Source organism: Paenibacillus oryzisoli (genome assembly GCF_001653565.1).
In the GTDB taxonomy this organism is placed as follows: domain Bacteria; phylum Bacillota; class Bacilli; order Paenibacillales; family NBRC-103111; genus Paenibacillus_E; species Paenibacillus_E oryzisoli.
The window spans coordinates 11,617-117,235 of the sequence record NZ_LYPB01000080.1; the positions used below are offsets into that span (position 1 = coordinate 11,617).

The 105,619-nt window shown below is 44.4% G+C and carries 85 protein-coding genes and 1 other annotated feature; of the genes, 71 read left to right on the forward strand and 14 right to left on the reverse strand.

From position 1 onward, the window contains the following. The coding region (locus tag A8708_RS23750) for a sensor domain-containing diguanylate cyclase (RefSeq protein WP_338044234.1) at window positions 1–1,074 on the forward strand (1,074 nt) is incomplete at its 5' end. A gap of 289 nt (window positions 1,075–1,363) precedes the next feature. After that, window positions 1,364–2,695 (forward strand): sensor histidine kinase, encoded by a 1,332-nt coding sequence (locus A8708_RS23755; RefSeq protein ID WP_167355923.1) that lies wholly within the window; start codon window positions 1,364–1,366, stop codon window positions 2,693–2,695. Window positions 2,696–2,745: 50 nt separating this feature from the next. On the opposite strand, the gene mreB is transcribed toward A8708_RS23755, so the two are convergent. Next, window positions 2,746–3,795 carry a rod shape-determining protein gene (gene mreB, locus A8708_RS23760; protein WP_068667799.1) on the reverse strand — a complete coding sequence of 350 codons (1,050 nt, stop codon included), beginning with the start codon at window positions 3,793–3,795 and terminating at the stop codon, window positions 2,746–2,748. Between the two features lie 237 nt (window positions 3,796–4,032). On the opposite strand from mreB, the gene A8708_RS23765 reads away from it, so the two are divergent. From A8708_RS23765 to A8708_RS23780, 4 genes are all read left to right on the forward strand, one after another. Continuing rightward, a complete protein-coding gene (locus A8708_RS23765; protein ID WP_068667800.1) occupies window positions 4,033–4,827 on the forward strand; it encodes a Nif3-like dinuclear metal center hexameric protein in 795 nt (264 codons plus the stop codon). Between the two features lie 119 nt (window positions 4,828–4,946). Then, entirely contained in the window at window positions 4,947–5,933 is a 987-nt protein-coding gene (locus tag A8708_RS23770) for a glycoside hydrolase family 43 protein (protein ID WP_239696824.1), read from the forward strand. A 19-nt stretch (window positions 5,934–5,952) separates the two neighbouring features. After that, window positions 5,953–6,912: a D-2-hydroxyacid dehydrogenase family protein gene (locus A8708_RS23775; protein WP_239696825.1), complete on the forward strand. Its 960-nt coding sequence runs from the start codon at window positions 5,953–5,955 to the stop codon at window positions 6,910–6,912. Between the two features lie 69 nt (window positions 6,913–6,981). Continuing rightward, a complete protein-coding gene (locus tag A8708_RS23780) occupies window positions 6,982–7,494 on the forward strand; it encodes a hypothetical protein (RefSeq protein ID WP_068667801.1) in 513 nt (170 codons plus the stop codon). A gap of 566 nt (window positions 7,495–8,060) precedes the next feature. Here A8708_RS23780 and A8708_RS23785 read toward each other — a convergent pair. Beyond that, window positions 8,061–8,930, reverse strand: a complete 870-nt coding sequence (locus tag A8708_RS23785) for an AraC family transcriptional regulator (RefSeq protein WP_068667802.1) — start codon at window positions 8,928–8,930, stop codon at window positions 8,061–8,063. Window positions 8,931–9,038: 108 nt separating this feature from the next. Between A8708_RS23785 and A8708_RS23790 the strand changes: the two genes are divergently transcribed. The 3 genes from A8708_RS23790 to A8708_RS23800 all read left to right on the forward strand — a co-directional run bounded on the left by A8708_RS23790 (window position 9,039) and on the right by A8708_RS23800 (window position 14,316). Next, window positions 9,039–10,040, forward strand: coding sequence for a glycoside hydrolase family 130 protein (locus tag A8708_RS23790; RefSeq protein WP_082927750.1), 1,002 nt, complete (start codon window positions 9,039–9,041; stop codon window positions 10,038–10,040). Between the two features lie 55 nt (window positions 10,041–10,095). Then, window positions 10,096–10,353: a binding site (T-box leader), on the forward strand. An 82-nt stretch (window positions 10,354–10,435) separates the two neighbouring features. Then, window positions 10,436–13,516, forward strand: a complete 3,081-nt coding sequence (gene ileS, locus A8708_RS23795; RefSeq protein ID WP_068667804.1) for an isoleucine--tRNA ligase — start codon at window positions 10,436–10,438, stop codon at window positions 13,514–13,516. 356 nt (window positions 13,517–13,872) lie between these two features. Then, window positions 13,873–14,316, forward strand: coding sequence for a cell wall hydrolase (locus A8708_RS23800; RefSeq protein ID WP_068667805.1), 444 nt, complete (start codon window positions 13,873–13,875; stop codon window positions 14,314–14,316). Between the two features lie 62 nt (window positions 14,317–14,378). Here A8708_RS23800 and A8708_RS23805 read toward each other — a convergent pair whose 3' ends face one another. Continuing rightward, window positions 14,379–15,470, reverse strand: a complete 1,092-nt coding sequence (locus A8708_RS23805; RefSeq protein ID WP_239696826.1) for a phosphodiester glycosidase family protein — start codon at window positions 15,468–15,470, stop codon at window positions 14,379–14,381. A 200-nt stretch (window positions 15,471–15,670) separates the two neighbouring features. Beyond that, complete coding sequence (locus A8708_RS23810) at window positions 15,671–17,056, reverse strand: catalase (RefSeq protein WP_068667806.1); 1,386 nt, start codon at window positions 17,054–17,056, stop codon at window positions 15,671–15,673. A gap of 137 nt (window positions 17,057–17,193) precedes the next feature. Between A8708_RS23810 and A8708_RS23815 the strand changes: the two genes are divergently transcribed. From A8708_RS23815 to A8708_RS23840, 7 genes are all read left to right on the forward strand, one after another. Then, window positions 17,194–17,772, forward strand: a complete 579-nt coding sequence (locus tag A8708_RS23815) for a TetR/AcrR family transcriptional regulator (protein WP_068667807.1) — start codon at window positions 17,194–17,196, stop codon at window positions 17,770–17,772. 153 nt (window positions 17,773–17,925) lie between these two features. Next, window positions 17,926–18,249, forward strand: coding sequence for an NIPSNAP family protein (locus A8708_RS23820; protein ID WP_068667808.1), 324 nt, complete (start codon window positions 17,926–17,928; stop codon window positions 18,247–18,249). Between the two features lie 56 nt (window positions 18,250–18,305). After that, window positions 18,306–18,848, forward strand: a complete 543-nt coding sequence (locus tag A8708_RS23825) for an NAD(P)H-dependent oxidoreductase (protein ID WP_068667809.1) — start codon at window positions 18,306–18,308, stop codon at window positions 18,846–18,848. A 114-nt stretch (window positions 18,849–18,962) separates the two neighbouring features. Then, the gene (locus A8708_RS36605; protein ID WP_239696827.1) at window positions 18,963–19,082 is read left to right on the forward strand and encodes a tautomerase family protein; all 120 of its coding nucleotides are present in this window, start codon (window positions 18,963–18,965) and stop codon (window positions 19,080–19,082) included. A 16-nt stretch (window positions 19,083–19,098) separates the two neighbouring features. Then, on the forward strand, window positions 19,099–20,184 hold the full coding sequence (locus A8708_RS23830) for an NAD(P)H-dependent flavin oxidoreductase (RefSeq protein WP_239696833.1): 1,086 nt from the start codon (window positions 19,099–19,101) through the stop codon (window positions 20,182–20,184). Window positions 20,185–20,325: 141 nt separating this feature from the next. After that, the gene (locus A8708_RS23835; RefSeq protein ID WP_068667810.1) at window positions 20,326–21,921 is read left to right on the forward strand and encodes a spore germination protein; all 1,596 of its coding nucleotides are present in this window, start codon (window positions 20,326–20,328) and stop codon (window positions 21,919–21,921) included. Continuing rightward, the gene (locus A8708_RS23840) at window positions 21,918–23,090 is read left to right on the forward strand and encodes a Ger(x)C family spore germination protein (protein ID WP_068667811.1); all 1,173 of its coding nucleotides are present in this window, start codon (window positions 21,918–21,920) and stop codon (window positions 23,088–23,090) included. The genes A8708_RS23835 and A8708_RS23840 overlap by 4 nt, the downstream gene beginning before the upstream one ends. Before the next feature lie 215 nt (window positions 23,091–23,305). On the opposite strand, the gene A8708_RS23850 is transcribed toward A8708_RS23840, so the two are convergent. Beyond that, window positions 23,306–24,406 carry a GerAB/ArcD/ProY family transporter gene (locus A8708_RS23850; protein WP_068667813.1) on the reverse strand — a complete coding sequence of 367 codons (1,101 nt, stop codon included), beginning with the start codon at window positions 24,404–24,406 and terminating at the stop codon, window positions 23,306–23,308. A gap of 211 nt (window positions 24,407–24,617) precedes the next feature. On the opposite strand from A8708_RS23850, the gene A8708_RS23855 reads away from it, so the two are divergent. From A8708_RS23855 to A8708_RS23865, 3 genes are all read left to right on the forward strand, one after another. Next, a complete protein-coding gene (locus A8708_RS23855) occupies window positions 24,618–25,046 on the forward strand; it encodes an organic hydroperoxide resistance protein (RefSeq protein WP_068667814.1) in 429 nt (142 codons plus the stop codon). Window positions 25,047–25,309: 263 nt separating this feature from the next. Next, window positions 25,310–26,083, forward strand: coding sequence for a pirin family protein (locus A8708_RS23860; protein WP_068667815.1), 774 nt, complete (start codon window positions 25,310–25,312; stop codon window positions 26,081–26,083). 12 nt (window positions 26,084–26,095) lie between these two features. Continuing rightward, window positions 26,096–26,572 (forward strand): MarR family winged helix-turn-helix transcriptional regulator, encoded by a 477-nt coding sequence (locus tag A8708_RS23865; RefSeq protein WP_068667816.1) that lies wholly within the window; start codon window positions 26,096–26,098, stop codon window positions 26,570–26,572. A gap of 130 nt (window positions 26,573–26,702) precedes the next feature. On the opposite strand, the gene A8708_RS23870 is transcribed toward A8708_RS23865, so the two are convergent. Then, window positions 26,703–27,491: an SDR family oxidoreductase gene (locus A8708_RS23870; protein ID WP_068667817.1), complete on the reverse strand. Its 789-nt coding sequence runs from the start codon at window positions 27,489–27,491 to the stop codon at window positions 26,703–26,705. 211 nt (window positions 27,492–27,702) lie between these two features. Here A8708_RS23870 and A8708_RS23875 point away from each other — a divergent pair, with 211 nt between their 5' ends. The 3 genes from A8708_RS23875 to A8708_RS23885 all read left to right on the forward strand — a co-directional run bounded on the left by A8708_RS23875 (window position 27,703) and on the right by A8708_RS23885 (window position 30,143). Continuing rightward, window positions 27,703–28,587: a LysR family transcriptional regulator gene (locus A8708_RS23875; RefSeq protein WP_068667818.1), complete on the forward strand. Its 885-nt coding sequence runs from the start codon at window positions 27,703–27,705 to the stop codon at window positions 28,585–28,587. A 53-nt stretch (window positions 28,588–28,640) separates the two neighbouring features. Continuing rightward, window positions 28,641–29,363: a DNA alkylation repair protein gene (locus tag A8708_RS23880; RefSeq protein ID WP_420848603.1), complete on the forward strand. Its 723-nt coding sequence runs from the start codon at window positions 28,641–28,643 to the stop codon at window positions 29,361–29,363. Between the two features lie 171 nt (window positions 29,364–29,534). After that, window positions 29,535–30,143, forward strand: coding sequence for a class I SAM-dependent methyltransferase (locus A8708_RS23885; protein ID WP_068667819.1), 609 nt, complete (start codon window positions 29,535–29,537; stop codon window positions 30,141–30,143). A gap of 11 nt (window positions 30,144–30,154) precedes the next feature. On the opposite strand, the gene A8708_RS23890 is transcribed toward A8708_RS23885, so the two are convergent. Next, window positions 30,155–31,378 carry an epoxide hydrolase family protein gene (locus tag A8708_RS23890; protein WP_068667820.1) on the reverse strand — a complete coding sequence of 408 codons (1,224 nt, stop codon included), beginning with the start codon at window positions 31,376–31,378 and terminating at the stop codon, window positions 30,155–30,157. A gap of 217 nt (window positions 31,379–31,595) precedes the next feature. Between A8708_RS23890 and A8708_RS23895 the strand changes: the two genes are divergently transcribed. From A8708_RS23895 to A8708_RS23965, 15 genes are all read left to right on the forward strand, one after another. Continuing rightward, window positions 31,596–32,330, forward strand: a complete 735-nt coding sequence (locus A8708_RS23895; RefSeq protein WP_068667821.1) for an MBL fold metallo-hydrolase — start codon at window positions 31,596–31,598, stop codon at window positions 32,328–32,330. A 16-nt stretch (window positions 32,331–32,346) separates the two neighbouring features. After that, entirely contained in the window at window positions 32,347–32,874 is a 528-nt protein-coding gene (locus A8708_RS23900) for a DinB family protein (RefSeq protein WP_420848604.1), read from the forward strand. 220 nt (window positions 32,875–33,094) lie between these two features. Continuing rightward, entirely contained in the window at window positions 33,095–38,206 is a 5,112-nt protein-coding gene (gene hepB / locus A8708_RS23905; RefSeq protein ID WP_068667822.1) for a heparin/heparin-sulfate lyase HepB, read from the forward strand. Between the two features lie 99 nt (window positions 38,207–38,305). Next, the gene (locus tag A8708_RS23910; protein WP_068667823.1) at window positions 38,306–39,169 is read left to right on the forward strand and encodes a cohesin domain-containing protein; all 864 of its coding nucleotides are present in this window, start codon (window positions 38,306–38,308) and stop codon (window positions 39,167–39,169) included. 19 nt (window positions 39,170–39,188) lie between these two features. Next, window positions 39,189–40,664 carry an S-layer homology domain-containing protein gene (locus A8708_RS23915; RefSeq protein ID WP_068667824.1) on the forward strand — a complete coding sequence of 492 codons (1,476 nt, stop codon included), beginning with the start codon at window positions 39,189–39,191 and terminating at the stop codon, window positions 40,662–40,664. 111 nt (window positions 40,665–40,775) lie between these two features. Further along, complete coding sequence (locus tag A8708_RS23920; RefSeq protein WP_068667825.1) at window positions 40,776–42,395, forward strand: extracellular solute-binding protein; 1,620 nt, start codon at window positions 40,776–40,778, stop codon at window positions 42,393–42,395. 78 nt (window positions 42,396–42,473) lie between these two features. Then, window positions 42,474–43,436 carry an ABC transporter permease gene (locus A8708_RS23925; RefSeq protein ID WP_082927754.1) on the forward strand — a complete coding sequence of 321 codons (963 nt, stop codon included), beginning with the start codon at window positions 42,474–42,476 and terminating at the stop codon, window positions 43,434–43,436. Next, the gene (locus A8708_RS23930; protein WP_068667826.1) at window positions 43,430–44,302 is read left to right on the forward strand and encodes a carbohydrate ABC transporter permease; all 873 of its coding nucleotides are present in this window, start codon (window positions 43,430–43,432) and stop codon (window positions 44,300–44,302) included. The genes A8708_RS23925 and A8708_RS23930 overlap by 7 nt, the downstream gene beginning before the upstream one ends. Window positions 44,303–44,427: 125 nt before the next feature. Beyond that, window positions 44,428–46,281 (forward strand): cache domain-containing sensor histidine kinase, encoded by a 1,854-nt coding sequence (locus A8708_RS23935; RefSeq protein ID WP_068667827.1) that lies wholly within the window; start codon window positions 44,428–44,430, stop codon window positions 46,279–46,281. Next, the gene (locus A8708_RS23940; RefSeq protein WP_068667828.1) at window positions 46,241–47,869 is read left to right on the forward strand and encodes a response regulator; all 1,629 of its coding nucleotides are present in this window, start codon (window positions 46,241–46,243) and stop codon (window positions 47,867–47,869) included. The genes A8708_RS23935 and A8708_RS23940 overlap by 41 nt, the downstream gene beginning before the upstream one ends. Before the next feature lie 68 nt (window positions 47,870–47,937). After that, window positions 47,938–51,105, forward strand: a complete 3,168-nt coding sequence (locus A8708_RS23945) for an ATP-binding cassette domain-containing protein (protein ID WP_068667829.1) — start codon at window positions 47,938–47,940, stop codon at window positions 51,103–51,105. Window positions 51,106–51,260: 155 nt separating this feature from the next. After that, window positions 51,261–51,599: an ArsR/SmtB family transcription factor gene (locus tag A8708_RS23950; protein ID WP_068667873.1), complete on the forward strand. Its 339-nt coding sequence runs from the start codon at window positions 51,261–51,263 to the stop codon at window positions 51,597–51,599. 52 nt (window positions 51,600–51,651) lie between these two features. Beyond that, window positions 51,652–52,158: an SRPBCC domain-containing protein gene (locus tag A8708_RS23955; RefSeq protein WP_068667830.1), complete on the forward strand. Its 507-nt coding sequence runs from the start codon at window positions 51,652–51,654 to the stop codon at window positions 52,156–52,158. Window positions 52,159–52,306: 148 nt separating this feature from the next. Then, window positions 52,307–52,795, forward strand: coding sequence for a MerR family transcriptional regulator (locus A8708_RS23960; RefSeq protein ID WP_068667831.1), 489 nt, complete (start codon window positions 52,307–52,309; stop codon window positions 52,793–52,795). A gap of 14 nt (window positions 52,796–52,809) precedes the next feature. Further along, window positions 52,810–53,250: an SRPBCC family protein gene (locus tag A8708_RS23965; protein ID WP_068667832.1), complete on the forward strand. Its 441-nt coding sequence runs from the start codon at window positions 52,810–52,812 to the stop codon at window positions 53,248–53,250. 83 nt (window positions 53,251–53,333) lie between these two features. Here the strand turns inward: A8708_RS23965 and A8708_RS23970 are convergent, their stop codons facing one another. Continuing rightward, window positions 53,334–53,771 carry a DUF6376 family protein gene (locus A8708_RS23970; protein WP_068667833.1) on the reverse strand — a complete coding sequence of 146 codons (438 nt, stop codon included), beginning with the start codon at window positions 53,769–53,771 and terminating at the stop codon, window positions 53,334–53,336. Window positions 53,772–53,950: 179 nt separating this feature from the next. Between A8708_RS23970 and A8708_RS23975 the strand changes: the two genes are divergently transcribed. The 8 genes from A8708_RS23975 to A8708_RS24010 all read left to right on the forward strand — a co-directional run bounded on the left by A8708_RS23975 (window position 53,951) and on the right by A8708_RS24010 (window position 61,727). Next, on the forward strand, window positions 53,951–55,528 hold the full coding sequence (locus A8708_RS23975) for an ABC transporter substrate-binding protein (protein ID WP_068667874.1): 1,578 nt from the start codon (window positions 53,951–53,953) through the stop codon (window positions 55,526–55,528). Further along, a complete protein-coding gene (locus A8708_RS23980; protein ID WP_068667834.1) occupies window positions 55,516–56,508 on the forward strand; it encodes an ABC transporter permease in 993 nt (330 codons plus the stop codon). Before A8708_RS23975 ends, A8708_RS23980 begins: the two co-directional genes overlap by 13 nt. Beyond that, the gene (locus A8708_RS23985) at window positions 56,505–57,362 is read left to right on the forward strand and encodes an ABC transporter permease (protein ID WP_068667835.1); all 858 of its coding nucleotides are present in this window, start codon (window positions 56,505–56,507) and stop codon (window positions 57,360–57,362) included. The genes A8708_RS23980 and A8708_RS23985 overlap by 4 nt, the downstream gene beginning before the upstream one ends. Before the next feature lie 31 nt (window positions 57,363–57,393). Next, the gene (locus A8708_RS23990) at window positions 57,394–58,311 is read left to right on the forward strand and encodes an oligopeptide/dipeptide ABC transporter ATP-binding protein (RefSeq protein WP_157265005.1); all 918 of its coding nucleotides are present in this window, start codon (window positions 57,394–57,396) and stop codon (window positions 58,309–58,311) included. After that, a complete protein-coding gene (locus A8708_RS23995) occupies window positions 58,301–58,903 on the forward strand; it encodes an ABC transporter ATP-binding protein (RefSeq protein WP_068667837.1) in 603 nt (200 codons plus the stop codon). The genes A8708_RS23990 and A8708_RS23995 overlap by 11 nt, the downstream gene beginning before the upstream one ends. 269 nt (window positions 58,904–59,172) lie before the next feature. Further along, window positions 59,173–60,240 (forward strand): metallophosphoesterase family protein, encoded by a 1,068-nt coding sequence (locus tag A8708_RS24000; RefSeq protein ID WP_068667838.1) that lies wholly within the window; start codon window positions 59,173–59,175, stop codon window positions 60,238–60,240. A gap of 55 nt (window positions 60,241–60,295) precedes the next feature. Then, window positions 60,296–61,228 (forward strand): D-2-hydroxyacid dehydrogenase, encoded by a 933-nt coding sequence (locus A8708_RS24005; protein WP_068667839.1) that lies wholly within the window; start codon window positions 60,296–60,298, stop codon window positions 61,226–61,228. Next, entirely contained in the window at window positions 61,209–61,727 is a 519-nt protein-coding gene (locus tag A8708_RS24010; protein ID WP_068667840.1) for a fibronectin type III domain-containing protein, read from the forward strand. Before A8708_RS24005 ends, A8708_RS24010 begins: the two co-directional genes overlap by 20 nt. Before the next feature lie 42 nt (window positions 61,728–61,769). Here the strand turns inward: A8708_RS24010 and A8708_RS24015 are convergent, their stop codons facing one another. Beyond that, window positions 61,770–62,834, reverse strand: coding sequence for an LLM class flavin-dependent oxidoreductase (locus A8708_RS24015; RefSeq protein WP_068667841.1), 1,065 nt, complete (start codon window positions 62,832–62,834; stop codon window positions 61,770–61,772). A gap of 588 nt (window positions 62,835–63,422) precedes the next feature. Between A8708_RS24015 and A8708_RS36610 the strand changes: the two genes are divergently transcribed. From A8708_RS36610 to A8708_RS24080, 15 genes are all read left to right on the forward strand, one after another. Next, window positions 63,423–64,322 (forward strand): hypothetical protein, encoded by a 900-nt coding sequence (locus A8708_RS36610; protein WP_239696829.1) that lies wholly within the window; start codon window positions 63,423–63,425, stop codon window positions 64,320–64,322. Window positions 64,323–64,340: 18 nt separating this feature from the next. Continuing rightward, entirely contained in the window at window positions 64,341–65,639 is a 1,299-nt protein-coding gene (locus A8708_RS36615; RefSeq protein WP_239696830.1) for a glycosyl hydrolase family 95 catalytic domain-containing protein, read from the forward strand. Window positions 65,640–65,877: 238 nt separating this feature from the next. Beyond that, complete coding sequence (locus A8708_RS24025) at window positions 65,878–66,900, forward strand: response regulator (protein WP_068667842.1); 1,023 nt, start codon at window positions 65,878–65,880, stop codon at window positions 66,898–66,900. Beyond that, a complete protein-coding gene (locus tag A8708_RS24030; protein ID WP_068667843.1) occupies window positions 66,900–68,705 on the forward strand; it encodes a sensor histidine kinase in 1,806 nt (601 codons plus the stop codon). Before A8708_RS24025 ends, A8708_RS24030 begins: the two co-directional genes overlap by 1 nt. 96 nt (window positions 68,706–68,801) lie before the next feature. Continuing rightward, complete coding sequence (locus A8708_RS24035) at window positions 68,802–69,776, forward strand: ABC transporter permease (RefSeq protein ID WP_082927758.1); 975 nt, start codon at window positions 68,802–68,804, stop codon at window positions 69,774–69,776. A gap of 13 nt (window positions 69,777–69,789) precedes the next feature. Beyond that, window positions 69,790–70,683 (forward strand): carbohydrate ABC transporter permease, encoded by an 894-nt coding sequence (locus tag A8708_RS24040; RefSeq protein ID WP_068667844.1) that lies wholly within the window; start codon window positions 69,790–69,792, stop codon window positions 70,681–70,683. Between the two features lie 14 nt (window positions 70,684–70,697). After that, window positions 70,698–72,344 (forward strand): ABC transporter substrate-binding protein, encoded by a 1,647-nt coding sequence (locus tag A8708_RS24045; protein ID WP_068667845.1) that lies wholly within the window; start codon window positions 70,698–70,700, stop codon window positions 72,342–72,344. A gap of 50 nt (window positions 72,345–72,394) precedes the next feature. After that, window positions 72,395–73,810, forward strand: a complete 1,416-nt coding sequence (locus A8708_RS24050; RefSeq protein WP_068667846.1) for a sulfatase-like hydrolase/transferase — start codon at window positions 72,395–72,397, stop codon at window positions 73,808–73,810. A 4-nt stretch (window positions 73,811–73,814) separates the two neighbouring features. Beyond that, the gene (locus A8708_RS24055; protein ID WP_068667847.1) at window positions 73,815–74,807 is read left to right on the forward strand and encodes an SGNH/GDSL hydrolase family protein; all 993 of its coding nucleotides are present in this window, start codon (window positions 73,815–73,817) and stop codon (window positions 74,805–74,807) included. Further along, complete coding sequence (locus A8708_RS24060; RefSeq protein ID WP_068667848.1) at window positions 74,800–75,834, forward strand: zinc-dependent alcohol dehydrogenase; 1,035 nt, start codon at window positions 74,800–74,802, stop codon at window positions 75,832–75,834. Before A8708_RS24055 ends, A8708_RS24060 begins: the two co-directional genes overlap by 8 nt. A gap of 211 nt (window positions 75,835–76,045) precedes the next feature. Beyond that, window positions 76,046–76,726: a serine/threonine protein kinase gene (locus A8708_RS24065; RefSeq protein ID WP_068667849.1), complete on the forward strand. Its 681-nt coding sequence runs from the start codon at window positions 76,046–76,048 to the stop codon at window positions 76,724–76,726. 143 nt (window positions 76,727–76,869) lie between these two features. Next, complete coding sequence (locus A8708_RS35605) at window positions 76,870–77,031, forward strand: hypothetical protein (protein WP_157265009.1); 162 nt, start codon at window positions 76,870–76,872, stop codon at window positions 77,029–77,031. Between the two features lie 122 nt (window positions 77,032–77,153). Beyond that, window positions 77,154–77,702, forward strand: a complete 549-nt coding sequence (locus tag A8708_RS24070; protein ID WP_068667850.1) for a dihydrofolate reductase family protein — start codon at window positions 77,154–77,156, stop codon at window positions 77,700–77,702. Between the two features lie 95 nt (window positions 77,703–77,797). Next, on the forward strand, window positions 77,798–78,511 hold the full coding sequence (locus tag A8708_RS24075) for a DUF1361 domain-containing protein (protein ID WP_082927759.1): 714 nt from the start codon (window positions 77,798–77,800) through the stop codon (window positions 78,509–78,511). 109 nt (window positions 78,512–78,620) lie between these two features. Next, on the forward strand, window positions 78,621–80,000 hold the full coding sequence (locus tag A8708_RS24080; protein ID WP_068667851.1) for an extracellular solute-binding protein: 1,380 nt from the start codon (window positions 78,621–78,623) through the stop codon (window positions 79,998–80,000). A 63-nt stretch (window positions 80,001–80,063) separates the two neighbouring features. Here A8708_RS24080 and A8708_RS24085 read toward each other — a convergent pair whose 3' ends face one another. Then, on the reverse strand, window positions 80,064–84,605 hold the full coding sequence (locus A8708_RS24085; protein ID WP_068667852.1) for a cadherin-like beta sandwich domain-containing protein: 4,542 nt from the start codon (window positions 84,603–84,605) through the stop codon (window positions 80,064–80,066). 484 nt (window positions 84,606–85,089) lie between these two features. On the opposite strand from A8708_RS24085, the gene A8708_RS24090 reads away from it, so the two are divergent. Continuing rightward, window positions 85,090–88,095 (forward strand): ligand-binding sensor domain-containing protein, encoded by a 3,006-nt coding sequence (locus A8708_RS24090; protein WP_068667853.1) that lies wholly within the window; start codon window positions 85,090–85,092, stop codon window positions 88,093–88,095. Between the two features lie 78 nt (window positions 88,096–88,173). Here the strand turns inward: A8708_RS24090 and A8708_RS24095 are convergent, their stop codons facing one another. Next, window positions 88,174–88,875, reverse strand: a complete 702-nt coding sequence (locus A8708_RS24095; RefSeq protein ID WP_068667854.1) for a hypothetical protein — start codon at window positions 88,873–88,875, stop codon at window positions 88,174–88,176. Window positions 88,876–89,077: 202 nt separating this feature from the next. Between A8708_RS24095 and A8708_RS24100 the strand changes: the two genes are divergently transcribed. The 6 genes from A8708_RS24100 to A8708_RS24125 all read left to right on the forward strand — a co-directional run bounded on the left by A8708_RS24100 (window position 89,078) and on the right by A8708_RS24125 (window position 97,476). Next, a complete protein-coding gene (locus A8708_RS24100; RefSeq protein ID WP_068667855.1) occupies window positions 89,078–89,425 on the forward strand; it encodes a VOC family protein in 348 nt (115 codons plus the stop codon). 197 nt (window positions 89,426–89,622) lie between these two features. Then, on the forward strand, window positions 89,623–92,217 hold the full coding sequence (gene ppsA, locus A8708_RS24105) for a phosphoenolpyruvate synthase (RefSeq protein ID WP_068667856.1): 2,595 nt from the start codon (window positions 89,623–89,625) through the stop codon (window positions 92,215–92,217). 57 nt (window positions 92,218–92,274) lie between these two features. Beyond that, window positions 92,275–92,748, forward strand: coding sequence for a MarR family transcriptional regulator (locus A8708_RS24110; protein WP_068667877.1), 474 nt, complete (start codon window positions 92,275–92,277; stop codon window positions 92,746–92,748). A 156-nt stretch (window positions 92,749–92,904) separates the two neighbouring features. Next, complete coding sequence (locus A8708_RS24115) at window positions 92,905–94,143, forward strand: MFS transporter (protein WP_068667857.1); 1,239 nt, start codon at window positions 92,905–92,907, stop codon at window positions 94,141–94,143. Window positions 94,144–94,233: 90 nt separating this feature from the next. Continuing rightward, window positions 94,234–96,429 carry a family 78 glycoside hydrolase catalytic domain gene (locus tag A8708_RS24120; protein ID WP_239696831.1) on the forward strand — a complete coding sequence of 732 codons (2,196 nt, stop codon included), beginning with the start codon at window positions 94,234–94,236 and terminating at the stop codon, window positions 96,427–96,429. Window positions 96,430–96,513: 84 nt separating this feature from the next. Next, complete coding sequence (locus A8708_RS24125) at window positions 96,514–97,476, forward strand: helix-turn-helix transcriptional regulator (RefSeq protein ID WP_167355924.1); 963 nt, start codon at window positions 96,514–96,516, stop codon at window positions 97,474–97,476. Window positions 97,477–97,524: 48 nt separating this feature from the next. Here the strand turns inward: A8708_RS24125 and blaOXA are convergent, their stop codons facing one another. Next, the gene (gene blaOXA, locus A8708_RS24130; protein WP_239696832.1) at window positions 97,525–98,328 is read right to left on the reverse strand and encodes a class D beta-lactamase; all 804 of its coding nucleotides are present in this window, start codon (window positions 98,326–98,328) and stop codon (window positions 97,525–97,527) included. A 147-nt stretch (window positions 98,329–98,475) separates the two neighbouring features. On the opposite strand from blaOXA, the gene A8708_RS24135 reads away from it, so the two are divergent. Then, on the forward strand, window positions 98,476–99,849 hold the full coding sequence (locus A8708_RS24135) for an aminotransferase-like domain-containing protein (RefSeq protein ID WP_068667859.1): 1,374 nt from the start codon (window positions 98,476–98,478) through the stop codon (window positions 99,847–99,849). A gap of 32 nt (window positions 99,850–99,881) precedes the next feature. Further along, complete coding sequence (locus A8708_RS24140) at window positions 99,882–100,757, forward strand: DUF4846 domain-containing protein (RefSeq protein WP_068667860.1); 876 nt, start codon at window positions 99,882–99,884, stop codon at window positions 100,755–100,757. Between the two features lie 77 nt (window positions 100,758–100,834). On the opposite strand, the gene A8708_RS24145 is transcribed toward A8708_RS24140, so the two are convergent. After that, a complete protein-coding gene (locus tag A8708_RS24145) occupies window positions 100,835–101,533 on the reverse strand; it encodes a GntR family transcriptional regulator (protein ID WP_068667861.1) in 699 nt (232 codons plus the stop codon). Window positions 101,534–102,016: 483 nt separating this feature from the next. Then, on the reverse strand, window positions 102,017–103,141 hold the full coding sequence (locus A8708_RS24150) for a GerAB/ArcD/ProY family transporter (RefSeq protein ID WP_068667862.1): 1,125 nt from the start codon (window positions 103,139–103,141) through the stop codon (window positions 102,017–102,019). Window positions 103,142–103,276: 135 nt separating this feature from the next. Between A8708_RS24150 and A8708_RS24155 the strand changes: the two genes are divergently transcribed. Together A8708_RS24155 and A8708_RS24160 are read left to right on the forward strand one after the other, a co-directional pair. Next, entirely contained in the window at window positions 103,277–104,881 is a 1,605-nt protein-coding gene (locus tag A8708_RS24155; protein WP_068667863.1) for a spore germination protein, read from the forward strand. A gap of 3 nt (window positions 104,882–104,884) precedes the next feature. After that, window positions 104,885–105,595 (forward strand): Ger(x)C family spore germination protein, encoded by a 711-nt coding sequence (locus tag A8708_RS24160; protein WP_157265011.1) that lies wholly within the window; start codon window positions 104,885–104,887, stop codon window positions 105,593–105,595. Window positions 105,596–105,619 lie beyond the last annotated feature (24 nt).

A 105,619-nucleotide genomic window follows, 5' to 3' on the forward strand; every position in this document is an offset into this window, starting at 1 on the left:
GCGTTGCCGTTTATTTTGTATCCAATGTTAAAGCAAGAATGTTCCAAGGAGGAGTCATATCTTTTTCTGTTGAATACAAGAAGTATCGGATACGTGCTTAATTTCAAAATATGGAGTGTGATTGCGATGCAAATCTTACTGAATGAAGTGCAGTACTATAAAAATTTTGATGAACTGGCTAGAGATGTGCTAGAAATGGCAAAAGAATCGATGCCAGATCGTTTGATTTATTTGACTTCGTTGACGAAACAACAACAAATAATATTAAAACTGTCTGAATCACATCCCGATATTCGTATTCATGAAGGAATGGAGATAGAAGTGAACGAGACCGTTTGTAACCGAATCGACTTTGTGAACAATACACCTTTAGTTCTTGAAGATATGAGTTTAGAAACCAACTTGGATAATTTAAGGGCCGCGCTTGTTGCAGCTAATATTAATTCTTACTTAGGGATTCCTATTATTTTATCAAATGGAGATACATTCGGGACGTTGTGCGCGGTTCATACAGATGCCATGATCATTAACAAGAAGTGCGTAACTATGCTCCAAAGAATAGCTAAATTATTTTCGTATTACTTAGATTTGGAACGACTGGCTTATCGGGATTCCTTAACAGGGCTCTATAACCGGCAGTTTCTATATAAATATTTTGAAGAAATCTCCACCACTGGAGGCGCTTTGTTGTTTCTAGATCTGGATGGATTCAAGAAGATTAATGACTTGTACGGCCATGATACAGGGGATTTAGTACTGCGGGAAGTTGCATTAAGACTAGAAAGTTTCGTTCAGACCCATCATGGGTTTGCGGTTAGACTTGGGGGCGATGAATTCATCGTAAATCTGGTTGATATCTCGAATAGAGAAGACATCCGTGCATTAGCCGATATGTTGCTTTCAAGGTTATCCTCTTGGGATACACAGTTGGAAGCGTTCAATTTGTCAGTCAGCATTGGGATTGTGCTTTATCCACCCGAAGAGAACAACAACTTGAAAGTTTTACTTAAAAATGCTGACAATGCCCTATATCGTGCGAAAGCAAACGGAAAGAACAGCTATCAATTTTTCTAAAAGAGTAGAGCCGTACGTTTCAGCATCATTTTACCAAAAATATGTGTAATAACTCCTATTCCACGCTTTGTGAGAGATATGCTATAATTCACGGAGTCATAATACCTGGCTTACAACCTCCCAATGTTGTAGGTCTTTTTTGCAGGAATATACGAGATATCGCAATAACAACCTATGAGTATGCGGAAATTAGTAAACAATTGTGATATTGAAAGTAGGTTCATGTATGAATTTTATTCTAATGGCTGCTATGTCGTTGGTACCTCTGTTTTTAGGGTTGTCGTGCAAAATGCTGTTTAAAACAAAACTAACCAATGCCATGTTAATGTTCATGATATTCATGAGTATTTGGCAGTTAGATGTCAGTGTTTTATACAGCAATGATGTGATTGAAACGGGATTGATTTTGTTTCTCTTTCAGCTCTTGCGAATTGGTTCGATTATGCTTCCTCCTGCATTTCTGTATGTTGGTTATATCTCGCTCAAACATCTCTCCAAAGACCAAGCGAAATGGATGAATCTTGTCATCAATAAATATACGCTGATTGTGTATGTATTGTGGTCTCTCTTTATTTATTGTATCAATTGGACAGATCTTGGTGTACTTGGGTTAAAGTCGATACAAGGCATTGGTAACCAAATTACCGTGTTGTACCCGATCTATGGTGCGTGGGGCACTTTATTTGTTAACCACATTAAATTATTAATTGTTAGTATACTGTTGACGTTACTTGCAAGTCGAAAAGTTACAGATAAATATGTGAGAAATTTCCTTACCTTATTCAGTCTTACTTTCCTTCTAACGTATATGATCGGTGTCTTGAATTTACAGGCAGGTACGTTCATCTATTCCAGTCAAATTGCTGTCATGTTGTTTTCGATCATTATTTTCTTTATTTTTGTTCAGATGAGCACAAGAATGATCAGAGACACCTCTCAAATTTTGAAGAGGAAAGAGAAGGAAGAACAAATTGCAATCTCGACTTCTGGACTCATTCATGAAATTAATAATCCGCTTACAGTTGTTAAAGGATATTCCGACCTCTTATCCCGCTATGAGCAATTGGATGGCAGTGCCAAAGGGATGGTAAGTCATATTGGGATTGCTGGTGACCATATGAACAGTATCCTTACGAACTATCATCATTTTATTAAAAGTGGAAGTATTCAAACAGAAGAAACTGACATGATGGAAGTTCTTCAAGAATCAATTGCATTGACTTCCCTTAGAGCCAAAGAGAAGCATGTAGTTATCGAATTCAGCCAACATAAGCCTATTAGCGTCTCGATAGATCGAGATAAAGTAAGACAAGTGTTTATTAATTTAATAAATAATAGTATGGATGCCATGGAGAATTCAGCGCGTAAAGTTCTCAAGATTGATTACTATAAGAAAAATAATGAGATTCATATCCTGTTAACCGATACGGGTTCCGGTATTCCTCAGGATGATTGGGATCACATTTTTACACCTTTCCATACAACCAAGAAAACAGGAATGGGTTTAGGATTGTCGATTTCGCAACGCATTATTAACTCACATGGCGGATATATTGAAATTGTAAATAGTACAGAAGAAGGCACAGAACTGAGGATAATCATGCCTCTCTGGTCCGAATAAACGCTAAAAAGCTTAGTCCGAGACAAACGCCTCATAGACTAAGCTTTTTATTATTGGCTGACGGCAATCTGCTCTTCAGTCGAAGTATCATGCATGAGAGGTCTGCTCTTCGTTCTGTAGACACCAAGCATTAATCCTGCACCTAGTGCTGTGCATTCGAGAGGATGTTCTGCACGATGCACCGAAACCCCCGTTTCAGCACGAATGCGTTCATCAATTCCTTCTAATAATGCACCGCCTCCACAGAGCAATATGCCCTGTTCCATGACATCCCCTGCAAGCTCTGGCGGACAAAGTTCTAACGTAGCTCTAATTGCATCAATCAAAGCATCCAAGAATTCATTTACTACCGTGTATATTTCACTTGAGACCAAACGGATCGAACGAGGTAAACCGTGAACCAAATCACGACCACGGACTTCAATTGAACGTTCTTCCGCTGTAAGGACGGCCGTTCCGATTTGCATTTTAATCTGCTCTGCGGTACGTTCACCGATTTCCATGTTATATTGACGTTTCACATAATCCATAATATCTCGATCAATCGATAGGCCACCCTGGTTAATCGTATGACTTGCGACAATGCCACCTAAGGACAATACTGCTACTTGACAAGTTCCGCCACCAATATCGAGAACTAAGTGACCGATGGGTTCGTCGAGCATAAGGCCAGCTCCAAGCGCAGCTGCAAGGGGCTCCTCGATGGCGATCGCTTTTTTGGCTCCGCGATGAACGATGGTTTCTTCAATTGCGCGTTTCTGCACGTTCGTAATGCCACATGGCACAGTAATATAAATTTGCGAACTACGTAGAAAAGAAGGTCTGCCTTGAATTTTTTTTATAAAATAGTTCAGCATCTTGCTGGTTTTGTCGAAATTTGCAATGACACCATGGATTAAAGGATAGGTGATATCCACATGGGCGGGAGCTCGTCCAATCATCGCTTGCGCTTCGGATCCTGCGGCTAACAATTCACCTGTATGGTTATCGAAAGCGACAACAGAGGGTTCATTAAGCACAATGCCTTTTCCCTTTTCGAAAATTACGGTGTTGGAAGTACCTAAATCAATCCCAAATAACTTATCAAACTGTTTGAACATTACTTGTTTCCTCCTTTGAGTTGTAATTAGGCATAATGGGGAGGTGGCATTCACGTCTGTATAGTATTCTTGACCTATTGCAGATTTAAGGGGGCTGTTCACAAGGAAATATTTGTGAGACCACGAATACATAATTAAACTCATGATACGAAATTCAATTAAACGCACGCGAATAGCATGATGAATATTGCTTAAGGTTGAAAGCACTACACACTTAATTGATAAGAGGGAGTAACAATGCGCGTAAACATACAAACAGTAATCAATAGGTTGATATCACCGATCGCGAAGCTCGAGCAAACAGTCGATACCTTGAAGTTTGGCCATCCTGACACGGAAGTGACCAGTATTGTGGTCGCTTTTATGCCGACGCAATCCGTCATTGAGCAAGCGATTCAGCGAGGAGCTAATCTAATTATTGCTCATGAAGGCCCCTTTTTTTCGCATCATGATGATACGGTATTACGGAAAGATGATCCTGTTTATGAAGAAAAGCGACGACTGTTGGAATCATCGGGTATCGCGTTATTCCGTTTCCACGATTATTTGCATCGCTATACACCAGATGGTGTCATGGAAGGTTTGCTTCAGAAACTCGATTGGATGCCTTACGTTCAGAAGCATCAGCCTGCCTACTCCATCTTGCAAATTCCAACGGCAACTTTAAGTCAAATCGCAGAGCATGTGAAGAGGCGGCTTGGTATTACATTTGTAAGATCACATGGTGATCGTGAGCTGTCATGCTCGACAATTGGTTTGCTTGCAGGTTATCGTGGCGGTGGTCAGAATGCCATTCCGTTATTCGAAAAAGAGGAACTGGATCTAGTTATGTATGGAGAAGGACCTGAATGGGAAACGCCTGAGTATGTAAGGGATGCAGTCTATCAGGGAAGACATAAGGCACTGATCGTGCTTGGTCATGCGGAGAGTGAAGAGCCTGGTATGGAATTGCTGGCAAATAAACTTACAAGCATGTACCCCGAGGTTCCTATTCACTACGTGAAAGAAAGACCGATTTTCAATATTTTGTAAGTTGTCATCGAACCTTATCATTCGGAATGGATCCAAGAATTTGAGCGTGAACATGTGAGGATATCGCAAGTTTTATCAAGCAATGCCAAGATCACACCTGACTGAGGAGTTGATTTCAAATGCCTGTCTACAATGCAGCTTGTGATGTAAATCATCCCCAACAAGGGCTTCGACTATCAGAGATTCCTGCGCATGACCCTTTCGTTTTTGCCGATCGACGGAATGGTGTTTATTATTTATACACGGGAGGATCACCGAGATTACACGGAATGGATAAGTACGGAGTCCTCACATATAAAAGCACCAATTTATCCGATTGGGAAGGACCCTATATCGTATTCACCGTTCCTGAAGGATGTTGGGCACATCCGCAGCATGGTGCTTGGGCACCAGAAGTTCATGCGTACAAGGGGCGGTTCTATTTGTTCGTCACTCTGCATAATAACGACAGGCGATTAGAGGGAGAGCCGATTCAAGGGTATGCCAAGCATTGGAGAGGGAGCGTAACCGCTGTAAGTGATTCTCCAGAAGGACCCTTCTCTTTGTTGCAAAATGAATCCCACGTGCTCCCTGAAACGATGATGACACTGGATGGTACATTATTTCTGGACGATCAGGAACGACCGTGGATGGTATACTGTCATGAGTGGATTCAGACCATAGATGGTACAATTGAAGCTGTTCGATTTACAGCAGATTTAACTGAAAAGGTTGGAGAACCGATTCATTTATTCAACGGATCGGAAGCGCTGTGGGACAATAATGAGGCAATTCCCGAAGGCGACATTCGTGTTTATATCACGGATGGTTGCCAATTGTATCGAACTTCAGGTGGACATTTAATAATGCTTTGGTCCAGTTATCAGGGGGGCAGTTATGTACAGACCATCGCTCGCTCCCTTACTGGACATTTGGAAGGGCCGTGGGAACAACTTCCTCCTCTTGTGAGAGATGACAGCGGCCACGGCATGATGTTCCAGTCTTTTGATGGTACATGGCTTTTAATCCTTCACCAACTTTTCGAATGCCTGAATCGAGATGCAAGATGTTCCAAATGGAAGATACAGGCGACAGCTTCAAAGTGGTTCGTCAAATTGAATAAATAGGACTGAAGGAGATGCTTTTATGATGAAATTACACTGTGCCATACTAGATGATTACCAGCAAGTAGCGTTGACTTCTGCTGATTGGTCGCAGGTGCTAGATCAGGTGGAAGTTACTCGTATCGATCGGCATATCGACAACATGGATGAGCTTATCGAGCAGATCGGAGACTGCGAAATTGTCGTTATTATGCGAGAAAGAACGCCGTTCCGCGCGGCTTTACTCGCAAGGCTTCCAAAGTTGAAGCTGCTCATTACGACAGGCATGCGCAATGCCTCTGTCGATATGAAGGCTGCTGCGTCGCAAGGCATTATCGTATGCGGCACGGGTGGCGCTGGCAATGCAACGGCTGAGCTCACGTGGGCGCTGCTATTAGGACTGGCTCGCAATATTGTCACGGAACACAATGCGATTCGTCATGGACTATGGCAAAGCACGGTTGGCGCGGATTTGTACGGCAAGACGCTTGGCGTTATTGGACTTGGTAATTTGGGTTCGAAAATTGCCAAGTACGGCCATGCATTTGGTATGGATGTAGTGGCATGGAGCCAGAATTTAACGCAAGAGCGGGCTGACGAAGTTGGCGTACGACTGGCTGCATCGAAAGATGAGCTGATGGCGAATAGTGATTTTGTGTCGATTCATCTTGTTTTAAGTGATCGGACACGCGGATTGATTGGTGCGGAGGACCTGAAGCGAATGCGGTCATCAGCCTATTTAATCAATACGTCTCGAGCGCCAATCGTAGATCAAGATGCACTTGCGGAAGCCTTGCAGAGCGGATGGATCGCCGGAGCGGCGGTGGATGTGTTCGAAGTGGAACCATTGCCCAAGGATGACAGCTATCGATCGCTTCCGAACCTCCTCACGACACCACATATCGGCTATGTGGCGAAAGCGAATTATGAAGCATTTTACAAGCAAGTGGTTGAAGATATTGAAGCATATTTAGCCGGGTCGCCCATTCGAAAATTGAATTAGTTAATCACATTAACTATGGGGGCAGCGGAAAATCTCGATACGATTAGGTTCGAACGAGGAGGTAGGCAAGTGGACTATGTGAGGGATTATGCTATGTATGCTTCCGTGTTTGGTATGTTCAGCTTTATTTGGTTCGGCTGGGCACAAGAAAATCCGAGAGCTAGCTGGCGATTATATCTGGGCATTGCTTCTGGGATTGCACTTATCACGTGTTTGATTGGCGTATTTTTAAGCGTAAAGAACTGGGATGCACCTTCGGCTTTGGGGGAAGCATCCGCCTTCCGAAATTATCTCATTTCGTTTTATGCGGAGTTTGTTCTGGGGGGTGCAGGTGCATTTGTGTTAATCCGGAAAGGGCTCAAAACGTATGTCGCCCCATGGATAGCTTTTATCGTCGGCATTCATTTCATTAGTTTGAAAAGTGTGTTTGAGGATGCCAGTTTGTGGTTGCTTGCGGTTTCGATCATAGCTATACGAGTAGCTCCCAGACTTCAAGTGGCGCATAGTGCGATTACAGGCATTGGAGCTGGCACGGTATTGTTCGGCTTCGCTGTATTAGGGTTGATTCGATTTATGTCATAGTTGGGCTAGGACCGGAGGCGCTCGAAGTGGATGCGAAGATCTAGCAATTCATTGCTGTTGAAAGTGAGGATCCATGTGGAACGGACGTACGAAGTGGACTCCACTCATTGCTTGTGGAAGCGTTAATCGATGTGGAATGGACGAATGAAGTGTAGCCACTCATTGCTTATGGAAACGATAACTTTGCAGAACGGATCCCACTGCACGCAGAATGAGTTAACTGGAAAATATACAGCTATTTCCGCGGAATTTACTCGAAAACTCAATTTAACTGTAAAACATGTAGGTAAAATTGTTATTCTAGCCCAAATTAGATGATCTGGTTGAAAATAACCACATATTTTCCAGCTATTCTTAATTTAGTGAGAATATCTCACAAAATAAATGTAGAAAATCCATCGATTCAACAGTGGCATAACAGAAATTCGAAACGATTACCGCTGGCGTACAAAAATAACCGACTGAGTACCCGCTCAACCGGTTATTCTATGTTGATTTCACTTTAGATGCAACCGTTCCGTCGGTTACTCTAAGTTGTCATCCCTTCACCTATGTTCTAGTTGGCTTCACTTCAACTGCCGCATAGAAGCTCTATACGAGGTTGGTGAAATCTCTACAAGTTTTAGGAAATTACGACTAAAGCTGGCGAACGATTCGTAGCCGACTTCAAACGCGATATCTGTTACCTTCATTTCGGTGGTAGCTAACAAACTACACGCATGTCGGATCCGAGTTTCCTGAAGCAGGGTGACGAAGGTTACGCCGAGATGCTGCGATAGGATTTGTGTTACCCTAGTAGGATGACAGTGGAAATGAGCGCCGATTATCTCCAACGTGAGCGGGTCGCGGTAGTGAGTATGGATGTAGCGTAGGATGGCCCATGGTAAAGCGGTTTTGGCAGGTAATTCGGAACCATTCGGTCTCGGTTGAACGACTACGTGAAGGGGATTAAGTCGGTGAAGAAACGCAAGTATGCGTTGGAGCTCACCTTTCAAGAGAAGAGGCTGCCATACATCAGCGGGTTGCTCATATTCATGGAGCATGCCTTGCAACTTCACTCTTACAGTTTCACTTTGTTCAGCATTTAGATCATAGTGTGTCTGAAATGAATTATGATCCGACAGCAGCAGACGCTCCGCGGGATCCCCAAGCAGCTCTAAGCCAAACATACAGTTGAACAGAATGAGCGGGCTTCCCGGGTTCGCAGTGATTTCGTGTACTTGATAGGGAAGAAGTAAAGTAAAGGTTCCAGGTTGCATGAGATGTACATCACCATTCACGGTTTCATATCCATAGCCCGCAACAACCAGAGAGAATTCCAAGAAATCATGACGATGGCTGGGAAAGTGCTGGTCAACTCGATTAATGGATAAATGAAAGGGAAATGCCCCGATATTGGGATAGTCCGATAATTGCTTATTGATGGGAAATGTCATGAGAATCACAGCCTATTCAAGAAATGAGAGGTTTGTTAAAGGATTGATAGGTATAGTAAGCACACCTATTGTAACCTATTGATAGATAAGATTGAAGGAGGAACTCTCATGACATTAACCATTGGTTCATTAAAATCAAGTTCTGTTATCACAAGACATCCTGCTAACCCAATCCTTACAGCAGATTCCGTGCCCTATCCTACAGCGCTTACATTCAATGCAGGCGTTACCAAGTTCCAAGGACAATATATTATGGTATTCCGGAATGATCATGGATCTATCCAAGATCAAACGATAGAACCTTCCCATACAACAGATCTAGGCCTTGCTTACAGCAAAGACGGCATCCATTGGGACGTACAGTCGAAACCATGTTGGAAGTTATATGACGAGGAAATTACACGCGTGTATGACCCTCGACTAACGGTGATGGACGGACGCGTTTACATGTGTTTTGCAGTCGATACACGTCATGGAGTTCGAGGTGGAATTGCGGTAACGGATGATTTTGATTCATTTGAAATCTTGTCCATGTCAGCACCAGATAACCGAAATATGGTTCTGTTTCCTGAGAAAATTAACGGCAATTATGTACGCCTAGAGCGTCCTTTCCCGGTTTACAGCCGTGGCAAAGATCAATTTGATATATGGCTTTCACAGTCGCCTGATCTCAAATATTGGGGAGACACGGATCTCGTCCTAGGTGTTGAGCATGTACCGTATGCGAATGACAAAATTGGTCCTGCAGCGCCGCCGATTCGTACGTCCAAAGGATGGTTAACGACAATCCATGCTGTTGATATCGATCCCAATCGTGGGAAGAATGGCTGGGAACCAACGTGGAAAAAGCGCTACACAGCCGGTATTATGCTGCTTGATTTGGATAACCCGAAGAAGGTTGTCGGTCTCTATAAAGAACCATTACTTGCCCCTGAGGTTAGCTATGAAACAGATGGCGGCTTCCGTAATGACGTTATTTTCCCAGGCGGTATGATTCTAGAAGATGATGGTGAAGTGAAAATCTACTATGGCGCAGCGGATACCGTTGAATGTTTGGCAACTGCGCATGTTGATGACTTGGTGAAATTATGTTTGGAAGGAAATAAATAGCGCCTGTTGACTTTTGTCGATGAAGATGCAAGAATGAGTTAACTGAATGTTCGAATTAAATTCATTGACGAGAAAGAGTATAGGGAGCCCTTGATCCACAGAGAGTTGGCGCAGAGCTGAGAGCCAATGTTCAAGACTTCGTAGAAAATCCTCTCCGAGAAGGAAAGCTGAAGTAGGTAAGTAAGCTGACCCGGGTTCCAGCCGTTACTAAGGATGCGTATGATGGTACGTAGTTAGAGGTGTCGTAGGATTATGGTAGTCATAATCCCTACGGAACTAGGGTGGTATCGCGAGATGAAATCTCGTCCCTTATGGGACGGGATTTTTTGTGTTTTTCTAAGAACTTTCTCGTTAAGGTATGAACATGAAGTGGAATGAATGAGAGGATGAGACCCATGAGAAAAGTGGATGTGAAAGAGAAAGCAAGGACGCGAGAACTCCGAGTTCTTGAAGAGTGGAAACGTAACGATACATTTCGCCAATCGATTGCAAACAGGGAGGGGAGTCCCAATTTTGTTTTCTATGAAGGCCCCCCAACAGCGAATGGTGAGCCGCATATCGGACATGTGTTAGGCCGCGTGATCAAAGATTTCATCGGACGTTACAAAACGATGTCAGGCTATCGTGTCGTTCGCAAAGCGGGGTGGGATACGCATGGACTTCCCGTAGAGCTTGGTGTTGAGAAGAAGCTTGGTATCTCTGGCAAGCAGGAAATCGAATCGTATGGGGTCGCTGAATTCGTGGAGGCGTGTAAGCGCAGCGTTTTCGAATATGAGAAGCAGTGGCGTGAATTGACCGAGGGGATCGCTTACTGGACGGATATGGAGAATCCCTATGTCACATTAACCAATGATTATATCGAGAGTGTTTGGCACATTTTATCTACCATTCATGGGAAAGGACTGTTGTACAAAGGGCATCGCGTAAGCCCGTACTGTCCTGATTGTCAAACGACGCTAAGCTCACATGAAGTAGCCCAAGGCTATGAAGATGTGAAAGATTTAAGTGCCACTGTGAAATTCAGGAGTAAGCACGGGAATGAACATTTTCTTGCATGGACGACAACACCATGGACGTTGCCTGCCAATGTCGCTTTAGCCGTCAATAAAGATCTCGATTATGTCAAAGTCAAACAGGATGGCGAAGTCTACATTGTTGCAAGCAATCTTGTGAGCAAGATCATGAAGGGAGAGTATGAGCTCCTATCTACGCATAAGGGGTCTGAATTTATTGGGACACCGTATGAGGCACCATTTGGTTATGTCCAAGTGGCGAAGGGGCATATCGTCATAGATGCCGATTATGTGAGTGATTCCAGTGGTACGGGGATCGTGCATATTGCCCCAGCTCATGGGGAAGACGATTATCGCACCGTACGTCAGCATGAATTGGATTTCGTGAATGTTGTGGATGCGAGAGGCCGTTATAATGACCAAATTTCAGAATTTGCCGGTCGTTTCGTGAAAGATTGTGATATCGATATTGTTAAAAGCTTAGCTGAACGAGGTTTGTTATTTTCTAAGGAACGTTACGAGCATAGCTATCCATTTTGTTGGCGTTGTAAATCACCGCTGCTCTATTACGCGACGGAGAGTTGGTTCATTCAAACAACAGCTATTAAAGATCAACTGATCGCAAATAACAGTAAAATCAATTGGTATCCATCCCACTTGCGAGAAGGTCGATTTGGTAAGTTCTTAGACGAGTTAGTTGATTGGAATATCAGCAGGAATCGCTATTGGGGGACGCCGCTTAATGTTTGGGTTTGCGAAGACTGCAACGCCGAATATGCACCTCACAGTCATAAGGATCTTCGCGATCGCGCTACCGATCCGATAGCGGAAAATATGGAATTGCATAAGCCTTACGTGGATCACGTAAAGCTGCGCTGCGCTTGCGGTGGTACGATGCATAGAACCTCGGAAGTCATCGACGTGTGGTTCGATAGCGGATCCATGCCATTTGCCCAGTATCATCAGCCATTTGAACACAAGGAACTGTTTCAAGAGCAGTATCCCGCGGATATGATCTGTGAGGGGATTGATCAGACGCGCGGCTGGTTTTTCAGTTTGTTGGCGGTCTCGACCTTGTACAATGGGCAAATCCCATATAAGTCCGTATTATCAACGGGGCATGTGCTCGATGAGAATGGACAAAAGATGTCCAAAAGCAAGGGCAACGGGATTGATCCCTGGGAAATCATTAACGAATTTGGTACAGATGCATTTCGATGGGCGTTATTATCCGACAGTGCGCCATGGAGCAGTAAGCGATTCTCTAAACAGATTGTCGCAGAGGCGAAATCCAAAGTTATCGATACGATCAACAACACACATGCCTTCTATGCGTTGTATGCACAAATCGACCAGTATGAACCCGATGACTTTCCGCAAATGACCTCCGTGAATGTGCTAGATCGGTGGATTTTGTCTAGGTTAAACAGCACCTTGCAACACGTTGTCAAAGGTTTGGAAATGAACGATTTCTTGAATCCCGCGAAGCAAATTGAAACTTTCGTAGATGAGCTCAGCAATTGGTATATCCGACGTTCGCGTGATCGCTTCTGGGGGAGTGTGTGGACATCTGATAAAATTGCAGCCTATCAGACCTTACATCATGTACTGTTAACACTCGCGCGATTAATTGCTCCCTACACACCGCTCATTGCGGATGATTTATATGCCAACCTGGGTGGCAAGGGAAGCGTGCATTTGACCGATTATCCGAGTATGGATGAATCGTTACACGATGTATCGTTAGAGAAGGAAATGGAAACGGTAAGGCAAATCGTAGAATTGGCTCGTAATATCCGGAAAGAGACGGGGATCAAAACCCGAATGCCGCTGTCAGCGTTATTGATTTCGTTGGATGGTGCGTCAAACATCCGTGGATTTGAAGATATCATCCAAGATGAAATCAATGTGAAGTCGATACAACTCGTATCGAGTGATGCCGACTTCGTGCGCGTTACGTTGAAATTAAACTTGAAAGCAGCTGGTAAAAAGTTTGGGAAATTTGTAGGGCCGGTGCAAGCCTATCTGAAGCAGTTATCTGCGCTAGAAGCGCAATCCGTGGTAGACAATGGCTTCCTGGATATAGAGGTCGATGGTGAAAGCCTGCATATTCTGCTTGAGGAGCTTCTCACCCAGAAACAAGCGAGTGAAGGCTATGCTTCAGCAAGCCATAATCAAATGACCGTTGCCCTGAATACAACCCTGACTGAAGAGTTGGAACAGGAAGGGTTGGTTCGAGAAGTTATTCGAGCTATTCAGGATTATCGTAAAAAGAAGGGCCTTCCGATCGAAAAACGCATCGATCTTGTTCTGGATGTAGACGCACATGTTCATGCTGCATTAGTACGATTTGACCATGTTTTACAAGAACATGTCCTACTGAACAGTGTTCGTTATGCAACTGAACCCAATATGGAATCCGTTTCGTACGGTGAAAGCAAGTTCAACCTGCTAATTGTATAATGTGATTGTAGGAATAGGGTAGAACGCCAGCGGCGTCTGCCCTATTTCTGTTTAGTAGAGAGCGTTCGACAATGACTAACTCTCAGATGCTCTATGTCCGCGAGTTGCCGTAATGTAAATTGAGAATGAAAATGTTCATGAATGTAGTGAGCAGATTTTCCGATGCGATTGTGATGGGTGGACAAAGCTGACTTGGTTTGATGTACTGTTCGTCCGGTCAGCGTGAGTAATGAGATCAAGTGGGGAATCGCATCTAGTTGGAGAAGATTAAATCATCGTTTCGCGGCAACTAAGTCACATTTCCACTTCACCTACAATATGATGGGTCTAGACATATACTCAATTGAGGTGAGCGAATGGCAGTCGTAAAAGCTAGAAAGCAGGATATTGATATGTTGGCAAGGTTGCTTCGAGCAGAAGCGGAGACTGAAGGCGAAAACGGTATGCTGCTTGTTGGAAATGTTGGGATAAATCGAATAAGAGCCAATTGCTCTGATTTCAAAAATCTCCGGACTATTCCCCAAATGATCAATCAGCCGCATGCGTTTGAAGCGTTGCAGCACGGTTTGTACTATCAAAACGCCAGAGAAAGAGAGCGGCGGCTTGCACAAAGAGCTGTAAATGGGGAGCGGATATGGCCAGGTAAGTTCTCCCTCTGGTATTTCCGCCCAGGAACGTTCGACAATCCTGGCCCATGCCCGGATACATGGTATAATCAGCCGAAGGCGGGACGCTATAAGAAGCACTGTTTCTATGAGCCAACCGCGAAAGAATGTTCAAATGTCTATAATACGTTCTAGGGATGGAAATAGACTCATACGACATGAAGAAAGAGCTGCCCATGGACAGCTCTTTTCGTTTTTCACTTATTATTTAAATGATGTTGCTCCGCGAGATAACCTGGGTTGTCATAAGCACCGCCGGGATCAATGTCGGTTACACCATCCCAAATATTCTCAACTTTAACCTGATCCGGGTGTTCAAAAATAAGAAGACCAGAAGGCAGTCTTCTTTCGCCATAACGGCTGGATGGATGCGTAATGAGATCATTCCCGACAACCATCTCCGAAGAGGCACCACCATCTAAGAAACCGGCATTGACACAGCCTTCTTTCAGTAGAAGGTCTTGAACATCTTTGAGAGAAGCGCCAATACTTTTGGTTTGACGTCCGTCAATAACGATCATGATAATTACGCCATCCGCCCGTTGTCCAATGGCTGTCCGCGGGTTAAGACCATCACCAATGATGGGAAGTGCTTTCCCATTAGCAATAATGCGAGGATAGAAGGATACAGCGTCAGTCACATGCAAGGCTAATAATTCATCAATCGAATATTTCCCTATAAGTAATTTCCCCTTGTCGAACGCCACGACTTGTTGAGGAACAGTCCCGTCAACGCTTGTATACAATATTTGGCCTCCAGACATAATAACCCCAATGGGAGCAAATCCGTTGCCGAGTCCTTGCGGGTCATCGAAACCTCCACCGTTGATACCGGCAAGCGCTCCAGTACGATTCACCATCGAGCTGATCGTTTCTCCTTGACCTACTTTACTAGGAACTACTACACGAATAGCCCTTGGATCGTAGACAATCATTTTTTTACCGATCCAGCCACGACCAGCAATATCTTCAACATCAATGAGCTTACCATCTTGTTTCTGAATCGTAATGGCATTCAAATCCTGCTTTTCAATAGCGTTATTTTCACTCATTTGTTGGACATTTTGAATCATTTCATCCCGTTTCTTCACTCCTACAAAAATCCACGCCCACTCCCGATGCTGGGTAGCGATAAACGTATCAGCAAGGAACAGGCGGATTCTCGATCCTGGTGGAGTAAAGAATAGAAAGCTTAAGGATAGCGATCCAAGAATGATACAAATGAATATGGAACGTTTCAGCCAGCTCGCGCTTTGCTCATGTTTGTAAGTAATTCCTGCTAGCTTCATGATAATAAGTGCCTACTTTCTGCATTTTTCGAATCGGATAAGGCTAGTATAAGTATACAAAATGAACCTGTAGCAAAGCTGAAAATAAGCTTAAAAACCACCATTTGAAGCCGAGTAAATAGATCCAATTATGCCAAATCATTCTTCAACCGCGTTGTAAGACACAAAAGGCCACCCTGATGGGCAGCCAATCCGGCGTACTAACCTTTGTTCTGAAGCTGAATTCGACCTGAAACCTTGGTTGCTAATTCTTGCGACGCCTGGTTAAGATATGTTAGGACAATATGTTGGAGGTCGGTGGATATACGAGCTAGATCGGCAGCAAGATTCTCTACCAAGTGTTCTTGTTGAATAGGTGGAAGGGAGTTATAATACTGACCTGCTTGTGTAAAATTATCTGGATTAGGTATATCCGATCGAATGAGGCGACCTTCAACATATCTACCCTCACCACTGGTCTCGAGCGAACGGGGAGTCCAGTTGGTCTGATGGTTAATGGGAAGCTTACGGAAATCGGATCCCAGGCGATGACGCTGTGAATCCCAGTATATATTCGTGCGTCCTTGCAGCATTTTATCGTCCGACAATTCGGCTCCTTCTAATAGATTCGCGGGAGAAAAAGCAATTTTCTCGACTTGCTCCATATAGTTATCTGGATTACGATTCAGAATAAGCCGCCCTACAGGCATTAATGGGAACTGTCTTTCATCCCAAACTTTCGTATCGTCTAGCGGATCGTAGGACAACTTGGCACCATCGTCCGGGTTCATTAATTGAACATACAGCCCATATTCAACCGTTCTACCTGAGGCTAGCGTATCAAAGAGGTCCTTACCAGCATAATCGGGATTTTCACCAGCTAACGTAGCCGCTTCGCGGTTATCAATAACCTGTCTGCCTGCTAAAGGGTACCAGTGATATTTCACCAATGTACGAATGCCTAGTTCGTTTCGCCAGACATACGTGTTAACGCTATGACCTGGCATATGGCGGAAACTCTTGATGGTTCCAGCATCCGAATATAGTTGAACAAGGAAATGAGTCGCTTCTGGCGCGCGTGCGATGAAGCTCCAGAATCGTTCAGGATCAATCAAATTATTAACGGGTGAAGGCAAGAAGGCTTTGATCGACTCAGGAAACCGAATTGCATCCCGAACAGAGAACACAGGAATATGATTGCATAACAAATCGAATACGCCTTGTTCCGTATAAAACTTCGTAGAGAAACCACGTACGTTGCGAGACGTATCCGGTGTACCTTTATTGCTAACTGCAAGGGAAAAGCGGACCGTAACAGGAACTTGCTGACCTGGTTGTTGTAGAAAGTGAAGCTTCGTATAAGGTGTCATTGCATTCACAGTCTGAAAGTATCCAAAAGCACCATAACCTTTCACATGAACAGGTCTTTCTAGAATCTTGGTATGTACGAAAGTCTCTAAGGTTTCATGTAAGATACTATCTTGTTCCAAGACAGGCCCTTGATAACCAACGCTTTGGGAATGAAATTTCGCAGGTGCGTCTCCTGACCATTCAGAAGAACCGTTAGGGTGTATAGGTTTTGGCGGCAAACCTCTGTTATCTTCCATTATTCAACCTCCTGTTATTGCACTGATTTAGATCGTTATGCGGGCATTTCAACATTTATGCCAATCACCACATACAATTTGTTGCTGCTGCAAAATTATAGGTTGACATCCTATCTACTAAAAGGTAGAATAACAACATGACCAAAACAACTAACAGCAAAAACACGTCAGAACTTATTCTTGACACAGCACAAGCGTTTGTCCAGCAGTATGGGTTCAATGGATTCAGTTATTCGCATATTGCGGAAAAAGTAGGTATACGTAATGCCAGTATTCATTATTATTTCCCGAATAAGGAGGATTTGGGAGAAGCTCTGATTGCTCGTTATCTCAGAAATTTCAACCATTTCGTTGCTGGAATCGATGCTGAAATAACGAATCATATCGAGAAGTTACGCAAATTCATCTTACTTTACAGTGGACCTGTTCAGGCTTATTGCGCTTGTCTGAGTGTCATGTTATCAACAGACTTAGCAACATTATCAGGCAAAGTACAGGTCGGGCTATCCCAGTTCTTCACGGCTAATCTAGAGTGGTTGGCACGGGTGTTAGAGGACGGACGGCGTGAAGGCCAACTACATTTTGAAGGGGCCGCGGATGTTCAAGCACACCAATTTCTAGCTGCGCTTCAAGGTGCGCAACTATTGGCAAGAAGTTTCCACGATATAAGCAAGTATGAGAAGATAGCAGCAGGATTACTATCCGCTTTAGTTTGAAAAAGAAGGCGGATTATTTTTTGAGAAATGTCTACCTTTTAGTAGGTAGATGGATATATCAATAGAAATTAGAGGATACAATATGAGTTTGCACAAAGTACAAGATAGTGTTGACGCGATTGTGGTAACACTATAATAAGGAGGTGAGAAGACATGTTATATGAACTACGAATTTATCATGTAAACCCTGGCAAAATGCAGCTTCTTCATGAGAGATTCAGAGATCATGTGACCGATTTATTTTTGAAGCATGGCATGAAGATTACGCATTATTGGGAAGATATCAATGAGTTAAATAACCGACTCTATTATGTCGTTGAGCATGCCAATATGGAAAGTCGTAATCTGAATTACGAACGTTTCCGAAACGATCCAGAATGGCTTGAAGTGAGACGGATTTCAGAATTAGACGGCCCTTTTCTTAAAGATCAAGAGAGCATATTTATGCAAAATGTAGCCTTTTCCAGAACCAATTGAAACCGAACAGCCCAAAAACAACACCTAATACAAATTAGAAACGGAGCAAACCTACTATGAAAACATTAGTCATTATCACTCATCCGAATATCGAGCAATCCCACTGGAATAAAGCTTGGCTGGAAGCCTTACAAGAACAAGGCGAGTACACGATTCATCAATTATATAAAGAGTATCCAGACGAAAATATCGATGTTTCCAAAGAACAGAAACTTATTGAAGCACATGATCGGGTTATTTTCCAATATCCGCTATTTTGGTACAGCACACCTTCTTTGCTGAAAAAGTGGTTTGATACTGTTCTGCAGTATGGCTGGGCTTATGGTCCAGATGGCAGCAAAACGGCAGGCAAAGAAATCGGTGTAGCGATTTCGACATATGGTACAGAAGCTTCTTACCAGGCTACAGGCTCTAATCGTTTCACACTTCAAGAAATACTACGCCCGATGGAAGCACTCGCTCAATTTATCAGCGCTTCTTATTTGCCACACTTTGCACTGAACGATACGTCTAATGTTACGGATGAGCGGATAGCGCAAAGCAGCAAAGATTACATTCATCATCTGCAAACTGTAAAGCCGGCTCTGATTACAAAATAACATGCCAGTTGTTACGATTAAAGTAACCCGTGAGGGAACCAGCCAGAACATCAGTCGGTTACGGCTGAGGAGAAGGCAGCGCTTATTAAAGATGTCAGTGAACTGCTTCTTAATGTGCTAAACAAGCCATTAGATTCTACTCATGTTATTATTGAGGAAGTCGAATTGGACAATTGGGGATGGGGCGGTTTACCAGCACTTGAATACCGCAATCAGCGATCCTCTCTCAAGTGATAGGAGGCAGAAGATCATTCATCTGAATACAGCACTTTGCCGCATATTTGACATTCGTTATCCGATCTTCCTAGCGGGTATGGCAGGAGGACCTGGAACGGTCCGCTTAACGGCAGCCGTATCCCATGCAGGCGGGTTAGGTACGCTCGGAGCGGCTTATATGGAACCAGAAGCGATCCGTACAGCCATTCGTGATATTCGTAAATTAACGAACGCGCCATTCGGTGTTAATTTATTCGTTACGCGGGCTCCAGATGATAATACGAGAACACGGGAAGTTCAACTGGAACTGAACGTGATGAGAGCCAAGCTCGGCATACCGCAAATTGTGGCGGAAGAGGTAACGACCCCTGATCATTTTGAGCAACAATTCGCCGTTCTGTTAGAAGAACGAGTGCCGGTGATCTCGACGGCTTTCGGCGTACTTCCAGCTCACATGACAGAAGCAGCCAAAGCGGTTGGGATTCGAATTGTAACGATGGTGACAACCGTGGAAGAAGCGATTCTAGCTGAGCAAGCCGGATGTGACGCGATAGTTGCGCAGGGGAGCGAAGCTGGCGGTCACCGCGGGACATTCGACATTACCAATCGGCCTATGGGCGCAAACATAGGCACAATGGCACTCGTGCCGCAAATCGTTGCACATGTTGGCATCCCTGTTATTGCAGCAGGAGGAATTATGGATGGTCGTGGACTTGTTGCCGCGCTGGTGCTCGGGGCTCAGGGGATTCAGATGGGGACGCGGTTCCTCACTTCAATTGAATCAGGCGCTCATCTCGCATACCAACAGAAACTCCTTGCAAGTACCGAAGAGAGTACAGTGATTACGAATGTATTCTCTGGGCGACCTGCCAGAGGGATCGTGAACGAATTTATTCATGTCTGGGATGGGAATGGGGTACAACCGCTTCCGTTTCCGACTCAAAATACGGCGACAAGAGATATTCGCAATGCAGCGGCGCAACAAGATAATACCGACTATATGTCGTTGTGGTCAGGGCAAGGCTTGCGGTTGCTTACAGCTGGCCAAAGTGCAGAGAGCATCGTGGAGGAGACCATCCAACAGGCTCAAGTGATTCTCTCCCAAATTAAAAACGCCTAATTCAGTCAATGTACCGGAAACCTGCCCAAGTGGCAGGTTTCTTTTTTGCTTTTCAGAGAGCGAGATCAGGTTATTCAGAATATTTTTGGTGAAAAAATGGAAAATTAATTCTATTCGTATTTCTTTGGGAGGGCGTATTCGGTGAAATGGTTTAGGAAATGGCTATATACGAAACCTGGGTATCCGATTATACCAGAGGATCATCCATCTGAAGACGAGAATTCCGAATTAACTATGGATATAGCGCATAATGAAAACATATTTCGAGATATATTCCAGAAGAGTGATGATATTGTTTTTCGCAGAGTTCAAATATGTGGTCAAAATTATTGGTTAATCATCTACTTTGAAACACTGGTTGATGAAGTCTTGATCGATGATTATGTATTGAAACCTATGGTAGCTCATTCAGACAAACAGGAACAAGTAGTCATTGAGAAAACAGACGCGTTGGATGATCATATTATTTCTACAGGATTAACATGTGTGACATCCAAGATAAGTGAAATTGTCAAACAAGTATTAAAAGGCCAAGCAGCTGTTCTTACAACTGGAAACTGTGATGCTATGCTGGTCAAAGTAAATAGCAAATCACACCGCAGCCTTGAAGAACCTTCATCGGAGCCAGTCATTCGCGGACCGAGGGATGGGTTTATTGAGAATCTCTCAACGAATATTGGGTTAATTCGCAGTAGGATTAAGTCGTCAAGACTTAAAATGGAATGCTTTACCATTGGCGAGTTGACGCTAACTGAAGTCGTTATTACATATATTGCGGGAATTGCTTCTGAAGGGGTCATTGAGGAAGTTCGTGATCGCATATCTCGGATTCGTATAGACGGAATTATTGACTCCGGGTATGTGGAGGAATTTATTGAAGATAGTCCTTATTCTCCTTTTCCGCTTGTACATAGTACGGAACGGCCGGATGTTGTCGCTGCTGAGTTACTGGAAGGAAAAATAGCCATTATTGTCGATACTTCACCGTTTGTACTCATTGTTCCCATGACGTTCTGGACGGGGCTTCAAGCCAGTGAGGACTATTATATTCGTTGGCCGATTGCAACATTTGTCCGGTGGATTCGATTTCTTTTCATCTCTATCGCGATATTAGCTCCACCGCTATATGTGGCGATTACGACTTTCAATCAGGAAATGATTCCTACCAATCTCGTGTTAAGTATTGCCTCGTCTAGAGAGCCCGTTCCTTTGCCAGCTGTCATTGAAGCTTTCATCATGGAAATTATCTTTGAAGCCTTAAGGGAAGCAGGAATTCGATTACCGAAGCAAATCGGTCAAGCAATTAGTATCGTTGGCGCATTGGTCATCGGCCAAGCAGCAGTACTCGCGGGTATTATTTCCGCTCCTGTCGTTATTATTGTATCGATTACAGGGATTGCCGCTTTTACAATTCCGCGTTATAGCTTTGCTAATGGTATACGGTTATTGCGGTTTCCGATGTTATTTCTGGCGGGCACGCTAGGATTATATGGCATTGTAGTTGGTTTGATCGGCATTGTGTTACATATCACATCGCTTCGATCTTTCGGTGTCCCATATTTCACGCCAGCAGCTCCGATGAATTGGTCGGACTTGAAGGATGTCATCATTCGTGCGCCGATATGGGCCAAAACGCTGCGTCCACAATCAACAGGATCAAACAACCCGGACAGTGAGCCGGCAGGCCAGAAACCAAGACCAGGATATGTTGGGAGAAGGAAGGGGAACTCAGAATGAAACCATTCCTTTTCATTGGCTTGTTGGTCACTCTATTAGTCACAAGTGGATGTTGGGATCGTACGGAGATTAATGATCTTGCATTCATTATGGGGACGGCATTTGATATAACGGATGATGGGGAGTATCTCTTATCTCATCAAATTGCGATTCCTTCTTCTGCCCAAGGAGGGCCAGGGAGTGGTGGAAGCGGCAATGAGAAGTTTTTTGTCATATCTGCTGTTGGTAAGAGTATTAATGAAGCTTTCTATAGGCTCCAGAAAAAGAGTTCACGCAGGTTGTTTACGGCACATCGCGTTGTTATTTTTATTGGTGAGAAATTGTCCAAAAGCGGAATTGCAGATATTCTCGATATTTACACGCATGATTCAAAACAACGTTTAAAAACATACATGATGGTCGTTAAAGGGGGAGAAGGGCGTGACATATTTAAAGTCAAATATCCCTTTGAACAAGTACCCAGCGAAGCAATTAAAGAAATGGAAGCTTTAAATAGCGAGTTGGCGATTACCTTGCGCGATTTTTTTCTGGCTTCATCCGGGGAAGGAATCAGTCCTGTATTGGGAGTTATAAGCCCTGAGGGCGTAACCGAAGGACTAAAAGAAGGCCACATATTTAAACTTGCCGGATCCGCCATATTCAAAGAGTTCAAATTAGCCGGATTTCTAAATGAGAGTGAAACGAATGGGCTGCTATGGGTGACAGATCGAATGAAATATGGCAGTCTTAACGCCAGTTTACCAGATTGTCGTGGAACGGTGGGGATGATTCTGGCCAAAGCCAATCGAAGAATTACGCCAGAGATCAGTGGTGAAAAGGTTACTTTCAAGATTGAGCTGCAAGGGGAAGGAAACATATGGGAAAACACGACTTCATTAGATATTCGTAAACCAGATAACATTAAGCTCGTCCAGAAGGCATTGGAGACTTCTGTCGAAAAGCAAGTTAAAGATACATTAGTTAAAGTCCAGTCACAGTACAAGGTTGATAGTGTAGGGTTTGGAAGAGAAATATACCGCAATAAGCCGAAACAATGGAAAGCATTAAAAACCCATTGGAATGATACGTTTCCTGAGGTAGACGTTTCTGTGAAAGTGTCAATTAATATTCTGGGCAGCGGGATGGCAGGTCCTCCTTTACACTTAGAGCAAAAGGAGATCACAAAATGATATTCTATACCATTGTTTATGTAAGTTTCCTGCTTGGATGGTCTTTTGTTAGAATTCGTTCTTTCCTGAGCGTGCAAAAAAACAAAGAAGCAGCTGTATTCGGCTCTTTAATGGGTATATGTTCTGTTGTCGGTTCTTTATTAATTTTCCGGGTCAACCTACCGAGCATGGTTGTCCCGTTCAAATTCCTATTTGAACCTATTGGAACTATGCTTTTAATGCAGTGAACGGTTCACTTTCCCTTTGATCGAGTCGGTTATAAGAAGAAGCAGAGGGATAAGACTTTGAGTGACTAAACCGGTGCTCGGGTAAACTAAAGTCAGATAGGTTTGAAGTTCCGCACCATTTTTGAAAACCCAGACGGATCCAATAAGGCACAATAGGGTTATTGGTGCAACAAGATCACGATAATTTTGGATGCGAAATACCTGGCTTATACTAATACATAATATAAACAACGACACGGACACTTTTGAAAAACTTCCAATTACCCATATCATGACCGCGATGGCCTCTAGACGTTCAAAGGATCCTTCTATGCCGATGTATTGCATAACACTTAAATACGAATAGTTAAGTTGACCTGTTAATGAACCGAGAATCATAATCGCTGAAAGGACAACGATGAATACAAAAATAAATATACCTAAAAGTGCAAACAGAGAGACTTTGAGTGCTTTGTTCGGTTGATTCAAATAAGGTAGAAGCCACCCTAGAATAAATAATTGATTCATAAATGCGCCTCCAGGAAGGATTGCTCCTTGTAATACAGGAAGAATCCCGTCACCCAGAATGGGCTTTATCTGTTCAGGATCTACAGACCCAATTGTCAAAATTAACAGCGGAATCAAAAATAACATTTTCATTGGAGTCAAAAACTCTGTACATCTTCCTATGACTTCAATTCCCATATAGACGGCTAGTCCGCAGAGGATGAGTAACGTCAAACTACCTATGATGGACGGACTTCTTGGTAATAACAGCGCTTTAATAAAAAAGGTATGCTGTATGGTCATTATTGAAATCGACATGACCCAAAAATAGATATAATATAACCCTAAACAAGTTCCTAGCCATTTTCCCAGAATCCTTTGACTATATTGGATTATTGTTAATCCAGGATACCGTTTCGAAAGCATAATCATTACCCAAATACTTAATAATCCAGTCAACGTGGATGGGAATACTGAAATCCAAGCATCTTGCTTGGCATACATAGCCATTAATCCGGGAAGCGTCAAGATGATCGTAGAAGCGACAAATGAGAATAGAATAATTCCAAGTTGATTAACTGTAATTTTCTCCGTAGATTGCATCCTGTACACTTCCTCTCCTAACCTCAGAGAGGTTGCTCCAAGTATTGACGTGTAGAACCCAAATTATACAAATGAAGCCCGCTTTAATCCCTAAAGTTTAATCGGTTTTTTACCAATAATGGGTGGAGCAACGGAAAAATAAACGCATTGTAATAACCGCGGTGCATCTGATCCATAATAATGGCGTTACTACTGCAAAGGAGATGTTACGATGATAAAAATGGAAAAGAAATTGTACACGGCTACGGTAAACGTTGAAGGTGGAAGAGAAGGTAAGGCAGTTTCGAGCGATGGCAATCTTAATTTGGACTTGAGATATCCGAAGGAGTTAGGCGGCCCAGGTAACGGTGTTAATCCGGAACAACTATTCGCTGCAGGATTTGCGGCATGCTTCGAAGGTGCAATGGGAACTATAATCAGGAAAAAAGGAACGAAAACAGAAGGAATCTCAATTGTTTCAAATGTTTCACTCGGTAAGGATGCAAATGACGGTTATGTACTCGCCGTTCATTTTGATATTACAGTAAAAGGTGTAGACATCAGTATAGCTCAGGAAATTGTCGATGAGGCCCATACGGTTTGTCCATATGCGAGAGCAACACAAGGCAATATCGAAGTCATAACGAATGTGATTGGCTAACGTTCATGATATTTATCAGGGAAAGGAACTTGGAGCACAAGATGGAGTGTCTAGTGTTCCAACCTGATGCACTGTAAAGAAAGAGTTTCACCATAAAAGTACGAGCAGACACGTTGGGCAGGGATCCTCATTAAGGGATTCCTGCCTTTTTTGCATGTTGACGAATTCTTGTAATAGGATTATATTGAATACAGTTAGATTAAATAATTATAGGATATTAAATTAAGTAATCACTATACTCGATTAGACAGGGAGAAATTTTTATGAATATTCAAATACTAGGACCCGAACAACAGGGGAGAGAAGAATTCGACGGAGGCAAAATTAGAGCTCAGAAACCATTAGGTTTCTCGGGTCAAGGGGCAGTTACAGTTAGACTTGGTCCATTATTTTATTGGGCATGGGGACAAGCAGAAGCGGCAGGCGGGATTGGGTTTCATCCTCATCAAGGGTTCGAGATTCTTTCTTATGGGATCAGGGGGCAAGGCTTTCACCGTGACACGCTCGGAACGGAAAGCACGCTTCAGCCTGGGGACATTCAACTCATGCAAGCAGGCTCAGGCATGCAGCATGCGGAGAGTGTGGAAGCGGGCTTCGAGAGCTTTCAAATTTGGCTTGAGCCTTACTTAAATGATGCGGTCCGACGTGAACCATCTTACTCACTTTACAAGGCAGAAGAATTCCCTCAGACAGAACAGAATGGCATTAAGATCAAGACCATTCTAGGTGAAGGATCACCAGTTCGCCAGCTCGTTAGCGATGCGAGAATGTTTGACATCGAAGTAGAAGCAGGTGTATCTTATGTTCACCGACTATTACCGAACCGCACACTTGCGGGACTTTCGATTAGAGGGAACGGGGGTTCCTTTCTGATACAGGGACAAGAATCCATCCCATTTATGAATAAAGACTTTGCTATCGCGCAAACGGATAAGGAAGACGATATCATCATTCGTGCGGCTGGAGAGACACTTCGAATATTTCTAATTGAAGTTCCTACCGAAGTCGATTATCCTTTGTATAACAAAGCTAGATAAGGTGGTTGACGAATGATAGAACGAGACGCAGAGGGGAAGGCACTTGATTTAAGGCTTACTCGCGTACTAAAAAACATGGTGAATGAACTGTATGGAAGCTTAGAACGCGATATTGACAGCTATGGTCTCAGTAGAGAAACCTTTCAAATTCTTGAACTGCTCTACAATAAAGGCCCGCATCCTATTCAGAAAATAAGTGATATTTTCGCCATTCCAAGTGGGAGTATTACGTATGTGGTTGACAAGTTGGAAAAGAAGGCGTTCGTGGAACGACTTCCGATTCCTGGAGATCGACGTAAAACGAATGTGGCTTTAACTATAGCCGGACGCGATTACTTTGATACGATTTTCCCCACCCACGTGCAAACCATTTCCAATAATTTGTCTTATATAACAGATGAGGAAAAGCTCCAACTCATTGCGTTATTGAAGAAGATAGGTTATGGAATTAAGAATGCGCAAGATGGACAAACGGATAAAGGTGAGTAAAGTTCGGTTTCTTCACGACAATTAAAAATCCCTATCGCAGTTCCTTAATTGCGATGGGGATTTTATGTTATAGGGTATGTTTTATGGGGGATGTTAAAGTACGAAATTTGCTTGGATAATGGGTACTTTATTAAATGGTAGGCACTGTACCGCCATCAATCACATACTCGCTTCCTGTAATGGAAGCTGCACGATCCGAAACTAGAAATGCTGCAAGCTCCGCGACTTCCGAAGGTAAGCCAGGACGTCCAATGGGTATCCCTCCTAGGGAACTCATCAGTTCTTGCAGCGCAGCTTCGCGGCTTCCAGCAACAGCTGCAATGCGATCAATTAATCGATCTGCGGCTTCGGTCTGAATGAAGCCAGGTGCAATGGTGTTAATGCGGATCCCTTTGGGGGAGAACTCCTTAGATAAGCCTTTGCTGTAGGTCGTAAGGGCAGCTTTGGAAGCTGCATACGCTAATGTCGTTTCGTATAGTGGCATGGTTCTCTGAATGGAGCTAATGTGAATGATTGCGCCTTTACCTTGTTCGACCATGAGGGGGAGCAAGTTTCTGTCCAAACGAACGGAACCAAGCAAATTCAAGTTTAAGGTCTGCAACCAATCTTCCTCTGTTAATGCTAACGCTCCGCCAGGTGGGGTGGACGATCCTCCAACGGTATTGATAAGAAAATCAATACCGCCTAGTTTTTCTTTAACGGCCTTAACGATTAACGCTGTACCTTCAGGCTTCGCGACATCTCCTTGGACGAAATGGACATTCGGTATATGATAATCCGTGGGAATCGTGCGTGCAGTTGTTACTACTACGGCACCAGCTTCAACGAACCTTTTCACAATTGCCAATCCCATTCCTTTGGTTCCACCTGTTACTAATGCACGTTTACCTGTAAATTCATTCTCATACCCATACTTCATAACAAATCCTCCGATATCTCAAAAATATGACTTACATTCAATCACAAGTGTTAGCTTACGCTTAAATGATATATACGTCTAATTCATAATTGTAATAAATATCATTATTATAATTTATGATTAGAAGCAATCTGAATGATTCTTGATCCATCCATTATTAATAGTTATGATATAGGTATATAACATAGATGGAATGAATGAGGGTTAGCGTGTGGAACTTACGCAATTAGAGTATTTCTTAAAAGTTGCCCAGATGGAACATCTGACGAAAGCTGCCGAGGCTCTGTCTATTACGCAGCCTGCGCTGAGTCATGCAATTTCGAAGTTAGAAGTTGAGCTTGGCGTCGATTTATTTGAAAGGGTAGGCAGGAACCTCCGAATCAACCGATATGGTACCTTGTTCGCGAAGCGAGTCGAGAAGATTTTGCAAGAAGTGGAACGAGGTAAGAATGAAATCGAAGAATATACGAATCCGGATTCAGGAGTTATCCATCTTTCTTACTTAAATATTTTGGGAGTGGATTTAATCCCTCGTTTGATACGTGAATATCAACTGGCTAATCCGAAAATAAATTTTGAACTAACACAAGGGGATAAAGGAGCTATTCTAGAGCAGGTTGAACAAGGGTATGCGGATATTATGATTACCTCTGAAAGACCTGTCAGTGAAACATTTGCGTGGTTGCCAATGCTGTCCCTTCCATTGTACGTCGTAGTCTCCATTGATCACCCGTTTGCGGGTAAAGAGGTAATTTCTTTAGAAGAAATTGCAGGAGAGCCATTCGTTGGTTTGAAGCATAACTGCTCTTTGAGGGATTCGCTTCTAACCCGTGTACATCATATGAATTTCACGCTTGCTTCCACATACGATGCAGAAGATCTCCCTACAGTGGCAGGTTTCGTGGCAGCAGGACTTGGTGTCTCTGTGTTACCGTTAACAGCTGGACTTAAGCTAGAGGGATTGCAATGGATTCGTATTCAAGACGAAGGGTGGAAGTGGGAAGTCGGCGTGCATGTCAAGAAAGACCGGTTTCTGTCCCCTGCAACGCAGAAATTTATTAGCTTTATTGAGACAAAGTATATAAATGTAAGTTGAATGAGTTAAGTGTATTAACCGCTACATGACATGCTAATCTAGGAGGAGTCATTATGACAACAACCATTATAAACGCAGAAGTAGTCATGCAAGAACTTGAAGCTCTTGGTAAGGAACGAATGAAGAAAATATATATATCGAACGGTGCTCACGAGCCGGTATTCGGTGTAGCAACAGGTGCAATGAAACCGTTAGTCAAGCAAATTAAAATTAACCAATCGTTAGCTGAAGAACTTTATGCAACAGGGAACTATGATGCTATGTACTTTGCTGGCATCATTGCAGACCCGATAGCAATGACAGCTTCGGATTATGATCGTTGGATCGATGCCGCTTATTTCTATATGCTGTCTGACTTCGTCGTGGCTGTAACGTTATCGGAGTCCAATATTGCACAGCAAGTAGCTGATACTTGGATCGCAAGTGGTGAAGAGTTGAGAATGTCAGCGGGGTGGAGTTGCTATTGTTGGCTTCTTGGGAATCGAAAAGACGTTGAATTTGAGGAAAGCAAGATTTCTACGATGCTCGATTTGGTATTAAATAAGATTCATGATGCACCTGAACGTGCGAAATATGCGATGAATAATTTTATCTACACAGTAGGACTATCTTATAAGCCACTGCACGAGAAGGCGATTGATATCGCAAAAGCTGTAGGTCTAGTTGAAGTCAAACAGGAAAAGACGAAAAGTAAATTTCTGAACGCGGCGGACAACATCCAAAAAGAAGTCGATAAAGGACGAATAGGATTCAAACGCAAGCATGTAAGGTGTTAATACTGGAACACAACTGTACAAGCGTAGAAATAAGTCCGTGTATCTCACGGGCTTATTTGTTGTAGTGAACAGAATAGTCATACCATCGTCTAATATAAAGGGGATATGTACCCATCACAGCGGAGTAATTGTCATGAACACAGACGAGCACGTAGGAGAGTGGCATTGATAATGGAAGGGAACTATTGGAATCACAATACGGCTTTTCACAATGAGTTGATTGCAGATGCTAAGCTGCGCGGCGGACGCATACTTGATATTGGATGTGGTGACGGATTACTAGTACAACGCCTTGCGCCATTCGCGTCACAAGTCATGGGGATCGACCCTGATCAAACAGCTCTTGAGCTTGCCCAAAGGCGACTTGCTGCGATTTCGAATGTGACACTTATGAATGACGATTTCCTTGCGTTGCCAGTCCCAATCCAAGAAGAACGATATGCAACGATCGTTTGTGTGGCGACTTTACATCATATGGATTTGAGAAGTGCGCTTCTACGAATGAGCCAGTTTCTCTCTCCTGGGGGGCGACTTCTTATCATAGGACTAGCAGAGGACAAGTCGATACTGGACTTGATAATATCTGGTGGATTGCTTCTCCCGATCCGTATCATGGATCGACTTCATGGTGGGATGGGGAACCCCAATGTTCGCATTGCAGCTCCCAAAGAAAGCATACGGGAAATTCGTCAGGTTACGAATGAAATTCTTCCAGGAGCAAAGGTTCGACGACGCTTCTATTATCGTTACCTTCTTTCATGGGACAATCCCTTAGTGTAGTCATAACGCATTTAACGCAGCGACTTGAATCCTGCGCGGAGTTCAGCAGTGAATAGTTCTGGTTGTTCCCAAGCTGCAAAGTGTCCACCCTTATCGAGCTTGTTGTAGTAGATCAAGTTAGGGTACGCCAGTTTACTCCAACTGAGTGGAGCTTGATAGAGCTCATAAGGGAATACACTCACGGCTACGGGGATCGTGACGCCTTTGGCAGCAAAGAAGGAAAGCTTGTTTTCCCAATACAAACGTGCAGATGAAATCGTAGTTTGGGTTAACCAGTACAGCGTAATGTTATCAAGGACATCATCTCGTGTAAGTCCTCCGGGATGTCCTTGAAAGGCCTGTGTAATCAGCTCCAAACTACATGCATCATGATCCAGCATGAAAGCGGCCAAGCCAACAGGAGAGTCTACCAGGCCAGTCAGCGTTTGTGGGCGAGTGCCCATCATTTCAGCATAACCGATGTGCTTATACACGAAACTCAATTGCATGCATGCACGCATTTCTTCGTCTGAGAGTCCTGAAGGAAGCGGGTTACCAGCTTGTATTGCCTTGTCAATCGCAGGGGGAACAGCGCCAGGCATATTCATGTGTATGCCAATCAGCCCTGGTGGTGACTGCAATGCCAGCATATCGGTGACAATAGCTCCCCAGTCGCCGCCTTGTGCCACGTACCTCTTGTAGCCAAGTCGATTCATCAGAACGGACCAGGCCTGTGCGATTCGGACCGTGTCCCAACCAGTGGTCGTTGGCTTCTCGGAGAACCCGTAGCCTGGCATCGACGGGATGACTAAATGAAACGCATCTGATGCCTTTGCACCGTATGCGGTTGGATTCGTAAGCGGCTCAACAATCTTTAACATCTCAATGATCGAACCAGGCCATCCATGTGTGATGATAAGTGGTAATGCATCTTCGTGCTTCGAACGAATATGCATGAAGTGGATGTCCAGACCGTCAATGTGTGTAAAATAGTGTGGAAAGGCGTTAAGTTTCGCCTCGCACTTGCGCCAATCGTACCTAGTTGTCCAATAGTGTGCGAGTTTTTGAATCGTGGCCAGTTGTACGCCTTGTGAGGCATCAGCTACGGTTTCTTTATCTGGCCATTTTGCCGCGTTTACGCGACATCGCAATTGTGCAAGTTCGATTTCCGGATATTGTACACGAAACGGTCCTCGAATAGCGATGTTGTCCGCTGGTTGTTCCAAATGTCGTTGACTTGCATGATTTGGTGTCATGTGATCTCCCTTTACAAAAGAAATTGGATAGTGAAGGATTCATGTGAACTGTACTACACCATATTCATACTGATTTCTTATCGTGCCTAGGTTTAATGGAGGCGTCAGTGGTATTTCATCTAATCTAAGCAGGAAAACACGCTGTGCCTATCGAACAAAATGGCTGACAGTAGAGTTGTTACACAAGTAGCATCTCTTCTCGGAAGGGGGCATTTCTATGAAAATAAAGGTGATTGGCAGATGGGGCGCTTATCCAAAGCGAGGGGAGGCAACTGCAGGCTTTCTTCTCGAAGTAGGCACTCATAAAATCTTGCTCGACTGTGGCAGCGGTGTACTGTCCGTCTTACAAAATTACATCGAACTTCATGAATTGACGGCGGTATTTGTTTCGCATAATCACTTCGATCACATGGCGGACTTAGGTTCTCTTCAATATGCTTGTTTAATTGATATGGATTTGAAACAACGCGACATTCCATTACAGATGCTAGTTGCTAAGGAATCAAAAGCCGATTGGACAATTCCTACTTTGAAAGGAACGATCGAGCAACTGATTAACCAAGATACAATTATATCGTTCGAAGATGGCTTAACTTTGACTTTTTTTCAAACTGACCATGATGCATATTGCTTAGGCGTGAAGGTTTCCTATGGAGGAAAGAAGTTGGTGTATACGGCGGATACTCGGTACGATGAAACGCTCATTCCTCATTTGCAAGATGCAGATCTGCTTATGACAGAAGCTTCCTTCTATGCGAACTTCGATGCAGCTCGATATGGCCATATGAATTCATCAGAAGCTGGGCTGCTAGCATCGAAAGCAGGAGTAAAGAAACTACTCCTAACCCACTTGCCTCACTTTGGAGATATTCAGTTATTGAGGGAAGAAGCCTCACGAAATTTTAGCGGCGAAGTCGTTCTAGCTGAGTATGGCTTACAAATCGTCCTATAAAACAAGGAGGAAACACATGTTGAATATGAATCATATTTATCTCATAACAGACGTTCCAGGTTATTCGCCACAGATTAGTCGATTACTCTCGATGATGAATTATGTCAGGCATGTAACGCTAGAATCTGTCAAAAATTTAACCGTTCATGAATTAGATTTTCTGTTAGATGAGGAAAGTAATTCAATCGGCGCCTTGTTAATGCATTTCGCGGCAGTTGAATACGCGTATCAATTGGAAACTTTTGAAAAACGAGATTTGAATGAGGAAGACATGGCAATTTGGGGGCCTGCTATTCATTTAGGTGCAGAAGGGCGGGAAAAGATAAGAGGAAATGATTTAACCTATTATCTAGATAAGTTAAATGACATTAGAAATCGTACATACGAATTATTCAAAACGGTGAATGATGATTGGTTATACCTCGAGGAAGAGTTCTGGTATAAGAAACAAGCGAATCATTATTTTATGTGGTTTCACGTGTTTGAAGATGAAATCAATCATAGAGGCCAAATTAATTTGATCAAGAAAAGAGTAAAGGCATAGGTATGGACCGTCAGGATATATCCCTGGCGGTTTTTCTTTTGTAAGCCTATGTTCTCAAGTATGCTTGTCAAAAAAGTGCTATTTGAAAGTCAAATCACTCCTCTATGAATAGAAGATCAGATCCTTAATAATTAAAAGCAAAAGAGAGCCATGCTGGTTATGAGGTTAGTGAGTGAGTCATGTAATGTGTGCCCAATCGAAATGTGAAAGGTGTGAAAGAATGAAAAAGTTGTTAAGTTTACTCCTGGTCTTTGTTTTACTGATTGGCTTTATCCCAGTTTTCTCAGGAACGGTGTCAGCAGCAGAAGCGGAGCTAACGAATGGAGGTTTTGAGGACGGATTGACAGGATGGACGCAAACGGTTGGAACTACAGGTGTTACGGTTAGTAGGGAACAGAAAGTCTCGGGCACTAGCAGCTTAAAAGTTGTAGATGCAAGCGCCGGTACAACCGTGGCCGTAGAAAGTACAAGGTTTGATGCCGTACCGGGGAATTTCTATACTGTGACGGGTCAGGTTTACCTGGTATCTGGTACGACGACAGTTAATCTCCGATTCTATGATGGCGCCAATAATGTGATCGGAACGCCACAACTGGCTTATGTGTTTACTCCGATCGGCGCATGGACGGGCATTAACATTGCGGGGGATGCCCCAGCTAATGCCATGAAATGGAGTATTTATTTGAGCACAGGAAATTCCAATACAGGAACAAGTTATTATGATGATTTCCGTGTTTATGAAAGCGCTCCAGCGGTTCTGCCGTTTCACGATACGTTTGACAACGAGTCCATAGGATCCCAACCTCATGCATACACAGCATACGGTGCAGGCGAAGTGGCTGTATCGGATACACCTGGAGGAGGGAATCGTAGTTTAGCGCTTCATGACCAGCAAGCGTCAACTGCTGGTGTTGTGGCAACTCGCACTATACAGCCAGTTACGAGCGGGAGTTATGAATTCGAGACGAGGTTTCGTTATGGGTCCGACTCTTCGGTGACGAACCAAGTGCTAGCTGCTAGCCTGAAAGTGATGGGTAAAACCGCTGCAGGTGTATTGCAACCTGCAGCCCAGATACGAATCGTAAAGGCTGGTCCAGCCAAAGTGGTAAGCGCCACAGCCTTTAACGACATACCGAACGGTAATGGGCCCTTGGCTTCGGACAAATGGTATACCATCCGTTTTGCCATTGATCTGGATAACAAGACATTCGATACCTATATGACGAGTGATTTCATTCAGACAGGTACATATATTAAACCGCCGGCGATAAGGGTCGATGCGAATACGGCAGTTATTAAAGATCAGACATTTTCGACAAGCGGTCTTGTCAGCTTGAATAATATCACATTCGAGACAATAGAAAATACGGGAAATATCGATATTGATTATGTGAAAATGGTTCGCAAGTTCAGTGGATTTGTAAAAGACGCTGGAGGGACTGCTGTTTCAGGCGCAAATGTGACATTGTACAATGCCGGTGATACAGGTTTGCTCAACCCGATAGGCACTGCTAGTACGGGAGCGAACGGGAAATACGTTTTTGCAAATTCCATTGCAAACGGGAGTTATATACTGCGGGCGACAAAACCAGGCTTTCTGGAAGTGACCAACCCCATTACGATTTCAGCATCCGGCCTAGGAAATACGGATCTAACTATGCTAGTAGATTCGGGATATGTGGTACTACCCGTAAATGGAAATGTAACCTTTGCCGGTTCCGGATCTCCTATTTCGGAAGTCGAGGTGAAATTGTATGCTGTAAGCGATACAAGCTTTCTTAATCCGATCGCCAGCAGCGTAACTAGCGTGAATGGCAGCTACACTTTGAACGCTATTACGAGTGGCAGTTATGTACTGCGAGCGGTAAAAACAGGACTTATCACGGTGACGAAGCCGCTTTCGGTTACAACCGCAGGCGTAGGAAATGCAGATCTGACGATGTCTGAAGATCCTGAAGTTAAGTGGTATACCATCGGCGGGAAACTGTTTGAGGCCGGTTCCAAGTCACCGCTATCTGGGGCAGTTGTGAAATTATACGGCGATACAGATCTTGCTTTTGCCACATTGCTAGGCACGGGTACGACGTCATCTGATGGATCCTTTACCATCAACCCTCAGGTATTTAACGGTCGCTATCGACTGAAAGCAGAGCTGACGGGTTACATATCAACAACGTCTCCAGTTGCTGTATGGCAATCTGACATGACGGACGAAGTCATTGCAATGCCGGTGAAAGAAACGGTATCACTGGCATCCATGCCTAAACCTCCATTGAATGTTCATCCGAGATTGTACTTAAGAGAAGGGGATAAACAGGGCATCAAGGATAAAATGAAAGATCCACTTTTTCAAAAAGTATGGGATCAAGTGATCATTAAGAGCGAGGCAGGTTCCTATACAGCGAAGAGCAGCGGTACGTCCCAAGAACTTGAAACGTATGAGTTGCCGAGCGTGCAACAGGCTCGCTATGTACGAATCGTTGGAAGAGGCACCAGTCAGGGTGTTTGGAATTCTCTACTAGAAGCTAAGGTATATGGACAGAAGCAAGGGAGCGTATTCACAAACCTGCCGATTCAGAGTGTTCAGTGGAGTGCATCCAATGGCAGCGACTATGACGGAACGAAATCGATCGATGGAAATATGTCAACCTACTGGACAGCAGAAGGTTCAGGCGTATGGGTATCGTATGACCTAGGTTCTCTACAAGACATTCATGCTGTTGCCTTGGCTTGGTTTAGAGGCAATATACGCAATGCGTACTTTGACATTGATGTATCGACAGATGGGGAGCAATGGACACGGGTCGATCTAGGAATGGGACCAGCTAATGTAGGTCAACTGCCGTCCGTTGGACCTAACTACAACAAGTCTATTCGTGAGGCAATCGAGGCTTCAGCTTTACGATATGTCGTACTAGGAGACGTGCAACAAGGGAATAAAGCCATCTCCATCATGAAGAACTTTCTGAACTCGATTATCTTCACAAGCCCTGAACAATATAATCAAATCGGAAGTACGATCAATGCAATTGCCATCGTATATGATTGGTGTTATGATCTGCTGTCCGAAGTGGATCGGAAGGCATTTAGAGATAAGATAAAGGCTATTGCAAATTATTCGGAAATTGGATACACGAATTTGATCACGAATGCCGTTGAAGGCCATCCCAGCGAGAGCATGGTGATGAAAGATCTGTTTGCGGCAGGTGTCGCGGTTTATGATGAGGATACCGAAATTTACAATAAAGCTGCGGAACCCATCTTCAACAAATATGCTCCTGTACGTAATTTCTGGTATGAATCTGGCATGCATCATCAAGGTGACTCTTATGGCATGCAAGGGCGATATGAGCCGGAGCTCTATTCGCAGATCATTATGCGACGTATGGGACATGAGGATATATTTTCAGAAAAGCAAGGGGAAGTTCTGATGAGAGCTATCTACACTCGCCGGCCAGATGGACAGCTGCTGCGGGATGGGGATTCGTATCAAGACCTCTATACACTTCCGAATACGACTTGGAAATATCAGAGTCAATCGATGCTTGCAGCTTCTCAGTACGATAATCCGTACATTCGGGATATGTTCCTCAAAGAATATGTGCCGGGAACGATTGATCCCGTTATGGAGATGCTGCTTTTACCTCAAAATCTAGTAAGCCGCCCTGTTGATGAATTGCCGCTTACCAAATATTTCGGATCGCCGATGGGCTCGATGGTGGCGCGCACAGGATGGGATAACCCAGTCGCTATTAACAAAAATTCACCATCTGTCGTTGCCGAGATGAAAATCGGCGGTTATTGGTTCGGGAATCATCAGCATTTGGATATGGGCAGCTTTCAGCTGTATTACCAGGGAGCACTTGCGGTGGACAGCGGCATGTATCGAGGTGTGCTAACGCCTGGAGCGCAAGTTACGCAAGATTATATGAGCGCGCATGACCGCAATTATTATAAAAGAACGATTGCTCATAATTCAATGCTTGTGTACGATCCATCTGAAGTTCCTAGCTATCGGGGACAACTGCTGGACAATGACGGCGGGCAGCGCTGGGCGAATAGTACTTACGCTGAAGCCAAATCGCTTGATGAGCTCGTGAGCAAGGATTACAACAGAGCGAAGGTAACGGGGCAAGAGTATGGAGCCGACCCCCTTGCACCTGAGTACAGCTACATCAAGGGAGATTTGACGCAGGCTTACTCGGATAAAGTGAAGCAATTCGAACGCTCGATGATGTTTCTTAATTTGAAAGACAGTACGCATCCGGCCGCTATGGTTGTCTTCGATAAAGTGGTATCGGCGGAGGGCAACTTCAATAAATATTGGCTGCTTCATAGTATGGAGAAGCCTGTAGTGAACGGTTCAACTGCAACTATGTCAACGAATGCAAATGGTTATTCTGGCAAGCTGGTCAATGAAACACTGCTGCCGTTGAACCCTTCCGTGAAAGCGGTTGGCGAACACGATTATAACTTTGAGGGGTTCGGCAAGAACTATGACCAATGGCCATATGTGGCTACGGGTCAACCAGCAGGTCAGGATACGACTGAGCAAGGAGCATATCGTGTTGAGGTTACACCGACAATTAAAGCGGAAACGGACTATTTCCTCAATGTCATGCAGGTGATGGATAGCGGAGAAACAGTGACGTTGCCTAGCCAACGGTTAGAGTCAGAACTCATGACCGGCGCGCAGATTGCGGATCGTGCGGTTTGGTTCAGTAAAAGTGGCAACAGGTTAAATGAAACGGTAACACTATCCACATATGGCTCGCAAACGGACATGATGTTGACTGTGGCCGATTTGCAGCAGGGAACATGGCGAATTTCCAAAACGGGTCAACCTGATCAATTTGGCGAAGTAAGCGATGAAGGCGGCGTGTTGGCCTTCCATGCAGCAGCGGGCAGCTATACGCTCGCACCTATGGGCATGATCGACAATGTCGCACCATCTACAAGAGCAATTATTTATGGAGATGGGGGAGTAGGGACGTATAACAACCATGCTGTAACAGTAAAATTCGAAGCGACTGATCGTATTTCTGGTGTAAAGAAAACAGAATACAGTTTAAACAGCGGAGCTTGGACTACGGTAACTGACTCCGTATATGTAAGCGGCAACGGGATCCACACGATCGACTATCGCTCCGAGGATAACGCTGGACATATCGAGTTAACGAAGCATGCTATCATTGCGGTTGATACAATCAAACCAACAATCGCATGGAGTGGCGTCACCGGAGGCGGTGCTTACAGCAATGCTGTCACTCCTTCAGCAGTGGCAACCGATGAATTAAGCGGCATTGCCAGTGTAACCTACAAGTTGGATTGAACTGCATGGATTGCGGGAGGAACAATCAGCGGATTAGGCAACCATAAGCTGGAAGCCACGGCAACGGATCAAGCCGGTAATTCGGCAATTTCGACCGTGATGTTTACCATATCGGGTCAAGTGGCTGGTGCGACTTTATCGGCTGTTGGTCCCGTAAAACCTGGCGATTCTTTCACAATTGAACTAGGTGTTCAGCAAGTAGCCCATGTTTCGGCGCTCGACATAACAGTCCAATATGATAAGAATGTTTTCGACTATGTTGACGCTGTTAGTGATCGTTCAGGAACTGTTATTGCGGATTCGAATCACGACACAGAAACGGGAACCGTCCGTTACATCATTGCCAATTCGGGTACTTCAGGCGTTATGAATGGCGAAGCCTCCGTTATGCAAATGAATTTCCAAGCCAAAGCAGGATTGCCTGACGGCAGCGGCATTATATCTGTCATTAGAGCAGTTGCTGCGGAAGGCAATGGTCAAGAAACAGTTATAGGTCATTCTTTGCAGACGATAACCATTCTGAATGCAGTTTCGAAAGAAGCATTACTTGCAGCGATTGCACATGCTGAATCCATCAGCAATAGCGCAGTCGAAGGGATTAACAATGGTCAATTCTTTCCTGGTACGTTGGATTCGATGAGAGGGGCACTCCAATTGGCGATGACTGCAGCACAAGCGGTAGCGGGTAATGCAGGTGCAACTCAACTCGTCATTACGCAAGCTGTTACAGATTTGGAAGCGGGAATTGCAGCTTTCGAAAGCGGCAAAATTACAGTCAATACTGGGAATGTGATTAACAAAGAAACGACAGGCATAACAATTGGTGATATTGCTAATGTGGCATTCAGTCTAGGGACTGATAACACAAGTTCGACATGGAGCTTGCTGGTGGCTGCGGATGTAAATAGAAACGGTACAATCGACCTGATCGACCTTGCATTCGTGGCGACGCGAATCGAATAGAACGACATGAGGTGAGGACTTGAATTGGAAAAAGGTAGTGCTGCTAGTAACGGCAACGATGACGTTGCTGGCGGCTATACCGGCTCATGGATCACTCGCAGTTGCTGTAGCTGCGAGCGATCTCCAGGCCGATGCCGAGTGGGGTGCTGCCCCCACCGAGCTGCGAGTTGGCGATACAGTTACGCTTGCATTGAAAGGCATGAGGTTGTCGAATTTGATTGCATTCGAAGCATTCGTAGAGATAGATCCTGTTCAGCTTGCTCTTGTTGAAGCTAAGGCGGGATGGCATGGATTTGATGCCCTCCAAGAGGAGGGCACAGTCCTTCACTTTGCCTCAACCCTGTTGGGAAAGCAAGCGGGAGTGAGCGGCATTCGAACGTTAAGCGAATTTAAGTTCAAAATTAAGCAAGCTGGTGATATCACTTTGAAGCTTAAGAAGATTATTTTCGTTGATTCGAGTTTTCGAAGTGTGGCTATCGAAAAGGATATCGAGTTACACTTGTCCATTGTAAACAGTGGTACGACTACACCAGAGGCACCGGTAACACCGATACTAACACCGCCAGTATCACCGTCGGTTACACCAGCACCGTCTGCAGTCGTTCCGAACACACAGGTAATGCGCGTAGTTGTGAACCAGGAAAAAGCGGATGAATATTTACGAATTACCGCTTCCCAGTCTGGGCTGCCGGGTACTTTACGACCAGCAGGTGAACTTGTTGATGTTCAATTTACAGCGAATGAGTCAACAGAAATTGTCCTTCCCGTCAAGAATGTAGACAGCAAGGATACCCATATGCTTGGTGTATATTTTTTGGATACAAACAGCCATAAGTGGGTGTATGTCGGGGGCAAGCTTGATAAGGATCGCATGGAAATGTCGTTCGAAGCGAAGCAATCTGGGATGTACGCCATTATGGCATACGATCGGTCTTTCCTTGATGTGTCGGGTCACTGGGCCCGCGCGCTCATTGAACAAATGGCAGCCAAACATATCGCTCAAGGCACAGGCATGGATGCATTTGAGCCGGACGCTGCGGTCTCGCGTGCAAGTTTCGCTGCTTTTCTTGTGCGTTCTCTTGGTATGACCTCGCAAGACATGAGTGCTCTTTCTTTTCCTGATGTGAAGGAGGGGACGTGGTTCTACCCTGTCATCGCAACCGCCATCCATCATGATATTATCGATGGTGATTCGGGGACTATTCGGCCCGAAGAGCCCATTACGAGGGAAGAAATGATCGTGATGCTGATGCACGCCTATTCGAAAGTACAAGGAAAGGTAGATCCACGGCCAAGTACGGTTGTTGGCTCGCAAGAAAGGGAATCCGCGTTTGATGATGCTGGAGATATTGCCGCCTGGTCATTGGCAGCGGTGAAGCAGGCCAGGGCACTAGACATCATTGAAGGGGCGGAGTCCAACCGCTTTTTCCCTAAAGAAAAAGCAACGAGGGCGGAGTCAATGGCTGTCATTTTACGATTATTAGCACATATGTAGGTAAAAAAAGTACCAATTGAATGTCAAACTGCTCATCTATGAATCCAAGTGCTCTTGAAGGATAATAAACGTAAGCGAATACAAGATAACAACTTTGGAAGGTGATGAAAGGTGAAAAAATCTTTACTTGTTATACTAACGGGGTTATGTGTGTTAACAACAGCGTGTTCAGAGAACAGCAAAACAACAGAGACAAGCAAGCCAGCCCTAAGCAGTGATACGAAAGCAGCGACAGAAACGACGAAACCAGCCAAACTTAGTCTCCGCTTCATGATTCCGGTCGGAACCGAGTTTGCCAATGCGACATTGCCTGCGGCTGACAAGGACTTTGTCAAAAAAGCCATCGAAGAGAAATTTAATGTAGATCTGAAGCTCGATTACTTTGTTGGTGGAGAAGATTATAAGAATAAAATGAATGTTCAGCTGGCTGGTGGGGATATTCCAGATATTTTCATCGGGGATGCCGCTGCCTCGCAAAAGTATGCGACAGATGGGCTGCTGGCTGACTTGACCACCTATTTCACGCAACAATCGATGCCTAATTACTTCAAATGGGTGAAGCAACAGGAGTTGGAGTCGTTCCAAATGAAAGGGATGAACATCAACCGTGGCATTCTACCATTTTTGCGAAATCAATATCCAGCTTGGTATGTGCGCCAAGATTGGTTGGAAAAGCTTGGCCTGAAAGCTCCAAAGTCTTACGACGAGATGCTCGAGGTTATGCGTAAATTCACGAATGGCGATCCGGACGGAAATGGTAAAAAAGATACTTTTGGTTTCTCGGTTTCGGGTAATGGAGCGAGCGTACCCTTTGATTTCCCAATGTGGCTGGCAAACGGATTCGTGGCTGATTTTCAAATCGCCAACAATACGTTCGTCGATAATCGGACTGACCTAGGTGTTCAGAAAGTGATTCAGGATATTATTAATGTGACGAATGAAGGCATTATTGACCCGGACTGGTTCTTGAGTAAATCACCTGGACATTTGGATAAAGCAGTTCAGAATAAAATAGGCATTTTCTTCAGTGGTACCGAGAATGTGGCGCTGGAAGGCACTCCGAACAGTGTGCAAGCCCGAACGAAAGCGATTGATCCCAAAGCGAACTGGCAGCCGTTCAATCCGTTCCCGGATAAACCAGCAATTTGGAAGAATGGTGTTCCAGAAACATCGGTTATGGCCGGCAAAACGGTAGCCGAGAAAAAGCCGGAAAACATAAAACGATCTTTCGAGATTTTGAACTGGTTAGCAAGCGAAGACGGATATTTACTGACGCACTATGGGCAAGATGGAAAGCATTATAAGCGGGATGGCAAGAAAATTACACTTGTCCCTGAAGCCTTTGATGCAGATATTGCGAAAGCGGGCAATTGGCTGGGTATTTATCGATTCTTTACACCAGAAGAGCCGGCTGTTCTCGGTTTTGAGGTTAACGATCCACGGGTTTCCCCACGCGACCAAGCGATACTGAAAACGGTGGCTTCATTCCCTAAACATGACGCGCTTCCACCAGTTTCGCTTCAACCTCCACAGGGGATGAATATCGGTGATTTGCGTAAGGAAATGAACAAGCTGCATATCAAAATGATCTTTGAAGACAAGAGCGCCGATAAATGGCCGCAATACCGTGAAGAACTCATGACAAAGTTCAGTGGAAGAGCCATATTCCAAGGGTACACGGATCAAATCAATTCGGTTATGAAAGATAAAAAACTGAACGATTTCAAGTAAAATAGCGGGAAGAAGACCCTGGTGAATTCAGGGTTTTCTTCTTCTCAGAAGCATCTGACAAGAAAGGGAGAAATGGCAATGAACCGAAGTATAACGGCGACGAAGCAAACGATTGCCACCCCGCGAACGACCGGATTTCGTAAATCACTAAGAAGAATATACCGCAGCAAATGGATGATCATCATGATGATTCCCGGTCTGCTTTATTATTTGTTATTTCATTATGTTCCAATGGCGGGAATTCTGATTGCCTTTCAGGATTATAATCTCCTGAAGGGAGTATGGGGGAGCCCTTGGGTAGGATTAGATAATTTTATGACTGTGTTTAAGTCCCCAGATTTTCCGCTCATTATGAAAAACACGCTGTTAATCAGCGTCTATCGGATTATGTTCAATATGCTGCCGGATATGTTATTAGCTCTCATGCTTAATGAGATTCGGTCTCCTTGGTTTAAGCGTGTTGTACAGACTATTACGTATGGTCCACACTTTCTATCGTGGATCATCGTTTACGGCATTGTATTTTCCTTCTTTGCTCCTGGAGCGGGACTTATTACTACGTTTGTACGAGACATGGGATGGGGAGATCTAAACCTGCTAACGGATGCAGACTATTTCCGCCCCTTGTTGATCGTCTCGGATTTGTGGAAAAATATAGGTTTTGGTGCCATTATTTACTTGGCCGCGCTTGCGACGATCAATCAAGAATTGTATGAAGCTGCTGTCGTGGACGGGGCGGGAAGATGGCGGAAAATGTGGCATATTACGCTGCCCGGCATACGTTCGGTATTCGTTCTGCTGCTTATTCTGCGAATGGGGAACATTCTCGATGCAGGTTTCGATCAGGTTTATATATTCCTAAATGCAAGGGTATATGATGTTGGCGATATCATTGATACGTGGGTCTTCCGACAAGGACTTGAACAGCTAGATTTCAGCCTAGCAGCGGCAACTGGGGTTTTCAAATCGGTTATAGGTTTGGTCTTTATTCTAGGGGCTAACAAAATAGCCAAAAAAGTCGGAGGTTCAGGCATATGGTAACCAAGGTAGATCGCCTTGTCGACATTGTACTTTATACGGTACTGGCATTGTTTGCTTTATCGACGTTGTTTCCACTGTATTTCGTGTTTATTATGTCGGTAACACCGTATACGGAGGTTCTGCGTAATGGCGGGTTTATTGTATGGCCGAGTTCGGTTACGCTGGATGCCTATAAGCAAATATTCGCAAGTAGAAGGATTCCAGACGCTTTACAAATTACGGTTTTCGTCACTGTCGTAGGTACGTTCTTGAATCTGCTTGTGACGACGCTGCTTGCCTATCCACTTTCTAAGAAAACTACACCATGGCGGAACGGCATACTGCTCGCGATCATTTTCACCTTGCTGTTTAATGGAGGATTGATTCCCACTTATCTCGTCGTAAGGGGACTTGGGTTGTACAACACAGTCTGGGCGCTGATCGTGCCTGGTATGGTATCCACGTTTAATTTTCTCATTATGAAAACGTATTTTGAAGGAATTCCACAGGAAGTTGAAGAAGCTGCGCGTGTTGACGGATGCGGCGAATTAGCCACATTATTTCGCATTGTACTTCCACTGTCGGCTCCCATTATGGCAACGATCGGCCTTTTCTATGGGATCGGTCACTGGAACGAATATTTCAAGGGCATTATGTATGTAACGGAAAAGAGCTTGGCTCCCATACAGGTTGTCTTGCGTAATATGATTCAGACACCAAGCGTGAGTCAAGAGCTATCACTGAACGCGACGAATCTGTCGCAACTACCGCCGGAGACGATCAAGATGGCGACTGTAACGGTTGCGATCCTGCCCATTATACTTGTGTATCCGTTTCTGCAGAAGTTCTTTATTAAAGGTGTCATGATTGGTGCGATCAAAGGATAGGGAGATAACGGGGCTCGGCAATTCGGAACATTCTGAATTGCCGTAGCCCTATGTGAGTTATATGTTAAAATATGTGTATACGTATTCGGTATAATCCACCCTTCCAATCGGAGGTATTGTCACTCATGGCCGGTTTACTCACAAGGATAACAAAGGCTTATAAACGATCTGTCCAGTTTCGGTTAACGAGTTATTTCCTGATTATTCTTGTCCCGTTAGTTGGGGTCAGTATGTTTGCCAGTCTTCGTTCCGAACAGATTCTAGAGCGCAAGGTAAATGAACAAACGACGGTCGCACTGTCATCGGCTATGGAAGCTATTGATCTGACAATGGATAATATCGAGAACATGTCGATGGTTCTTGCGACAGATACGAATCTAAATGAACTATTAAATCGCAAGGAATCACAATTGACTGCGGAGATGACGTTGGATTTTCAGAAAGTGCTATTACAGCTGTCAAACATGAATTCGGTCAACACCTACCTAGCACAATTATCCATCTATCATGCCTATTCTCAAACGGTTCTTTCTTCTAGATACGGAGGCAGGAGGATGGATGAGTTACCGGATCAGTCTTGGTATCAGAATTTGTTAAAAGCGGGAGGCAAGAGTCAGCTCTTACTTCCGAGAATAGGTGAATTCAATTCGTATCAACAGTTAGACCCAACGTTTCAACCAGGCTATGTCACTTTGATGCGCACGATGGACCCGTTTAAACCAGGTGACCGTAAACATGTACTTATGATAACTTTGGATGCCAATCATATAAAGAAGCATCTCGATACGTTAATTCATAACAATAATGAAAGCGTTTATCTCATAGCTCCTGACAACCGTTTGATAGCTGGAACGAGTACAAATGAGGTTCCTCTCTTATGGTCATCTGGCACGGAAAACATGTTGATTCGAGATTCCGAGCTAACCGGTGAATCAGAAATGCTCTTGCGTTACCGATCTGCCTTTTCAGGATGGACTGTTATCGTGGTGAAACCCGCTGCTGCTATGTACGCTGAGCTTAACCAACTAAGGACATTTATGTATATCATCATCGGGATGAGTTTCCTATTGACGATATTAATTTCGTGGATCGTCTATCGGGGCATCGCATCGCCATTAAGCTCGCTAGCCTATGGGATGAAGCAGGTGCGGCTAGGGCGGTTGGATACGAATTTACCGAATAAGCGAGAGGATGAGTTCGGTTATTTGATGAATGCGTTCAACGATATGGCGTTGGAGCAGAAGCATTTAATCGAGAACATCTATGAGCAGCAACTGCTGAGGTTAAAAGCAGAACTCCGTGTGCTTCAATCGCAAATTAATCCACATTTTCTATACAATACACTGGATACCATATATAGCATGGCTGAAAATTATGAAGCCGAAGAGATCACGGAAATGGCGCTTAATTTATCCAAATTTTTCAGATTGAGCTTAAGTAAGGGGCATGACGAGTTCACTGTTGAGGAAACAATCGAGCATCTTCAATATTATTTGCGGGTTCAAGCCTTACGTTTCATTGATAAACTCTCCGTATCCATCAGTATGGATGATTCATGTAAGTCTTATCTTGTCTTGAAATTGTTACTGCAACCGATTGTAGAGAACGCGATTTTACATGGACTGGAGCAGCGAAAGCGTGATGGACAGGTGAAGATCGACTGTCGGCTGGATCAGGGCAGGCTTCGTCTGGAAGTGACCGATAACGGCAAAGGTATTCAAGCAGACCGACTCAGTTATATTCGTGATGAACTTGCGAAGGTTTCCGTATATACAGGAAAAGCATGGGTACAAGAGATAAGAAGGAACGATCTCTATGGCTTATGGAATGTAAAAGCAAGGCTAAAGCTGTATTATGGTGATTCGGCAGATTTGACAATCGATAGTGTAGAAAATGAGGGAACCACAGTTATTCTATGGATCCCAATCGGAGGCGCTTATGAATCTGATGATCGTGGAAGACGAACTGCGGCTTCTTAATAATATTGCTCACAACATTCCTTGGGAAGAGCAGGGGATTGAGGTTGTTGCCACGGCGGATAATGGAACCGATGCCATCAGGCTGTTCGAGCAAGTGAAACCTAATATTGTACTCATGGATATTCAAATGCCGGAATTAGATGGTTTATCTTTGGCTAAATATATACGGGAAGTTGATCCTCTGGTGAAAATTATTGTGCTTAGTGGTCATGATGATTTCACGTATGCGCAGACAGCCATTGAGCTTCATGTAGTGAAATATTTGCTGAAGCCTTCCAGTAATGCCGATGTACTCGAAGCGGTATTAGATGCACGCGAAATCATTCGTCAAGATCTAGAAGCCAAGTATAACCAGGAAATGATGCAGAAGAAGTGGATGGAGCATTTGCCAAGGCTTCAGGATTTATTTTATCAGAGCTGGACAACGGGGAAATATTCGGAGTGGGAAATCGAGCAACGTAGTCGTGAATTGATGATTACACTTCCATACAATGGATTGTGGGCTGTAGCAGTCGTGGATCCGGATCCCTTAACAAGTTCAAATGGGAGATTTACCGCTGAGGATATCACCTTACTGAAAATTTCGTTGCTTGGGATGGCAAAAGAATTTCTGGATAAGGTACCTTGCTTTATTTTCTCCGATGATAATGGATCCACGGTACTCGTATTCTTCGATTGCTCGAATAAGGAGAAGGAACTTCGTCCAATGAATGATTTCATGGCGGAAGTTCACTTGCATATGACGAGGCTGTTGTCCGTATTTAAGGAGTATTTGAAAACAACGGCAAGCGCCGGTATCGGCCGAGCAGTAGATAAGAAAATGTCAGTGAGCAATTCTTACAGAGAAGCTTGCCAGGCTTTGCATGAAAGAGTGGTTCATGGGCACGATATCGTCGTTCCTTATCGAGACGAGCATCAACCCCATAATGCTGTAGCATCGGATATCCAGATGGAGAAGGTGCTAGCTCATGCCTTGGAGTCTGGGCAACGAGAGAAAGCCATTGCGATCATTGACGAGTGGTTCAAGGTGAATGTGGAACAGGCCAAGTCAAGCGGTGAGGTGCACGAAAATATTTTACTCCTCAGCTCATTGATCGTTCATCTCATTCAATTACAAGCGTGGCCTCTAAAGGAAGTTGTCGGGCATCATTTCGATTATTTTCACAATCTTCGTGCATTAGTGACCAAAGAACAAACGCTGCAGTGGCTTTATGGGATTGTTGATCATATTTGTTTATATGTGAATGATAGTAAGAATAAAAGCAGGCACGAGCTCATCAGTAAAATGATTAGTCTGGTTGAAGCGAGTATCAACGAGGATGTTGGTCTGCATGAGGTAGCAAGTAAGTTATATATTAATGCTTCTTATTTATCTCGCTTATTTAAGCAGCATATGGGGCAATCTTTCACTTCGTATATCGTGGAGCGCAAAATGAAACTGGCTATGCAGTGGTTAACCGATGGCTTGAAAGTATCTGAGACGGCAAATCTTCTGGGCTATCGGGATTTTAGTTATTTCACGAAAGTATTTCGGAAACAATGGGGAGTTACACCTGCTGAAGTGAAGAATAAGAAAATGATTACTTAGTTGCATCCCAATACTGTATGTGTGCTAATATGGAATCGACAAGATTAACCAAGAGAAAGGATGTACACATGCAGATCGTTCAATTAATTTCGAACAACATTAACAAATTAGATGCGCGTATACCCGTTGATAAATCATTAGGAATTGCTGGTTTATCGGGATCAGGTAAAACAACGTTCTGTCAGACCATAGGGGAAGAATCCAAGAAGCGTCTTGTATCTTTACTGCCGAAAGCAGAGTATCAGTATTTATTTCCAGAAATTATGGAAACCAATTTCAGTGCGATTAAGATGGAGGACATGCCGCTAGTCCTTTTTCTCGGCAAATCATCCATCTCATCGAATCCTCGCTCAACTATTGGCACGCATACAGGTGTTTTCAAAGAGATCCGTGATCGTATGGCCGAACAATTCAATCTATCTCCAGAAGTGTTTTCCTTTAATAACGCACTAGGGTGGTGCCCCGATTGTAAAGGGCGCAGCACGACACAAAATGTAGAATGTTCGAAATGTAACGGTAAGCGATACAGTCCTGAGGTTGAACAATATAAGCTGGAATTAAGGAATCAACCACATAGCATCTCGGATATCAATAACTTAAGCATTGAAACTATCCTTATGCTTGCAGAGGAATTACATATTAGTGAAGCCAAGCAACATATACTCCAGAATTTAATCAACATGAATATTGGGTACTTAACTTTAAATCGGATTATGGGTTCATTATCAGGCGGGGAATTAACACGGCATTATTTGGCTGAATTCATGGCTACGAGTGAAAATACCGTCATTATTATTGATGAAATTTCCGTAGGTCTTGACCATGAAACTCTCCTCAAAATTCTCGATCAAATTAAGCAATTAGGGGTTAAGAATCAAATTTGGCTCATTGATCATTCAGATACAGTGTTGGATGCAACAGATGAACAGATATTCTTCGGCCCAGGCAGCGGTAAATATGGCGGGAAAATTGTCGAAGAATCCCCACGTCCTAAACCAGTCCTATGGGAACAAAATCAGGCAGAACCGACCGCGTATTATCAGTTTCTAGATCTGCATTGTCGGAATATTCAAATGGCGGAAATTCAGATTCCCAAGAATAGACTGGTAACCTTTACAGGTGAGTCTGGATGCGGAAAATCAACACTTGTGAATGAGTGTATGTCCAAAGATTTTCAGAAACGCTACCCCAAAGATAAACTGGTCATGGTTGGACAAGATCGTAACCAATCGATTACAAGCCGCTCAACCGTCGCTACCTTCCTTGATATTAAGAAGAAGCTTAATAAAGTTAATGAGGATACCGCGGATGATATTTTCCAACGTTCCATCGAAGATATTATTGAAGAATTGCCTAACGAAGATATCGTCCATAAACGCTTGAGCTTATTGAATAAACTAGGACTTGGCTATCTAACCTTAGAGCGAAAAACACAATCCCTATCAACGGGTGAGTTTCAATGCGTACATTTAGTTTCTGAGTTGTTTGCGAATGCTAGGAACCCGCATACTCTGTTTATTTTTGACGAACCTTCCAAGGGGTTATCGCAAAACATTTTAAATCAATTCATCGACAGTGTCAGGGTCATTCTGGAAGATGAATCGGTCTCCATTCTCATGATTGAACATAATGCTTATATGCTGGAAAGCTCTGATTTTATCGTTGATTTTGGCAAAAGACAGTCGGAACCCATTCGACATTTGGATGTTGTCCCTCATGAGGACTACTATCGTCTAAAACATAAGGATGATCATACAGCCCCTGTGCACATTGCCTCCTCGTTGAAACAGCAAAACGGTATTCAATATATACAAGAAAATCAGATTGAATATTTTAAAAAAGCAGAAAATATCTATAAAGGCGGTATCCTAAAAAGCTTATCTTCCATGGCCCGCTTGATCTATGGGGAATACGAGTCAGATAAGATTGCTCCTGTGATCGCGATTGATCTTGAACGACACCTGTATAGTCAGTATAGCTTTCTCTATGAAATCGGTGGTTTGATCAACCATATTGTAGCTTCTCATCCTACTAATAAAGATACAAGAAGTTTCGATTTCTATTATCAAGATAATCATTGTCCATGTTGTTCTGGTCGTCGTGTCATCGAGAGATTCGATATGGATGTTCTCATTCAAGATCAAACAGTCCCGTTCTGGGATGGCTTATTGTTGCCTGAAGTGATGGACGTCTTGAAATATTATCAACATGCTAAGCTGCACTTCCTTTTTGAAGAGATCAAGAATGAACTCGGTCACGATATAAGTAAGAGTTATAATGAGATGACAGAGGAAGAGAAGAATACATTCCTATACGGCTATTGGGAAAAGTCATTCTATGATAAGGCTGGTAAGGCGTCGCGAACGTGGGAAGGCTTTAATCTCATTCTTGGACGCTATATGGTCATTTCGAAGAATCTGACGATTAAAGAGGCAATGAAAGCTTCAAGAGAAATGATTACTTGTCCCGTCTGTCATGGCACCGTGTTAAACCATCATAAGAAAATGAAATTCAATGGCACGGATATTCGCGAAATCATTGGTCAGCCGCTGGATCAAGTCATTCAAACCGTAGGGAATTTGCCGGAATTAGTGAAATTAAAGTCCATTGTTGGCGGCGATATCTCACTTTCGGAAGATGTTTCTTTACTGCCTAGAGAATCTCAAGTAGCGCTGAAAATGTACGAGTTGGAGCTTGCTAGCTTCGTGGGCTATGAAGTGGTTTTACAAAATGCAGTGCCTTTCTGGGATGGGATTGCAGGGAATCTTGATGCGATCAGCTCCAAAAACATGATAAGCATCTGCGATTTCCCCGATATTACGGAAACCAGAGAGAGCATTATCGATAAGTATTTCACCAATGGCAAATATAAAAAACTGACTTATGTCTATGAAGCCTTTGGTTATAGTAAGATTGTTACCCAAATTAATAAGGTCAAAGCCAGTCATCCCTGCCCATTCTGTGGAGGGAAACGAGTCATTTCAGAAGATGGACTTCATGATGGTGTACAGAAATTGTCCGTTCCTTGTGTTAGCTGCTATGTCAGCGGCATTAATGATGAGGGACGCAAGGAAGTCGTCGAGGGTGTTACGGTGCAAACATGGCTTACTGGCAAAGTAAGTGATGTTGTGGATGGGAGCAAAGTGGCTGAGTCAGTTGCCAATATACCGATCTATAATCGAATTCGTGAATTGAATAAACAAGATATGATGGCCGTTTATCATAGCTTAAAGTAACGAATAAGCGCTGACCCTCGGGTTAGCGTTTATTATTTATTTACAATATTCACTTGCGAGAATATTCCCCGTGTGGTATATTGAGTTCGGTAAGTGAATCAATTAATCACAAAGAAGAGACACATGTAATTACAGCAAGAGGACGGATGATGTGCATGGATCCTAACGTCATGAGTGCACTGGCAGAGCCTAATCGCATGAGGATCGTTGATCTTTTGCGTGAAGGGCCACTCACAGTAGGAGAAATTGCGGAACGGTTACAACTGCGACAGCCTCAAGTATCCAAGCATCTGCGCGTACTAAGTGAGGCTGCCATCGTCGAGGTAAGGGTGGACGCAAATCGTCGTATTTATAAGCTACTGCCTGATCCTTTCCGAGAGTTGAACGAATGGCTGGAGAACTACCGTGTCATCTGGGAGGAGCGCTATAACCGACTAGATGATTATTTACAGAAGCTGCAGGGCAAGAATGTACAGAATGAGCAGCAAGACTGACAATTACAGGTTTATGTATACGAAAACATACAATTCGAGGAGGAAGTTACACATGGCTAATCAAATGGTTTCAACTATCGAGGACAAAGTTCTTATTCTAGAACGTGAATTCAATGCACCGCGGGAACTGGTTTTCCAGGCATTTACGCAGGCGGAACATCTAAAGCATTGGTGGGGTCCAAGAGGCTGGACACTTCCTGTCTGTCATGTTGATTTCCGTGTTGGTGGCGTTTGGCATTATTGCATGAAGTGCGAAGACAAGAATCAAGGTGATTTCTACGGCATGGAATCATGGGGCAAAGCTGTATATAATGAGATCGTAGTACCAGAGAAGATTGTCTATGTGGATTATTTCTCCGATGCGGAAGGGAATGAAGCGGCGAATATGCCATCCACACGTGTAACACTGACTTTCCTCGAAACTGAAACAGGGACTAAAGTCATAAACCGTGGAGAATACACTTCAGCTGAAAGCCTGCAGCAAGTGCTGGATATGGGCATGATGGAAGGTATTACGGATACATGGGATAGACTTAGCGAGCATTTGGCATCCTTATAAAAAGTTCATAAGTATTGAAAAAAGGCCGCTGATTAGCGGCCTTTACATGTTTCAAGTACAAATAAAAGTAACACTTGAACCTGACGTAACGTCATGTTTTATAGTATAGTTACCGGTAAACAGCTTGATCAGCTTTAAGGAGATGATTATGAAGCAGCTTTGGAAAGTAGGAGAGCTCGCTAAACTCACAGGACTTACGATACGAACCTTGCGATTTTACGATCAAATCAGCTTGTTCTCGCCGTCGACGCATTCCGAATCGGGACACCGCATGTATAATGAGGGGGATCTCTCGCGGCTGCAGCAGATTTTATCGTTGAAAGAGCTCGGATTATCACTAGATGAAGTGAAGTCCGTACTGACTGGCGAGCAATTCAGTCCGCTGGAGATCGTTTCGTTGCAAATTGCCCGTCTGAAGGAGAACATTCGGATGGAGCAGAACCTTCTGCTTGAACTGGAGTACGTGTCGAATCTCATGTCCTTGCAAGAACCGGTGACTGTTGATGATTTTACCAAGTTATTGGAAACCATGAAGAAGAGCCATGAAAAAGTGATCATCGAACGTCGGATGTCGTGGGAACGACGATTAGATCTGCTAGGTGAACTCCTAGACGGCAAATCCGATGATTCAAATTAAAGGAGCTGACTACTATGAAAGAAAGAGTTGCCATTGCGAATACCTTCGTTGTCGAACGCGTATATAATGCCTCGCCGAAACGTGTTTTTGCCACTTGGGGAGATCCCAAACTGAAAGAGCTGTGGTTTTCCAAAGCAGATGAATTCGACTTCCGCGTAGGTGGAAAGGAAATGAGTCAAGGCGGCCCTCCAGGAGGACCCATCTTCACTTTCGATGCCACGTATCAGGACATTGTCCCGAATGAGCGAATTGTATACAGTTACACATTGGATATGGATCAGACGCGGATTTCGATTTCTGTGACAACGGTAGAATTCAAACCGGAGGGAACAGGTACGAAGCTGATTTTCACGGAACAAGGCATCTTCCTTGATGGCCATGATACGCCAGCTCTACGTGAACACGGCACGAAGGAAATGCTGGATAATTTGGGCAAATCGTTGGATAACGTGTAAACGTAAATAAGGAATACCACAACCGGCCGATATAGGCCGGTTGTATTTGTTTAAAGAAAAAACTTCACACAAGTGTGAAGTTCTTAAGGAATTAGATTTTGAATTCGATTGAGTAAGAGGGTAATATCACTAATTGTCGCGAGTAATTGTGAATTCTGAAGCTTATCAAGGGCAAGATGACCATTAACGATCACTTTATTAATCTCATCTAATAACACTTTGTTCTTTTCTACGACTTGCTGATGAATATCCTTTGCAATCGCTGGCACACTCTTTAGGTTGAATTGTTCAATTTCATTCCTTATCACGATTAATTGATTTTCAAGTTCCTGTTTAGTTTCTGGATTTGAGGCGGCATCTTTGATCATTCGAGGGGCTCGTTCTGCGAAATCACCTAAGGTTTGGATGTGTTCTGTAGTCTGAGTGACGTAGTCGACAGAACTATTTACTTTCTCTACTAACGTACAGGCACTCAATTGAAGGGTGGATACAGCTAGAATGAGTAGCATTAGTTTCTTCATATGCTTGCTCTCCTTTACGGTTGGATGTTAGGAATAGTTGAATCTGACGTAGTAATTAGTACGTTCATTTAGAAAAAGGGTTTCATTTCCACCTCCAACTGTGTTACTATTTTATCAAATCGTGTTACTGCACACGTTAACATTGGGGGAGAGTGCCTGAATTGAAGTATCGATTAGTTATGATTCTGATTATTTTAACCGTATTAACTTGGGTAACTGCTTGTACGAAACAAAAGCCTCAGCCATTGGCGGATTCGGCGAAGAAAGAGATTGTTCTAGCCATTGGCGGTGAGCCTGAGACAGGTTTCGACCCGACAACAGGTTGGGGGCGCTACGGTTCGCCATTATTCCAAAGCACCTTGCTCAAACGAGACAAAGATTTGAATATCGTTAATGATTTGGCTATAGGGCATGAGGTAAGTCAAGATGGCATGGTTTGGACAGTTAAGCTGCGTAAAAACGCCAAGTTCAGCGATGGAAAAGCACTGACAGCTACAGACGTACAATATACATTCCAAGCTGCTGCAACTAGCGGTTCGTCGATCGATCTGAGCAACGTTAAAGGAGTAGAGATCATAGATGATGCGACAGTAAAGTTTACACTAAAAGAACCGCAATCTACTTTTGCACAAATGCTAGTAGCTACAGGAATTGTGCCTAAACATGCGCACGGAAAAGATTATGCCCTTAAACCAATTGGATCAGGGCCATATAAAATGCTTCAATGGGACAAAGGACAACAATTAATCGTGGAAGCTAATCCAGATTACTACGGAAATAAGCCTTTCTTTCAAAAAATTACGTTCCTATTCTTAGGTGAAGATGCTGCTTTCGCGGCTGCGAAGGCAGGAACTGTTGACATGGCTGCCATTCCAGCAGCATTCAGTAAGCAAGCGGTGAGCGGGATGGAACTGAAAGCCGCTAGAACTGTGGACAATCGCGGCATTATGTTTCCCTATGTACAATCTGGCGGTAAAACCAAAGAAGGCTATCCGATTGGGAATGACGTTACGGCCGATTCAGCCATTCGCAAGGCCATAAATATCGCCATAGACAGAAAAAGTTTAGTTCAAGGTGTTCTTGAAGGTCATGGTACACCGGCATATACGTTGAACGACGGTCTTCCGTGGTTTAACCAAGATTCGGTGTTTGGGGATGCAGATATGAATGCCGCTAAGAAACTTCTGGGAGATAATGGCTGGAAGGATACGGATAACGATGGGGTTGTCGAAAAAGGCGCATTGAAGGCAACTTTCAATCTGTTGTATCCATCTAGTGATGTCACTCGTCAGTCACTTGCCATTGCCACCGCGGATATGTTGAAACCCCTCGGAATTCTGGTTAAGGCGGAGGGTAAAAGTTGGGATGAACTTGAGAAACAGATGCATGCGAATCCCGTGCTGTTTGGCTGGGGAAGTCATGATCCACTTGAAATGTACAATGTGTACAGTAATAAATTTGGCGGTGTTGAATACTACAACCCGGGCTATTACAACAATCCGAAGGTTGAAAATTACATGACCCAAGCCTTGCGAGCAACGAACGAGAATGACGCATGGGCATTCTGGAAAAAGGCACAATGGGATGGTGAAACGGGGTTAAGCGCCAAAGGTGACGCTCCATGGGCGTGGCTAGTTAATTTAGATCATCTCTATCTGGTTAAATCTGGTCTTAATATCGGGAATCAAAAGATTCATCCACATGGCCATGGTTGGCCAGTAACCGATAACATTGAGGAATGGCGATGGAACTCTTAAAGCTGTACCCATGGATTCTTCGCAAAGGACTAGGCTTATTGCTGTTGTTGCTTGCTGTGAGTGCCATTTCATTCATGCTTGTTCACTTCTCTCCCATAGATCCTGTTCAAGCATATGTTGGCGCGGATATGATGAAGGTTAGTCCAGAACAGCGTGAAGCCATCGTACAATATTGGGGATTACATGATCCCCCATTGGTTCGTTATTGGCATTGGTTGCGTGCGCTGGCTAGTGGGGATTTAGGCACATCTATGATTTACCGTCGACCCGTACTGGAAGTGATCGGTGAGCGTTTCGCCGCATCACTTGCACTTATGGGTGCTGCCTGGTTGTTGTCAGGGCTGATCGGATTCGTGTCTGGTGTATTGGCCGCCATGAACAGGAATAAGTGGGTCGACACTTGTATCCGATGGTACTGTTATACCCTATCATCCACACCAACGTTCTGGATCGGCTTATTACTCATGCTAGTGTTTGCAGTATGGCTAGGCATCTTGCCCGTCGGACTTGCTGTTCCAGCTGGTACAACATCCGACCAGGTTCACTTCATAGATCGGATCCGACATATGATCTTGCCCGTTTTGACGCTGAGCGTAACAGGAATCGCCGCAATTGCCCTGCACACGAGAGAGAAACTTATTGACGTGACTGAGAAGGAGTATTGGTTGTTTGCAAGAGCTCGCGGCGAGCAAGGTTTCACCCTCTTCTGGAGACATGGGCTCAGGAATGTGGCGTTGCCTGCTATTACACTGCAATTTGCATCATTCAGTGAACTGTTCGGTGGGGCTGTATTAGCGGAACAAGTATTTTCATATCCTGGTTTGGGACAAGCAGCTGTGGAAGCAGGGCTTCGTGGGGATATCCCACTATTGATGGGAGTTGTATTATGCAGTGCACTATTCGTATATGTAGGGAATGCGATGGCTGATTTAAGTTATCGGTGGATTGATCCGAGGATGAAGGAGGGAAGTCGTCTATGAAGGAACAAATGCGCGTTGAAATAGGGCTTCCCAAGCTTCATCATCAACAGAAATTATGGATTTCAACTACGATAGCCCTAGGTATATTACTAACATTGATTGTTATATCCAATGGATTGGGTACCACAGGATTAACCACCAACTTGAGTCAGCGTAATCTAGAGCCATCCGCTTCACACCTATTCGGGACAGATTGGCTTGGCAGGGATATGTTTACCCGCACAATGAAAGGGTTGCTGCTCAGTCTGAAAGTGGGGTTAACTGCAGGGATTTCCAGTGTTGTAATTGCAAGCATGATGGGCCTTGCAGCTGCCCTCACGGGTCGAACAGTGAACCGGTTTATTAATTGGTTGACGGATTTATTTCTGAGTGTGCCTCATTTAGTCACGCTGCTCTTGATTTCATTTGTGCTAGGTGGAGGTGCCAAGGGCATTATCATAGGGGTCGCATTGACGCACTGGCCAGCCTTGTCGAGAGTGATTCGCGCTGAGGTTATGCAACTTCAAACGGCACCTTATGTTGTTATCTCGCGGAATTTCGGCAAATCCCAATGGTGGATCGCATCTAGGCATATCATTCCTCATCTCGTTCCGCAAATAATAGTGGGCATCATACTAATTGTTCCACATGCCATCTTACATGAAGCTTCCATTACCTTTCTCGGCATGGGTCTCTCTCCCCATGAACCAGCCATTGGTATTATTCTGTCTGAATCCATGCGCTATTTATCCTCAGGGATGTGGTGGTTAGCCGTGTTTCCTGGCTTGTGTTTGTTAGTCGTGGTAAGAACGTTTGCTATGCTAGGTGAAAACTTAAAACAGTTCGTGAATCCACAACATGCTCATGATAAATAAGGATGCAAATAGAATGGAGAGGAGCTCGCTTATGCTAGAAATTAGCAGGCTGTCTATCCGGTTTCATCGGCTGGATCGTCGCTTGCGACAGGTACATACAGAAACGATTCATAATCTGCATCTCACTGTTGCAGCGCAAGAGATTCTTGCCGTCGTAGGCTCCAGTGGTTCTGGTAAGAGTCTACTTGCACATGCGATATTAGGCATTCTCCCTAGTAATGCGCAAGTAACAGGGAGCATTCAGTTTAAGGGGGAAGAATTGACCCCAGACAGACAACGTCGGATACGAGGGAAAGAAATCGCGCTTATTCCACAATCTGTCGCATACTTAGATCCATTGATGCGTGTCGGGGAGCAAGTTCAGCAATCCGTTCGTCAAGGTGATCCTGAGAATCTTAGGCGGAAGGCTTTTCATAAATATAATCTCGCTGAATATGTGGCCAAATGGTTTCCCTTTCAGTTGTCTGGTGGTATGGCGCGTAAAATTTTAGTCTCGACGGCAACGGTTAGCGGAGCACAATTAGTTATCGCCGATGAGCCGACACCAGGCCTTGATGCGTCGGCAATGGTTGAAACATGGAGTCGATTCCGACAGTTGGCAGATGATGGATGTGCAGTAATGCTGATCACACATGATATTGAGGCTGCTTTGACAGTTGCAGATCGAATAGCCGTATTGTACGCGGGAACCGTTGTGGAGATTGCGCTTCGCAGCGATTTTGCGGGAGACGGTGAAAGACTGCGACACCCTTATTCGAAAGCGTTATGGAGAGCTCTCCCTAGTCAACAATTTAGGGCTATCCCAGGTTATCAACCATTACCAGATGCTTTACCAAAAGGGTGCGTGTTTGCACCGCGTTGTTCGTCTGCTACGATCGAATGTGAAGAGGTTCAGCCTGAGCCGCGTACATTACGGGGCGGAGAAGTGAGGTGCTTGCATGCCACTTGAGGGGAAATCTCTTGGATATTGGTATAACAAAGGGGCATGGGTTATGCAGCAAACGACGATTCGTTTGGAAGCTGGCGAGGTCGTTGGGCTTGTAGGGCCAAGTGGCTGCGGTAAATCTACACTGGGGAAGGTACTTGCTGGACATCTTCGACCCATTGAAGGCCATGTTCTTCTGGATGGCAGTCCGATTCCCACAGGGGTTCGAAACCCAGTTCAATTAGTCCTGCAGCATCCTGAACAAGCGGTGAACCCCAAATGGAAGCTGCGAAGAACTTTGGCGGAGTCAGGGCCCATAAACAACAACTTACTTAGTGAACTAGCCATTGAGGATGCGTGGTTAAACCGTTACCCTAGTGAGCTTTCAGGTGGCGAACTGCAGCGAATATGTGTGGCAAGGGCCCTCGGATCAGGAACACGGTATTTGATAGCAGATGAAATGACCACCATGCTCGATGCTATTACACAAGCACAAATCTGGCAATCGGTGCGGAACTGGGCTGAACGGAATCAGACAAGCATACTCGTTATTAGTCATGAGCAACACCTTGTGAATCGATTATGCAGTCGAGTCATCGAGTGGCCGTGCATCTAAAGAAGATATCGTGATGCTTATTCTCAAATGTTCTTATTTGGTTAAATCGGAGAGAAGCCGAAAGCTTAAATGTCGTGTAAAAAGGTTGCCATATGCAGCCTTTTTTTATATTTATTTACCTTAACGTATTAAAAAAAAATCAAGAATAATAGTAGCTTTCAAACGTCAATATGATAAAATTTAACCATTATGCTGTATTTAATTCGATCCATTGTCAGATGATTGATGCCACAAAAAATAGAGAATTTTTCAAAAGTGGGGGAAGATCCATGATCTCAAGAAGACAGTTTATCAAAAGATTGCTTGCAACCGCATTCGCAGTAACGGGTGTCGGTGCGCTGCTCAAACAAACGTTAAAGGGACCGGAAACGAATGCAGTAATTGCTGATGCCTCAGAGGGGCAAATTATTCCGCAAGTATCCCCACATCCCGTTTCGGTTGACGCCAGTACAAATCGATTATTGCTATCATTTTTCCTACTTAGCGATGTGCATATTTCAGACAATGGTACTTCCACCATTACGGATAAACTTCATTCGGCCTTAAAGGATATCAGCCATTTCAAAACGCCGGTAGATACGATTGTTTTCGGAGGGGATGTCACGGATGTAGGGCGCGAAGTGGATTACAAACTTTTTCGCAAAGTATTGGACAAATATAAATTACCTCCTATTTATGCGAATATGGGGAATCACGATTATTACGACATTTGGATAAGCAGCAAGGGAGATTGGTCCGCAGATACTGTTCCCAATGGGAAAACTGACGCAATGTCCCGCGAACGCTTCATGAAATTTTTCGGATATAAGGATAAGCCCTATAAGGATGTCTGGATGAATGATGTGCATCTGATTATCATGTCTCAAGAGACTTATGTGCAGGAGAAACCAGAGGTAGGAGAGGGCGCGTGGTATTCGGATGAGCAGCTAGCTTGGCTTGAGAATACGATGAAATCTCATGTGGATGGAAAGCCGGCATTTGTCTTCATCCATCAACCGCTGCCAGCGCCAGATTTGGACGGGAAACCGCCTCAATTGCTCCGAGCGAAGGAGTTTCGTGCCATTTTGGCACCGTATAAGAATGTATTTGTGTTGTCTGGACATACTCATCGTAATTTTGCAACGGAAAATCACTATAATACACAGAATTCCTTTCACTGGTTCAATAACGCCTCTGTCGGCAAAACGCGGAGCTCAGACAATCCCAATTGCGCGCAAGGCATGTATGTTCAAATCTACAACAACGAAGTGGTGGTTCGCGGCCGCGAATTTTCCAATCAGACTTGGATTGAATCCGCTACGTACAACGTACCTATCGTTCATGCCAACCAAGCGTAGGAATGTAGCGGTCTAAATGTAACCATGCAAAGAAGATTCTGAGGGGGCATCTTAGTTGGATATTCAACGAGTTATCGTGACGGGGCGCATGTATAAAGAATTAACTAAACTAGCCCAAATGGACACGAAGAGGGAGTATCTGTTTCTACCAGAAGAGGAGGTACGTTCAAGTCACTTCGACTGGGGAGATGGTTATGTGGCATTTAAGCCGACGGCGTCGTTTCATTTCGGTACGTTGAAATGGGTTCATGCTCTTGGAGCTGGTGTCGATGCCTTTCTATTGAATCGGGAGTGGAACAAGGATGTCGTGTTAACGCGTACGATCGGCAGTTTTGGGCGGAAAATAGGGGAGTATTGCTTAAGTTACCTACTCGCCGATCTACAACGTCATGACCATTTTCATCATGCCCAGGCACAACGCCAATGGCTGCCTTCCCAGCAGAAGCTGCTTCATGAGATGACCGTTGTCATTTTTGGAACGGGCACGATTGGCGAGGAAGTTGGTAGAATGCTGCGAACATTCGGCGTAAGGGTATGTGGCATATCTCGCAGCGGCAATGCGAACATGCACTATGACAAGGTGCTTCCGATGACCGAAGCGCACACGGTGCTGTCTAAGGCCGATTGGGTCATAAACACGTTGCCTTTAACCGTACACACGGAAAGCTTATTTGATACACGTTTATTCTCCTACATGCACGGATCAGGATTTATCAATGTTGGGAGGGGAGGTTCAGTGAACGAGAATGCCCTGTTGGGGGCCATTGAACACGGACAGGTACGTAAAGCGGTTCTGGATGTGTTTAGGGAAGAACCTCTGCCCGAACATTCGCCGTTATGGGCTCATCCGAACGTGGTCATAACGCCACATATATCCGCAGTTACGGGGGTGGATGAAGCCATCGAAGGACTGCTCGAAGTGCTGGAAGAAATGGACCATGGAGGGGAACGAATTAGCCATTCCGTCGATGTCAGTAGAGGGTATTAGATCTGTAGGGTTGACGGAACCAGCCAGATTAACGAACCCTTCTAAGCTATATAGCTGCATCGTTATGGAGCTCTGTTTAGGGCTCTTTTTGCTAACCGCTTATGAATATATTGGACAAGAATCGAAAGCTGCTTTGCTTGAGTTGACGCCAGGAAGAGAGGTCATTCCAGATACGACGGCTCCTGCTGTACCGGTAGGTTTTGCGGGTGCGACTAGCCAAGATCGGGTTTCCGTGGTTTGGCAGTCGAATAAAGAAAGCGACCTTGCTGGATACAATCTCTATGTCTCAACGGATAGTGGAAGTAACTGGATACTTGAAGGGCAACTATATCCCAATCTCACTTCCTATACGTTTACAAACTTAAGTTATGAAGTGAGTTATAATCGACTATCTCGGGCTAAACGGGCGCCGCACGTAACCCCCCGCGCCTCCCACGGCGCGACACTCACAAAAAAGGGTCCCTCACCAAATTGGTGTAAGGGACCCTTTTTGCACTGAACGGCATTGCCAGCAACTTCGTGCTGCGAATGCCTAATATCTTCAACCTTGAGCTGCCTGACGATCCAGCTCTTTGCGAACGATCGGTGCGACTTTCGTGCCGAGCAGCTCGATCGTGCGCAGCAATTCATGATGCGGCAAGGTGCTGACGTCTGCATGCAGCAGGAAGCGCGTTATACCGAGGTTCTTCTGCAGCAATATGATCTTCTCAGCGACATATTCTGGATCGCCGACATAGAGCGCGCCGCGAAGACTGCGTGCAGCATCGAACGTGTCGCGTGTGTAAGGCGCCCATCCGCGCTCGCGGCCGATGGTGTTCATCATCGCTTCAGTTGCAGGGTAGAACAAGTCGGCAGCTTTCTCACTCGTATCGGATATAAAGCCATGCGAATGCGTCGCAATTTGCAGCTTGCTCACGTCGTGTCCCGCCTTAGCGGCGGATTCCCTATAGAGGTTGACTAGCGAAGCGAACCGCTCCGGCATGCCGCCAATAATTGCAAAGACAACAGGCAATCCTAGTATCCCTGCGCGAATCGCGGAGTCTGGATTTCCACCAGTACCGATCCATACAGGTAATGGCTCTTGTACGGCTCGCGGATAGACACCTAAGTTCTTGATAGCAGAACGATGACCGCCTTTCCAATTTACTTTCTCCGATTCGCGGATTGCGAGCAGTAGCTCTAATTTTTCCTCAAATAGGCTGTCATAATGGTTCAAGTCATATCCAAATAGGGGGAAGGATTCGATGAAAGAACCACGACCAGCCATAATTTCCGCACGTCCGTTAGATAAGCCGTCTAAAGTCGAAAATGCCTGGTACACACGGACCGGATCATCGGAAGATAACACCGTCACGGCGCTAGAAAGTCGGATTCGTTTCGTCGTGGAAGCAGCTGCTGCCAGAATTACAGCTGGTGCAGAGCTCGCATAATCTGCTCGATGATGCTCGCCAATGGCATAGACATCCAGGCCAACTTGATCGGCCAAATTAATTTCCTCTACGGCTTGTCTGAGCCTTTCCGCATGTGTGATCCCATTAGCTCTAGGAGCAGCTTCAAGAAATGTACTTATTCCTATTTCAAAAGTAGAAGTTGTATGATTGGACATAATAAATCGCTCCTTTCAAGATATATCCAGTATACTATATATTTTAATGTAACTCAACAAAAGTAAGCAAATAATTCGAAATTGAAAACCTCCAGCTCACAGTTTTGACAATCACCGTTTGGCAGGCATTGCATGTTGGGGGTTCTTTGCGGAGTGGACTTTTACGATTGTAGTATATTTATCTAACTTTAGACTTCCCGAAAAGAAGATGTACTATTTGCATGGTAACAGATGAAATTGTCATGTGGTATATCCTATTTTTAGCGAGTTAGTAACAGACGGAAGGTGCGACCATGATGAAAACAAATGCTTGTCGAAAATTAGATGTACTTAAAATTCCTTATACTATATTGATGTTTCTGCCAAACCCATGGATCTTGTTAGTATTAGCGCTGGACGGCGCGGACTACAAATCTTTCTAAGCGGTGAGGATTTACTTACGGCAACAGAAGCATCCCTTGTAGATATAAGAAGTAGTTAAAAAGCAAAAAAAATCATATCTCATTAAATAAACACAATGTAAGCCCACCTGCACAAGTGTATATTTTACATAGAATGTGAAGCATGCGTGAAAGGTTGTGGCATTGGATGTTGAAGACATTGGTGGACTGGCCAGCATTTATGGCGAGACATGATCTAACTTGGTCCGTTAAACCAAATTCGTGGAACGAGGGAGCTTTTCTAGGCAACGGATTCATCGGAGCCATGATATATAGTGAGGAGCATAGGGAGAAACGCAACGTGCTGCGATTTGTACTGGGATGCACAGATGTCACAGCGCAGAAACCTGGAGGTGGATTTCCACCACGTGTGCCCGTTGGGGAATTGCACCTGGAGCTTGCTGGATGGTATTATCAACCGTCAAGTATACGGATTGACTTGTGGAATGCGGAGATGCGGGCAGAGATCACGACAACTGTAGGTACAGTAAAGCTCCGCGCTTTTGTTCACAGTCAAGATAAAGTGCTTGCTGTTGAACTGGAACCAAGTGAAGGCGAGAAAGACGCACGTATAATCTGGCATGCATTCAGCGAAGTTGACCATGTATTGAAAAATGCGGATGGCTTCAATCTTAATCAATACCTTCCACAATCAGAAGTCGACCGACACACGAATGAGGATGGGTTGACAGTTGGCGTACAACGGTTTCACTATGACGGTGGTTGTACGACCGCATGGATGGAGAGACAGGTAGAAGAGGGCGTAAACCTGCGCCGATTTTGGCTTTCAATAGGGAATGGTTTCGATACTGAGGTGAAACAAAGGATAGAATCGAATGTTCGGCTTGCATCGAGTCAGCAATGGGAAGCATGGGTGGACGTTCACCGACGCTGGTGGCATGATTACTATCGCCAAAGCTTCATTTCCATCCCGGATACAATACTAGAAAGCTTCTATTGGATACAAATGTACAAGTTGGCCTCGGCAACCCGCTCTGACGGGATGATCATGGACAATCAAGGGCCGTGGCTCACGACTACGCCATAGGCAGGTGTGTGGTTCAACATGAATGTACAGATGAGTTATTCACCGGTCTATACATCCGGTCGTCTGGAACTTGGCGAATCGCTCGTTCGCGCTTTTCAAGACAATATGGCACAGTTAATTCGTAATGTTCCTGAGAAATATCGCGAAGATTCTGCCGGATTGGGCCGAAGTATGAGCTATGATTTAGCCGGAAGTGTCGGTACGGAGGTTGGCAATCTAACGTGGGTATGCCATAACTTATGGAGGCATTACCGCCATACAATGGATACTGCCATGCTACAGGATCTACTGTTTCCATTGTTGAAACGAAGTGTACAATACTATTTGCATCTGCTGGAAATCGGCGATGACGGCAAATTGCATCTACCCCCAATGATCTCACCTGAGTATGGGTCATTCCTGCAGTTAACCGTGCCAGATACACATTATGATCTTGCCTTGCTCCGTTGGGGTTGCCAAACGTTACTCCGAATTTGCAGCATTCTTGAGATAGAGGACTCCGGATCTGCACGTTGGGAGGCAACATTGGCGCAATTAACACCGCTGCCCGTCGACGAGACAGGCTTTATGATCGGTGCCGATCAGCCTTTGGAATTCGGACATCGACATTTCAGCCATTTGATGGCGATCTTCCCACTTCATTTAATCAGTGGAGATACGCCTGAGGAGCGAGAGCTTATTATGCGTTCGCTTCGGCATTGGTTTGCTCGTGAAGGTGACTTGCGCGGCTTCACGTTTACTGGTGCGGCATCCATAGCTGCAGCGATGGGGGAAGGCGACGAATCACTTCAATATGTGAAAACGTTGATCCATCTTTTGAAGCCAAACACGATGTACAGGGAAGCAGGTCCAGTCATCGAATCACCGCTCGCAGGCGCTGAGGCCATCCACGATATGCTGCTGCAAAGCTGGGGAGAAGAAATTCGAGTTTTCCCTGCCATTCCATCCACATGGAAGGATGTTGTCTTTCATAATTTGCGAACCGAAGGCGCATTTGAAATCAGTGCGACTCGATCCGGAGGGGCAACTCAGTGGATTCGAGTAAAGAGTTTGGCAGGACAGCCATGCCGCATTAAAACCGATTTGCCGGGAAATGTTCGGTTGTCTGCAAGTTCATCCCTACAACTTCGATCTCTAGGCGGAGGCATTTACGAGTTGGATTTGCCGAAAGGTGAGGAAGCTGTTCTTTACAGTGCAGAACATCCTGTTGCAGAGGGGCATGAATGGGAAATCGCACCTGTGCCTGCAGAGAGTCACTTATGTGGTTATTTCGGAGGAAACAAGCCTTGGCGCTTGTACGGGCTCCCCATACAATAAATGCCATGTACAGCTTTATATTCAAATAGAAAAGGGCTACTCGGTAACTTGCCGGGTGGTCTGTCTTTATTTTGCATACCGATTCACCTTATTAAAGGTTGGCAGTTTCGATTTTGATGATGTTGTTCCAGTTTTGATGGGTATCCAGACGCACGGGAATCAGAACATAATAAAAGCATAGCCCTCTTGTCGAGGCGATCGAAGGTTTTCATTTTTTGAAACACGAGGGGGCGATGGAATGGCTAGAATCTGTATAGTTGACGATGAACCGATCATCGGAGTTGGCCTTGGGATTCTGATTGACGAATATAAAAGGTTTAGTGAGATCGTGACGTTTACGGATGGCGAATCCGCTTTGTCGCATATTACCGCTAACCCTCCTGACGTTGTGATGACAGATATTCGAATGCCGCGAATGGATGGTCTAGAGCTGTGCCGACATATTCAGGGGCTAAAGATCCCCACCAAAGTAGTTGTGCTTTCCGGGTACGGCGATTTTGCCTATGCACAGAAATGCATGTCGTATGGTGTTCAGGAATATTTATTGAAGCCAATTACAGAAATTGAGCTGTACCCCGTCTTGGATAAAATGCTTTCCATGCGGGAAGCTGCGCTTGTTTCCTTTACTCATTTTGAGTCATGGATTGATCACTTAGAAGAAGCCATTTGGATCATGGATAAGGTTCAGGTCGATGAATTGCTTGAAGAGGGCAAGCTGACATTGTTCCATGTGGATACGGAACTCCAACTCCACCAGCGTGTATCTGATGCAATAAGACTGCTTCTTAAGAAGCTGAATGCGAGAGGGACGTACAGAATGGAGGCGAAGCCGTTTGCAGATGAGAATATGGCTATCGCGATTACGTATGAGGGGTTTCAGGCTGAAATCAGGTGCTGGATTGGGCGACTGAGCGAGTACCGCAACCATGAAAGAATCGATGTTCTGGAGGCAGCGATTCAATTCATTGATGAGCATCTGTTCGATGAGGAACTTACACTCGATAAGGTTGCAGGGAAGCTAGGCTTAACGCCAACCTATTTCAGTCATTATTTTAAGAAACATACGAACGAGACCTTCGTACAACACCGGATGCGCAAACGAATCGATCGAGCGAAACAACTACTTGCCGTGCCGCATTACAAGATTATTGACATTGTAGCCGAGGTTGGCTATGAGAGCTATCCCCATTTTACGCGCGTTTTTAAAAAGGCAACAGGCTATTCCCCCACAGAATATCGCGGTTTACTCGGAATTAAGTAATGAAAAGCAGACTCGTTCGCAAGGTGTACATTTACTTCGTTGTGATTATTACGATGGCCTTAGTGACGGTGGGGGTCACAGGTTATTGGCGGTCATCCAATGAGTTGGAACATCAGTATGATGGTCTATTAACACAAATCGTTGACAATGTGCTGCATGAAACCGATTTATTTCTCAAAAGTTACGAGCGAGCAACGCTGTCTATTCTGATATCACCTGTGGTGAAAGAAGCGTTGGATCTTCCAAATCGTGCAACTGCGGGGTTCTATTCTGCAGAGATCGCGATGAAAGGGGTATTTCAACCGGTTCTCATCAATAATCCGGAAATATCCATGACCTATATTGTCGGTTATAACGGGTTTAAAGCAACCGATTTTAATGTCCATATTGTTCCTTTTAACTACAAAGGGTTTGAGGAATATGTGGAACAGATGAAAGAAGACGAGACGATTAACGCGAAGCTGACGATCCGAGATTCTGGCTTTCTGGATGGCCATCTTACTCTCATTCGCAAATTGGCAGATCGGACATCATCCTCTCAATTTAAAGGCATCATGGGTTTTGAGCTCAAAATCGAAGAGTTAAACACGCTTTGGAAGGGGATCAAACTCGGGAATACGGGATATTTTTTTATCGTGAACGATCGTGGAAAAATATTGTATCATCCGGATTCGAGTCGAATCGGGAAACAGCTAAATGGCCGGCATTTTAATACGGTTGAGGCCAAAACAGATCAAGTATTTGAATTGCCAGGAGAACCGGGAAGAGTATTCTTTAGTCGAAAGTCGGATTACTCCGGATGGACGTTAGTGGCCAGTATGTCCACTGCCGAGCAGCGACAGCCTATCTCCGATTTACGGCAAACCACGCTACTCGTAGGCGTCGTCACTTTAATTCTAGCGATATTTCTAGCATATGGATTCGGTCGATCTATCATACGTCCGGTTCGATTGCTTGAGAATGGGATGCGACAGACAGCCAAAGGTCAATGGACTCGAGTCCCGCTCACGGGGAGCTTGGATGAAATGGATCAACTTATCATCAGCTACAATACGATGGTCTCTCGATTGGAAGAGCTTGTTGAGCGGGTTTACGAGACCGAGCTGCGCAATCAGGACAATCTAATGAAGAGACAGCAGGCCGAATTTCAATCTCTGCAATTACAGATTAATCCGCACTTCTTGTACAACACATTAGAAATAATAATTTGCTATGCCGTAATTCAGAAATCAAGTGAGATCAAAGACATCGTACGTTCGTTGTCCTATATGCTGAGGTATTCGATCCGCACAGATTTGGAAAAGATTACGGTGGCCAATGAGCTTAAACACATTCTGTATTTCATGTCGATTATGAAGTATCGCAACCAACGCGAATTCGAGATCGATGTCCGAGTCTCTACGGACTACTTGCTGGACAGTATGGTTCGCTTGACGTTGCAACCCTTGGTTGAAAACGTGTTTAAACATGCATTTCCATATGGTATTGAGGATAAGCACACAATCATTATTGACGCATGGAAGGAGGATTCTGATTTCTATGTCGTCGTGCAAGATAATGGCTGCGGCATCGGTGCGGAAGCTCTGCTGAATTTAAATACACGACTCATGAACAGCCGACAGGAGAAGCTAGTGGATACACAACCCACATGCGAAGGCAGCATAGGTCTGCTGAATGTCCACAATCGGATTCAGATGGTATTCGGACAGCAGTATGGACTTTCTGTACAAAGTGAGCAGGGGGTCGGCACGAAAGTTACGATTCACATGCCAACTTCCAGTGCAAAAAAAGTCATAGCGGTATAAATGAACACAATGCTCGCCCTACCTTGCTTTTTGTATGATGATGACAGAAGTACATTACTCACAAGAAGTCATGGTCATCGAACTAGGGAGGGATTTATGGACATTTCGGCTAGCAAGCGTAACACATTGTCTACAGTTGTCGTAAAAAAAGAAAATTATTTATTTAGATTAAAGAAAAATGCATCTAACCATTGGCAACTATATCTACTTATGCTTCTGCCGATTATTTATTTGATCATTTTCAAGTACGTGCCCATGTATGGCGCGCTGATTGCGTTCAAAAATTATCTTCCAACAAAAGGCGTATGGGGCAGCGATTGGGTAGGATTGAAGCATTTCGATCGCTTCTTTCACTCCTATGAATTCGTTCGTATTATGAAGAATACGGTCTTGCTCAGTATCTATAGCTTGTTTGCTGGGTTTCCTTTCCCGATCATACTGGCGCTCTCATTGAATTACGTCAATTCTCGTTTCTTTAAGAAATCTGTGCAAATGATTACTTATGCACCGCATTTTATTTCCGTCGTCGTTATGGTAGGTATTATTCTACAAATGATGGATCCACGGGTCGGACTTATTCAGAAGATTATGAAATTCATTGGACTACCCACCATTAATTTCATGGGTATTCCGGAATGGTTTTCACATGTTTTTGTCTGGTCGGGTATTTGGCAGAATGTCGGATTTTCCTGCATCATTTACTTGGCAGCGCTTGCAGCCGTTGATCCTTCTCTTCATGAAGCTGCTGTAGTTGATGGCGCCAATAAAGTGCGGCGTATGTGGCACGTTGACTTGCCGGGCATTATGCCGGTAGCGGTCATTCTGCTCATCATGAACACGGGTCACGTACTGGATATTGGTTTCGAAAAGGTGTTGCTCCTGCAGAATCCGCTGAATATGAGCTCATCCGAGGTTATTGATACTTTTGTCTATAAAGTCGGATTGGCATCGACCGCAATTAATTATTCGTATTCGTCTGCCATTGGATTGTTTAAATCAGTGATTAATTTAATCCTGTTGGTTCTCGTTAATCGAATCGCTAGACAATTAGGACAAACCAGTTTGTGGTAAAGGAGGCACGTCAATGACGGGAAGAATTAGAGAGAGTGCAGATGACAGGATTTTTACAATACTGAATTACATTATTCTATTTATTTTTACAATTACGATTTTATATCCGTTGATCTACATTGTTAGTGCTTCTTTCAGTTCATCCACTGCGGTTATTTCTGGCAAAGTCTGGTTGTATCCGATTGAGCCAACGCTTGCTGGGTATGAAGCGGTATTTAAACATCGGTTGATTATGTCGAGCTTCTTGAATTCCGTATTCTATACCGTCGTAGGAACAACGATTAATGTACTGTTTACACTCATTGCGGCGTACCCGCTTTCGCGGAAAGACTTTATGCCACGCAATGCCGTCATGGCGTTGTTCGTATTCACTATGATGTTTTCAGGCGGATTAATCCCTTCCTATCTGGTTGTGAAAGAGCTCGGGATGATCGATACCAGATGGTCATTAATTATTCCTGGAGCACTAGGCGTCATGAATATGATCATTGCCCGCACCTATTTCCAAACGACTATTCCAGATGAATTGCTCGAAGCAGCTCAGATGGATGGCTGTAGTGATTTTACGTTTGTACGGAAGATCGTACTCCCTTTGTCAGGTCCAATCATTGCTGTGATTTCCTTGTTCTACGCCGTAGGGCATTGGAATCAATACTTTAGCGCATTGCTCTATTTGAAACATCAGGAGTTGTACCCAATTCAATTGGTGTTAAGGGATATTTTGGTGCAAAACGAGGTCGACGCGTCGATGATAACCGACATAGCTGATCAAGCGGCAAGGGATGGTTTGCGGGAATTGTTGAAGTTTTCCCTTATCGTCGTTTCTACGCTGCCCGTGCTCATCATTTATCCATTCATACAAAGGCATTTTGTCAAAGGCATGATGATTGGTTCATTAAAAGGCTAAAGGGAGGTTTTTTCATGAAAAGAGGGTTCCAAGTTTTAGCAGCAATCACGGCGACATCCTTAGTACTTCTAAGCGCATGTTCAGACGGTGGTTCTAAGGAGACGGCTAAACAGACAGACGCGATTGTTGATGATCAAGTAACACCAGCAGGCCAATTCCCGATCACGAAAGAAAAGACGACACTGAAAGTGATGGTCAAAGGCTCCAGTATTGTTGAAAATTTTGCAACGAACGAATTTACGAAGTGGCTGGAAGAGAAAACGAACATTCATATTGATTGGGAAGTTGCTCCAGAAAAAACATTTGCAGAGAAGCTTAATGTTTCGCTCGCCAGTGGTGATTATCCAGACGTCTTATTGAATATGAATGTGACGCCTGTTCAGCAGTCGATCTATGGGAAAGATGGCGTATTTATTCCACTGAATCCCTATATCGATAAATATGGTATTGAGATGAAAAGAATGTTCGAACAGGTTACCTATGTCAAAGATTTGATTACGATGCCTGACGGTAAAATCTATTCCGTACCGCAGGTGAATGATTGCTATCATTGTTCACTTGGTCAGAAAATGTGGATTTATAAACCATGGCTGGATAAACTCGGCTTGAAAATGCCAGAAACGACGGAAGAATTTTATCAAGTCCTCAAAGCTTTCAAAGAAAAAGACCCTAACGGAAACGGGAAAGCAGATGAGATCCCGCTGGTTGGTGCAACGAATGGGCCATCTTCGACGTTAGACTTATTCTTGCCTAGTGCTTTTATTGAGAAGGATTTCAATCTCCGCTTTGTGAAAGATGGGAAGGTTCAACTTGCCTTTAATCAACCGGAGTGGAAAGAAGCGCTGAAGTACATGAATAAATTGTTTGCTGAAGGTCTAATCTCACCACAGACGTTTACGCAAGATAGAAACCAACTGAAACAAATGGGGATGAATCCAGAAATTTCAATATTGGGTGCAATTGCTTCACAAAATCAAACGGTGTTTGTCGAAGTGGATAACGCGCGATTCAAAGATTATGTTTCCGTGCCTCCGCTCAAAGGGCCAACAGGCATACGTTCCACAGCCTACAATCCTTATGCCGTTTCAGCAGGTCAATACGTTGTAACGAATAAAGCAGCAAATCCTGCTGCGGCATTCCGCATGGCGGATTTGCTGCTTTCGGAAGAAGCGACACTGCGGAGTACGCAAGGTCGTCCAGATCAAGAATGGGTACGTCCCGCTCAAGGCGAGCTTGGCGTGAACGGGAAACAAGCGGTATGGAAACCGATTGCCACATTCGGCAAGCTGCAAAATATCCACTGGGCACAGGCAGGTCCATCTCTCAGAACGAACGAATTACGATTAAGCGTGGCAGCGGATCCGAAAAACTCGCTTGAACTTGTTCTGTATAATGAAACGAAAAAGTACGAACCATTCGGAACGAATCCAAGCAAAATTGTACCGCCATTATTCTTCACCAACGAACAGGCTGAAGAGCTTTCAACGCTGGAGAAGACATTGACGGATTATAGAACTGAATTTTTCGCCAAGACCGTTACAGGCTCATTGGATGTTGAGAAGGAATGGAACAACTACTTGAGCACGTTGGATAAAATGAACATTAAACGCTACTTGGAAATTTATCAGCATGCGTATGACCAATTTAAAGCCAAGAAATAGATGACATCGCAATCATACTGAATGATGTCGTATAGGAGTGAGTGTTTAACATGAAAGAAGAGATAAGTCTAACGGATTTAGCAAAACGACCCCATGTCGTATTCCTCATTGCAGACGATCATCGCGGTGAGGCTATCGGAGCTTTCGGCAATGAAGCTGTGCAGACACCTGTGCTGGACTCGCTGGTTGTCAGCGGGACAGCATGTCGGAATACGCATATATTCGGTGCCCTCACCGGAGCGGTTTGTGCGCCGAGCAGAGCATGCGTCCATACCGGCATTCCGCTCTTCCGAGCGACGATCGGCAAGGACATGAGAAACCGAGAACATTCGAGCGTAATTCGCTCGGATGTTCGTCTTATGGCAGAGACGATGCGCGATGCGGGATATCACACACATGCGGTCGGCAAATGGCATAACGATAAGGCAAGCCTCTCCCGGAGTTTCGAAGGGGGAGATAAGCTGCATTTTCACGGGATGAGCGATCATAACCAGGTTCCTGTGTTTGATTATGACCCGACCGGTGTGTATCCGAAGGAAAATGAATATATGGAACATACGTTCTCGACGGCGTTATTTTCCAATGCAGCTCTCAACTTCATTGAGGATTATCAAGAGAACAAGCCATTTTTCCTCTATGTCGCTTATACAGCCCCTCATGATCCACGTATCGCGCCTGAGCCTTATGCGAGTATGTATAAGAAGTCAGACATCACGCTGCCTCCGAACTTTGCGCCTGAGCATCCCTTCGATACTGGGGATATGGTTGTACGCGACGAGAAACTTGCAGGATGGCCGAGGGAAGAGGACGAAATTCGGCAGCATATGGCCGATTATTACGGCATGATAACCCACTTGGACGCGCAAATTGGCAGAGTCATCGATGCACTGAAGGCCAAGGGGATCTATGACAATACACTGATTGTGTATACAGCGGATCATGGCTTGGCGGTTGGACAACATGGATTAATGGGCAAACAAAACCTTTACGAACACAGCGTGCGAATCCCGCTTATTTTCCGAGGTCCAGGTGTTCCTGCAGGTAAGGAACTGCAAGCACTTGCTAGTAATATCGATATTTTCCCAACGGTTGCCGGGTTATGCAATGTTGATTTGCCAGAGGAAACCGAAGGGATATCGCTGCATCCCCATATATGTGGAGAGAGCGATGGCGTCCGCGGTATTGTTGCCTCTGTGTATCGAGATTTGCAGCGAATGGTAACCGACGGGCGGTGGAAGTTGATTCGCTATTTTCGTTCGCCTATCACGAACACAGGGTCGGAGCGCATCCAGTTATTTGATCTGCTGAATGACCCCTGGGAAACGAATGATTTGTCAGGGGATCCTTCACAGATTGCGAATATCGAGCGACTTGCATCAGAACTAACTTCATGGATGCAGGCAAGCGGTGATATTTTGCAAGATAAGAACGTAATTCCTGTTAGCGTGGGGACGGAAGGTGAATGACAGCATGCAAACCATTGAACTCAATAACGCATGGTTTCGAGGTGCCGTTTCCATAGAAACGAATGAAACCGGCATCCGACCATGGCGTTTACCTCACGATCGACTTAACTTATTTGCAGCTCAAGTCGTGCAGAGAGCAGGGGATGCAGCAGGGGTAAGATTAGCGTTCTTAACTGACTCTACATGTGTGGAACTGTGTGTCTCAAAGTCAGATCAAGATAGGCAATTCGATCTAGTTGTCGAAGGCGTACTAAGCGAAACCGTGATCCTCCTTATAGGGGATGAAGTTTGTCTATTTACAAACTTACCTGACAGATTGAAGAGGGTTGAGATCTATTTTACGCAAAATGCTGCCGTCAACGTAAAAACGTTAAAGGTCAAGGATGGGGCATCGACTATGCCTGCGCCTAACAATCAACCGCGGTGGATTACATACGGCAGCTCCATCACTCAATGCAGCACAGCGGAGAGTCCCTCTCAAACGTGGCCGGCAATCGTTGCGCGTCACAAAGGTTGGGACCTTACCTGCTTGGGGTTTGCGGGACAGTGTCATGTGGAACCCATGGTTGCACGCGTCATTCGGGATCTGCCAGCAGACATTATTTCCTTGTGTCTCGGCATTAATGTGATGGGTGGCAATACGTTAAATCTTCGAACATTTCGATCTGCCATCTTTGGCATGATATCGATTATTCGGGAGAAGCATGGTGATACGCCTATCTTTGTAATTTCTCCTATCTATTGTCCTCATAGGGAGACGGATGCGAACGTAATAGGAATGAATCTGGTTATCATGAGGCAAGAGATCCAAGAAGCGGTGGATATCCTCACGTCTTATGGGGATGCGAATCTTATTTATGTGGACGGATTGGACATTATGGGTGAAGCGTATGTAGAGCATCTCCCAGATCACCTGCATCCGAGTGCAGAAGGTTACAAAATGATGGCGAATCGGATGCTGAGTAAATTAAGTGATAGGAGTCATACGAATGGTTAGAAAAATGTCGGTTCCACCGATGCAACTTGTCGAGTATGATGGCGAGGGTACGCAGTTATGCGCGGTGGTGGAAGAGATTGGGAATATCACATTAAAGAGAGCTCTAATCCCCGAGCCTGCCGAAGGGGAAGTACGCGTAAAAGTGAAGTGGGTTGGCATATGCGGGAGTGATGTCGAGGTATTCCGTGGGGCACGCGAGCCGGAGTTTGTCTCCTATCCAACACGGCTTGGGCATGAAGTTGCTGGGGTTATCGATAAAGTAGGACCGAACGTGATCGGTTTAAAGGTGGGAGACCCCGTTGCCCTGCGCTACATATGGGGGGCCTTTGCGGAATATGTTTGCTGTACGCCTTTTTCTGTCAAAGTCTTGTCACAGTCCCTGCCGCTCATTGAAGGTTCGCTTATTGAAGTCCTTCCTGGCATTATTCATGCAGCAGAGCTTGGCGATATTTCTCCTCACAAAAATGTCCTAATTACCGGACAAGGCGTTAGTGGTCTAGTGATGACACAGATCGTAAGCTTGTATAGTCCACGTAATCTTGTCGTAACGGATCTGTTCGATGAGAAGCTGGAACTAGCCCGTAAGTATGGGGCGACACACACATACAAGTTACCCTCGTCGGACACGAATACGATGGACATTGTAGGCAAAGACTTCCCGGATGGCTTCGATGTTGTCATTCCTTGCTTGCTTGAAGGGGATGGAATGGTTGACGCTATTGATGCGGCTTCCCAGAATGGCCGTATTATCATGTACGGGTGTATTGGGACATGCCATAAGCCGGTCGATTTCTTCAAAGTTCATAAGAAGAGACTAGACATCCTATCCACCGAGCCGAAGCGAGATATTGACAATCGTCATTATTTCGATAGAGGGCTCCAGCTTGTCCTGGATGGTTTGGTTAATACGGAGGAAATGATTACGCATGTCGTTCATTTGAGCAACATTGCCGAAGCGTTCAAGCTACGCAATGAGCATAAAGGGAACACGATTCATGTCATGATTGATTGTGAAACCAATGGTTAATGATGTTATTCTTTAAGAAAACAACAATGATCATCATGCAACGGGCTGCCGGCACATTCGGCAGTCTTTTTTCATTAAACGGGCAAATGAACACTACACGAGAATGAAACTTTCACATTTTAAAAACGTATTAAGTTGTAAAAAATTTCAAACGTAGTCTAACGTTGAGCCGTGAATCTCGAATCGAATCAACAACTAGGAGAAGATGTACATGTTTCTAGATTGGAAACAAGCTGAGGAAGCATTGAAGGATGTTGAGATTGTTGGTTATGAGAACAATAAACCTGTTTCCGTCATTCGGCATTCCGAAGATTTGCGTTGTCTAGGCATTGGGACAGATGCAGCGGTCTTTTATTGCGCGTACACACCTGATTATGCATATAAAGTTTACTCGGATAAAGCTTTGGAGAAAAAGGATGTGGAAGCAGGTATATACGAACGTTTAACGGGATCTCAGTATTTCCCCCGATGTTATGGAACTGGACCCAATTATTTGGTATTAAGTTATGAGAAGGGTGTTACCTTATTCGATTGTCTTCTGCAAGGTATCTCAGTTCCAACACAAGCCATCAAAGATATAGAGGAAGCTCGCGAATTCGTTCGAAGTCAGGGACTGAACCCAAGGGACATTCATTTGAAAAACGTACTTTTGCACGAAGGTAGAGGCAAAGTTCTTGATGTATCGGAATATGTCAAAGAAGGCAGCGACAATCGATGGGAGCACTTAGTGTGGGCATATACGCATTTTTATCATCTTCTTAACGATGTTCAAGTGCCATTGTGGATCTTGGAAACAATAACGAATTGGTATAACCGTATCGATACAGCAAATTTTCGGATTGAAGACTTTTCGAAACGAGTGAGTCGGCTTTTTCTAGGGGAACGCAAATAACAGATGAATTCTGAATAAAAGTTCTATGTAGGAAGAAGATGTTTCCATTGTGAGAATGTGCTAATATATGGATAGGGCAACTTTGTGCTCTGCCTTTCCAAGCTCTCTGTGATATCCAAACCATTAATTCGGGAGGTAATAATATGGATGATTATTTTTTGGTTAAAGACGGACGAATTGTACGCTGGGACGGGCTTACATTAGGGGGGACTAAAATCCTCGCCGACGAGCTTGTAGAATCCTTTGGACGTAAGGCTCTTGAAGAAATTGAACGGTTTGGATTCTTTACTATTAAGAAATCTTAACAATAAACGGAAAGAACAATAACTTTAAACAAAGCCGCGTGCAACGCGGCTTTTTATTATGACATTAGATGACATATTCGAGGTCTATACTAAGGGTAGATCAACGAAGGGAGCTGCAACTCTTGAAACGAAAAATAATATTAGATTTAGCCGTAACGTTAGATGGTTTTATTGAAGGGAAAAATGGGGAAGTAGATTGGTGTATCATGGACCCTGATATGGGATTTGTTGATTTCTTGCACCAAATTGATACCATCTTGTACGGTAGAAAGAGCTATGATTTATGGGGACAATTCACACCTGAGATGGAACAAACTGATGACGATCACGAAATGTGGAACTTAGTTCATAGTAAAGATAAGTATGTTTTTTCAAGAACGCAACAAGCCGCTGATGATAAAGCAATTTACATTCATGATCATATTACTGAAGAAGTAACGAAATTAAAGAATAAACCAGGAAGAGACATTTGGCTCTATGGCGGAGGGAGCCTGATTACAACTTTTATAAATTTAGGACTCGTTGATGAGTTTCGATTATCAGTTCACCCCGTTATTCTGGGAGAAGGCAAACCGTTGTTTACTGATATTAAACAGAGATTGAATTTAGAATTAGTGAATACGAGAACATTCTCTTCCGGGGTTGTGCAAATGGTCTATCGATTGAGATAATTTGAGTGGGGCTGCCAGATGGCAGCCCTTTTTGGATTCAAAAATGAAATCATGATAAAATTTACATATGGAATATTTTGAGAAGGAGACTAATCTTGGAAAAACTAAACGCATTACATTACCCTGGGAAAATATATCTTGTTATTGTCCTGAGTGTTGCTACGTTACTTAGTTTAATAAGTGTCTATAACATTCAGACTCCGGAAGGAAGTAGACCGTATTTATTTATCTTTTGGGATACATTTCTGGCTTGGGTTCCTGTTGGATTTGCCGTAATGCTGGATGTACTATTTAGCTATACCCGTAAGCGGGTTCGTGCGTTACTCCTCATAATCGTCGGTGCTGCTTGGTTGTTTTTCTATCCCAACGCGCCATATCTTGTGACCGATTTACTGCATGTATTCGCGCGGTACAGTCTTGACCCTACAAAGCGGTTCTGGTCAGATATCGCATTTTGGCAGCACCTATTTACTATATTTACAATTGCGATGTTAGGCCTTTTACTGGGTGCATATTCACTTTTCTCCGTGCAGCATTTGATGAGAATATCATTTGGCGTTATGGCTAGTTGGATCTTTGCAATTCTTGTTCTCTTGCTAAGTAGTTTCGGTATCTACATTGGCAGATTTATTCGATGGAATAGTTGGGATGTTATCATGCGACCAGGTCATATTTTACAGGAATTAATTGTTATGTTTACGGATAGGAGTAAGCTTTATCATATTGTATCTTTTTGTAAGTTCATGTTTATGGTTTTACTCATTAGTTACGTACTGATATATGTCATAACCAAAGTTAGGAAAGTATAGATTTCGAGGTGTGGGAAGAGGGGAATTGAAATGACAATATAAGCCAGATTGCGATATAATATAACCCAGATACATACCAGTTTAGAAGGACCCGGAGGTTCGTAGTTTCATGATGGAGAAACCTAGTCGATCTACTTTTCGAACAAGATTGGAAGAGATGGTTGCATCCTTGCGCCATAATATTGTATCTGGAAAACTGCAGCCAGGTGATTATTTGCCATCCGAATTAACGCTTGTGGAGCAGTATAACCTGAGTAAAAACTCGGTCCGCAAAGGTTTGAACCAGTTACTCGCACAAGAAATGATTGAAAAAGTGCCTCGAATCGGCACGCGTGTCGTAGGAGCAGGGTTATGTGAGAAGCTCACTTTGAAGTTTGGCTATTACCCAATGCTAACAATGGAAGTTAATCTTTTAGAGCTAGTCGATATCTTTAAAAGTCTGAATCCTCATATTGATCTTCATATGATTCCACTCTCGAGCTCATTTTTTTCGCAAAATATGCAGGAGGTCATGGAGCGAGATGCACTGGATGTGCTTACGCTTAACTTACAGAACTACGAGGCTTTTACGGATCGCGGAGACGTAGCGAATATGTTGGAACCGCTTCACCCACGAGAAGGTGTTTATCCTTTCCTACAGAGGCCGTTTATTAGTGATGGGAATCTGTATGTGCAACCATTCACATTTTCTCCGATTATCTTGTGTTACAATAGGGCTCATTTCAAGGAAGCCAATCTCCCTGAACCAGACAGCGGCTGGAATTGGGATGATGTACAGCGCACGGCACGTGTCTTGTCGCAAAAAAATGAGAGGTTCGGACTGTTTTTCCATTTGCAGTCTATCAATCGGTGGCCGCTCTTCTTGTTGCAGAATAAGGTCGTATTTGAACGAGATGACAGGGGCAAGCTCATCCTTGACAATGAACCTTTTCGGGAGTCGATGCGCTTAAGTCTGCAATTGTTCGAGGGGTTGAATCCAGAGAGCTCCTATTTGTCTGAACAAGACTCCGATTGCGAAATGTATTTCATGCAGCAGAAAGCTTCCATGATTGTCACGAGTTATTATAGTCTTAATCATTTGCGAAATGCCGGATTTGATTACGATATCGCACCGCTGCCTTATTCCGAAGAAGCAAGAACGCAGCTGGTCATGATTGGACTTGCTCTCAACAAGCACAGCAAACAGAAAGAAGCGGCACAGGCGCTAATTGATTTCCTCCAATCGGACCAAGCGCAGCTTCATATTCGAAGGCATACGCTTGCGCTTCCGAGTGTTCAAGCATTGTCGGAATGGAAGGGACAGGCGGAGATTTCCCGGCCGAGCAAGTTTATGATGTATCGGGATATCATTCCTACATTCCGCCTCTATTCCGACATGAATGTCACCTTCCGTGAGTTGGAAACGATGAGACGAGTATTCAAGCTGTATTGGGCGCGACTCGATGATTTTGAAACTACTTTTCGTAGATTGAAAGAAGCTCTGCAGTAAGATGAATTAGGATACAAGGTAGAAAGGGTAGGGATCATGAGATCCGCTACCCTTTTTTTAAATTTAGTATTGAATAAGGACATTAGGGTCTGTGACCGTGTTAGCGACAATTTCTTTCCGAATTCCTCCGGAAATGGCACTCAGGGTATACGTCCCAGCTAACAATTCCTTGTTTGATTGGCCATTCGTTGTTACGCCAAATGTCCGCCAGCTCCCCCCGTAATAGGAGAGGGTACCTTCCTGGGGAGTTCCTTGGGCGTTCTTTAATTGAACGTTAACAAGGATCGTTTGGAAGGAAACGCTAGGATCTGCCCCTACATGCTGCACTTTCTGGTTCAACGTACCTTCATAATTCATTGCGAACGTATACGCATTCGCCAACATTTCTTTACCAGCCTCGCCCTCGCTGTTCGTCACACCTAAGGACTTCCAGCTTCCTGCGTAATAACTGATAGATCCGCCACTTAACGGGTTACCTAAGCTATTCGTAAGGTTTACATTTACAGGAATCGTGTGGAAAACAAGTAAGGGATCTGTACCGATGTTTTGAACTTTCTCATTCCTTGCTCCATCATAGGTAATTGCAAACGTGTACGAGCCTGCTAACAATTCTTTGTTGGCTGCGCCAGCAAGAATTGAACCGAAAGTCCGCCAACCTCCGCCATAATAGGAGACAGTTCCTTCTCCGTGCGGGAGACCTTGGCTGTTCGTAAACTGAACACCGACGTTAACGGTCTGAAACGCAACATTAGGGTTTGTTCCTGTGTTTTGAGTTATCTCATTGCGCGTACCTTCGTAAGTGATTGCAAAGGTATAGCTTTTGTTGGCTATCGGTTTGCTGACAGAACCAGAGGCGTCGGTGACCCCAAATGTTTTCCAGCCTCCGTCATAATAGCTAACGGAGCCACCGCTGAGCGGATTACCTGCACTGTCTTTCAAGATTACCTTAACGGCATTCTCAGTCGGAGTTTCATTGCCCGACGAAGCGCGTGTTACGGTTACCGAATACACGTTCGTTGATCCGTCGAGTGCGGTGACGGTGAGTTTAATCGTATTGACTCCTGTGCTCAAAGGGATGGAAGAACTCGCCAAACCGCTCGTTAAGTTAATCGGACCTTGCACAAGCGTGTTGCTGCTGTTGTACACGCTAGTGGTTACCGTCGCGTGTGCGGTGTCATACACGGTCGCTGTCACCGTTAGTGCCGATACGCCTGCAGCTACGTTGTGTGTATAGCTAGTCAGTTCCCGTGAGAATGGCTCACTAAGCGAACCACTGCTTAAAAGAATGGAACTTAAATCTGCCGACGGAGGAAGAGGTTGGACCGTGACATTAATTGTATTCGATCGTTTGGTTCTGCCGTTTAATGTGATATCCGCATACACACTAGCCGTTCCTTCTTTGATCGCTTTCGCCTGGCCGTCTACGATGGATAGTACCGTTGGGTCGCTGCTTGTATAAGTAATGGTGGTTCCTGCCAGAATCGCTGGCATTCCGTTCTCAAGCTGACCGGTAGGAAGTATCGGCTCACTTGCTCCTTGCGTCAGAGAAACATCCGCCATCGAAATAGAAGCTTGAGATAATCGAACAGGTAGTCTGTATAGATTGGGTCCCGAAGTATAATAGATACTGCCATCTATGCCTATATCCATTAAATTCGTTGGGGTATCCGAGAGCGTACGATAATTGAGTGTGTTAGGATCAATTACGGTTATATAGCGTGCGATGGTTGTATAGAGTAAGCCATCTTGCCCCCAGCGTAAATAGAAGGCTCTCCAGGTGCTGCCACCATTAGCGTTTGAGAACATCAGCTGGCTTTTGACAACCTCAAGGGTGCTCGGGTTCAATGCATAAATGGCATAAATGTTAGTGCCGTCCATACCAGTTCCCCAAGCAATTCCCCATAATAGCCCGTCTGGTCCGAAAGATAAGCCTCCAAATAAGCGGGGGGAAGACAAACCTGGTATGGAAGGTTCAAATTCGTTCAGTTTGGTGTTCGTATTGACATCCCACTTAAATAATTTGGCATGTGTGGCGGCTGGTATGGAGCCGAGACCGCCATCTATGGACGTTCCACCAAAGAGGATCCCATTCTTATAAGCAAGTGAGATAAGGGATTGATCGGTAACCACATTGCGTGTGGATTGCCATAATCCTGTTGTTTCATTGTAGATCGTTAGACTGCCGCCTAAGTTGCCATAACCAGGGATGGTTCCGATGAATAGCCGATTGTCCCCGGAAGCGAACGCGTATGGCCGATCTTGAAGGTTCGGAATCGTGTAAACAAGTTTAGGATTAGACGTAGGTGTATCTCCGTATTGATAAGGTTGGGTGGCATCATAGGCATAGATTCTTGCTCCGCCGTAAGCACCGAAATAGGTTTTGCCATTCAAAAAGCCGATTTCTTCCACTTGATGTGGGGAATAGGGGGAAGATACCTGCAAGTCGTAGGTTTGTGTTTCTTGATTCAACACACTCAAACCGTCAATAAAGCCGCCAAGATATACCTTCTTGTCAGGACCTGCTGCCAAACTTTGAATATTGACACCTTCCCTGGCAAGGGGAACTTGGATCAATTGAATCGAGTTGTCGTTAGGGTTATACAGGGTATACTTGCCGTCCTCGTAAAGGGTTGCTAAAGCCTGCTCACCACTCGAGAGTGTCACCCAGCCGTAAGCTTTTGTTCCCTTCTCAGGCAGCGTATTTGGCTGTGTTACTTGTTGAACGGTATTCGTTGATACTTGATAGGACCATAAGTTGTTGGAAACTTTGTTACGGTAATAGAGCAGATTCGCGTTATAAGGGGACGGGGGTGAAATTTTGCCGTCGTACGCTTCAGGCGAGTCATAAGGTACACTTTTTAAGACGCTGAGTGTTTGCTCGTTCACAATAACTAATGAAGTACCGTGTGTGACATAAAGCAGCCCATTATACGGGGTGATGTTATGAACAAAATCGTCCATGCCCGTGAACGGCATTGGGATTTCTGTTTTGACACCCGTGCTTCGATCCATGCGAATTAAATGTTTCTTGGAGCCGATGCCGACATATAAGTATTGGTCAGTCACACCAGCACCACGAGCATATTGCTCTTTGTCGTGCATTCGGCCCAAATCAGCAAATTTTTGGGTATGCGTATCATATGAAAATACTTTGGCATTGGGACTGGTTGAGCCATAAATGATACCGTCTGTGCTGGCATCCAAGTCCCATACGAAATTGTCAACAGGATTGGTGTCGATCATGGTGATGTTCCGATAACCGGGCCGAGTGTCAAATTTCCAAAAGTTGCGGTTGGCTGTTGCAGCGAAATAAACATTGTTGTCGGCTCCGACCGTCACAGCCCACGTTTCAGTCGTACCAGGAACTGAGATTTGGGAGTTGATGACACCAGTCGCTGCATCAATGGCATAGAAAGTACCTGGATTGCCATTGGTAACGAAATACAATTCGCCATTCCCGATCGCGCCTCCAAGCGTCGTGGTTGTCAGCGTCGCTTTACCTAAATTGATCGCATTCTCGAACGCATATGGCATTACGAGTGCTTCACCTTTATACCTAAACGAGATATCGTCAAAATACACGTCGCTCAATGTGCCTACGCCTGAATACAATAGCACTTTTGCTTTGACTGCTGATTCAGCTGCAATACCTTCTACTTTGAGCACATCGCTCCAAGTATTAATAGGTGCGGTAAAAGAGCGTGAGGTGGTGCCGACTTCTTTGTCCGCTCCATCGTAAAATTTAATGTACAGATTGACGCCACCCCCAGACACTAAGTAAACATTCGCTTTGGCTTCATATCTGCCATTCGAATGAATTCCAATGGCTTGGGTACTAAGTCCGACTGGTTTATCCGTGTAAGTATCTATCAGCTGAAGACTGGATAAACCGCTTTTCTTCTGAGTGCTGGTGACGGACACAGCAGAGGGAGGCGTTCCCGGATATAATTCCCAACCAGGAATGAGAGCACCTGAAGCTGGTTCTTCGAAGCTTGGGTTATACACACTGACTTCATTTGGATCGATGCGATAGAATTGCACGTCATCCACATAAGCTGTCATTAGGACACTGGAAGCAGCATAGGGAAAGACTGTTGCATAAGCGGCTCCTTCCGGTGCGGTGCCGGATACACGAACGTCAAGCCAAGTATTTAAAGCAGGATTGGTTAGGTAAAATGTTGCCTGCTTGTTCATAAATTGACCTGAAGCATTATACCAACGTATCCACAGACCTGGTGTACCGCCGCTATAATTTTCTAGATTCAATTTAATTTTTGCTTCATAAGCTTGGTTTGCTGTGACCGCTAGCTTCGCGCTTTCGGCACCGAGTCCACCAGTGCTGGGTTTGCTCATCTTAAGACTTCTCGTACCTACAAACAAAGTTGACTCCGATAAGGATAGACTGGATGCTAATCCGAACGCGCTCCAACTAGGAATTTTACCTGCGATCAAATTTTGCTCGAATCCGCCGTTAGGTACTGGAATCATCTCAATCGGTTCGGCTGCCCGTGAATGAGAAGGAAGTAGGAAAGCTAAGAAGAGTATAGCGATGAGCCCAATCACCCCATGCTGCCATCTGAATGTTATGCCTGTGTACGTATTCATCAACATCACCTTCTTTCCATTTTCTGCCCATAGACAGGTTGATGTCATTCTTGTAGTTAACGCTTACATCGTAGGTAATTGTAAAGATTAGTACGCGCTGATCAACTCCTTTCCTTTCCTGGCTGAGTGCATGTATTGGTATATATCTGGTTCACAATGTTCATGTTATGCCAATCAAAATCAGCTGTCAACACGAAAAATTTAGCTCCTTAAATATGAAAAAAGCACCAATTTTTAGCTGTAAGTTCTTGAAAAGAGACACTATTTCTTGAATGCGTGTGCTAGTTATGTCATTGTGCAGCACCTATAATTAATCCGAGTATATTCCACACCAATATGTATCTATGAATCGTCCTACTGATCATGAAATGCCAATCAGTAGAACGATTTCTTTGTATTCTCGGGGAAAGGAGGTGAGATTAGTGAAATCCCGATTGAGTCTCACGAACAACCGCAACTAACTTTCATGCGAGGAGTGGTAAGAATGAGTCTAGGGAAGCATCACCGATTGTGGGTTCCATTCATCTTTACGGTTTGGAGCGTTGTCATGATTGTAAGTATGTTCGGCAACCGAGAAGCACATGCTGCTGGTATTGCTATGTCGCTACCGAATTCTTCATTCGAGGAGGAAGGAGCAAGTATTCCGAATTGGAACACCCATCCAACTTTCGGAACGTCAACAGCAACGGTTTCGAACGTAAGGGCTTACACGGGATCAAAAAGTATGAAGATGGTGGATGCCAGCTCTTCAAGTTCGCTTGCACGCGTGAGCGATAAAATCAGCATCTCGCCAACGGAGCAAATTGCATATACCGCATCGGCCTATGCGTATATCGAGCAAGGATCCGTTGAAGTTTATTTGGTTTTCTATAACGGCACGACAGAAACTCGCGTACCTCCCGCAAGCGTCACACCAACGGTAGATCAGTGGAATAAACGCACGATAACGGCAGAGGCACCAGCTGGTGCAACAGAAGTGGCAGTGATGATCTATAGTGGATTAGCCAGTATTACAACGGCCTATATCGATGATATATCCATCGGGAAGACGGTGAAGAATCCTGGCTTTGAAACGGCAGACTTAACTGGAAATTGGACAGTATCAGGCGCAGCGTCATCGACCACGGCGAAAAACGGTGGAGCATATAGTCTCAAGCTGGATGACGCAAGTTCGTTGGCAGCGAGCTATGCGGAGAGCAGCAATGTTCCTGTCACATCCAATGCTAGGGTTTCCGCAGCAGCGAAAGTATATATTGCGAGCGGGAATACAGAAGTAAGCATGCACCTTCTTTTCAAGAATGCAACTGGCACGGTAATCAAAGAAGTTGAAAACACATTCAGTGGTACTACATTGCAATGGATCCCGCTTACGATTTCAGCAACGACTCCGAACGTAACAGGAGCCAAAACCGTATCCGTCTACTTCACGACGAAAACCACGGCAGTAACGGTTGCCTATGTTGACGATGTGACGCTCGATACGCCGATCGAATACAACTTGGGCACGCAGATTGTGAACAATCCGCTTGACGGAGCCGTATTCGGCAAAGATGCAAGCAGCAGTTATGATCTTATGTATGTCGGATCCAGTGGTTATCCATCCAAGTTCGTGGTGTACGATGCGCGAACAGGCGAACTTCTGGATGATCACGATCTCGATCAAATTGAAGCGGTCTGGGGCATGACTGTCGCTTCAGATCAATCTGTTTATTTGGGAACGGCTAACAAGAGGGCACTCTATCGCTATGTACCTGGAACAGTTAGCGTTAACGGAGGTGTTAAGACCATCACGGGTAGTTCCTTGCAGAAGACGACCTTGGACGCAGGCTTGAACGTCATTTGGGATGTGACAGCGGGGAGCAGCGGGAATGTTTACGGCGGCACGGCCACAGATGGCAAAGCATTCCTGTACAATCCAACGAGTGGTGCTACCGTTTTGAACGGCAACCAAGCAATTGTCAGCGGTTTGGCACATGTTAGATCGATTGCTTATGGAAGTGATACCGAAGTATTCATGGGAATGGGACCCACTTCTAATGCCACGATCATTCGATTTAATCCAACAACGGGTACACAGTCCACGATTTCTCCCAGCGGTTACGGCAGTACGTACGTCCTTGGGCTCGATTACATCCCGAATGGGTCAGATTCGAAACTTTTCGCCAAATTGTCGAGTGAACCTCTGATCGTCATCAATCCGACAACAGGGGGAGTCGATGCTTCTCTAGGCAATGTGGATTCGATCGGTGTGTCGAGTAAGCATCCGACGGATGATAAAGTGTACTATACCAAAGGGACTCATTTGTATGTCTACGATATATCTGCAAAGACACAAACTGACCTCGGTGACGTAGGGGGCAAGGCGGCTGGCTATACCTTTGTAACGGAGGCCGGCAATACGTATCTGTATGCTGCACTATCCTCGGGTAAAATTCTGAAATACAAACTTGGAGCAACGCCAATAATTGACACGTCGATTTCATTCACGATTCCGGATTCTCCGACTAAGATCCGCTCACTCGTGAAAGGTCCGGGAGATCGCATTTATACTAGCGGCTATCTTCGCGGTGGTTTAAGCGTCTACCAACCAGATACCGGCAAGCTAACTCGAAATAGAGGTGCGGGTCAGGCAGAGAACATGACGACAATTGGCAATAACTTGTATCTGGGCATCTATCCTGGAGCGTGGATCAAAAAGTACGACACGAACTCATCGTGGAACGATACGACGAATCCGTCGCTTCTTTTTCAAGATATTGCGGGCTCGCCTAATTACCAGGACCGGCCCTTTGGGATGTTGGCAGACCCTGCATCAAATCGACTGTATGTTGGTTCTGTCGCAAGCTCTGGTAAACTAAGCGGCTCCTTCACGGTGTATGACTTAACGACGTCAACGAGAGTTACGACTGTGCCGGACATCGTTGATGATCAAAGTATTATCGCGTTAGCCTACAAAAATAATAAAGTATATGGAGGTTCATCTGTATATGGAGGGATTGGAAGTACAGCAAATCCTAGTGTAACCGAGGGAAAAGTATTCACATGGCAAACGACTAGCTCAAATTCACTTCCCGTTCCTCAGTTTGTGCCAGTTGCGGGTAGGAAGGTTATATCTGATCTTATCGTCGGTCCAGACGGTAACATTTGGGGGATCGCCGAAGGAAACTCATCCACGGATCCATCTCGGAATCTGACGGCGGATCTATTTATTTTTGATCCGAATAATCCTGATGCGGCTCATACGACGATTTATGCTAACAAATTCACGTCATCCGGGAATGTATCCTGGCAGGGCGGGAAGATGGTTGTCGGCAGAGACGGCAATGTTTACGTTACTAACGGAGGCAAATTATATGCGGTTGATGCGAGTTCGACTACGAAGGATGCTGTTATGTTGGTCTCAACTGGAGTGTCATTGCTGACAGCGGATGCGAATGGTGATCTCTACTATGTGAAGTACGAAACCAACTTGTACAAATACGATAAGTGATCAGTTTGACGTCTAAATGAACGGAGGCCAGGGAAGCAAATCTTCCCTGGCCTTGAACTCGTTGTTCATATAGTTAACCTACTCCTGAATACCGAAGAACTGTCTCATTACTTGTAATTCATGATGAACACGCAGTGGAATTTCCTCAAGCAGCTCAGTCCATGGTACGAAAAATGACGCTTCCCAATTGAAAGGAATAAACTCCATCGTGGGGCGAAACCGCAATGTCTGCAAATATCGTTCCACTAGTTGATTCGTTTCTGAATCTGTCGACATCTTATCCTTGAGCATATCAGGGACTAGTAGACCTGCGCTGCCAGCTGTCTCATAAGTACACGTATGTAAATTCGGAACGAGTTCAAACATTGCAAGAAGTGGAGAAAAGGCATGCTTACCTGGCTGTGAATACAGTGTTACTTGGGTAGGATTAGTATCAGGTACATTGCTTCGATCCTTCAGAATTCCTTTGAAGTATTTGCCATGAAAGCTGCACTCACAATTGATGACACTGCCGTCATGCCCAACATAGATCCATATATGTTCCAGCTCGTACAAATGCTCGATATCATAATCCCAATAGATAGCATATTCAATTACTTTTTCAATACGAGTATCCGACTCGAAGCTGATTGTACGACGAAAAGAGGGAGACGGACCGTCTTGATTGAAGATCGTTACCCCAACACGAACAGGTAAGAATGGTTCCAAGCGATCAAATAACAGTTGTGGTGCATACATCTGAACAAGTGCCAAGTCGAAAATTCCTTGCTGGTTCTGCATCGTAGCTTCCTCCTATTGGACTTGATGTACTATACCTTTCATTATAAGAATATCTGAAGGACAAACCTTAAAATCTCCTAGAAAAATCTATAGAATTATTGTGAACAAAGAGGATTACACGAAAGGAAATTACAAACAATTCTCGAATAAGTAGTCTAACTAGATGGGTAATTATTTTAATCAAAGATAGGAGATTGGTTCAATGATAAAGGGCTTCGGAGGCATTTTCTGGAGAACAAAGGATATAGAAGTTATTAAAAAATGGTACAGTGACGTACTGAAGATTGAGATAGGAAGTTGGAATGGAACTGTAATCAAACCGGAAGAAGGGAATGAGACGATCTTTTCTTTCTTTACCGAGAATGACAGTTACTTTCCTGCAGATCAGCAAGTCATGTTGAATTTCCAAGTTCATAATCTTGACGAGATGATTGAACACCTTGCACATATTGGCGTACCGCTTGCCAAGGAGAAAGAGAGTAGTGACTATGGAAAATTTGTTTGGATTGTAGATCCAGACGGCCGACTCATTGAGCTTTGGGAGAAATGAGAAAAAACAAGAAAAGGACCTGATAATTAATCAGGTTCTTTCGCCTTGCATATAGATAAACGAGATGGTATAATCGGTTTGCGACTTTATTTTATATAATATGACATAAATATTCTATCTTACATTTTTATTGTAGCATGAGGACGAAATACTTGTCAAATGGTTTTTATTACTTATATGGATAGGAGAGATCTTGCATGCGTTCTTGGGTTCTCAGTTTTGAGGAAATGGATGTCACACAGCTCTCGCTCGTAGGTGGAAAAGGCTTGAATCTAGGGGTATTATCAACAATTGAAGGTATCCAAGTGCCAGAAGGATTCGTGGTTACGACGGAAGGGTTTCACCAAGCCATGGAGTCAAATGTGTCATACCATGCTTTATTGGACCGACTCTCCATGCTAAGAGTAGATGATCGAGTTCAAATTGGTGACATTAGTAAACAGATTAGACAAGTCATATTGGACGTAGAAATTCCATCCGAAGTCGTCAATGCTGTTGCGCACTATCTCTCCCAGTTCGGTGATGAACATGCCTATGCCGTGCGCTCTAGTGCGACCGCAGAAGATTTGCCACACGCCTCTTTCGCAGGGCAACAAGACACCTATTTAAATGTTATCGGCAAAGAGAGTATCCTGAAGCATATTAGCCAATGTTGGGCTTCTTTATTTACAGATCGCGCGGTTATTTACCGATTGCAAAATGGTTTCGATCACAGCCAAGTATATCTAGCTGTTATCGTGCAGAGGATGGTTTTCCCGCAATCTTCGGGGATTATGTTTACCGCGGATCCAATGACTTCCAACCGCAAGTTGCTCTCCATCGATGCGAGCTACGGACTTGGTGAAGCATTGGTTTCTGGTTTGGTATCTGCGGATTGTTATACCGTACAGGAGGAGCAAATCGTCAATAAACGTATAGCATCCAAAAAAATAGCTATCTATCGTCGAGAAGAAAGCGGCACAGAGACTAAGCAACTTGACCTTGATCAGCTCAATTCTCAAACCTTGACAGATCAACAAATTCTACAACTAGCACGCATTGGTAGAGGGATTGAGGCTTTTTTTGGCAGCCCACAAGATATTGAATGGTGTTTGGCTGAGGATACATTTTATATCGTCCAGAGCCGTCCAATCACGACGTTATTCCCGATTCCTGAAGCGAGTGATGATGCCAAACACGTATATCTATCCGTTGGCCACCAACAGATGATGACGGACCCCATCAAACCAATGGGATTATCCTTCTATCTGTTAATTACGCCTGCACCCATGCGTAAAGCTGGTGGGCGGTTGTTTATTGATGTTGCCCCTAGGCTAGCTAAAGCTGGCGACAGGGAAACTTTGTTAACTACCATTGGAACCGACCCGCTCATTAAAAGTGCACTCATGACCATCATTGAGCGAGAGTACATCAAGTTATTACCAAGTGAGCAAACACCTCCGATTCCGGCAAGAAACATTCCTGATTTCCTTGCAGAAATTGAGAACAATCCGCACATCGTTCCGGAATTGATTCAGAGCAACGAGGCATCGGTAGAAGAGTTAAAACAACGCATCCATACGAAATCGGGATCAGATGTAATGGATTGTATCCTGGAAGATGTCCAGCAATTGAAGAAGATGCTATTTGACCAACGAAGTACGGCTGTATTTATGACTGCCATTCAAGCTTCATTATGGATCAATGATAAAATGAACGAGTGGTTAGGCGAGAAAAATGCAGCAGATACGCTTTCGCAATCGGTACCATACAATATTACTTCGGAAATGGGTCTGGCATTAATGGGTGTTGCAGATCGGATACGGCCGTATACCGGAATCGTTGATTATTTGAAACATGTAAAAGATGATAACTTCTTGGATGAACTGGTTAAGTTCGAAGGTGGAGAGGAAGCTCAAGAAGCCATCCAAGCGTATCTTGATAAATACGGTATGAGGTGCGCAGGAGAAATCGATATTTCTAGAACACGTTGGAGTGAAAATCCGAGCGCATTGATTCCCATGATTCTAAGTAACATTAAAGCCTTTGAGCCAAATGCCGGTCAACGGAAATTTGAACAAGGACGCCAAGAAGCGTTGGATAAAGAGCAGGAGTTAGTAGCGCGATTACGCCAATTGCCAGATGGTGAACACAAAGCGGAAGAGACCCAACGAATGATTCGCCGAATTCGCAATTTCATCGGTTATCGTGAATATCCCAAATACGGTTGGATTAACCGCTATTTCGTTTATAAGCAGGCTTTACTGAAAGAAGCTGAACGTCTCATACAAGCAGGTATCATTGTTGAAAAAGAAGATATCTTCTATCTCTCTTTTGAAGAGCTTCGCGATGTGGTACGTACGAATCAACTGGATTATCGCATAATCAGTAAGCGGAAAGAAGATTACAAATTATACGAGAAACTAACGCCTCCGCGCGTCATCACATCGGATGGTGAAATTATTTCGGGTACATATAACCGAGATCATATCCCTGCTGACGCTCTTGTGGGTCTCCCAGTATCTTCTGGCAGTATAGAAGGACGTGCTCGTGTCATTTTAAACATGGAAAAAGCGGATTTAGAAGAAGGAGACATCCTAGTCACGTCCTTCACGGACCCTGGTTGGACACCTTTGTTTGTATCCATTAAAGGATTAGTCACCGAAGTGGGTGGACTGATGACCCATGGCGCTGTTATTGCACGTGAATATGGCTTGCCGGCCGTTGTCGGGGTAGAAAATGCCACCAAACTAATCAAAGATGGGCAACGAATTCGTGTGCATGGCACGGAAGGGTATATTGAGATATTATAGGAGGTATATATGTGTGCTGGCCGATTCCGTTCGGTCTCAAGGTGGGAAGGAGAGGCTATGAACAAAGAAGATCAGGTCATCAAGGGTTTCAGGGATTTATATAATAAAATGGTTTGGCTCAATAAAGATAAGATGGAAGACAGTCTAAAGGGGTATACGTCATCGGAAGTCCATTGCATCGAATACATTGAAAATAATAGAGATGCCAATGTGACGAAACTTGCCGAAACCTTTTATATGACTCGCGGCGCATTTAGTAAATTAACTCAGAAGCTCATAAAAAAAGGTCTTATTGAAAGCTACCAAAAGTCAGACAATAAGAAAGAAGTGTATTTCAAGCTTACTCCACAAGGGAAAGTCATTTATAACATCCATAATGATCTGCACAAAGAGTTTCAAGAGCGGGATAAAGCCGTATTTGAACAGGTATCTGAGGAACAATTCGATAGTGTGCTTAACTTCGTGGATAAATATAATAGACATTTGGATGCAGAGATAAAGAAAGTAGGTATAGTCATTAACTCGGAATAAATGTGAATAAGGCTATTAAAACCACAACAGGCAGTCGCGCTCATTAGAGAACGACTGCTTTTTTACTGCGATTATTTTGTTGACAAGGAAACAAAAAATCGATACTATGAATTATGTTTCCAAGGAATCAAAATTCAACATATAAGGAGAATAACCATGACTATAATTCGCTCACACAATAAACAAAACCCAAATCCAAGCATAAATAAACACGCTTTACTATTCGGCCTTATCTCTGTATTTCTATGTGGAATTGGCTTCAGTATTATAGCCCCTGTCGTTCCATTCTTAGTGCAACCTTATATCAACAATCCAAGCGAACAAGCAATCGTTGTCACGTTGCTGACCTCAGTGTATGCTGTCTGTGTATTTTTTGCAGCTCCTGTACTTGGTGTTCTCAGTGACAAATTCGGGCGTCGTCCGATACTCTTACTATGCCTATTCGGTTCTGCCATCGGGTACTTCGTTTTCGGGCTTGGAGGAGCATTATGGGTCCTATTTGCGGGACGGATCATAGAAGGTGTAACTGGCGGAAGTATAAGCACGATCTTCGCATATTTTGCAGACATCATTCCGTCGGAACAGAGAACCAAATATTTTGGGTGGGTGAGTGCAGTTGTTGGGATAGGTACTGTCATTGGCCCTACGGTAGGCGGTTTGCTTGCTAAGTTTAGTTACGCAACACCGATGTCTGTTGGAGCACTAATCACTTTATTAAATGTGATCTATGGCTGCTTTTATATGCCTGAGAGCCTTAGAGAGCAAAATAAACGGCTAGTGATTAGTATTGGAAAGCTTAATCCATTTGGGCAGCTTGCAAACCTACTTTCGAAGAAACACTTACAACGACTGTTTATCACGGCATTTTTACTTTGGATTCCCAATGGATCGTTACAGGCTGTTTTTTCACAATTTGCAGTGGATACGTTTAGTTGGAAACCTGCACTCATTGGACTCCTGTTTTCAATTATTGGCGTCCAAGACATCATTTCACAAAGTTTGATCATGCCTAAGCTTCTGATGAGATGCAGTGATAAACAAATAGCGATATTAGGGATGGCTTCCGAGATAATTGGCTACGCCTTAATTGCGCTAGCTGCATTGTGCTCATTCTATCCGCTATTGATCGTTGGCATGTTTATTTTTGGTTTTGGTGATTCGATTTTCGGGCCTTCTTTCAATGGGATGCTCGCCAACTCAGTCGATTCTAGTGAACAAGGAAGGATTCAAGGAGGCAGCCAAGCCATTCAAGCTCTAGCAAGAATGATTGGGCCAATCGTTGGCGGGGGGCTCTATGTTTCAATAGGCCATGCTGCACCCGCTTTAATGGGAATTATTCTGATTGGAGTTGCGATAGCCGTTTTAAATAAGAGAAGGGTATTGTTATCAAAGTGACATGTAAAATTATAATAAGAAAAGGAATCTACCTATGCGCTCACGAATAGTTGCTGGAGGTCATACATACTTGAAGAGGAGAGGGACAGGTTGACACAGACACAAGAGTGGCAGGCAAATTGGCTAATGGATCGTCCTTTTATGCAGTTGGACAAATTATATCTCTACCATAAAGAGCATGAAACGGTAGCAAACGAACCGTACCAACCAGACTTACAGCATCACCATTGGTATGTTAGAAATGTATTTATGTTGGATGAAAAGGTGATCGATGAGGGTAAGTTATGGCTTCATTTGACAGCGGATGATTACTACAAATTGTATATCAATGGTGAATTCGTTGGTCAAGGGCCAGCGCAAAGTGATGCGAATCATTATTATTACAATCGTATAGATGTAAGTCCGTTTCTATGCGTTGGAAAAAATGTGATTGCTGTTCATGTTTACTACCAAGGGTTGTTAAACCGCGCCTATAATAGCGCTGACAATCGGCAAGGTTTTATCGCAGAACTGTGGTCCGACGAACATCTATTGCTCAAGAGTGATCGTACTTGGAAAGCGAAACGGGTTCATGATAATCGGCCTGGCGTGACATTTGGGTATGATACGCAATTCACAGAGCATCTAGATGCAAGGCAAACGGAGCGCGGTTGGATGGATGTAAATTTCGACGATTCTGCTTGGGCACACGCGGAAGCCGCGGAGCATACCGATTATACCTTTGTTCAGCAGCCAACTCCGTTGCTTGACGTCTATAAGAAGCAGCCTGCACGTGTCGAACGTCTTGCACCTGGACATTATCTAATCGACTTCGGAACCGAGTTGACGGGTCAATTCGCCATGAATGCTCAGGGACAAGCAGGCGAAAATGTACATATTTGGTCAGGGGAAGAATTGATGCCAGGGGATCAAGCCGTTCGCTATGAAATGCGCTGCAATTGCCTATATCATGACCAATGGACATTATCCGGTGATTTCGACGATTATCAGACATATGATTACAAGGCGTTCCGCTATGTGGAAGTGCAAGGGCCTGAGGCATCACTGAAACCGGAATCCTTCCACGCGGTCGTCAGACACTATCCATTAGATGACCAAAGTTGTGTACTTCATAGCTCGGATGAAAGAATGAATCAAATTTTCGAAATTTGTAAGAATGGCGTCCGCTATGGATCTCAGGAAAACTTCGTGGACTGTCCAAGCCGGGAAAAAGGGCAGTATCTAGGTGATAATACGATCATAGGTCACTCCCATATGCTGCTCAGCGGGGATTTGCGACTGGTTCGTAAAGCGATTGAACAATTTGGGCGAAGTTCGTTCGTCTGTGATGGGATTATGGCCGTTGTACCCGGTCATTACATGCAGGAAATAGCTGATTTCTCCCTACAGTGGCCGATGCAAGTTATGACGTATTATTGGTACAGCGGGGATACAGCATTTCTTCAGGAGATGTACCCGTATGCGGAAGGTTTACTACAACATTTTGAGAAGTTTGAACGCGAAGATGGATTGATTGAGAATTTCACGGACAAATGGAATCTGGTTGATTGGCCGCAAAATTTGCGTGACAACTATGATTTCGAACTGACGAGACCCGTTGGCCCTGGCTGTCATAATGTCATTAATGCGTTATATATCGGGTGTGTACAAACGGTATACGAGATTCGCAAATTGCTCGGAGTTGAGTTCGAGAATCGACTGCCGCGATTAACTAAGAGCTTCTTAGATGCTTTCTATGATGAGAAGGAAGGGCTATTCAGGGATGCAGAGCACAGTACACATCATGCTCTGCATGCCAATGTACTTCCTCTGTTGTTCCATATTGTTCCGAAGGAATCTGTCGGTCCAATTGTCGATATGATTCGGACCAAACGGTTTGCATGTGGGGTGTATTTCTCTTACTTTGTAATGAAGGCTCTTGCAGAGGTCGAAGAACATGAATTCATCTATGATTTACTTTCAGCGGATGATGAGCACTCTTGGGGGAATATGCTCAAAGAAGGAGCGACCACTTGCTTCGAAGCATGGGGGAAAGATCAGAAATGGAACACAAGCTTATGCCATCCATGGGCAAGCGGGCCGGTTCCTATTCTGATCGAGGATATTATTGGTCTGAAACCATCGAAGCCTGGATGGCAAGAAATCGCATTTTCGCCGAAGCTTCCTGCATCCTGGACTTCGTTTTCGCTGCAGTTGAATGTGCCAACAGGCACGATACGTCTCCAGTATGAGAATGGGGAGTGGCGTGAAAGCTTTCCGCCGGGTATCGCAGTGATACGGCATTAATCCAATAGGGAATATGAGATTAGCCGGCTGACGCCTAAGGGTCAGTCGGCTTTGGTTGCTATGACGTACAGGGGAGAGATCGCTTTGAAGATTCAGCGTTTGCTTGGCATTACAATGCTACTATTAAGTCAGCGGCGGATTAATGCTCCTACACTTGCGGATAAATTTGAGGTCTCACTTCGAACAATTTATCGCGATTTAGAGACAATTAATACTGCGGGAATTCCCATCGTTTCGTTCGCAGGAAACGATGGGGGATATGAAATCATGGAGCAATTCCGAATTGATCGGCAAATTGTGACGTTTGATGATTTGCAATCCATATTGGTTGCGTTAAAAGGTGTCCAAGCTTCTCTTGACGACAAGGAGATGGACGATTTATTGACCAAAATCAAAGCGCTCGTAGTCAGGTCAGAGCACAATCAAATGGAAGAGTCAGGTGAAACACTGCTATTTGATACGAACCTTTGGCATGGCGGAGGATTAAAGGACAAGTCTATGCTTGTCTCGCTACGTCAAGCTTCTAAGCTTAGAAAGGTTATCTCCTTTTTATATACGAACACAGAAGGTGTTGAAGAACAGAGAGAAGTCGAACCCATTGGGATAGCCTGGAAAGGTTATGCCTGGTACTTGTATGCCTACTGCAGGCTGCGTAGCGACTACAGGACCTTCCGTCTCTCAAGAATAAGCGGTTTACGCATTCATTTGGAGCACTTCACGAACAAAGGTGTTCACATGAGCGAGCTTGATGCGCGATGGGGGAATCAAGAGTTGGGTCCATCCATTCCGCTCTTGCTGTTATTTCAGCCACGATTACGAGTTCGGGTGGAGGAAGCCTTCGGCTTGGACAATATCGAAAGGCAAGATGATGGTTCCTTGCTCGTCAGCACCAGCTACCCAGATAATCACTGGCTGTATGGTATGCTTCTTAGCTACGGTTCGGATGTTCGTGTACTTGAACCTGCCTTTGTAGCCGAGAAAATTAGAATACAAGGAGAGCAGATTGCTAGTAACTATTCAAGACCAGCCATACCGATTGAACCTTGATCGCCAGATACTTTGAAGTGACCTAGCCAATTAGCAGCAAGCAAGACTTCACATGATGCCTAGGGACTTCAAAGCTTTCAAGGTGACCGTTTTAGCTGTTGTGCCACTGCTGTCTACATTAGTAGCGAACACCCAATCTGTTTTACCACGCTCCACATAGCCCACATACCAGCCAAGTCCCATATCGGATAACCGCGTGCCTGTTTTCCCATGAACGGTGTAAGCATCCTGGTCATTATCAATCATCATTCGTTTCACAGTTTTCATAGTCTGCTCTTGGAACGGCAGCGTCTCTTCCACCAAATCTTCCATGAAATTGATCTGTTCCTCCGCGGAGATCTTGAGCGAACTATCCAACCAAAATGTATCAATGCCCCCGCTAATATCCATATTCCCGTAATGAATTCGTTCTATATTGCTCTTCATCCGAACTTCCCCAATATCCCTGGCCATCGCTTGGTAATACCAGATTGCAGAAGCTCGTAATGCCGATGCTAGAGAATGATCACGGTTCCATGATTCGAACGGCCGGACGATTCCATCCCATCTCTTCACGTCGTATTCGTCAATCACGGCACCTTCCTCAAGTCCGATGAGTGCATTCGGCACCTTGAAGGAAGACTCTGGCGTGAACCGTTGGCGGCTCCTTTCAGGATTGCAGACGTACACGTGGTCGGTCTTAAGATTTTTGACAATCAGAGTTCCCTGATTGTCTTGGAACATCTCCGCACAGGGGAGCTTCGTATCTTTCGATGCAGCATTGACAGAGAGTGCAGCACCTCCTGAAGTACCTACGAACAGTAAGGCGGCGGTCGCCAGAATGACTCGGTATTTCCTTTTTTTAGTAAACAAATTGCATTCCTCCTCAGGCTTATTCATAATGGAGTAACAGAAAAGCTCGTGTCGACAACACTGAGTATAGAGGAATTAACGGAGGGGCCACAGTGCTGTTTGCGGTAATTGTACCCGTACAGTTGGCATGAAGGAGTGAAGAGGAACATGCTATATGAAAGGATTGTGGAACAACTCTTGCAGGAGATGAAGGACGGCAAGAGGAGACCGGGGGACAAGCTGCCTTCTATTCGGGAAGGAGCGGAAACCTTCGGCTGCAGCCGAAATACGATTATTCGGGCGTACGGGGAACTCGAACAGAAGCACCGAATCTATGTTGTGCCACAGAGCGGCTATTATGTGGCGCATAGACGCGAAAGCGTAGAGCAGGTAAGAGGCGCAGAAGAAGTTATCGATTTCGTGTGGGCGGGGCCAGACCGGAGCGCCATGCCTTACCGGGACTTTCAACACTGCATGAACGAAGCGATCGAGCGGTACCGCGAGGACATGTTCACATACTCGGATGGGCAGGGATTGCCTTCCTTGCAACAACAGTTGGCTAGACATCTTCGAGATTTACAGGTGTTCACGGTGCCTGAACGAATTTATGTGGTGACTGGCTCCCAGCAAGCGCTGAATTTGCTTGTAGGGTTGCCTTTTCCCAATGGTAAGAGGAACATCGTCGTGGAACAACCAGTTCATGCCGGCATGATCGAATCTCTGCGGGGGTATAGAGGTAATGTGTATGGAATTGCATATGAAGAAGGTGGGATGGACCTAGGTCGTTTGGAGGTACTATTTCGAGATGGGGAGATCAAGTTCTTCTATACCGTGTCGAGGTTACACAATCCAACTGGGTACAGCCATACGAACGAAGCCCGTAAGCGCATGGTGGAATTGGCTCAGCGGTATGATGTCTATATCATTGAGGATGATTACATGGGCGATTTAGACGGTGATTCAAAGTATGACCCCATGTTCGCGTATGACCCATCTGGGCGGGTGATCTACGTGAAGAGTTTCTCCAAGGTCATGCTGCCAGGCTTGCGCCTTGGGTTGGCCGTTCTGCCGGATGGATTGCGGGAAGAGTTCTTACGCGCGAAAGCTGCTGCCGACGTGCATTCGCCACTTCTGACGCAAGGGGCACTCGAGGTATACCTCGAGTGCGGTATGTTCGCCGCTCATATCGGCAGAATGCGAGAGATTTACCGTCGTAAGGCGGTGCTGCTCCAAGATGCGTACCGCAAGTATCTGCCAAGGGGGACCACGTACACCAAATCTTATTCTGGATTCTATACGACGATTGGGTTGCCAGCACCACTTCGGGCGCAGGCAACAGCTGATTACCTGTTGGAGTGCGGCGTGGGAGTTGACCCGGTTCAGCGTATGTACCTTCCGGAATTTAGACAGGAAGGTGTTCTTCGACTGAGTGTTTCGCAAGTGGATGAGAGGCTCATCGAACCTGGCGTTCAAGTCATAGGTGACGGCATCCGAGAGTTGCTCCGTCAGCGCACGGAAGTGAGGTTTGTGAAGACTGTATAGACTTAGTCCGATGATTGGAGCTGTTGCAATAGATGAATAAATGGATACCCGTTACTATTCTTGCTGTACTCCTTCTTAGTTCTTGCTCATCTCCAAAGGAGGAACTATCGAAAGCAGCGAATGCTGTTACGGGAGGCAAATCTAGCAGACAACAATTGGTTCTTGCTGAAGGTACAAGCGTGATGGAACGAATAGCCGTTCCTAAGGGTTATGAGAGGGTTCCAATCGAGCATGGGTCCTATGCAGATTACTTGCGTAAACTGCCTCTGAAACCCCCAGGTTCCAAGGTACATTTGTTTAATGGGGAGCTTAAGGCTAAGGAAGTTTACGAAGCTGTCCTTGATGTGGATGTCGGAGAGCGGGATCTGCAGCAGTGCGCCGATGCGGTTATGAGACTGCGAGCGGAATACCTGTATGGTAGTGGCAATTATGATCAGATCCACTTCAATTTCACCAATGGCTTTAAAGCTGATTTTGCAACTTGGAGGAAAGGGAATCGGATTGACGTTACCGGCAACAAGGTCTCATGGGTCAAACGGGGAACGGCTTCTAATAGCTATGAGGTATTTCGAAGTTATCTAAACATGGTATTTGCGTACGCAGGAACGTTATCCTTGTCGAAGGAAATGAAGCAGGTGCCGATAGCAGAGATGCAGGCTGGCGATGTATTCCTTGAGGGAGGTTCGCCGGGACATGCCATCGTCGTATTGGATATGGCTCAGAACCCCAAGACGGGCGAAAAACTATTCATTTTAGCTCAAGGTTACACCCCTGCGCAAGATATTCATATTCTAGTGAATATGGGTAACGGGGAGGGGAATCCATGGTATTCCACTGCGTTTGAGGGGAAGCTGCACTCCCCGGAATGGACATTTACAAGGGAACAACTGTATAGGTTCACTGATTAATTTTTAAGAGAAGACCCAATGAATGGGATCCTTCTCTTTTTTATGTGAGTGATGCGGCATGTTGATGAGCCCATGGTTTACATTTCAACGGATTGGAATTGCCTGTGTGTCTGCTCAATCAACTCTAGGGTGTATCTTTTCGCTTGGTCTAAATCACCTGCTGTAAGCGCCTCGTAAATACGTTTATTGGATTGGCCCGATTGCTGCGGCTTCGGTAGCGTATGAACGTGCAGCTTGCGATATGAAATGATTTTGAACATAAATTTCCCTTTCATTTGCTCGAGAACATGCAACATGCTTGTATTATTTACGACCAGCAGCATAGTTTCAATAAATAGGAGCCCGCTTTCATAATAGGTACGGTAATCGTCCTTTTCCGAAGCGTGCAACTGCCTCATGAGGTGATATTCCAACTCAGGCAGATTGAAGCGTAGCTTCCGTATTGCGGCAATTTCTAGGCTATATAATTGCATGGACGCCAATAACTCAAACATGTCGTGAAACTCGCGAAATGAGATCTCTTTGACGAATACTCCTCGTCCCCGGATCGATTCCACGAATCCCTCTGTCTCTAGGAGCGAGATCGCTGCTCGAATTGGCGTACGGCTCATGCCGAGCTGCTCAGCAAGCTCATTCTCTGAAAGCAGTGTGCCTGGCAGGAAATGCCCATTAATCATATTCTCACGAATTTGTTGGTAGGCTAATTTCTCAAGTGAAAGCTTAGCCGTACCCAGTAGGTTTGTTGCGTTTCGTGCATCGGGTAGAAGTGAAGTCATGATAAGCCGCCTTTGTCTAAGAGTTAATATGATCTATTATGCATGTTGTATGTAAGCTGAATATTAAGTTAATGAAAATAATGTGGAGATGGCCGCGACAATGGTAGAGCGCTTCTTCGAGAAGTAGAACGACACCCCAAACCGCTGTTAAGGTAACGAACGTTCCGCGCATAGCTTTATTTGTCTGATAGCGGTGTTCTTGCCGTTGGCTCAAACGTAGCATTTTCGTTACAGGGCTATGTCGTGATTTTCCTATATAGCTGGAGAGTAGTTGCGAGCCATTTAGGTTAGGTTAAAGAAGTATTCAAATAATAAGGCAGTGGGTGTTGCAAACTGAAAATAATCGGCGTTTTTTGGGTTGTATTAACCTGTAGTATTGTTTTTGTGATTCTTATGGATGTATCCCTAGGTTTTAGCATTCATCGCGCACTGAATAACATTGTGGAGCGTTTTCGGTTCTTTTCGCCGATTGAATATGCATTTCTATTCACTTTGTTCTTGCTCTTGTTTGGAATTCCGATCAAAATGTTTTCGAATAAGAGCGATAAACAAAATCAATAAAGGTATCCCTGTTTGCAGGGGGAATTGCACATATTTCGTTAATACTTGCATCCCTTCTTGAATGTGCTCGATATAGTTGGTCGCCATCATCACAGAACATAAGAGGATGATGATCCCCATTGGCAAGGCCAGCTTCCCATAGTTTCTTACATGAAATAAATCAGAGGCGGCAATGACTGCAGCAAGAAAAAAAGTGCCAATTTTAAAGAAACTTGTGACGACAAGCAGTAACACGACAAGAGAGTCCAGACGCTGCATAAATTCGCCGATATTGATTTCCCCAATCGTCTCAATTAGCGGAAATACAGCGGTTTGTGTTTGAAAGACACCGAGTGTTGCAACGTTGAGAACGGCAATAATACTCAATAAAATGCCAGTGCAAATTATACTTACTAGCCCCACTTTGACAACGGATTTGTCATTCTGTAAGAAAGGTAAGAACATCGTAAAAGCAATCATTTCAGCAAATGGAAACGTATACACGAAAGGTACAGCTTGCATGATTGGTTTCATTCCGTCATCGATAACGGGTCTAAGATTATCTCTCTCCATTTGCCCAGAAATGACTAATAATAGGAATCCTACGATAAATACGAACATAAATAACCCAAAAAAGATTTCAGCAGATCGTACATACACTTCTACGCCTTTACGAAGGCCATATACAAGAGCAATGATCATTATGCCATTAATCACGAAGACCGGGGTCTGATCAAATGAGATCGTGGAAGTTAATGTTCCGAAATCTAGCAAGTCTCTACCGGAAATATAAGTAAAGTATATGAGATAAAGAAAACTAAGCGGCCAGCCGATGTACTTACCCACTATGATTTGGGTATAGGTTGTAAAGGTATGTTTAGGGTATAAGCGAAAAAGCGGAAAATAAATCAACCCAAATGTACCTAATCCTGCCACCATAGCGATAAGAATGGCTATCCAAGCAGCTTGTTTGGCCTCTTCTCCAAGGTTTACGATAATGGCGTTGCCGAGCTCAAACATCATGATCCATGCAAACATTTGTCCATTATTGATTTTTTCTTTGAACATTGGATTTCCCTTCTGACATTCGGTTCTCTTGTTTTAATTATTGCCCATTTGGAAAATTGTAAAAGCTGTTTTTAAAAAAAGCGTTTATGGTGATAATGGGTAATATGTACTTCTATGAGATGAGAGGATGTTAGGATGGACTTCTTTAAGAAATTAACGAAAAGCAGGATTCGTCATACTTCTTCCAAGCAGATCATTTCAGGTATTGATTCCTCGTTAGGCCGCCTACATGTGAATCTTCAAGAAAATATACAAACAGTTAAGAATAAACTAGGAAACAGTTCAGATATTATTGTTAGAGAGCTCACAATTGGTCGTGAAGTGAAGTTTAACGTGTGCATGCTATTTACGGATGGGCTGACCGATACGTTATCCGTTCATAATTTCATCATGGATTCCTTATTATCAGAGGCTCATCATGTGCAAGATGCAACGTCGAATCATCAGGAAATCTGGTTAGAGAAGTTAAAAAAACAAATCCTCGCAGTTAGTGAAATAGAAGAAGTAACTGAATTTAACACCTTATTTAATTGTTTATTATCTGGCGATGTTATTCTCTTGCTGGATGGATACTCACAAGGTTTCATTATCGGAATGCGCGGTTGGGTTGAACGTGGCGTAACGGAATCGAATAATGAAACGGTTATGCGAGGACCAAGAGAAGGGTTCTCCGAGAATCTTAGAACGAACACAGCCTTACTCCGCCGTAAGATCAAAGATCCTAATCTGTGGTTGGAGTCGAGAAAGATAGGTCGAGTTACGCAAACCAATGTTGCCGTTATGTACATCAAAGGAATAGCGGACGAGGCTATCGTGAACGAAGTCCGTCAACGGTTAGAAGATATTGATATTGATAGTATTCTGGAAAGCGGATATATCGAAGAATTGATTGAGGATAAAACGTTCACTCCGTTTCCTACAATTTATAGCTCGGAACGTCCGGATGTGATAGCGGCTGAAATGTTAGAAGGAAAGGTGGCTATTCTGGTAGATGGCACACCTGTCGTCCTCATCGTTCCTGCCTTATTTGTATCCTTCTTACAGGCAGCGGAAGATTACTATCAACGTTGGGATATTAGTACTTTACTCCGAATTCTACGGTACACCTCTTTTCTGATCGCATTATTAGGCCCGTCATTATATATTGCGGTAACGACATTTCATCAGGAAATGCTTCCAACTCAGCTTCGAGTTAGTTTAGCAGCACAACGGGAGGGAGTTCCCTTTCCAGCATTTATCGAAGCTCTGATGATGGAATTGACATTTGAAATCGTTCGTGAAGGTAGTTTGCGAATGCCCAAAGCAATTGTGAGTTCACTAACGATCGTCGGATCGCTAGTTATGGGGACGGCAGCTGTAGAAGCCGGTATTGTATCAGCGGCGATGGTTATCGTAGTTTCGATCACCGCGATTGCCGGCTTCGTTGTTCCTGCCTTTACGCTTTCCACGTCGATTCGGATGCTTCGTTTCCCGATGATGGCTTTGGCTGCATCTTTTGGGTTATATGGCATTATCATTGGGATTATTATTTTGGTGCTTCACTTGTGCAGCTTACGTTCATTTGGGGTGCCTTATATGAGCCCGATTGCGCCATTTCAGCTCAAGGATAACAAAGATACACTCATTCGAGTACCTTTATGGGCTCTTTTTTCTCGCCCACGAATCATTAATAAGGTGAACATCGTGCGTGAACAGACGGATGCTCCAGCTCCACCGAAAAGGAATGATACAGGAGGTTGACCTATGGTAAGGAGGATCGTTATACCCCTCTTTTTTATGGGTATATTCATGATGCTTACTGGATGTTGGAATCGGAATGAGCTAACCGATTTGGCTATTGTTGCAGGTATGTCCATTGATAAAAGCGGAGAACAAATCGAGGTATCCATACAGGTCATTGAGCCGCAACAAGTAAATGCGAAAGGAACATCATCTCGTATTCCTGCCACTACATATATGAGTAAGGCGACTTCCATATCAGAAGCGCTGAGAAAAATGACAACGATCTCCCCGAGAAAACCATATATGTCTCATTTACGCGTGCTCTCCATCGGCGAGCCATTAGCACGAGAAGGAATCGCTGAAGCGTTAGATTATATATCCCGGAATCATGGGTTTCGGAATGACTTTTCGATTGTTATTGCCAAGGGAGGCAAAGGGGCGGATATCTTGTCCATCCTGACAGCGTTGGAACCACTTCCAGCTAACAGTCTCTTCGATACCTTGAAAGTATCCTCTAGAGAGTGGGCGCCAACTACAAGTATAGCGTTGGATAAGCTGATTACTGATATGGTGAGTGATGGTAAGAATCCAGTTCTTTCTGGCGTACAAACGATCGGGGATAAAGAAGACGGAAGATCATTGAAAAACCTGGAAACAACAACCCCTCATGATATCGTTTTTTTTCTACGACTGACCAATCGACTAACAAGGATTTCCAGATACCTCTGTTGAAGTATATAAGACATACTTTGATGG

Bases quoted from the DNA above. Each gene is read 5' to 3' on its own strand.
- A8708_RS23755 (WP_167355923.1), top strand. From the start codon at position 1,364: ATGCTGTTTAAAACAAAACTAACCAATGCCATGTTAATGTTCATGATA.
- mreB (WP_068667799.1), bottom strand. From the start codon at position 3,795: ATGTTCAAACAGTTTGATAAGTTATTTGGGATTGATTTAGGTACTTCC.
- A8708_RS23765 (WP_068667800.1), top strand. From the start codon at position 4,033: ATGCGCGTAAACATACAAACAGTAATCAATAGGTTGATATCACCGATC.
- A8708_RS23770 (WP_239696824.1), top strand. From the start codon at position 4,947: ATGCCTGTCTACAATGCAGCTTGTGATGTAAATCATCCCCAACAAGGG.
- A8708_RS23775 (WP_239696825.1), top strand. From the start codon at position 5,953: ATGATGAAATTACACTGTGCCATACTAGATGATTACCAGCAAGTAGCG.
- A8708_RS23785 (WP_068667802.1), bottom strand. From the start codon at position 8,930: ATGACATTTCCCATCAATAAGCAATTATCGGACTATCCCAATATCGGG.
- A8708_RS23790 (WP_082927750.1), top strand. From the start codon at position 9,039: ATGACATTAACCATTGGTTCATTAAAATCAAGTTCTGTTATCACAAGA.
- ileS (WP_068667804.1), top strand. From the start codon at position 10,436: ATGAGAAAAGTGGATGTGAAAGAGAAAGCAAGGACGCGAGAACTCCGA.
- A8708_RS23800 (WP_068667805.1), top strand. From the start codon at position 13,873: ATGGCAGTCGTAAAAGCTAGAAAGCAGGATATTGATATGTTGGCAAGG.
- A8708_RS23805 (WP_239696826.1), bottom strand. From the start codon at position 15,470: ATGAAGCTAGCAGGAATTACTTACAAACATGAGCAAAGCGCGAGCTGG.
- A8708_RS23810 (WP_068667806.1), bottom strand. From the start codon at position 17,056: ATGGAAGATAACAGAGGTTTGCCGCCAAAACCTATACACCCTAACGGT.
- A8708_RS23815 (WP_068667807.1), top strand. From the start codon at position 17,194: ATGACCAAAACAACTAACAGCAAAAACACGTCAGAACTTATTCTTGAC.
- A8708_RS23820 (WP_068667808.1), top strand. From the start codon at position 17,926: ATGTTATATGAACTACGAATTTATCATGTAAACCCTGGCAAAATGCAG.
- A8708_RS23825 (WP_068667809.1), top strand. From the start codon at position 18,306: ATGAAAACATTAGTCATTATCACTCATCCGAATATCGAGCAATCCCAC.
- A8708_RS23840 (WP_068667811.1), top strand. From the start codon at position 21,918: ATGAAACCATTCCTTTTCATTGGCTTGTTGGTCACTCTATTAGTCACA.
- A8708_RS23850 (WP_068667813.1), bottom strand. From the start codon at position 24,406: ATGCAATCTACGGAGAAAATTACAGTTAATCAACTTGGAATTATTCTA.
- A8708_RS23855 (WP_068667814.1), top strand. From the start codon at position 24,618: ATGATAAAAATGGAAAAGAAATTGTACACGGCTACGGTAAACGTTGAA.
- A8708_RS23860 (WP_068667815.1), top strand. From the start codon at position 25,310: ATGAATATTCAAATACTAGGACCCGAACAACAGGGGAGAGAAGAATTC.
- A8708_RS23865 (WP_068667816.1), top strand. From the start codon at position 26,096: ATGATAGAACGAGACGCAGAGGGGAAGGCACTTGATTTAAGGCTTACT.
- A8708_RS23870 (WP_068667817.1), bottom strand. From the start codon at position 27,491: ATGAAGTATGGGTATGAGAATGAATTTACAGGTAAACGTGCATTAGTA.
- A8708_RS23880 (WP_420848603.1), top strand. From the start codon at position 28,641: ATGACAACAACCATTATAAACGCAGAAGTAGTCATGCAAGAACTTGAA.
- A8708_RS23885 (WP_068667819.1), top strand. From the start codon at position 29,535: ATGGAAGGGAACTATTGGAATCACAATACGGCTTTTCACAATGAGTTG.
- A8708_RS23890 (WP_068667820.1), bottom strand. From the start codon at position 31,378: ATGACACCAAATCATGCAAGTCAACGACATTTGGAACAACCAGCGGAC.
- A8708_RS23895 (WP_068667821.1), top strand. From the start codon at position 31,596: ATGAAAATAAAGGTGATTGGCAGATGGGGCGCTTATCCAAAGCGAGGG.
- A8708_RS23900 (WP_420848604.1), top strand. From the start codon at position 32,347: ATGTTGAATATGAATCATATTTATCTCATAACAGACGTTCCAGGTTAT.
- hepB (WP_068667822.1), top strand. From the start codon at position 33,095: ATGAAAAAGTTGTTAAGTTTACTCCTGGTCTTTGTTTTACTGATTGGC.
- A8708_RS23910 (WP_068667823.1), top strand. From the start codon at position 38,306: ATGTTTACCATATCGGGTCAAGTGGCTGGTGCGACTTTATCGGCTGTT.
- A8708_RS23925 (WP_082927754.1), top strand. From the start codon at position 42,474: ATGAACCGAAGTATAACGGCGACGAAGCAAACGATTGCCACCCCGCGA.
- A8708_RS23930 (WP_068667826.1), top strand. From the start codon at position 43,430: ATGGTAACCAAGGTAGATCGCCTTGTCGACATTGTACTTTATACGGTA.
- A8708_RS23935 (WP_068667827.1), top strand. From the start codon at position 44,428: ATGGCCGGTTTACTCACAAGGATAACAAAGGCTTATAAACGATCTGTC.
- A8708_RS23940 (WP_068667828.1), top strand. From the start codon at position 46,241: ATGAATCTGATGATCGTGGAAGACGAACTGCGGCTTCTTAATAATATT.
- A8708_RS23945 (WP_068667829.1), top strand. From the start codon at position 47,938: ATGCAGATCGTTCAATTAATTTCGAACAACATTAACAAATTAGATGCG.
- A8708_RS23950 (WP_068667873.1), top strand. From the start codon at position 51,261: ATGGATCCTAACGTCATGAGTGCACTGGCAGAGCCTAATCGCATGAGG.
- A8708_RS23955 (WP_068667830.1), top strand. From the start codon at position 51,652: ATGGCTAATCAAATGGTTTCAACTATCGAGGACAAAGTTCTTATTCTA.
- A8708_RS23960 (WP_068667831.1), top strand. From the start codon at position 52,307: ATGAAGCAGCTTTGGAAAGTAGGAGAGCTCGCTAAACTCACAGGACTT.
- A8708_RS23965 (WP_068667832.1), top strand. From the start codon at position 52,810: ATGAAAGAAAGAGTTGCCATTGCGAATACCTTCGTTGTCGAACGCGTA.
- A8708_RS23970 (WP_068667833.1), bottom strand. From the start codon at position 53,771: ATGAAGAAACTAATGCTACTCATTCTAGCTGTATCCACCCTTCAATTG.
- A8708_RS23975 (WP_068667874.1), top strand. From the start codon at position 53,951: ATGATTCTGATTATTTTAACCGTATTAACTTGGGTAACTGCTTGTACG.
- A8708_RS23980 (WP_068667834.1), top strand. From the start codon at position 55,516: ATGGAACTCTTAAAGCTGTACCCATGGATTCTTCGCAAAGGACTAGGC.
- A8708_RS23985 (WP_068667835.1), top strand. From the start codon at position 56,505: ATGAAGGAACAAATGCGCGTTGAAATAGGGCTTCCCAAGCTTCATCAT.
- A8708_RS23990 (WP_157265005.1), top strand. From the start codon at position 57,394: ATGCTAGAAATTAGCAGGCTGTCTATCCGGTTTCATCGGCTGGATCGT.
- A8708_RS23995 (WP_068667837.1), top strand. From the start codon at position 58,301: ATGCCACTTGAGGGGAAATCTCTTGGATATTGGTATAACAAAGGGGCA.
- A8708_RS24000 (WP_068667838.1), top strand. From the start codon at position 59,173: ATGATCTCAAGAAGACAGTTTATCAAAAGATTGCTTGCAACCGCATTC.
- A8708_RS24010 (WP_068667840.1), top strand. From the start codon at position 61,209: ATGTCAGTAGAGGGTATTAGATCTGTAGGGTTGACGGAACCAGCCAGA.
- A8708_RS24015 (WP_068667841.1), bottom strand. From the start codon at position 62,834: ATGTCCAATCATACAACTTCTACTTTTGAAATAGGAATAAGTACATTT.
- A8708_RS36610 (WP_239696829.1), top strand. From the start codon at position 63,423: ATGTTGAAGACATTGGTGGACTGGCCAGCATTTATGGCGAGACATGAT.
- A8708_RS36615 (WP_239696830.1), top strand. From the start codon at position 64,341: ATGAATGTACAGATGAGTTATTCACCGGTCTATACATCCGGTCGTCTG.
- A8708_RS24025 (WP_068667842.1), top strand. From the start codon at position 65,878: ATGGCTAGAATCTGTATAGTTGACGATGAACCGATCATCGGAGTTGGC.
- A8708_RS24030 (WP_068667843.1), top strand. From the start codon at position 66,900: ATGAAAAGCAGACTCGTTCGCAAGGTGTACATTTACTTCGTTGTGATT.
- A8708_RS24035 (WP_082927758.1), top strand. From the start codon at position 68,802: ATGGACATTTCGGCTAGCAAGCGTAACACATTGTCTACAGTTGTCGTA.
- A8708_RS24040 (WP_068667844.1), top strand. From the start codon at position 69,790: ATGACGGGAAGAATTAGAGAGAGTGCAGATGACAGGATTTTTACAATA.
- A8708_RS24045 (WP_068667845.1), top strand. From the start codon at position 70,698: ATGAAAAGAGGGTTCCAAGTTTTAGCAGCAATCACGGCGACATCCTTA.
- A8708_RS24050 (WP_068667846.1), top strand. From the start codon at position 72,395: ATGAAAGAAGAGATAAGTCTAACGGATTTAGCAAAACGACCCCATGTC.
- A8708_RS24055 (WP_068667847.1), top strand. From the start codon at position 73,815: ATGCAAACCATTGAACTCAATAACGCATGGTTTCGAGGTGCCGTTTCC.
- A8708_RS24060 (WP_068667848.1), top strand. From the start codon at position 74,800: ATGGTTAGAAAAATGTCGGTTCCACCGATGCAACTTGTCGAGTATGAT.
- A8708_RS24065 (WP_068667849.1), top strand. From the start codon at position 76,046: ATGTTTCTAGATTGGAAACAAGCTGAGGAAGCATTGAAGGATGTTGAG.
- A8708_RS35605 (WP_157265009.1), top strand. From the start codon at position 76,870: ATGGATGATTATTTTTTGGTTAAAGACGGACGAATTGTACGCTGGGAC.
- A8708_RS24080 (WP_068667851.1), top strand. From the start codon at position 78,621: ATGATGGAGAAACCTAGTCGATCTACTTTTCGAACAAGATTGGAAGAG.
- A8708_RS24085 (WP_068667852.1), bottom strand. From the start codon at position 84,605: ATGAATACGTACACAGGCATAACATTCAGATGGCAGCATGGGGTGATT.
- A8708_RS24090 (WP_068667853.1), top strand. From the start codon at position 85,090: ATGAGTCTAGGGAAGCATCACCGATTGTGGGTTCCATTCATCTTTACG.
- A8708_RS24095 (WP_068667854.1), bottom strand. From the start codon at position 88,875: ATGCAGAACCAGCAAGGAATTTTCGACTTGGCACTTGTTCAGATGTAT.
- A8708_RS24100 (WP_068667855.1), top strand. From the start codon at position 89,078: ATGATAAAGGGCTTCGGAGGCATTTTCTGGAGAACAAAGGATATAGAA.
- ppsA (WP_068667856.1), top strand. From the start codon at position 89,623: ATGCGTTCTTGGGTTCTCAGTTTTGAGGAAATGGATGTCACACAGCTC.
- A8708_RS24110 (WP_068667877.1), top strand. From the start codon at position 92,275: ATGAACAAAGAAGATCAGGTCATCAAGGGTTTCAGGGATTTATATAAT.
- A8708_RS24115 (WP_068667857.1), top strand. From the start codon at position 92,905: ATGACTATAATTCGCTCACACAATAAACAAAACCCAAATCCAAGCATA.
- A8708_RS24135 (WP_068667859.1), top strand. From the start codon at position 98,476: ATGCTATATGAAAGGATTGTGGAACAACTCTTGCAGGAGATGAAGGAC.
- A8708_RS24140 (WP_068667860.1), top strand. From the start codon at position 99,882: ATGAATAAATGGATACCCGTTACTATTCTTGCTGTACTCCTTCTTAGT.
- A8708_RS24145 (WP_068667861.1), bottom strand. From the start codon at position 101,533: ATGACTTCACTTCTACCCGATGCACGAAACGCAACAAACCTACTGGGT.
- A8708_RS24150 (WP_068667862.1), bottom strand. From the start codon at position 103,141: ATGTTCAAAGAAAAAATCAATAATGGACAAATGTTTGCATGGATCATG.
- A8708_RS24155 (WP_068667863.1), top strand. From the start codon at position 103,277: ATGGACTTCTTTAAGAAATTAACGAAAAGCAGGATTCGTCATACTTCT.
- A8708_RS24160 (WP_157265011.1), top strand. From the start codon at position 104,885: ATGGTAAGGAGGATCGTTATACCCCTCTTTTTTATGGGTATATTCATG.